At 62.4% G+C, this 111,813-nt stretch carries 114 protein-coding genes, 2 tRNA genes and 1 riboswitch (2 of these 117 running past the window's edge); of the genes, 55 read left to right on the top strand and 61 right to left on the bottom strand.

The features are described 5' to 3' along the window. Window positions 1–219, bottom strand: partial view of a cytochrome c biogenesis CcdA family protein gene (locus NLY43_RS31870; protein ID WP_023710621.1) — the 5' portion only. Its footprint begins 531 nt before the window's first position; the window shows 219 of its 750 coding nt (coding positions 1–219); its start codon is at window positions 217–219; the stop codon falls past the left edge of the window. A 218-nt stretch (window positions 220–437) separates the two neighbouring features. On the opposite strand from NLY43_RS31870, the gene NLY43_RS31865 reads away from it, so the two are divergent. From NLY43_RS31865 to rpmG, 8 genes are all read left to right on the top strand, one after another. After that, window positions 438–815, top strand: coding sequence for a COG4315 family predicted lipoprotein (locus tag NLY43_RS31865; protein WP_023704549.1), 378 nt, complete (start codon window positions 438–440; stop codon window positions 813–815). A 316-nt stretch (window positions 816–1,131) separates the two neighbouring features. Next, window positions 1,132–3,795 (top strand): type I DNA topoisomerase, encoded by a 2,664-nt coding sequence (topA, locus tag NLY43_RS31860; RefSeq protein ID WP_023710622.1) that lies wholly within the window; start codon window positions 1,132–1,134, stop codon window positions 3,793–3,795. Between the two features lie 4 nt (window positions 3,796–3,799). Then, window positions 3,800–6,106: a ribonuclease R gene (gene rnr, locus NLY43_RS31855; RefSeq protein WP_023710623.1), complete on the top strand. Its 2,307-nt coding sequence runs from the start codon at window positions 3,800–3,802 to the stop codon at window positions 6,104–6,106. Beyond that, window positions 6,106–6,558 (top strand): DUF983 domain-containing protein, encoded by a 453-nt coding sequence (locus NLY43_RS31850; RefSeq protein ID WP_027050375.1) that lies wholly within the window; start codon window positions 6,106–6,108, stop codon window positions 6,556–6,558. The genes rnr and NLY43_RS31850 overlap by 1 nt, the downstream gene beginning before the upstream one ends. Before the next feature lie 87 nt (window positions 6,559–6,645). Then, window positions 6,646–7,386, top strand: a complete 741-nt coding sequence (locus tag NLY43_RS31845) for an NUDIX hydrolase (RefSeq protein WP_023710624.1) — start codon at window positions 6,646–6,648, stop codon at window positions 7,384–7,386. A gap of 79 nt (window positions 7,387–7,465) precedes the next feature. After that, window positions 7,466–8,641 (top strand): MFS transporter, encoded by a 1,176-nt coding sequence (locus tag NLY43_RS31840; RefSeq protein WP_023681570.1) that lies wholly within the window; start codon window positions 7,466–7,468, stop codon window positions 8,639–8,641. Window positions 8,642–8,757: 116 nt separating this feature from the next. Then, a complete protein-coding gene (locus NLY43_RS31835; RefSeq protein WP_023710625.1) occupies window positions 8,758–9,213 on the top strand; it encodes a YqfO family protein in 456 nt (151 codons plus the stop codon). Between the two features lie 422 nt (window positions 9,214–9,635). After that, window positions 9,636–9,803 carry a 50S ribosomal protein L33 gene (gene rpmG / locus NLY43_RS31830; RefSeq protein ID WP_006201775.1) on the top strand — a complete coding sequence of 56 codons (168 nt, stop codon included), beginning with the start codon at window positions 9,636–9,638 and terminating at the stop codon, window positions 9,801–9,803. 409 nt (window positions 9,804–10,212) lie between these two features. Here rpmG and NLY43_RS31825 read toward each other — a convergent pair whose 3' ends face one another. Beyond that, window positions 10,213–11,586, bottom strand: coding sequence for a PleD family two-component system response regulator (locus tag NLY43_RS31825; RefSeq protein ID WP_023710626.1), 1,374 nt, complete (start codon window positions 11,584–11,586; stop codon window positions 10,213–10,215). Window positions 11,587–11,610: 24 nt separating this feature from the next. After that, window positions 11,611–11,982 carry a response regulator gene (locus NLY43_RS31820; protein ID WP_023667574.1) on the bottom strand — a complete coding sequence of 124 codons (372 nt, stop codon included), beginning with the start codon at window positions 11,980–11,982 and terminating at the stop codon, window positions 11,611–11,613. A 239-nt stretch (window positions 11,983–12,221) separates the two neighbouring features. Between NLY43_RS31820 and NLY43_RS31815 the strand changes: the two genes are divergently transcribed. Continuing rightward, window positions 12,222–12,521 carry a DUF3572 domain-containing protein gene (locus tag NLY43_RS31815; RefSeq protein WP_023710627.1) on the top strand — a complete coding sequence of 100 codons (300 nt, stop codon included), beginning with the start codon at window positions 12,222–12,224 and terminating at the stop codon, window positions 12,519–12,521. Continuing rightward, window positions 12,518–13,171 (top strand): hypothetical protein, encoded by a 654-nt coding sequence (locus NLY43_RS31810; RefSeq protein ID WP_023710628.1) that lies wholly within the window; start codon window positions 12,518–12,520, stop codon window positions 13,169–13,171. The genes NLY43_RS31815 and NLY43_RS31810 overlap by 4 nt, the downstream gene beginning before the upstream one ends. A 24-nt stretch (window positions 13,172–13,195) precedes the next feature. On the opposite strand, the gene NLY43_RS31805 is transcribed toward NLY43_RS31810, so the two are convergent. Further along, window positions 13,196–14,683 (bottom strand): hypothetical protein, encoded by a 1,488-nt coding sequence (locus NLY43_RS31805; RefSeq protein ID WP_023710629.1) that lies wholly within the window; start codon window positions 14,681–14,683, stop codon window positions 13,196–13,198. 100 nt (window positions 14,684–14,783) lie between these two features. After that, on the bottom strand, window positions 14,784–15,359 hold the full coding sequence (locus NLY43_RS31800; RefSeq protein WP_023710630.1) for a GNAT family N-acetyltransferase: 576 nt from the start codon (window positions 15,357–15,359) through the stop codon (window positions 14,784–14,786). Between the two features lie 67 nt (window positions 15,360–15,426). Here NLY43_RS31800 and NLY43_RS31795 point away from each other — a divergent pair, with 67 nt between their 5' ends. After that, window positions 15,427–16,755, top strand: coding sequence for a DNA polymerase IV (locus NLY43_RS31795; protein WP_023710631.1), 1,329 nt, complete (start codon window positions 15,427–15,429; stop codon window positions 16,753–16,755). A gap of 6 nt (window positions 16,756–16,761) precedes the next feature. Here the strand turns inward: NLY43_RS31795 and NLY43_RS31790 are convergent, their stop codons facing one another. Next, window positions 16,762–17,268: a hypothetical protein gene (locus NLY43_RS31790; protein ID WP_023681578.1), complete on the bottom strand. Its 507-nt coding sequence runs from the start codon at window positions 17,266–17,268 to the stop codon at window positions 16,762–16,764. Between the two features lie 183 nt (window positions 17,269–17,451). Between NLY43_RS31790 and NLY43_RS31785 the strand changes: the two genes are divergently transcribed. Beyond that, complete coding sequence (locus NLY43_RS31785) at window positions 17,452–18,333, top strand: DMT family transporter (RefSeq protein WP_023710632.1); 882 nt, start codon at window positions 17,452–17,454, stop codon at window positions 18,331–18,333. A 7-nt stretch (window positions 18,334–18,340) separates the two neighbouring features. Here NLY43_RS31785 and NLY43_RS31780 read toward each other — a convergent pair whose 3' ends face one another. The 4 genes from NLY43_RS31780 to NLY43_RS31765 form a co-directional block, all read right to left on the bottom strand. Continuing rightward, complete coding sequence (locus NLY43_RS31780; RefSeq protein ID WP_023710633.1) at window positions 18,341–19,144, bottom strand: potassium channel family protein; 804 nt, start codon at window positions 19,142–19,144, stop codon at window positions 18,341–18,343. Window positions 19,145–19,297: 153 nt separating this feature from the next. Further along, window positions 19,298–19,696: a nuclear transport factor 2 family protein gene (locus NLY43_RS31775; RefSeq protein ID WP_023710634.1), complete on the bottom strand. Its 399-nt coding sequence runs from the start codon at window positions 19,694–19,696 to the stop codon at window positions 19,298–19,300. A 169-nt stretch (window positions 19,697–19,865) separates the two neighbouring features. Continuing rightward, window positions 19,866–23,393: a DNA polymerase III subunit alpha gene (dnaE, locus tag NLY43_RS31770; RefSeq protein WP_023710635.1), complete on the bottom strand. Its 3,528-nt coding sequence runs from the start codon at window positions 23,391–23,393 to the stop codon at window positions 19,866–19,868. Window positions 23,394–23,654: 261 nt separating this feature from the next. Further along, window positions 23,655–25,667, bottom strand: a complete 2,013-nt coding sequence (locus NLY43_RS31765) for an acetyl-CoA carboxylase biotin carboxylase subunit (protein ID WP_023710636.1) — start codon at window positions 25,665–25,667, stop codon at window positions 23,655–23,657. Window positions 25,668–25,904: 237 nt separating this feature from the next. On the opposite strand from NLY43_RS31765, the gene NLY43_RS31760 reads away from it, so the two are divergent. From NLY43_RS31760 to NLY43_RS31735, 6 genes are all read left to right on the top strand, one after another. Further along, window positions 25,905–27,032, top strand: a complete 1,128-nt coding sequence (locus NLY43_RS31760; protein ID WP_023681583.1) for an S-(hydroxymethyl)glutathione dehydrogenase/class III alcohol dehydrogenase — start codon at window positions 25,905–25,907, stop codon at window positions 27,030–27,032. 122 nt (window positions 27,033–27,154) lie between these two features. After that, entirely contained in the window at window positions 27,155–27,724 is a 570-nt protein-coding gene (gene gfa, locus NLY43_RS31755; RefSeq protein WP_023710637.1) for an S-(hydroxymethyl)glutathione synthase, read from the top strand. Window positions 27,725–27,788: 64 nt separating this feature from the next. After that, the gene (locus tag NLY43_RS31750; RefSeq protein ID WP_023695438.1) at window positions 27,789–28,262 is read left to right on the top strand and encodes a YaiI/YqxD family protein; all 474 of its coding nucleotides are present in this window, start codon (window positions 27,789–27,791) and stop codon (window positions 28,260–28,262) included. 21 nt (window positions 28,263–28,283) lie between these two features. Continuing rightward, window positions 28,284–28,976 (top strand): DUF1345 domain-containing protein, encoded by a 693-nt coding sequence (locus NLY43_RS31745; protein WP_023688301.1) that lies wholly within the window; start codon window positions 28,284–28,286, stop codon window positions 28,974–28,976. 136 nt (window positions 28,977–29,112) lie between these two features. After that, window positions 29,113–29,988 (top strand): cytochrome b/b6 domain-containing protein, encoded by an 876-nt coding sequence (locus NLY43_RS31740; RefSeq protein WP_023710638.1) that lies wholly within the window; start codon window positions 29,113–29,115, stop codon window positions 29,986–29,988. A gap of 1 nt (window position 29,989) precedes the next feature. Beyond that, window positions 29,990–30,781, top strand: coding sequence for a molybdopterin-binding protein (locus NLY43_RS31735; RefSeq protein ID WP_023710639.1), 792 nt, complete (start codon window positions 29,990–29,992; stop codon window positions 30,779–30,781). Window positions 30,782–30,932: 151 nt separating this feature from the next. Here the strand turns inward: NLY43_RS31735 and NLY43_RS31730 are convergent, their stop codons facing one another. Next, window positions 30,933–31,934: a hypothetical protein gene (locus NLY43_RS31730; protein WP_023710640.1), complete on the bottom strand. Its 1,002-nt coding sequence runs from the start codon at window positions 31,932–31,934 to the stop codon at window positions 30,933–30,935. 198 nt (window positions 31,935–32,132) lie between these two features. Further along, a riboswitch (glycine riboswitch) is annotated at window positions 32,133–32,219 on the top strand. A gap of 149 nt (window positions 32,220–32,368) precedes the next feature. On the opposite strand from NLY43_RS31730, the gene gcvT reads away from it, so the two are divergent. From gcvT to gcvP, 3 genes are read left to right on the top strand one after another with little or no spacing between them, the layout of a single operon-like run. Further along, window positions 32,369–33,469, top strand: coding sequence for a glycine cleavage system aminomethyltransferase GcvT (gene gcvT / locus NLY43_RS31725; protein ID WP_023710641.1), 1,101 nt, complete (start codon window positions 32,369–32,371; stop codon window positions 33,467–33,469). Between the two features lie 5 nt (window positions 33,470–33,474). Further along, a complete protein-coding gene (gene gcvH / locus NLY43_RS31720) occupies window positions 33,475–33,843 on the top strand; it encodes a glycine cleavage system protein GcvH (protein ID WP_023710642.1) in 369 nt (122 codons plus the stop codon). Between the two features lie 17 nt (window positions 33,844–33,860). After that, a complete protein-coding gene (gene gcvP, locus NLY43_RS31715; protein WP_023710643.1) occupies window positions 33,861–36,671 on the top strand; it encodes an aminomethyl-transferring glycine dehydrogenase in 2,811 nt (936 codons plus the stop codon). Window positions 36,672–36,683: 12 nt separating this feature from the next. Here gcvP and NLY43_RS31710 read toward each other — a convergent pair whose 3' ends face one another. The 10 genes from NLY43_RS31710 to cpaB all read right to left on the bottom strand — a co-directional run bounded on the left by NLY43_RS31710 (window position 36,684) and on the right by cpaB (window position 46,846). Next, window positions 36,684–37,847: a GGDEF domain-containing protein gene (locus NLY43_RS31710; protein ID WP_023710644.1), complete on the bottom strand. Its 1,164-nt coding sequence runs from the start codon at window positions 37,845–37,847 to the stop codon at window positions 36,684–36,686. A 142-nt stretch (window positions 37,848–37,989) separates the two neighbouring features. Beyond that, entirely contained in the window at window positions 37,990–38,460 is a 471-nt protein-coding gene (locus tag NLY43_RS31705) for a hypothetical protein (RefSeq protein ID WP_023667596.1), read from the bottom strand. A 133-nt stretch (window positions 38,461–38,593) separates the two neighbouring features. Then, on the bottom strand, window positions 38,594–39,646 hold the full coding sequence (locus NLY43_RS31700) for a PA3715 family protein (protein ID WP_245263958.1): 1,053 nt from the start codon (window positions 39,644–39,646) through the stop codon (window positions 38,594–38,596). After that, window positions 39,577–40,542: a type II secretion system F family protein gene (locus NLY43_RS31695; protein ID WP_023667598.1), complete on the bottom strand. Its 966-nt coding sequence runs from the start codon at window positions 40,540–40,542 to the stop codon at window positions 39,577–39,579. The genes NLY43_RS31700 and NLY43_RS31695 overlap by 70 nt, the downstream gene beginning before the upstream one ends. Before the next feature lies 1 nt (window position 40,543). Continuing rightward, window positions 40,544–41,509, bottom strand: a complete 966-nt coding sequence (locus NLY43_RS31690) for a type II secretion system F family protein (RefSeq protein ID WP_023688292.1) — start codon at window positions 41,507–41,509, stop codon at window positions 40,544–40,546. A gap of 4 nt (window positions 41,510–41,513) precedes the next feature. Then, window positions 41,514–42,935 (bottom strand): TadA family conjugal transfer-associated ATPase, encoded by a 1,422-nt coding sequence (locus tag NLY43_RS31685; protein ID WP_023667600.1) that lies wholly within the window; start codon window positions 42,933–42,935, stop codon window positions 41,514–41,516. After that, the gene (locus NLY43_RS31680) at window positions 42,932–44,146 is read right to left on the bottom strand and encodes a CpaE/TadZ family protein (protein WP_023681597.1); all 1,215 of its coding nucleotides are present in this window, start codon (window positions 44,144–44,146) and stop codon (window positions 42,932–42,934) included. The genes NLY43_RS31685 and NLY43_RS31680 overlap by 4 nt, the downstream gene beginning before the upstream one ends. A 44-nt stretch (window positions 44,147–44,190) precedes the next feature. Beyond that, window positions 44,191–44,457, bottom strand: coding sequence for a hypothetical protein (locus NLY43_RS31675; RefSeq protein WP_023667602.1), 267 nt, complete (start codon window positions 44,455–44,457; stop codon window positions 44,191–44,193). 4 nt (window positions 44,458–44,461) lie between these two features. Further along, entirely contained in the window at window positions 44,462–45,862 is a 1,401-nt protein-coding gene (locus tag NLY43_RS31670) for a type II and III secretion system protein family protein (protein ID WP_031197419.1), read from the bottom strand. A gap of 78 nt (window positions 45,863–45,940) precedes the next feature. Beyond that, entirely contained in the window at window positions 45,941–46,846 is a 906-nt protein-coding gene (cpaB, locus tag NLY43_RS31665; RefSeq protein ID WP_023710646.1) for a Flp pilus assembly protein CpaB, read from the bottom strand. Window positions 46,847–47,102: 256 nt separating this feature from the next. Here cpaB and parE point away from each other — a divergent pair, with 256 nt between their 5' ends. After that, complete coding sequence (gene parE, locus NLY43_RS31660; RefSeq protein ID WP_023710647.1) at window positions 47,103–49,157, top strand: DNA topoisomerase IV subunit B; 2,055 nt, start codon at window positions 47,103–47,105, stop codon at window positions 49,155–49,157. A 102-nt stretch (window positions 49,158–49,259) separates the two neighbouring features. Beyond that, on the top strand, window positions 49,260–51,329 hold the full coding sequence (locus NLY43_RS31655; protein WP_023710648.1) for an FUSC family protein: 2,070 nt from the start codon (window positions 49,260–49,262) through the stop codon (window positions 51,327–51,329). A gap of 4 nt (window positions 51,330–51,333) precedes the next feature. On the opposite strand, the gene NLY43_RS31650 is transcribed toward NLY43_RS31655, so the two are convergent. Continuing rightward, the gene (locus NLY43_RS31650) at window positions 51,334–52,455 is read right to left on the bottom strand and encodes a DUF2336 domain-containing protein (protein WP_023710649.1); all 1,122 of its coding nucleotides are present in this window, start codon (window positions 52,453–52,455) and stop codon (window positions 51,334–51,336) included. Window positions 52,456–52,546: 91 nt separating this feature from the next. On the opposite strand from NLY43_RS31650, the gene NLY43_RS31645 reads away from it, so the two are divergent. Both NLY43_RS31645 and NLY43_RS31640 read left to right on the top strand, forming a co-directional pair. Then, window positions 52,547–53,059 carry a MaoC family dehydratase gene (locus NLY43_RS31645; protein ID WP_444848965.1) on the top strand — a complete coding sequence of 171 codons (513 nt, stop codon included), beginning with the start codon at window positions 52,547–52,549 and terminating at the stop codon, window positions 53,057–53,059. Then, a complete protein-coding gene (locus NLY43_RS31640) occupies window positions 53,059–53,934 on the top strand; it encodes an HpcH/HpaI aldolase/citrate lyase family protein (protein WP_023710650.1) in 876 nt (291 codons plus the stop codon). Before NLY43_RS31645 ends, NLY43_RS31640 begins: the two co-directional genes overlap by 1 nt. Here the strand turns inward: NLY43_RS31640 and NLY43_RS31635 are convergent. Then, on the bottom strand, window positions 53,931–55,832 hold the full coding sequence (locus NLY43_RS31635; RefSeq protein WP_023710651.1) for a CASTOR/POLLUX-related putative ion channel: 1,902 nt from the start codon (window positions 55,830–55,832) through the stop codon (window positions 53,931–53,933). The two genes, NLY43_RS31640 and NLY43_RS31635, sit on opposite strands and share 4 nt — an antisense overlap. Window positions 55,833–55,943: 111 nt before the next feature. Beyond that, entirely contained in the window at window positions 55,944–56,528 is a 585-nt protein-coding gene (locus NLY43_RS31630; RefSeq protein WP_023723386.1) for a nitroreductase family protein, read from the bottom strand. A 165-nt stretch (window positions 56,529–56,693) separates the two neighbouring features. Between NLY43_RS31630 and NLY43_RS31625 the strand changes: the two genes are divergently transcribed. Next, complete coding sequence (locus tag NLY43_RS31625; RefSeq protein WP_023695450.1) at window positions 56,694–57,656, top strand: RgsD C-terminal domain-containing protein; 963 nt, start codon at window positions 56,694–56,696, stop codon at window positions 57,654–57,656. Window positions 57,657–57,714: 58 nt separating this feature from the next. Here NLY43_RS31625 and NLY43_RS31620 read toward each other — a convergent pair whose 3' ends face one another. Together NLY43_RS31620 and thrS are read right to left on the bottom strand one after the other, a co-directional pair. After that, complete coding sequence (locus NLY43_RS31620; protein ID WP_023695451.1) at window positions 57,715–58,653, bottom strand: lysophospholipid acyltransferase family protein; 939 nt, start codon at window positions 58,651–58,653, stop codon at window positions 57,715–57,717. An 85-nt stretch (window positions 58,654–58,738) separates the two neighbouring features. After that, on the bottom strand, window positions 58,739–60,712 hold the full coding sequence (gene thrS, locus NLY43_RS31615) for a threonine--tRNA ligase (protein WP_023710653.1): 1,974 nt from the start codon (window positions 60,710–60,712) through the stop codon (window positions 58,739–58,741). 207 nt (window positions 60,713–60,919) lie between these two features. Here thrS and NLY43_RS31610 point away from each other — a divergent pair, with 207 nt between their 5' ends. After that, the gene (locus NLY43_RS31610; RefSeq protein WP_023695453.1) at window positions 60,920–61,756 is read left to right on the top strand and encodes an SAM-dependent methyltransferase; all 837 of its coding nucleotides are present in this window, start codon (window positions 60,920–60,922) and stop codon (window positions 61,754–61,756) included. 13 nt (window positions 61,757–61,769) lie between these two features. On the opposite strand, the gene blaOXA is transcribed toward NLY43_RS31610, so the two are convergent. Together blaOXA and yidD are read right to left on the bottom strand one after the other, a co-directional pair. Next, a complete protein-coding gene (blaOXA, locus tag NLY43_RS31605) occupies window positions 61,770–62,585 on the bottom strand; it encodes a class D beta-lactamase (protein ID WP_023695454.1) in 816 nt (271 codons plus the stop codon). Between the two features lie 158 nt (window positions 62,586–62,743). After that, window positions 62,744–63,112: a membrane protein insertion efficiency factor YidD gene (gene yidD, locus NLY43_RS31600; protein ID WP_023695455.1), complete on the bottom strand. Its 369-nt coding sequence runs from the start codon at window positions 63,110–63,112 to the stop codon at window positions 62,744–62,746. 372 nt (window positions 63,113–63,484) lie between these two features. Here yidD and NLY43_RS31595 point away from each other — a divergent pair, with 372 nt between their 5' ends. Further along, window positions 63,485–64,420 carry a LysR substrate-binding domain-containing protein gene (locus NLY43_RS31595; protein WP_023710655.1) on the top strand — a complete coding sequence of 312 codons (936 nt, stop codon included), beginning with the start codon at window positions 63,485–63,487 and terminating at the stop codon, window positions 64,418–64,420. On the opposite strand, the gene tolA is transcribed toward NLY43_RS31595, so the two are convergent. Further along, window positions 64,417–64,812, bottom strand: coding sequence for a cell envelope integrity protein TolA (gene tolA, locus NLY43_RS31590; RefSeq protein ID WP_156935491.1), 396 nt, complete (start codon window positions 64,810–64,812; stop codon window positions 64,417–64,419). The two genes, NLY43_RS31595 and tolA, sit on opposite strands and share 4 nt — an antisense overlap. A 60-nt stretch (window positions 64,813–64,872) precedes the next feature. Then, window positions 64,873–65,319 carry an iron-sulfur cluster assembly scaffold protein gene (locus NLY43_RS31585; protein WP_023710657.1) on the bottom strand — a complete coding sequence of 149 codons (447 nt, stop codon included), beginning with the start codon at window positions 65,317–65,319 and terminating at the stop codon, window positions 64,873–64,875. Between the two features lie 241 nt (window positions 65,320–65,560). Here NLY43_RS31585 and folE point away from each other — a divergent pair, with 241 nt between their 5' ends. The 3 genes from folE to NLY43_RS31570 all read left to right on the top strand — a co-directional run bounded on the left by folE (window position 65,561) and on the right by NLY43_RS31570 (window position 67,746). Then, entirely contained in the window at window positions 65,561–66,196 is a 636-nt protein-coding gene (gene folE / locus NLY43_RS31580; protein WP_023710658.1) for a GTP cyclohydrolase I FolE, read from the top strand. Window positions 66,197–66,231: 35 nt separating this feature from the next. After that, window positions 66,232–66,690, top strand: coding sequence for a phosphoribosyl-AMP cyclohydrolase (gene hisI / locus NLY43_RS31575; RefSeq protein WP_023710659.1), 459 nt, complete (start codon window positions 66,232–66,234; stop codon window positions 66,688–66,690). 84 nt (window positions 66,691–66,774) lie between these two features. After that, entirely contained in the window at window positions 66,775–67,746 is a 972-nt protein-coding gene (locus tag NLY43_RS31570) for a patatin family protein (protein WP_023667624.1), read from the top strand. A 15-nt stretch (window positions 67,747–67,761) separates the two neighbouring features. Here NLY43_RS31570 and recJ read toward each other — a convergent pair whose 3' ends face one another. The 4 genes from recJ to NLY43_RS31550 form a co-directional block, all read right to left on the bottom strand. Next, window positions 67,762–69,546, bottom strand: a complete 1,785-nt coding sequence (gene recJ, locus NLY43_RS31565) for a single-stranded-DNA-specific exonuclease RecJ (protein WP_023710660.1) — start codon at window positions 69,544–69,546, stop codon at window positions 67,762–67,764. 249 nt (window positions 69,547–69,795) lie between these two features. Continuing rightward, a complete protein-coding gene (locus NLY43_RS31560; RefSeq protein ID WP_023695460.1) occupies window positions 69,796–71,109 on the bottom strand; it encodes a homoserine dehydrogenase in 1,314 nt (437 codons plus the stop codon). A 50-nt stretch (window positions 71,110–71,159) separates the two neighbouring features. Then, entirely contained in the window at window positions 71,160–72,377 is a 1,218-nt protein-coding gene (locus tag NLY43_RS31555) for an LL-diaminopimelate aminotransferase (protein ID WP_023681615.1), read from the bottom strand. Between the two features lie 90 nt (window positions 72,378–72,467). Then, complete coding sequence (locus NLY43_RS31550) at window positions 72,468–72,878, bottom strand: hypothetical protein (protein ID WP_023667627.1); 411 nt, start codon at window positions 72,876–72,878, stop codon at window positions 72,468–72,470. Window positions 72,879–72,975: 97 nt separating this feature from the next. Here NLY43_RS31550 and phaC point away from each other — a divergent pair, with 97 nt between their 5' ends. The 8 genes from phaC (at window position 72,976) to NLY43_RS31510 (ending at window position 79,341) form a co-directional block, all read left to right on the top strand. Next, the gene (phaC, locus tag NLY43_RS31545) at window positions 72,976–74,811 is read left to right on the top strand and encodes a class I poly(R)-hydroxyalkanoic acid synthase (protein WP_023710661.1); all 1,836 of its coding nucleotides are present in this window, start codon (window positions 72,976–72,978) and stop codon (window positions 74,809–74,811) included. Window positions 74,812–75,170: 359 nt separating this feature from the next. Next, entirely contained in the window at window positions 75,171–76,292 is a 1,122-nt protein-coding gene (locus tag NLY43_RS31540) for a D-Ala-D-Ala carboxypeptidase family metallohydrolase (RefSeq protein ID WP_245261858.1), read from the top strand. Between the two features lie 324 nt (window positions 76,293–76,616). Continuing rightward, window positions 76,617–76,691: transfer RNA gene (locus tag NLY43_RS31535), tRNA-Glu, on the top strand. Window positions 76,692–76,813: 122 nt separating this feature from the next. Next, window positions 76,814–77,044: a hypothetical protein gene (locus NLY43_RS31530; protein ID WP_023710662.1), complete on the top strand. Its 231-nt coding sequence runs from the start codon at window positions 76,814–76,816 to the stop codon at window positions 77,042–77,044. 52 nt (window positions 77,045–77,096) lie between these two features. Then, the gene (locus NLY43_RS31525; RefSeq protein ID WP_023688266.1) at window positions 77,097–77,522 is read left to right on the top strand and encodes a trypco2 family protein; all 426 of its coding nucleotides are present in this window, start codon (window positions 77,097–77,099) and stop codon (window positions 77,520–77,522) included. A 77-nt stretch (window positions 77,523–77,599) separates the two neighbouring features. Then, complete coding sequence (locus tag NLY43_RS31520) at window positions 77,600–77,944, top strand: hypothetical protein (RefSeq protein ID WP_023710663.1); 345 nt, start codon at window positions 77,600–77,602, stop codon at window positions 77,942–77,944. 290 nt (window positions 77,945–78,234) lie between these two features. Then, window positions 78,235–78,891, top strand: coding sequence for an outer membrane protein (locus NLY43_RS31515; protein ID WP_023688264.1), 657 nt, complete (start codon window positions 78,235–78,237; stop codon window positions 78,889–78,891). Window positions 78,892–79,092: 201 nt separating this feature from the next. Further along, window positions 79,093–79,341 carry a hypothetical protein gene (locus tag NLY43_RS31510; RefSeq protein WP_023688263.1) on the top strand — a complete coding sequence of 83 codons (249 nt, stop codon included), beginning with the start codon at window positions 79,093–79,095 and terminating at the stop codon, window positions 79,339–79,341. On the opposite strand, the gene NLY43_RS31505 is transcribed toward NLY43_RS31510, so the two are convergent. Beyond that, window positions 79,338–79,508: a DUF768 domain-containing protein gene (locus NLY43_RS31505; protein ID WP_023688262.1), complete on the bottom strand. Its 171-nt coding sequence runs from the start codon at window positions 79,506–79,508 to the stop codon at window positions 79,338–79,340. The two genes, NLY43_RS31510 and NLY43_RS31505, sit on opposite strands and share 4 nt — an antisense overlap. Before the next feature lie 109 nt (window positions 79,509–79,617). On the opposite strand from NLY43_RS31505, the gene NLY43_RS31500 reads away from it, so the two are divergent. After that, window positions 79,618–79,923 (top strand): hypothetical protein, encoded by a 306-nt coding sequence (locus NLY43_RS31500; RefSeq protein WP_023688261.1) that lies wholly within the window; start codon window positions 79,618–79,620, stop codon window positions 79,921–79,923. Window positions 79,924–79,962: 39 nt separating this feature from the next. Here the strand turns inward: NLY43_RS31500 and NLY43_RS31495 are convergent, their stop codons facing one another. From NLY43_RS31495 to NLY43_RS31410, 18 genes are all read right to left on the bottom strand, one after another. Continuing rightward, a complete protein-coding gene (locus NLY43_RS31495) occupies window positions 79,963–80,559 on the bottom strand; it encodes a hypothetical protein (RefSeq protein WP_156935490.1) in 597 nt (198 codons plus the stop codon). Window positions 80,560–80,851: 292 nt separating this feature from the next. Beyond that, on the bottom strand, window positions 80,852–81,664 hold the full coding sequence (locus NLY43_RS31490) for a TIGR04255 family protein (protein ID WP_023688259.1): 813 nt from the start codon (window positions 81,662–81,664) through the stop codon (window positions 80,852–80,854). Window positions 81,665–81,888: 224 nt separating this feature from the next. Next, complete coding sequence (locus tag NLY43_RS31485) at window positions 81,889–82,626, bottom strand: hypothetical protein (RefSeq protein ID WP_023710666.1); 738 nt, start codon at window positions 82,624–82,626, stop codon at window positions 81,889–81,891. Continuing rightward, a complete protein-coding gene (locus NLY43_RS31480; protein ID WP_023688257.1) occupies window positions 82,623–82,982 on the bottom strand; it encodes a hypothetical protein in 360 nt (119 codons plus the stop codon). The genes NLY43_RS31485 and NLY43_RS31480 overlap by 4 nt, the downstream gene beginning before the upstream one ends. Further along, window positions 82,982–83,473, bottom strand: a complete 492-nt coding sequence (locus tag NLY43_RS31475) for a hypothetical protein (RefSeq protein ID WP_023710667.1) — start codon at window positions 83,471–83,473, stop codon at window positions 82,982–82,984. The genes NLY43_RS31480 and NLY43_RS31475 overlap by 1 nt, the downstream gene beginning before the upstream one ends. Next, window positions 83,473–83,643 carry a hypothetical protein gene (locus NLY43_RS31470; protein WP_023688255.1) on the bottom strand — a complete coding sequence of 57 codons (171 nt, stop codon included), beginning with the start codon at window positions 83,641–83,643 and terminating at the stop codon, window positions 83,473–83,475. The genes NLY43_RS31475 and NLY43_RS31470 overlap by 1 nt, the downstream gene beginning before the upstream one ends. Beyond that, a complete protein-coding gene (locus NLY43_RS31465; protein WP_156935489.1) occupies window positions 83,640–84,209 on the bottom strand; it encodes a hypothetical protein in 570 nt (189 codons plus the stop codon). The genes NLY43_RS31470 and NLY43_RS31465 overlap by 4 nt, the downstream gene beginning before the upstream one ends. A gap of 123 nt (window positions 84,210–84,332) precedes the next feature. Continuing rightward, window positions 84,333–85,709, bottom strand: a complete 1,377-nt coding sequence (locus NLY43_RS31460; protein ID WP_245263960.1) for a terminase large subunit domain-containing protein — start codon at window positions 85,707–85,709, stop codon at window positions 84,333–84,335. After that, window positions 85,706–86,104 (bottom strand): hypothetical protein, encoded by a 399-nt coding sequence (locus NLY43_RS31455; RefSeq protein WP_156935488.1) that lies wholly within the window; start codon window positions 86,102–86,104, stop codon window positions 85,706–85,708. The genes NLY43_RS31460 and NLY43_RS31455 overlap by 4 nt, the downstream gene beginning before the upstream one ends. Window positions 86,105–86,470: 366 nt before the next feature. Beyond that, entirely contained in the window at window positions 86,471–87,055 is a 585-nt protein-coding gene (locus NLY43_RS31450) for a hypothetical protein (RefSeq protein ID WP_023710671.1), read from the bottom strand. Continuing rightward, window positions 87,048–87,383, bottom strand: coding sequence for a hypothetical protein (locus NLY43_RS31445; protein ID WP_245262616.1), 336 nt, complete (start codon window positions 87,381–87,383; stop codon window positions 87,048–87,050). Before NLY43_RS31445 ends, NLY43_RS31450 begins: the two co-directional genes overlap by 8 nt. Further along, a complete protein-coding gene (locus NLY43_RS31440; RefSeq protein ID WP_023688247.1) occupies window positions 87,370–87,564 on the bottom strand; it encodes a hypothetical protein in 195 nt (64 codons plus the stop codon). The genes NLY43_RS31445 and NLY43_RS31440 overlap by 14 nt, the downstream gene beginning before the upstream one ends. Next, complete coding sequence (locus NLY43_RS31435; RefSeq protein WP_023688246.1) at window positions 87,561–87,761, bottom strand: hypothetical protein; 201 nt, start codon at window positions 87,759–87,761, stop codon at window positions 87,561–87,563. Before NLY43_RS31435 ends, NLY43_RS31440 begins: the two co-directional genes overlap by 4 nt. A 92-nt stretch (window positions 87,762–87,853) precedes the next feature. Further along, complete coding sequence (locus NLY43_RS31430; protein ID WP_023688245.1) at window positions 87,854–88,369, bottom strand: hypothetical protein; 516 nt, start codon at window positions 88,367–88,369, stop codon at window positions 87,854–87,856. Continuing rightward, window positions 88,362–89,633 (bottom strand): tyrosine-type recombinase/integrase, encoded by a 1,272-nt coding sequence (locus NLY43_RS31425; protein WP_023710672.1) that lies wholly within the window; start codon window positions 89,631–89,633, stop codon window positions 88,362–88,364. Before NLY43_RS31425 ends, NLY43_RS31430 begins: the two co-directional genes overlap by 8 nt. Before the next feature lie 335 nt (window positions 89,634–89,968). After that, window positions 89,969–90,637, bottom strand: a complete 669-nt coding sequence (locus NLY43_RS31420; protein WP_023688243.1) for a DUF2161 domain-containing phosphodiesterase — start codon at window positions 90,635–90,637, stop codon at window positions 89,969–89,971. A gap of 338 nt (window positions 90,638–90,975) precedes the next feature. Beyond that, a complete protein-coding gene (locus NLY43_RS31415; RefSeq protein WP_023681621.1) occupies window positions 90,976–91,251 on the bottom strand; it encodes a DUF6074 family protein in 276 nt (91 codons plus the stop codon). 146 nt (window positions 91,252–91,397) lie between these two features. Continuing rightward, window positions 91,398–91,694 carry a DUF982 domain-containing protein gene (locus tag NLY43_RS31410; protein WP_023688240.1) on the bottom strand — a complete coding sequence of 99 codons (297 nt, stop codon included), beginning with the start codon at window positions 91,692–91,694 and terminating at the stop codon, window positions 91,398–91,400. Between the two features lie 279 nt (window positions 91,695–91,973). On the opposite strand from NLY43_RS31410, the gene map reads away from it, so the two are divergent. The 4 genes from map (at window position 91,974) to NLY43_RS31390 (ending at window position 95,072) form a co-directional block, all read left to right on the top strand. Then, complete coding sequence (gene map / locus NLY43_RS31405) at window positions 91,974–92,807, top strand: type I methionyl aminopeptidase (protein WP_023695465.1); 834 nt, start codon at window positions 91,974–91,976, stop codon at window positions 92,805–92,807. Between the two features lie 114 nt (window positions 92,808–92,921). Continuing rightward, complete coding sequence (gene radC, locus NLY43_RS31400) at window positions 92,922–93,689, top strand: RadC family protein (RefSeq protein ID WP_023688238.1); 768 nt, start codon at window positions 92,922–92,924, stop codon at window positions 93,687–93,689. A 197-nt stretch (window positions 93,690–93,886) separates the two neighbouring features. After that, window positions 93,887–94,285 (top strand): RidA family protein, encoded by a 399-nt coding sequence (locus tag NLY43_RS31395; RefSeq protein WP_023695466.1) that lies wholly within the window; start codon window positions 93,887–93,889, stop codon window positions 94,283–94,285. A 172-nt stretch (window positions 94,286–94,457) separates the two neighbouring features. Beyond that, window positions 94,458–95,072 (top strand): cysteine hydrolase family protein, encoded by a 615-nt coding sequence (locus NLY43_RS31390; protein WP_023710673.1) that lies wholly within the window; start codon window positions 94,458–94,460, stop codon window positions 95,070–95,072. Window positions 95,073–95,097: 25 nt separating this feature from the next. On the opposite strand, the gene NLY43_RS31385 is transcribed toward NLY43_RS31390, so the two are convergent. Beyond that, window positions 95,098–96,012, bottom strand: a complete 915-nt coding sequence (locus tag NLY43_RS31385) for a LysR family transcriptional regulator (RefSeq protein ID WP_023710674.1) — start codon at window positions 96,010–96,012, stop codon at window positions 95,098–95,100. A 161-nt stretch (window positions 96,013–96,173) separates the two neighbouring features. On the opposite strand from NLY43_RS31385, the gene NLY43_RS31380 reads away from it, so the two are divergent. The 7 genes from NLY43_RS31380 to NLY43_RS31350 all read left to right on the top strand — a co-directional run bounded on the left by NLY43_RS31380 (window position 96,174) and on the right by NLY43_RS31350 (window position 102,624). Beyond that, on the top strand, window positions 96,174–96,815 hold the full coding sequence (locus NLY43_RS31380; protein WP_031199076.1) for a glutathione S-transferase family protein: 642 nt from the start codon (window positions 96,174–96,176) through the stop codon (window positions 96,813–96,815). 132 nt (window positions 96,816–96,947) lie between these two features. Continuing rightward, a complete protein-coding gene (locus NLY43_RS31375; protein ID WP_023710676.1) occupies window positions 96,948–97,874 on the top strand; it encodes a DMT family transporter in 927 nt (308 codons plus the stop codon). Between the two features lie 228 nt (window positions 97,875–98,102). Continuing rightward, window positions 98,103–98,987 (top strand): cytochrome c oxidase subunit II, encoded by an 885-nt coding sequence (locus NLY43_RS31370; protein ID WP_023667661.1) that lies wholly within the window; start codon window positions 98,103–98,105, stop codon window positions 98,985–98,987. A gap of 22 nt (window positions 98,988–99,009) precedes the next feature. Further along, the gene (gene ctaD / locus NLY43_RS31365) at window positions 99,010–100,779 is read left to right on the top strand and encodes a cytochrome c oxidase subunit I (protein ID WP_023681631.1); all 1,770 of its coding nucleotides are present in this window, start codon (window positions 99,010–99,012) and stop codon (window positions 100,777–100,779) included. After that, window positions 100,776–101,480 (top strand): cytochrome c oxidase subunit 3, encoded by a 705-nt coding sequence (locus NLY43_RS31360; RefSeq protein ID WP_023688233.1) that lies wholly within the window; start codon window positions 100,776–100,778, stop codon window positions 101,478–101,480. Before ctaD ends, NLY43_RS31360 begins: the two co-directional genes overlap by 4 nt. A gap of 13 nt (window positions 101,481–101,493) precedes the next feature. Next, window positions 101,494–102,216: a heme-copper oxidase subunit III family protein gene (locus NLY43_RS31355; RefSeq protein WP_023710677.1), complete on the top strand. Its 723-nt coding sequence runs from the start codon at window positions 101,494–101,496 to the stop codon at window positions 102,214–102,216. A 9-nt stretch (window positions 102,217–102,225) separates the two neighbouring features. Then, window positions 102,226–102,624 carry a cytochrome C oxidase subunit IV family protein gene (locus NLY43_RS31350; protein WP_023667665.1) on the top strand — a complete coding sequence of 133 codons (399 nt, stop codon included), beginning with the start codon at window positions 102,226–102,228 and terminating at the stop codon, window positions 102,622–102,624. Between the two features lie 63 nt (window positions 102,625–102,687). Here NLY43_RS31350 and NLY43_RS31345 read toward each other — a convergent pair whose 3' ends face one another. The 4 genes from NLY43_RS31345 to tig all read right to left on the bottom strand — a co-directional run bounded on the left by NLY43_RS31345 (window position 102,688) and on the right by tig (window position 106,888). Further along, window positions 102,688–103,509 carry a DUF2189 domain-containing protein gene (locus NLY43_RS31345; RefSeq protein WP_023691119.1) on the bottom strand — a complete coding sequence of 274 codons (822 nt, stop codon included), beginning with the start codon at window positions 103,507–103,509 and terminating at the stop codon, window positions 102,688–102,690. Window positions 103,510–103,688: 179 nt separating this feature from the next. Further along, a complete protein-coding gene (locus NLY43_RS31340) occupies window positions 103,689–104,621 on the bottom strand; it encodes a heme o synthase (RefSeq protein ID WP_023710678.1) in 933 nt (310 codons plus the stop codon). A gap of 150 nt (window positions 104,622–104,771) precedes the next feature. Further along, entirely contained in the window at window positions 104,772–105,152 is a 381-nt protein-coding gene (locus NLY43_RS31335; protein ID WP_023667668.1) for a c-type cytochrome, read from the bottom strand. Between the two features lie 260 nt (window positions 105,153–105,412). Further along, complete coding sequence (tig, locus tag NLY43_RS31330; protein WP_023697608.1) at window positions 105,413–106,888, bottom strand: trigger factor; 1,476 nt, start codon at window positions 106,886–106,888, stop codon at window positions 105,413–105,415. A gap of 352 nt (window positions 106,889–107,240) precedes the next feature. Here tig and NLY43_RS31325 point away from each other — a divergent pair. Next, a tRNA-Leu gene (locus NLY43_RS31325) sits at window positions 107,241–107,325 on the top strand. A gap of 101 nt (window positions 107,326–107,426) precedes the next feature. Here NLY43_RS31325 and NLY43_RS31320 read toward each other — a convergent pair. The 3 genes from NLY43_RS31320 to NLY43_RS31310 form a co-directional block, all read right to left on the bottom strand. Continuing rightward, on the bottom strand, window positions 107,427–108,875 hold the full coding sequence (locus NLY43_RS31320; protein WP_023710679.1) for an aromatic amino acid lyase: 1,449 nt from the start codon (window positions 108,873–108,875) through the stop codon (window positions 107,427–107,429). A gap of 75 nt (window positions 108,876–108,950) precedes the next feature. Next, window positions 108,951–109,532 (bottom strand): GDYXXLXY domain-containing protein, encoded by a 582-nt coding sequence (locus tag NLY43_RS31315; RefSeq protein WP_023697610.1) that lies wholly within the window; start codon window positions 109,530–109,532, stop codon window positions 108,951–108,953. Continuing rightward, window positions 109,529–110,641 carry a DUF2157 domain-containing protein gene (locus NLY43_RS31310; protein WP_023710680.1) on the bottom strand — a complete coding sequence of 371 codons (1,113 nt, stop codon included), beginning with the start codon at window positions 110,639–110,641 and terminating at the stop codon, window positions 109,529–109,531. Before NLY43_RS31310 ends, NLY43_RS31315 begins: the two co-directional genes overlap by 4 nt. A 235-nt stretch (window positions 110,642–110,876) precedes the next feature. Between NLY43_RS31310 and NLY43_RS31305 the strand changes: the two genes are divergently transcribed. The 3 genes from NLY43_RS31305 to trmFO all read left to right on the top strand — a co-directional run. Further along, the gene (locus NLY43_RS31305; protein ID WP_006335194.1) at window positions 110,877–111,017 is read left to right on the top strand and encodes a DUF1127 domain-containing protein; all 141 of its coding nucleotides are present in this window, start codon (window positions 110,877–110,879) and stop codon (window positions 111,015–111,017) included. Between the two features lie 51 nt (window positions 111,018–111,068). Beyond that, a complete protein-coding gene (locus NLY43_RS31300; protein WP_023667673.1) occupies window positions 111,069–111,212 on the top strand; it encodes a DUF1127 domain-containing protein in 144 nt (47 codons plus the stop codon). Between the two features lie 516 nt (window positions 111,213–111,728). Continuing rightward, window positions 111,729–111,813 carry the start of a methylenetetrahydrofolate--tRNA-(uracil(54)-C(5))-methyltransferase (FADH(2)-oxidizing) TrmFO gene (trmFO, locus tag NLY43_RS31295; protein WP_023710682.1) on the top strand. It continues 1,328 nt past the right edge of the window, so only the first 85 of its 1,413 coding nucleotides appear in the window; its start codon is at window positions 111,729–111,731; the stop codon falls past the right edge of the window.

The raw sequence follows: 111,813 nt of genomic DNA, 5'->3' as shown, positions 1-111,813 counted from the left end.
CACGGTGGAGAAACCGAGTACGAAGGCGAGCGAGGAATAGATGAGCGCGCCGCGGGCGCCGGCCTTGGCCGTGACGCCGGCATCGTCACCGCGAAAATCGTCGACCGACACGCCGGCCATGTAGCAGAGATAGGGAGGCACCAGCGGCAGCACGCAAGGCGACAGGAACGAGATCGCCCCCGCTCCGACCGCGCTGACATAGCCGATGTCCAATGGCATTCCAGAACTCCAGATTCCTTGGCGCCGGTATAGCGGTGCAAAACCGTGTTCGCCAATCACCATCGTGTGGCATTTGGCTACACATACGGTCCGGCCGGACGAATTGTTACCGACCAATCCCAAGTTGACCAAGTCGGGGAAGAAATGCCCCTCGCCGAGCGTTCACACAGCGAAGCCGCGATTTCTGCGCGCTTCGTCGGATCACCAGGGAGATTTCCATGAAAAGCATCACTGTCGGCCTGGCCGCCCTTCTGCTCAGCACCGCCGCATCCTTCGCCGCCGAAGCGTGGAAGGAAGCCGATGTCGGTGGCACCAAGATCTACACCGATGCCAATGGCATGACGCTCTATACCTATGACAAGGACGAGAAGGGCAAGACCAACTGCTACGACAAATGCGCCACCAACTGGCCGCCGCTGAAGGCCGAGGACGGCGCCAAGGCGGACGACGAATGGACCATCGTCGACCGCACCGACGGCACCAAGATGTGGGCCTATGACGGCAAGCCGGTCTACACCTTCATCAAGGACAAGAAGGCCGGTGACATCACCGGCGACGGCGTCGGCGAAGTCTGGCACATCGTCAAGGCCGACTGATCGTCCGAACCTCTATCCCGCACCCCATCGGCGGGACTCGGCTGGCCGCCGGCTCCAAGCGACCCGGCGACCAGTTCGGCATTTACGCGCAGCACGAACTAGTCGCGGCGCCTTTCCCGGTGGCTCGAAACACGAACCGTCCCAGACAGAAATTTTGTGATCTTCTCCATACACTCTAAGAGTGTATTGCGGCACACGCCTCCGCATTTTGGCCGCTTGCCCTTGACCGATCGCAAAAGCGCGGCCATGTGAGCGACCAATTGAATGCGTCACGCAGCGGAATTCTTCTGCCGCCCCACAGCTGATATGAGACCTCATGGACGTCGTCGTCGTCGAATCGCCGGCCAAGGCAAAGACAATCAACAAGTATCTCGGCAAGAACTTCAAGGTTCTGGCCTCGTTCGGCCATGTCCGCGATCTGCCGGCCAAGGATGGTTCGGTGCGTCCCGACGAGGATTTCGCCATGTCCTGGGCGGTCGACACCGCGTCCGGAAAGCGTCTCACCGACATCGCCAACGCGGTCAAGGATGCCGATGGCCTGATCCTCGCCACGGATCCGGATCGCGAGGGCGAAGCCATTTCCTGGCACGTGCTGGAGGTGCTCAAGCAGAAGCGCGTGTTGAAGGACAAGCCGGTCAGCCGCGTCGTCTTCAATGCCATAACCAAGTCGTCGGTGCTGGAAGCGATGGCCAATCCGCGCCAGATCGATGCACCATTGGTCGATGCCTATCTGGCTCGCCGCGCACTCGATTATCTCGTCGGCTTCACGCTGTCGCCGGTGCTGTGGCGCAAATTGCCGGGCGCCCGTTCGGCCGGCCGCGTCCAGTCGGTGGCGCTGCGCCTGGTCTGCGACCGCGAATCCGAGATCGAGCGCTTCATCCGCGAGGAATACTGGCAGATCGCTGCCCTCCTCGGCACGCCACGTAACGACAGCTTCGAGGCGCGGCTGACCGCGTTCGAGCGCAAGAAGCTGCAGAAGCTCGACATCGCCAGCAAGGCGCAGGCCGACGATATCAAGGGCATGCTCGAAGGCGCGACCTTCAAGGCTCTGTCGGTGGAAGCCAAACCGACAAGGCGCAATCCTGGCCCGCCCTTCACCACTTCGACGCTGCAGCAGGCGGCATCGTCGGGCCTCGGCTTTTCGGCGACGCGCACCATGCAGGTGGCGCAGCGCCTCTATGAAGGCATGGAGATCGGCGGCGAGACCACCGGCCTGATCACCTATATGCGAACCGACGGCGTGCAGATGGCGCCGGAGGCGATCGACGCCGCCCGCGACACCATCGCCAAGGAATTCGGCCCACGATACCTCCCGGAAAAGCCGCGCCAGTACACAGCCAAGGCTAAGAATGCCCAGGAAGCGCACGAGGCGGTCCGCCCGACCGATTTCATGCGCACGCCGGCTTCGGTCAGGCAGTATCTCGATTCCGACCAGCTGCGGCTTTACGAATTGATCTGGAAGCGCGCCATCGCCAGCCAGATGCAGTCGGCCGAGATCGAGCGTACCACGGTCGAAATCGAGGCGGTCAATGGCGCTCGCACCGCGGAGCTTCGCGCCGTCGGTTCCGTCGTTCGCTTCGACGGCTTCATCGCCGCCTACACCGACCAGAAGGACGACGACGCCGAAGACGAGGAAAACCGTCGTCTGCCCGAGATCCGTGCCGGCGAGCAGCTGGCCCGTCAGGCGATCAATGCCACCCAGCACACCACCGAGCCGCCGCCGCGCTACTCCGAGGCGTCGCTGATCAAGAAGCTGGAAGAGCTCGGCATCGGCCGTCCGTCGACCTACACCGCGATCCTGAAGACGTTGGAAGACCGCGACTACGTCACCATCGACAAGCGCCGGCTGGTGCCGCAGGCCAAGGGCCGGCTGCTGTCGGCTTTCCTCGAAAGCTTCTTCGAGCGCTATGTCGAATATGACTTCACGGCCTCACTCGAGGAAAAGCTTGACGAGATTTCCGACGGCAAGCTCGCCTGGAAGGACGTGCTGCGTGACTTCTGGAAAGATTTTTCCGGCGCCGTCGCCGACATCAAGGAACTGCGCGTCACTGACGTGCTCGACGCGCTGAACGAGGAACTGGCGCCGCTGGTGTTCCCCGCGCGGGAGGATGGCTCGAATCCCCGCATCTGCCCAAAATGCGGCTCCGGCAATCTGTCGCTGAAACTCGGCAAGTTCGGCGCCTTCGTCGGCTGCTCCAACTATCCGGAATGTTCCTTTACCCGCCAACTCGGCGATGCCGCCAACCCGAATGGCGAGAATGGCGGCGGCGAGGACGGCACCAAGGTGCTCGGCAACGATCCCTACACGGCAGAGGAAATCACGCTGCGCTCAGGCCGCTTCGGTCCTTATATCCAGCGCGGCGACGGCAAGGAAGCCAAGCGCTCCAGCCTGCCCAAGGGCTGGACGCCCGACTCGATCGACCATGAAAAGGCCTTGGCGCTGCTGTCGCTGCCGCGCGATATCGGCAAGCATCCTGAATCCGGCAAGATGATCTCCGCCGGGCTTGGCCGCTATGGTCCATTCGTTTTGCATGATGGCACCTATGCCAATGTCGACAGCATAGAGGATGTGTTCTCGATCGGCCTCAACCGCGCTGTCACCGTGATCGCCGAGAAGCAGCTGAAGGGCAAGGGCGGCCGCAATGGCGGCACCGCGGCGGCGCTGAAGGAACTCGGCGACCATCCCGATGGCGGCGGCAAGATCGTCGTGCGCGATGGCAAATACGGGCCCTATGTCAACTACGGCAAGGTCAACGCGACACTGCCCAAGGGCAAGGATCCGCAGTCGGTGACCGTCGAGGACGCGGTGGCGCTGATTGCCGAGAAGGAAGCCAAAGGCGGCGGCAAGAAGCCGTTCCGCAAGGCGGCAGCCGCCAGGGCCCCCACAGCCAAGAAAACCACTGCCAAAACAACCACTGGCAAGAAAACCACAGCCAAGAAGTCGGCGACCAAGAAGCCGGCGGCGAAGAAAAAGGGATAGCAGCGTGGCGCGCAGGATCACCGGTAGAAGCCACGGCGATCCGCGCACCGCCGACACGAGGGCCAAGGTCAAGGACGACTACAGGCCTTCGCGTGACGAAATCCTGCGCTACATCGCCGAGAACCCCGACCGCGCGGGAAAACGCGACATCGCCAAGGCGTTCGCGCTGCGCGGTGACGACCGCATCTGGCTGAAGGACATCCTGCGCGACCTGCAGGACGAAGGCATCCTGACCAAGGAGCGCAAGCGGTTGGCCCGCGTCGGCGCTCTGCCGCACGTCGCCGTACTCGACATTTTTGGCCGCGACGGCGACGGCATCCTGCTGGCGCATCCGGCGGAGGCCGTCGGCACCGGCGAACCGCCGGTCATCTCGATCCGCGTCTCCGGCGGCGGCAATGGCCCGCAGCCGGGCATCGGCGACCGTGTGCTGGCCAAGACCTTCCCGACCGACGATGCGACCGGGCCTGCCTATACCGGCCGCGTGATGAAGATTTTCGAGAAGCGCACCGATGCTGTGCTCGGCGTGTTTCGCATCCTTCAGGACGGCACCTTCCGCATCGAGCCGGTCGAACGTCGCCAGCCCGAACTGATCGTCGACAAGGAATTCCAGAACGGAGCCAGGGACGGCGACCTTGTCGAGGTCGAGCCGGCGCGGGCCTCCCGGTATGGTTTGCCGCGCGCAAAAGTGCTGGCGGTGCTGGGCTCGCTGACCAGCGAAAAGGCGGTCTCGATGATCGCCATCCACGCGCACGACATTCCGCATATCTTCCCGGCCGACGTCATCGCCGAATCCGAGGCGGTAAAGCCGGCGACGCTTGCTCACCGCGAGGACTGGCGCGACCTGCCGCTGGTGACCATCGACCCGGCCGACGCCAAGGACCATGACGACGCCGTCTTCGCCACGCCCGACCTCGATGAGAAGAACCCCGGCGGCGTGATCGCCACAGTGGCGATCGCCGATGTTGCGGCCTATGTCCGCTATGGCACCGCACTCGATCGCGAGGCGCTGAAACGCGGCAATTCTGTCTATTTCCCCGACCGCGTCGTGCCGATGCTGCCCGAGCGCATCTCCAACGACCTGTGCTCGCTGCGCGAAGGCCAGGACCGTCCCGCACTTGCCGTGCGCATGACTTTCGCCGCCGATGGCCGCAAGCTGCGCCACACCTTCCACCGCGTCATGATGAAGGCGACGGCCAAGCTCGCCTATCCGCAGGCCCAGGCCGCGATAGACGGCGTGCCCGACGACAAGACCGGTCCGATCCTCGATACGGTGCTGAAGCCGCTGTGGCACGCCTACGCCATCCTCAAGCGCGGCCGCGATGGCCGCCAGCCACTCGAGCTTGATCTGCCCGAGCGCAAGATCCTGCTCAAGCCGGACGGCACCGTCGACCGCGTCATCGTCCCGGAGCGGCTCGACGCCCACAAGCTGATCGAAGAATTCATGATCCAGGCCAATGTCGCCGCCGCCGAAACGCTGGAAGCGAAGAAGCAGGCGCTGGTCTACCGCGTCCACGATGCGCCGTCGCTGGCGAAGCAGGAATCGCTGCGCGAGTTCCTGCAGACGCTCGGCCTGTCGCTGGCGCGTGGCGCGCAGATGCGGCCCGCCCAGTTCAACGGGATTCTCGAGCGCGTGCGTGGCGCCGACAATGAGGGGCTGGTCAACGAAGTGGTGCTGCGCTCGCAGAGTCAGGCCGAATATTCGCCCAAGAACATCGGCCATTTCGGCCTCAACCTGAAGCGCTACGCGCATTTCACCTCGCCGATCCGCCGCTATGCCGATCTGATCGTGCATCGCGGGCTGATTGCCGCACTTGGGCTCGGCCCCGGCGGGCTGACGCAGGACGAAGAGACGCGGCTGGAAGACGTCGCGGTGCTGATCTCGGGCACCGAGCGCCGCGCCATGGCGGCCGAGCGCGACACCGTCGACCGGCTGATCGCTGCCTACCTCGCCGAGCGCATCGACGACCGCTTCGACGCCCGCATTTCGGGCGTCACCAAATCGGGACTATTTGTCCAATTGCCGCAGTTTGGCGCAGATGGCTTCATCCCGGTGTCAAGTCTGGATGGCGATTACTATATATATGACGAAACCGCGCGATCGCTGTTCGGAGAACGCACCGGCAAGGGCTATCAGCTTGCCGACCGCGTCGAGGTTCGCCTGATCGAGGTGGCGCCTATGGCCGGCGCGATGCGTTTCGAGATGCTGACCGACCCGAAGCACCTGCCCGGCTCCAAACGGTCGTTTCACAAGGCAAAAGGCCGCGCCCGCGCGTCGCAATCGCGCCCGGGGTCGCGCGGCAGGAGACGATAATGGCAAGCGAAATGGGAATCCAGAAGCAGGTTTTCGGCGGCGAACATCATTCGGGCCGAGTCGCCCGCCCGCTGTGGACGGCGATGAAGCGCGGCGCCCTTGGCCGCTGCCCGCATTGCGGCGAAGGCAGGTTATTCGCCGGCTTCACCAAAAGCGTCGACAAATGCGCCGCGTGCGGTGAGGAGTTCCACCACCACCGCGCCGACGACCTGCCCGCTTATCTCGTCATCGTCATCGTCGGCCACATCGTTCTCGGCGCCTTCATGGGCGTCGAGGCAACGTCGACGCTCTCCATGTGGCAGCACATCGCCATTTGGGTGCCGTTGACCATCGTGCTGTCGGTCGCTCTGCTGCAACCGGTCAAGGGCGCCGTCATCGGACTGCAATGGGCGCTCTATATGCACGGCTTCGGCGGCGAAAAAGACGGCACCGAGCCGCATCCCGGAACCTAGTTTGCGTCAGGGCAATGTCGCCTGGCGCAACATGCCGACCGTGAAAGGCCACTTTCGTTTGCCAGAAGTTTCCGCTAGGTCCTGCGCATGGAAGGTATGACCAAGGCGGAAGTCAGCAGGATGGACCGTGGCGCAGCCGCCCACAGCGGCCTGCCCATACGCCCGCGCGATGCCGCCACCCTGATCCTGCTCGACCGCGAGGGCGACGAGATTCTGGTGCTGATGGGCCGGCGCCATGCAGGCCACGCCTTCATGCCCGGCAAGTTCGTCTTTCCCGGCGGCCGCACCGATTCGGCCGACAGCCGCATAGCCGTTGCCACCCCATTGCTCCCGGAGGAAGAAGCCAGGCTGACCGCCGGCGTCGGCCGCATCAGCCCGTCGCGGGCCCGTGCCATCGCGCTCTCGGCCATCCGCGAGACTTATGAGGAAGCCGGCCTGCTCATCGGCCGCAAAGGCTCGTTCGCAACCGACAAGCGCGACTGGCAGGGCTTTGTCGAGCACGGCGTCCAGCCTTCGCTGGCGCCGCTGCGCTTCATCGCCCGCGCCATCACCCCGCCCAATCGCGTGCGTCGTTTCGACACCCGCTTCTTCAGCGCCTGGCGCAGCGATGTCGCCGTGGAACTGCCGGGTGGCGGCCCGACCAATGAGCTGGAAGAACTGGTCTGGCTGCCGCTCGCCAAGGCCAGAGAGGCCGATATCCCCGACATCACCCGAACGATCTTGCAGGAGCTGGAGACGCGGCTTGCCGGCGATCCGCGCCTGCGACCCGGTGGGTCCGTGCCGTTCTACCGGCTTATCCGCAACCGTTTCGTTCGCGAAATTCTTTAGAGCAATTCCAGGAAAAGTGTGACGCGGTTTTCCGTCCGGAATTACGCAATATCAAACAGACAGAGTATTCAGGCATCACATGACGGTCGATACCCAGCAAGAGGGCGACGAGCGCGTACATTGGCTACCGATGATCGCCGCGATCTCGTCGATCAGCGTCGTCGGCATCGCCATAGGCCTCGGCATGCCGCTGCTCAGCGTTATTCTCGAGAGCCGCGGCCACTCGGCATCGATGATCGGCCTCAACACCGCGGTCGCCGGCCTTGCCTCGATCGCCGGCGCCCCGCTGGCCACGCCGCTGGCGATGCGCTTCGGCGTCGCCTGGACGATGATCGCCATGATCGCCGCCGGCGCGCTCGCCTTTGTCGGCTTCCACTTCGCGCCGGACTTCTGGATGTGGTTCCCACTACGCGTCGTGCTGCACATCGCGCTGACGGTGCTGTTCATCCTGTCGGAATTCTGGATCAGCACCTCGGCGCCGCCGCGCCGGCGCGGCCTGGTGCTCGGCATCTACGCCACAGTGCTGTCGCTCGGCTTCGCCGCCGGGCCATGGATCTTCGCCCATATCGGCAGCACCGGCTTCTTGCCGTTTGGCGTCATCATCGTCCTGGTCGCGCTGGCCGCAATCCCGGTGCTGGCCGCACGGAATGAAAGTCCCACAATCGTGGTTGACGGCGAAACCAGCAACTTCCTGCGCTACATCTGGCTGGTGCCGACAGCGACCGCCGCCGTGCTGGTGTTCGGCGCCGTCGAGACCGGCGGCTTTGCGCTGTTCCCCGTCTATGGCAACCGCATCGGCTATTCCGAGGCGGATGCAGCCCTCCTGCTCACCATGATCGGCCTCGGCAACGTGCTGTTGCAGATCCCTATCGGCATGATCAGCGACCGCGTCTCAGACCGCCGCTATCTGCTTTTGGCCTGTGCCACGGTCGGACTTGCCGGCACCATCTTCATGCCGTTCTTCGCCGGCAATTGGCACCTTATGGCGGCGCTTCTGTTTGTCTGGGGCGGCGTGGTGGCCGCCATGTACACGATCGGCCTTGCCCATCTGGGCTCGCAGCTCTCCGGCCATGAACTGGCCTCGGCCAATGCCGCCTTCGTGCTCTGCTACGGCGTCGGCATGGTGCTTGGCCCGCAGGCGATCGGCATCGGCATGGATGCCTTCGGGCCCTCCGGCTTCGGCTGGTCGCTCGGCCTGTTCTTTGCCGCCTATATCGCCTTGGTCAGCGCCAGGCTGGTCCGCAAGATCTGGTAGCCTGTCCGTCGCCAGCCTGCGCAATCCTGACGGGATGTCGCCGCTGCTGACAGAACCGTGTCAGGAGACCTCAGCTAAAAGGGTGTCCCAAAAAACCCGAGTTTGAGGATACGGTGATGATCGACAGCGGCTTTGAAACCACATCTCTGCGCATGACGCTTCTGCTGCTTGTCAGCTTCCAGGCCCCGGCAACCGATGTCGACCGCATCATGGACGCCGTGGTCGCGATCGCGCCGCTGGCAATGGGCAAATACGACCGCAACGCCTATCAAACGGCGCACGGCATCGAACGCTACCGACCGCTGGAAGGTGCAGCCGCCGGCGTCGAAACCGAACTGCGCCGCCGCCCCGGCACCGTCGAGGTCTCGTTCGAGTTGCCCGACGACCAGGTGCTCGCCGCCCGCGTCGTCGAGGCGATTTTCCAGGCGCATTCCTACCAGGAGCCGGTGATCCGCATCCAGCCGATCCTCGCCAGCCGCTCCAAGGGCCTGGACGACCGCGCCAATCCGAATCGCTGGTGGAACACCACCGGGGACTGGAAAAAAGCGCTTCCAGTTAAGGAAGAAGCCTAGAAATCCGGCCCCGCTGAGGGGAAGCACCGGCCTTACCTTCTCCGTTGTGAGGTGAGAAGCGGTCCGTAGCGGACGAAAAGCCAATTGCGTGGTTTTTCGAGATTCGAATGCCCTGAGCCTGCGAAGAGTTGGGCGCGGGTGACCAATCCACCCTGCCGAACCAGCGCCGCTTCGCAGCGTCGCGGCATTCGCCGGCCTATAGCCATGCTGTCCGTCTCATCCTCAGCCTCCATCGGGCCGATGATAAAACCGGACAACTCATGTGCTACCTAATCCGGACAACTCATGTGCTTACGACACGGCGGCCGCGCCGGGCTTGACTTTCCGGGCACGTTCTTTATGTGTCGCGCCAAGTTTCCCGCGTCCGGGTGTTTTCCCCCGCTCCAGCGGCCAAAACCCCACGAACATAACGGACTGATACAATGGCCAAAGCCGCAAACATCAAGATCAAGCTTCTGTCGACCGCCGACACCGGTTTCTTCTACGTGACCAGCAAGAACAGCCGTACCAAGACCGACAAGCTGTCGTTCCGCAAATACGACCCGGTCGCCAAGAAGCATGTCGAGTTCAAGGAAACCAAGATCAAGTAATCTGGTTTTCATACGCTCTGTCAAAAGCGCCGCCCCTTCGGGCGGCGTTTTTGATTCAAGGCCCCGAAAAGCCAGAACCCTCCGCTGTTTGGCGCGAAGTGCTCATCTCATTTTTTGGCAAAAAAGGGGGCCGGTCGGCGTATGGCAGCGGTACGAGGAGGCCACTATGTGCCAGCGCCGGCCGGCCGACCCCACGGACCCAGGAGATGCGGCGGACCTGAGCATCATGGGGTATTCGGCGAAGCGATGCGGCTGTCTACCCTCGTGCCCGCATCGCCCTTGTTCTTGCACCGCACATTTGCGCAACAATGTTTGAAAATCAATAGTTTCTTAACCAAGCCTGCCGAATCGCTTGGATTAAGGTAAATTCCTAACCCTGTCCGATTGACTGCATAATCGGTGGTCTAGCCTACGCTGCCTTGGCGACGACCCGGTTGCGGCCGCCACTTTTGGCTTCGTAGAGCGCCACGTCGGCACGTTTCATCAACGCCGCGACCGTGTCCGCGCCCTTCAGAACCGATGACACGCCGACGCTGACCGTGACTTCGATCGCCTTGCCTTCAGGGCCGATGGCAAACGGCAGCTGGGCGATTTCAGCGCGAATGCGCTCGGCAACTTTCTCCGCCACCGCGCCGTCCGTGTCCGGCATCACAACGACGAATTCCTCGCCGCCGAAGCGGCAGGCAAGGTCGATACCCCTGACGTTCTTGCGCAGCCGCCTTGCGAACTCGCGCAGCACATCGTCGCCGCCATCATGGCCATGCGAGTCATTGACGGTCTTGAAGCGGTCCAGATCGGTGATCATCACCGACAGAGGCCGCCGCCGCGCCACGGCGCGGTCGAACAGCGTCTGCAAATGGCTGTCGAGGTAGCGGCGGTTGTGCAGGCCGGTCAATGCGTCGGTCACCGCCATCTCGATGGTCTGGGTGACGCTGGCGCGCAGCTGGTCGTTGTAGCGCTTGCGGCGCACCTGCGTGCGCAGCCGCGCCGTCAGCTCCTGCTGGTCGATCGGCCGCATCAGATAGTCGTTGATGCCGAGCTCGAGCCCGCGAATGATGCGCCCCTCCTCGCCTCCATCGGCAATCAGGATGATCGGCAGGAAGCGGGTGCGGTCGAGCGAACGAAATTGCGAACACAACCGCAGCGGATCGAAATCGGCAAAACCGGTCGAGATCAGCACGCACTCATAGGGCGCCTCGGCGGCTTGGAAGAAGCCGGCATGCGGATCGGTCGCAATGTCGAGCTCGGCGCTGCCGCGCAGCATTTTCTGGATGCGCTCGAACGACGATTTGCGCTCGTCGATCAACAGCACCTTCGGCGTGGCGTCCTCCGACGCGAAGCTGCGGCTCAACAGCGCCTCGATGCCGATGTTGCGGGTGGTCGATGCGCGCAGCCGCAGCTCGTCGGTCAGCGACTTCAGCCTGACCAGGCTCTTCACCCGCGTCATCAGCTGCAGATCGTTGACCGGCTTGGTGAGAAAGTCGTCGGCGCCTGCCTCTAGGCCGCGCACCCGGTCGGCAACGTGGCCCAGCGCGGTCACCATGACCACTGGTATATGCGCGGTCGCCGGATCGCTTTTCAGCCGCTTGCAGACCTCGAACCCGTCCATGCCGGGCATCATCACGTCGAGCAGCACGACATCGACCTTGCCGTTTTCGCAGGTCTCGATCGCGTCCGGCCCGTTGAAGGCCGTCAACACCTCGAAATATTCGGCCAGCAGCCGAACCTCGAGAAGTTTGACATTGGCAGGGATGTCGTCGACGACGAGGATCCGCGCGGTCATGTCACAAGGCTCCGGCTGAAGGCATCAGGCATCACCGAGATAGGATTTGATGGTCTCGATGAAACGCGGCACCGAGATCGGCTTGGAGATGTAGGCCTCGCAACCGCCCTGGCGAATGCGTTCCTCGTCGCCCTTCATGGCGAAGGCGGTGACGGCGATGACCGGAATGGAATGGAGGTCGTCGTCCTCCTTCAGCCATTTCGTCACTTCCAGCCCCGACACTTCGGGCAGCTGGATGTCCATCAGGATCAGGTCGGGCCTGTGCTGGCGCGCCAGATCGAGCGCCTCGAGCCCGTTGCGCGTGCGCACCGTTTCATAACCGCTGGCTTCGATGAGGTCGCGAAAGAGCTTCATATTGAGCTCGTTGTCCTCGACGATCATGACCTTCTTAGGCATCGATTTCCCGTCCCGGCCAGGCTTCTGCCCGAAGCCCTGCCGCTATGCGCCCTTGTCGAAGCACACCAAACCCTCGCTCACTCTTAAGGCAATATGATTGACGAAATGGAAACCCGAAGCGGCAAAAGCCATTCGGATTCCACCTCGAAAACCACATTGGATCGGGGCTGTGGCTTGCCGCAGGCGACGCTTGCGATTACTGCGGAAAAGAGACTCATTTCCGCAACGAGAAAGTAGTGATGGCAAACGCAGCGTCAATGCGCGAGGAAGCGGAAACCATTGCCGTGAAGGCACTGGGCTTCGTCGCCGCCGACCCCGAACTCCTGCCGCGCTTCCTGGCCATCACCGGCATCGAGGCGTCCGCCATCCGCCGCGCCGCGGCCGAACCGGGATTCCTTGCCGGCGTGCTGCAGTTCATCCTTGCCCACGAGCCGACCTTGCTGCGCTTTGCCGAGGAAACCGACACTCCGCCGGCCTCAGTCGGCAAGGCGTTGCGCGCGCTGCCTCTTGGCGGCGAGGACCATGAGCATTCGATATGAGCGACGATCCCGAGACGGCACGCCAGATCGCCGAACTTGCAGCCGACGACCGGCCTCTGCTGATCCTCGATGTCGACGATGTCGTGCTCGAATTCATCCGGCCGTTTCCGCATTTCCTGAAATCGCGCGGCTTCGGCCTGACGCTGGCCTCGTTCCGTCTCACCGGCAACATTGCCGAAACGGCGAGCGGCCGGCTGATCGAACAGCCGGAGGTGACGGCACTTCTCGGAGATTTCTTCGATACGCAGGCCGACTGGCAGAGCGTCACCGACGGTGCCGAACAAGCGCTTGCCAGCCTCGGCGACCGCGCCGAGATCGTCCTTTTGACCGCCATGCCGCATCGGCATCGCGCGGCGCGCCGCGCTCATCTCGATGCGCTCGGGCTGCCCTATCCGCTGTTGACCACCGAGATGGCCAAGGGACCGGCGGTGGCCAAGTTGCGTGGTAGCAAGGGCCGGCCGGTGGTCTTTGTCGACGACCAGCCCGCCAACCTCATCTCGGCACGCAACTCGGTTGCCGACGCCCATCTCTTCCACCTGATGGCCGACAATTCGCTGCGCGCCTTCCTGCCGCCGGTGCCGGACGACGTCATCTCCGTCGAGGACTGGCACGAGGCCGCGCCGAAGATCGCAAGCGCGCTCGGGCTCTGAGTTAGTCGCCTCTGAGTCCAGCGCTCAGGGCTTCGTTGCTGTCCCAGGGCTCGCATCCTGATCGGTGTTGTCTTCCACGACCGGATCAGGCCCCTTCAGCATGGCGCCGTTGACCGTCACCGACCCGTCGTGCCTGGCGTTGATCACCCATTCGATACGACCGCCCGGCAGCGTCTTGGCGAATCCCTTGATGGCCAGCGCGCCGGTAAAAGCCTGCGAGGCCTGCGGGTCCGTCTTCGCCGCCTCCTGCAGGCTTGCCACGATCTTGTCGTAGCCGGTCACGTCGATCGTCACGTTGGCATCGGGCTTCTTGTCGGGGAAGGTCATTTCGCCTTCCATGGCGACCTCAATGTCACCATTCTTGACCGTGCTGTGTCCAAGCACGAACTTTGGTGTCTTGGCCAAGAAATCGGCGGAAATCTCATCGCCGAAATCTGCCGGAAGCGGTGGATCCTTACTGAAATCGAGGGTTTCTATGGTTTTCCGAGCCATACTGTCGAGATCGATGTTGGCGCCGCCGAAATTCAGGTCGAGATCCGTCGGCAGCAACGCAACGGTCCAACTGGGCAGCATCTGCTGCGGTATTGTCAGGCCGGAAACCTTGAATGCGTAGCTGATCTTGCCGTCCTTGGTGATGCCGTCCATGCCGACAACGGTGTTCAGCTGCGCCGCGCCGAAATTGCCGGCATATGTTTCAATGGCAAGGTTTTTGAATGCGTAGGTCCCATCGATCCGTTCCCATAGCGGCAGCGCACCGAGCAGAAGCGTTTTGAACTCTGCTTGATCGGCCTTCAGCCGGGCCTCGTCCTCATGGGCGACGGCGAACGCCAAAAGATCCAGAAGCGGCTTGGTCTGAATGGCCTTAGCGGTCACGTTCACAGCGAGCTCCGGTGCCCGGAGCGCTGCGATTGACCGGTCATCGATTTTGACCGTTTCGACGAAGTCCGCCATCGCCTGTGTGAAATTAAGATCGACGCCGCCGTTAGCCGACTTGCTGGCGTCAAATTTGGAAGAGCCCAGCCCCACGCTCAAATTGGTCAATTGACTGACTTGGCGCGACGTCATCGTCATGCCCGCAATCGAACTGGTGCCACTGGTAAATGCCGCCAGTTTCGGGTCATAGACGCCCGTGAACTTGCCATCCTTGACAACGATTTGCCCGGTGTTCAGGCCATTTGGGCCATTTACCTCGATGGACCCAGTCGTAGAGAAATCCGAGGCGACATCCCAGCCTCCGTCGCTGCGCGGTTTGACCCGCAGCGTGACGGGCGGGAAATCGAACCGCTTCAGATCCTGCTTCGGCATCTTCGCCACAAGCGCCTTCACATCGAAGGTGATCTTGTAGGCACCCTCCTCGGCTGAGATCTTCAAAATGCCTTCATTGAGCGCCTGTTTGCCGACATAGCGAGAGAGCTCATCGGAAAGTTGCTTGGCACCTTGGGCATCGACAGCCTGGCCAAAGGCAGGAGCGCTGAGGGCGAGAAGGAAAGCAAGCGGCAAGACACGGTTCACAAAATTCTCCATTTGACCAAAAAGGAACGCTTCGTTCGTCTGCTATGAAACCAACCTACAGTTTCCACAGGACATCAACAAACGCCGACGGGTAATTAGACTACAGCACAAGCCGCATCAGCGGCCGGCCGGCCTTGCGTTCGAGGAGCCGCTCGAAGCCGGCCTTTTCGAACACACGCGACGAGCCGACGAACAGTCCGATCGAACGCGAATCGCGCGACACGTCGATCGGACACGCCTCGACCAGCCGCGCCTTGTTCTGGCGGGCAAAAGCGATGCCGCCCTCGACCAGGCGGTGGCTGACGCCCCGGCCGCGCGCGCTGGCGCGGATGAAGAAGCAGGAGATGGCCCAGACGCCGGGATCTACGGCGTCGGTTGGATCGACCGGCGCCGAGCCCCGGCCCCGATTGTTCCATTCGGGCACGTCGGCGCGTGGACCGATCTGCATCCAGCCGACCGCCTGGCCGTCCTCGAAGGCCAAAAGCCCCGGCGGCGGCCCGGCCTCGATACGCGCCTTGATATGATCCTTGTTGCGCTGCTTGTCGCTGGCCCGTCGGACCGCCGGCGCCATCCGGAAATGCGTGCACCAGCAGCCGTAACAGGCGCCCTGCTTGCCGAAAAGATCCTCGAAATCCGCCCATAGGTCAGGCGCCAGCGGCGCTATGGTGGTGCTCATGAGTTCTCTCCCGGCTAACCGCTTGTGGCGGCTTCCGTCCTGACGTACCATTGCATCTGTTCTCTTTATGTTCGCAGCGATGGCGGCCCCTGTCAACAATCCCGAGCACGGTTTTTGCCGCGACTGCCTGACCCTTCAGCGCAGCGATACCAGGCGCTGTGAGCGTTGCGGCAGCCCTCGACTCACCCGCCATCCCGAGCTCTACCAGCTGCATCTGGCGCATATCGATTGCGACGCCTTCTATGCGGCGATCGAAAAGCGTGACAATCCGGCGCTGAAGGACAAGCCGCTGATCATCGGCGGCGGCAAGCGCGGCGTCGTTTCCACCGCCTGCTACATCGCCCGCATCCAGGGGGTGCGCTCGGCAATGCCGATGTTCAAGGCGCTCGAAGCCTGTCCGGAAGCGGTCGTCATCCCGCCCAATATGGAGAAATACGTCCGCGTCGGCCGCGATGTCCGCGCCTTGATGCAGGCGCTCACGCCGCTGGTCGAACCGCTCTCCATCGATGAGGCGTTTCTCGACCTTGCCGGCACCGAGCGCCTGCACGGCATGCCGCCGGCGGTGGTGCTGGCGCGCTTTGCGCAGACCGTCGAAAAGGAAATCGGCATCACCGTTTCGGCCGGCCTTTCCTACTGCAAGTTCCTGGCCAAGGTTGCCTCCGATTTCCGCAAGCCGCGCGGCTTTTCGGTGATCGGCGAAGCCGAGGCGCTGGGTTTCCTGGCCGAACAGCCGGTGACGCTGATCTGGGGCGTCGGCAAGGCTTTTGCCGCAACGCTCGAACGCGACGGCATCCGCAGCATCGCCCAGTTGCAGCGCATGGAGCGCGCCGATCTTATGCGCCGCTATGGCGTGATGGGCACCCGGCTCTACCATCTCTCGCGCGGCCAGGACGACCGCCGTGTCGATCCCGACCAGGATGCGAAAAGTGTGTCGGCCGAAACCACTTTCGACACCGACATAGCTGAAATGGGCGAACTGGTTCCAGTGCTGAGGGGATTGTCGGAAAAGGTCTCGGCGCGGCTGAAGAAGTCAGGCATTGCCGGGCGCACCGTGGTGCTGAAGCTGAAGACGCAGGATTTCAAGCTGCGTACCCGCAACCGCCAGCTCGGCGACCCGACCCGGCTGGCCGACCGCATTTTCCAGACCGGGCTCGAGCTGTTGCGCAAGGAGGCGGACGGGACAAAGTACCGGCTGCTTGGCATCGGTGTCAGCGATCTCTCGGATGACGAGAAGGCCGATCCGCCCGATCTCGTCGACGTCGGCTCGCGCAAGCGCGCCATGGCCGAAAGCGCCATCGATACGCTGCGCGACAAGTTCGGCAAGAAGGCGGTGGAAACCGGCTACACCTTCGGTAAAGGCCGCAACGCCAACCCGCCGGAGCCGATCGAGGAGTGAGACGGCTTAGATACGCTTGAGATCGATGCGGCTCGTCACCACGTTCTTGCCGGTTTTCGGATCGACGTCGGTAACGGTCAACCGCATTCCGTCGCCGCTGGTTTTCTCGACCGTCAACCGCGCCTTACGATCGCCATTGACCTCCGCCGCCCAGCGGATGCCGAGACTGATCGCGTTGCCGGAACGGCTGCCGGCGAGCTGTGCCGGCCCGGTGCGCGACCCGACATAGACGCCTGTATACTTCGCCCCGCGGGCCTTCAGATTGGCGCTGATGGCGCGCGTCACCACGACAAGACCACGGCAATTGCCGTCAAGCGACAATGAGCTCGAGGTCGCGTCGGAATTGAAGGTGCAGGACACATTCACCGTCGGTGCGTCGGTGGTGACCTTGACTGTCCCCTTGCCGGAGAAATTCCCTTGCAAGGAGCTGAGAAAATTCGCCTCGTCGGCATGGGCCGCGGCGCTTGCAGTTAGCAGGCAGCCGGCTAGCAGAAACCGCGCGAATGATTTCATCGGAATCTCTTCCCCGTTGATGTTGAAGAAACGATGCGTCCAGCAATTGGCCAATACCGGGAACCAACGCCTGCCGTTTCGTCAGGTTCCACTTCCAGCATGGCTGTTTTCGCAACGGTCTGGCCCAGTCGAATGCGTCGCCTAACGGTTGCGATAGAAGTCCCGGCTTGCGACATAGCGCCTATGGCACCTTCCCCATCGATCCCCAAAGCCGCGTTCTGGATGGCGCTGTCGATCGCCTCGTTTCTGGCGATGTCAGTCGCCGGCCGCGCAACCACCGCCGAGCTCAACGTCTTCCAGGTGCTGGAACTGCGCTCGGTGATCGGCTTCTTCATCCTGTTGCCGCTGGTGACGATGAGCGGCGGATTCGCCGCAATGCGCACGCAGCGCCCGTTGGCCCATATCGCTCGCAATGTCATCCACTATACGGGCCAGGCGGCATGGCTCTATGCGCTGACGCTGATCCCGCTTGCGGTGCTCATATCGATCGAATTCACCACGCCGATCTGGACCGCGATCCTGGCGGTGACCTTTCTTGGCGAAAGGCTCTCCCGCCCGAAAATTGCGGCGGTCGTGCTTGGCCTGATCGGCGTGGTGGTCATCGTTCGCCCCGGCGTCGGCTCCATGGATCCGGGTCACCTCGTCGTTCTCGGCGCGGCCGTGTGCTTTGGCGTATCGGTGGTGTTGGTCAAGTCGCTGACCCGCACGGACAGTGTCGTGCGCATCATCTTCTGGATGCTGATCATCCAGTCGGTGGTCGGCCTGATCCCGGCGCTTTATGAATGGCGCAACCCACCGCTCGAACTCTGGCCATGGATCCTGCTGATTGCCTTCACCGGCATGTCGTCGCATTTCTGCATGGCGCGTGCCCTCACCTATGCCGACGCTACGGTGATTTCACCGATGGATTTCCTGCGCGTGCCACTGTCGGCGCTGATCGGCTGGCTGCTCTACAGCGAACAGATCGACATCTTTACAGCCGGCGGCGCCCTGCTGATCCTGATGGGCAACCTGCTCAACCTGCAGCGCAAGGCGCCAAAGCCGGCCGAGGTCGCGGCCTCGTAGCGGTCGGTCAATTCCCCTCATCCGGTATGTTGAGAAGATGCCCGCAGGCCTTGCAGTGCACGGCGTCCGGCTCATGCCGTTGCAGTCCGCACTGCGGACAGGGAAAGAACACCTTGGCGGGTCGAAAAATCGCCGTCGCCAGTCTGACGAACAGCGAGATGCCGATGATCATGGTAGCGATTGCGGTCAGCTTGCCGGCGATCCCCGGCAGCACGATGTCGCCGAAACCGGTCGTCGTCACCGTGGCGACGGTAAAATACAGCGCATCGATATAGTTCTCGAGGCCGGCGCCGGTGCGAAAGAAAAAGGTGTAGACGAAGCCGGTGATGACGAACAGGAACGTCAACAGGTTGATGACCGCGTGGCTCGCCTCGCGCCAGGGCCTTAAGCCACGCATTTCGAAATGCCGCCACAGCGACCCGCTGCGCGACAGCGACCACAGCCGCAGGATGCGCAGGAACGCCAGATTTGCCAGCGCCGTCGGCATCAGCAGCGTCAAAAGGATGAAGACATCGACCCAGGATGTCGGCTGTTTCATCAGCCGCAACATGTCGTTGGAGGCTAACAGTCGGGCAATCAGGTCGGCGGCGACCAATGCGGCGACGGTATAGTCGAGCCACAGGAATGACGGCTTGTCCTGGAGCACCGGCGTGGCAACGAAGAAGGCGACTATGGTGAGGTCGATGATGACCGCCACCAGTTGAAACCGGAACGCCGCCGGCGTGCGTCCGTGATAGAGCTTGCGCAGCCTGTCACGCAGCCGCGCCATCGCTGAGCTTTGCTGCAATCCGTCCTTCTCGGCTGCTTTCATCACCAAGTGCGTAACGGTCCCAGCCGGGGTCGTCTAGAGCATGATCCCAAAAAGTGGGTGCCGGTTTGCGGAAAAGATCATGCTCCAACAAAGGGTTAGATCATGATGAGATTTCAACCGAATCTCATCATGATCTAGTGGCCCCGGTGATCGTCAGCCCTCCACCACCTTGCCGTCCGGCCCCACGAGGCGCCAGGCCGAGGCGGTGTCGTAGACGAACCGCTCCTCCGCAATCCGGTCACCACGCCAGCGCTGCAGGGCCACCTCTTCCAGCCGGCGCACGGTGCCGGCCTTGTCGATACGGTCGAAGGTCCAGCGGATGGCGACATTGTCGCCATCGACCAGGAATGTCTGGACAGGATGGGTGTGCATCTTCTCGATCCGGTCGAGTGCTGCCTGCTCATGCGCCATCAGTGTTTCCTTGCCGCGCCGCGGGACGCCGAGATTTTCCTGCATGGTGGCATCGTCATGGTAGAAGTCGGCGATCGCCTTGACGTGGCTGCCTTCGACCACCTCCTTGAGGAAGGCTTCGACGCGTTCGCGGCTGGGCATGATTGTGCGTTCCTGTGAAGTTTCTGCTCAACGCATGTGGTTCAAAGGAAGGTCAGTTCAACCACGCCCCGCACGCTGGCCCTATCGGCTGCAATGTCAGGCCCAGAGCATCTTTATGCCGTCATGCACTGGCCGACGTCGATGCGATTGCCGTGTATATCAGCGCAGCCTAGACGAGCTCGACTTCGACCACACCCGGCACCGCGCGCATGGCCGACGCGATCTGCGGCGAGATGCGGTAGCGGTTGGGCAATTCGATCTCGATCTCGCCCTGCGCCTCTTCTTTGATGACGATAATGCTTACCTGACTTTCCCCACGCTGGGTAAGCTGCGATTGAATCGCCGACGCAGGCCCGTCATTTCGAACGAAGATGCGCAGCGCCTTCTGGATACGGCTGGCCTCATCCTCCAGCGACTGCACCGTCTGGATGCGCAGATTGACCCCTTCGGGCCTATCCTCGGCCGAAACGGTGATCACCACCGAACGTCCGGGCTCGAGCAGATCGCGATACTGCGCCAACCCTTCCGAAAACAGCACGGCTTCATATTGGCCAGATGTGTCGGAAAAGGCGATGACGCCCATCTTGTTGCCGGTTCGGGTCTTGCGCTCCTGCTTGGTGGTGACGGTGCCGGCGAGCCGGCCCGCGGCGGCACCGCGTTTGACCGCAGCCGAGAACTCGCCCCAGTTTTGCACGCGCATCTTCTGCAGGGCCGCCTTGTACTCGTCGAGCGGATGCGCCGAAAGATAGAAGCCGACGACCTGGAATTCGCGGTGCAGCCGGTCGGCGGCAAGCCACGGATCGGTCTGCGGCAAATTGAGCGCCTGCTGCTGCGCGCCGAGCGACGCGCCGAAAATGTCGTGCTGGCCCGAAATGGCATTCTGCTGCGCCAGAGAAGCCAGCCCCATCATCCGTTCGACGCCGGCCATCATCTGGGCGCGGTCGTGGCCGAAGCAGTCGAGCGCGCCGGCCATGATCAGGCTTTCGAAGACGCGCTTGCCGACGATCTTGGGATCGACCCTTTCACAGAAATCGGCGAGATTCTTGAACGGCTTTTCGCCGCGCATGGCGACGATGTGCTCGACCGCAGCGTCGCCGACGCCCTTGAGGGCCGCCAGCGAATAGTAAATGCGGTTCTCGCCGACCTCGAAATTGCGGAAGCTGGTCATCACTGACGGCGCCACCACCTCGATGCCGAGACGCAGCGCATCCTGGCGGAAATCGGCGAGTTTGTCGGTATTGCCCATGTCGAGCGTCATCGACGCCGCCAGGAACTCGACGGGGTAATGCGCCTTGAGATAGGCGGTCTGGTAGGACACGACGGCGTAGGCGGCCGCGTGCGATTTGTTGAAGCCGTAGTCGGCGAACTTGGCCAGAAGGTCGAAGATGAAGTCGGCCTGCGGCTTGCCGACACCGCGTTCGACCGCACCGGTGACGAAGCGCTCGCGCTGCTTGTCCATTTCGGCGCGGATCTTCTTGCCCATGGCGCGGCGCAGCAGGTCGGCTTCGCCGAGCGAATAGCCCGACAGCTCCTGCGCGATTTGCATCACCTGTTCCTGGTAGACGATGACGCCTTGCGTCTCCTTCACCAGATGGTCGATCTTGGGATGGATCGATGCCATCTCCTCCTCGCCATGTTTTCTGGCATTGTAGGTCGGGATGTTCTCCATCGGGCCGGGACGGTAGAGCGCCACCAGCGCGATGATGTCCTCGATGCAGTCGGGCCGCATGCCGATCAGCGCCTTGCGCATGCCGGCACTTTCCACCTGGAACACACCGACCACTTCGCCGCGCGACAGCATGGCGTAGGTTTCAGGATCGTCGAGCGGGATCGTCGCCAGGTCGATCTCGATGCCGCGCCGGCGGATCAGCTTCACCGCCGTCTCCAGCACCGTCAGCGTCTTCAGGCCGAGGAAGTCGAATTTTACCAGCCCGGCCTGCTCGACATATTTCATGTTGAACTGGGTGACCGGCATGTCGGAGCGCGGATCGCGGTACATCGGCACCAGTTCCGACAAGGGCCGGTCGCCGATGACGATGCCGGCGGCGTGCGTCGAAGCGTGGCGGTAGAGCCCTTCCAGCTTTTGCGCCATATCGAGCAGCGTCTGCACGATCGGCTCCTTCTCGGCCTCCTCGGCAAAGCGCGGCTCGTTGGCGATGGCATCCGCCAGCTTGACCGGATTGGCCGGGTTCTGCGGCACCATTTTGGAGAGCTTGTCGACTTGGCCGTAAGGCATTTGCAGCACGCGGCCGACGTCGCGCAGCACCGCGCGCGCCTGCAGCGTACCGAAGGTGATGATTTGTCCCACCTGGTCGCGGCCATATTTCTGCTGGACGTAGCGGATGACCTCTTCGCGCCGATCCTGGCAGAAGTCGATGTCGAAGTCGGGCATCGACACGCGGTCCGGATTGAGGAAGCGCTCGAACAGCAGCGAGAAGCGCAGCGGATCGATATCGGTGATGGTGGTGGAGTAAGCGACCAGCGATCCGGCGCCCGAACCACGGCCCGGCCCGACCGGAATGCCTTGCGCCTTCGCCCATTTGATGAAGTCGGCGACGATCAGGAAATAGCCGGGAAATTTCATCTTCTCGATGATGGAGAGCTCGAAATCGAGCCGCTCGCGGTATTGTTCGACCGTGTAGCCGGCGGTGGGTCCATGCGCCGCCAGCCGGGCGTCGAGACCTTCATGGGCCTGCCGGCGCAGTTCATCGGCCTCCGCTTTCAGCGCCACCTCATTGTCGGCGACATCGCCGCCGGTAAAGCGTGGCAGGATCGGATTGCGGGTCTTGGGATAATAGGAACAGCGCAGCGCGATCTCGACGGTGTTGTCGATCGCTTCCGGCAGGTCGGCGAACAGCCGCGCCATATCGGCCTGGCTGCGCAGGAAATTGTCCGATGTCAGGCGGCGGCGGTTGTCGGCGGCAACGACGGACCCTTCGGCAATGGCGATCAGCGCGTCATGCGCTTCATAGTCGTCGCGGGCGGCGAAGAACGCCTCATTGGTGGCGACCAGCGGCAGATCATGGATATAGGCAAGGTCGACCGATGATTTCTCGATAGCGCGGTCATAACCGGAAACACGGTCCAGTTCGACATAGAGCCGGTCGCCGAACAGCGCCTTGAGTGCCAAAAGCCGCGTCTCGGCAAGATCTCGGCGATCCTCCTTCAGCGCCCGGCCGATCGGGCCGCGCGGCCCGCCGCTGAGGCAGATCAGGCCATCGCTATGGCCTTCCAGCATTGCTGACGTCAGATGCACGGGCTCGCCCGGCGGCGTCTCCAGATAGACCTGGCTGACCAGCCTGACCAGGTTGCTATAGCCAACCTCGGTGGCGGCGAGCAGCACCACGGCGTTCATCTCCGGCCCGTGGCGGCGGCGGTCGCGCTGTGCGTCACTGGTCTCGCCTGAAAAGGCGAGATCGATCTGGCAGCCGATGATCGGCTGGATGCCCTCTTTCACCGCTTTCTGGGCAAATTCCAGCGCGCCGAACAGATTGTTGGTGTCGGTGACGGCGATTGCCGGGCACTCGTCCTTGACGGCATGGGCGACGACAGCGGCGACCTGCAAGGCGCCCTCGAGCAGCGAATACGCCGAATGCACGCGCAGATGGATGAACGGCCGCGCCGGTGCCTCCGGGCGCGCAGCAGCGAGCGCTGCTTCGCGCCTCAGGGGATCGCGTGGAAGTTTGTCATCCGCCATGATGTTTCAAATTGCTCGAAGGGCTTTGAGTCGATGGAGATGTATTGTCCCGGACCGGGCGATGCCAGTCCAGCACAAATGACCACCGACCACAGGCTTCCGTACCCAGCCGCACGGCTCAGAGATTGTTCGAAATTCGCTCTGGCGAGTCATAATGATGGTGGTTTCGAGAACCGGAGCGCAGCGGCCATTGGTCCGTGAGCACGGGAAGCGCAGAAACCACCTTCAGATGGCCGCCGGAGTAGAATTTCCAAACAATCTCTAGGCGAACTCCATGATCACCGCATCGACAGCCAGGCTGTCACCCGGCTTGGCGTTGAGCTTCGACACGACAAGATCGCGGTCGGCGCGCAGCACGTTTTCCATCTTCATCGCCTCGACCACGGCCAGCGTCTCGCCGGCCTTGACCTCCTGCCCCTCGGCAACCGCGATCGACACGACCAGGCCCGGCATCGGGCAAAGCAGCATCTTGGACGTGTCCGGCGCCACCTTCTCCGGCATCAGCCTTTCCAGCTCCGCCGTGCGCGGCAGCATGGCGCGCGCCGTCACCGACATGCCTTTCCAGGCAATGCGCAGGCCGTTCGGCGCCGGCCTGATCTGCGCCGTGACCTTGCGGGCACCGACAGTGCCGCGCCAGATGAGGTCGCCCGGCCGCCAGTCGGACGCCACGGTCAGCGCTTTGCCGCCATCGACCGACAGATCGATTTCCATCGGAATGGAGATCATGCCCTCGATGATCGAAGCCTGGAGATAGTCGTCGCCGAGCTTCACCACCCAATCGCGCTTGAGTGCGCCCGAATGCGGCGCCAGCCGCCCGCCCAGCCGGTCAAGCCGATCGCGGCGCAGAAGCTCGACCGCGGTGGCGATCGCCGCCAGCACTGCCTTTTCATCGCCATTGGGCACGATCGGCGCGAAGCCGTCAGGATATTCCTCGGCGATGAAGCCCGTCGATATCCGCCCCTCGCGCCAGCGCGGATGCTGCATCAGCGCCGCCAGGAACGGGATGTTGTGCTCGATGCCGTCGACGACGAAACTGTCCAGCGCTTCCGACATGGCATCGATGGCCTCGATACGCGTGGGCGCCCAGGTGCAGAGTTTTGCCACCATCGGATCATAGAACATCGAAATCTCGGAGCCTTCGGTGACGCCGGTGTCGTTGCGGATGAAGACATCGCCGAACTTGCCCTCCTCCGGCGGCCGGTAGCGCGTCAACCGGCCGATCGAGGGCAGGAAATTGCGATAGGGATCCTCGGCATAGAGCCGGCTTTCCACCGCCCAGCCGTTCAGCTTGACGTCGCTCTGCTCGATCGCCAGCTTCTCGCCGGCGGCGACACGGATCATCTGCTCGACCAGGTCGATGCCGGTAACAAGCTCCGTCACCGGATGCTCGACCTGCAATCGTGTATTCATTTCAAGGAAATAGAAGTTCTTTTCAGCATCGACGATGAACTCGACGGTGCCGGCGCTCTGGTAGTCGACCGCCTTGACCAGCGCCACGGCCTGCTCGCCCATGGCCTTGCGCGTCCTGGCATCGAGGAATTGCGACGGCGCCTCTTCCGCAACCTTCTGGTTCCGGCGCTGGATCGAGCATTCGCGCTCGCCGAGATAGAGGGCGGTGCCATGCGCGTCGGCCAGCACCTGGATTTCGATATGACGCGGATCGACGACGAACTTTTCGATGAAGACTCGGTCGTCGCCGAACGAGCTTTTCGCCTCCGAGCGCGCCCGGTCGAAGCCGTCGCGCACTTCCGACTGGCTCCAGGCAATGCGCATGCCTTTACCGCCGCCGCCGGCCGAGGCCTTGATCATCACGGGATAACCGATCTCGCCGGCGATCTTTTCGGCATGGTCGGCATTTTCGATGACCCCAAGCCAGCCGGGAACCGTCGACACCTCAGCGGCCTTGGCGAACTTCTTCGATTCGATCTTGTCGCCCATCGCCTTGATAGCCTTGGGTTTCGGACCGATGAAGACAATGCCCTCAGCCTCAAGCGCTTCGCAGAAGGCGGCCCGCTCCGACAGAAAACCGTAGCCGGGATGCACGGCCTGCGCGCCCGTCTCCTTGCAGGCAGCGATGATCTTTTCAGGCAGAAGATAGCTTTGCGCGGCAGGCGATGGCCCGATATGCACGGCCTCCTCGGCCATTTCGACATGCACGGCGTCGCGATCGGCGTCGGAATAGACCGCGACGGTGGCAATCCCCATCCTGCGCGCCGTCTTGATGACGCGGCAAGCAATCTCGCCGCGATTGGCGATCAGGATTTTCGTGAACATCGAAGGCGTTTCCTCGGTCTTTCGTCCTTCTTATGGGCTTCGGCAGCCGGGCTCAAGCACCGCCGGCAGCGCACCCATCAAGACACTCCCTGCCCGCCAGGCCCGTGCCGAGGGGCGAAGGTTGGGCTCGCCGACGACTGGGCCAAGATTTGCGCCATATTTGGTCGCCAAATCGGGTTGAAACAGTATAAAAACCCTGAAAGCCTGAAGACCAATCGCCTTGGGAGGAATTGCCTGATGAAAACCCGCGCCGCTGTCGCTGTCGCCGCCGGAAAGCCGTTGGAAATCATGGAGGTCGACCTCGACGGACCGCGCGAAGGCGAGGTGCTGGTCGAGATCAAGGCGACCGGCATCTGCCACACCGACGAGTTCACCCTGTCGGGCGCCGATCCCGAAGGCCTGTTTCCGGCAATCCTCGGCCATGAAGGCGCTGGCGTTGTCGTCGATGTCGGCAAGGGCGTCACCTCGGTCAAGAAGGGCGACCACGTCATCCCGCTCTACACGCCGGAATGCCGGCAGTGCCCATCCTGCCTGTCGCGCAAGACCAATTTGTGCACCGCCATCCGCGCCACGCAGGGCCAAGGCTTGATGCCCGATGGCTCCTCGCGCTTCTCGATCGGCAAGGACAAGATCTTCCACTATATGGGCTGCTCGACCTTCTCCAATTTCACCGTTTTGCCCGAGATCGCCGTCGCCAAGGTCAACCCGGACGCGCCCTTCGACAAAATCTGCTACATTGGTTGCGGCGTCACCACCGGCATCGGCGCGGTCATCAACACCGCGAAGGTCGAGCAAGGCGCGACTGCTGTCGTCTTTGGTCTCGGTGGCATCGGCCTCAACGTCATCCAGGGCCTGAAGCTCGCCGGCGCTGACATGATCATCGGTGTCGACCTCAACAACGACAAGAAGGCATGGGGCGAGCGCTTCGGCATGACGCATTTCGTCAATCCGAAGGAGATCGACGGCGACATCGTTCCTCACCTCGTCAACTTGACCAAGCGCGGCGCCGACCAGATCGGCGGCGCCGACTACACATTCGACTGCACCGGCAACACCAAGGTGATGCGCCAGGCGCTGGAAGCCTCGCATCGCGGCTGGGGCAAGTCGGTCGTCATCGGCGTGGCCGGCGCCGGCCAGGAGATTTCGACCCGGCCGTTCCAGCTGGTCACCGGCCGCACCTGGATGGGCACCGCCTTTGGCGGCGCACGCGGCCGCACTGACGTGCCGAAAATCGTCGACTGGTACATGGACGGCAAGATCCAGATCGACCCGATGATCACCCATTTGCTGAAGCTTGAGGACATCAACAAGGGTTTTGATCTCATGCATGAGGGCAAGTCGATCAGGAGCGTCGTCGTTTACTAAGTGCGATCAGCAAAAGTGGCGCCCGGTTTTGCGTCCGATCGCGCACCAAACGGAGGAAGAACAAGCCGCCGACCGAAGGGCCAGCGACTGAAGTTGCACAGGTTCAACAAGGGAGGAAGACAATGCCTGAGAAACTGCATCCCAAAATCGACAATGGCCTGCCAAAGGAGAGCGCAAGCTTTGCCGGCGGCACGCTGGTCTGCGCCTGCACCAGCAAGCCGGTGAAGGTGACGGTCAAGGGCCAGATCGCCCACAACCATGCCTGCGGCTGCACCAAATGCTGGAAGCCTGACGGCGCGGTGTTCTCGGTCGTGGCCGTAGCCGGCACCGGCGATGTCACAGTCACCGAAAACGGCGACAAGCTGAAAGTGGTCGACCCCTCGGCACTTATCCAGCGTCACGCCTGCACCGGCTGCGGTGTCCATATGCACGGACCGGTCGAGCGCGACCATCCGTTCAAAGGTCTGTCCTTCATCCATCCCGAGCGCTTCCAGGAAGACGGCTGGTCACCGCCGGGCTTCACCGCTTTCGTTTCGTCGATCATCGAATCCGGTGTCGACCCCAAGCGCATGGACGGCATCCGCGGCCAGTTGAAGTCGATGGGCCTCGAGCCCTATGACTGTCTCAACCCCGGCCTGATGGATTACATTGCCACCTGGACGGCGAAGAAGTCGGGCGCGCGGCCGGCCTGACAGTACGAGATTTCTGGCATGGGGCCGGGTAACATGCCGGCCCCATGTCCGTTTTGGAGAGATAATGCCGGCACCCGCCATCTACGTCGACGCCGACGCCTGCCCGGTGAAAGCCGAGGTCGAGAAGGTCGCCGAGCGCCATGGCGTGGTCGTCACCTACGTCTCCAATGGCGGGCTGCGTCCGTCGCGCGATCCGATGATTCGCAACGTCGTCGTCTCTAAAAGCGCCGATGCCGCTGACGATTGGATCGTCGAGAACGCAAAACCCAACGACATCGTGATCACCGCCGACATCCCGCTTGCCGCTCGCACCGTGGCGCTCGGCGCGCATGTGCTTGGGCCAACCGGCCGGCCGTTCACGCCGGAGACCATCGGCATGGCGGTTGCAATGCGCGATTTGAAGCAGCATCTGCGCGAAACCGGCGAGAGCAAGGGCTACAATGCCAGCTTTGCGCCACAGGATCGCTCGCGTTTCCTGGGTGAGCTCGACCGTATCTTGCGGCGGGCTCTGAAATCCGTCACACCCGACCAGACGTGAAGCATCATCCGAGGTCGGGCTATGGCCGACACATCGCCGAATAACCCCTTGCAGCGGCACAAGCAGTTCTTTGTGTCGCTAGCCGTCGGTCTGGTCGTATTTGCCGCGGTATTGCCTTTGATTGGATCGCTCCCCGTCTCCACGCGGCTTGCCTATTCGATCTCGATTGCCGCCGATTCCTTCTTCGTCGTCTTCATCGCGCTCGTCATCGCCAAGATGCCGCTGCTGTCCGGCCGCTATCTCAGCAAGAACGCGCGCGAACTGGACCTCCCAGTGCTGGGCATCTTTGCCATCACGCTCGGCATCGTCGCCATGGCCATTGTCCTGCTGTTCCTTTTGATCAATCACAAGGATCGCGACCCCATCGAACTCGGCTTCGCCATGCTGTCGATCCCGCTTGGCTGGTTCACCATCCATGCCATGGCCGCCCTCCACTATGCGCATGTCTACTGGATGGACGGCGACGCGATCGATGCCGAAACCAAGAAGAAGATACCGGTCGGCGGCCTCGATTTTCCCGGCAGCAAACGGCCGGACGGTTGGGACTTTCTCTATTTCGCGACGGTGATCGGCATGACCGCGCAGACCGCCGACACCGCGATCACGACCTCGCATATGCGCCGCGTGGTGCTTGTCCATTCGATCCTGTCGTTCTTCTTCAACGCCGTCATCGTCGCCGCCGTCGTCAATCTCGCGGTCAGCCTCGGCAATTGAGTATCCGTGCCCGCGATAAACCCGTGCCCGTAATAAAAACGTGATCGCATGAAACATCGCTTTCGATAGCGACGTATTGGGAGGACAAGGACGAGCGCGGCCATCCCAGGATCGCGCAGCCGGAGGCGAGGAAAAGATGGAAACCATTGCCATGAGTCAGCCCGGCGCAGGCGTCGATGCCGCCTCAACGAAGGATGCGACGCTGATCTACCGGCAATCGCGCTGGACCCGCCTGACGCACTGGCTGTGGGCGATCTCGCTGTTCTTCATGCTCTTGTCCGGCCTGCAGATCTTCAATGCACGGCCGCAGCTCTACATCGGCAAGCAATCCGGCTTCGAGTACAACAACACCGTCTTTGCCATCGGCGCCGAAAACACCGCCACCGGCCCGCGCGGCTATACCGAAATCTTCGGCCATCGCTTCGACACCACAGGCGTACTCGGCTGGTCGGGCCCGGCCGGGCAGCAAACGTCGCGTGCCTTCCCGTCCTGGGCGACAATCCCGTCCTATTACGATCTCGGCACCGCCCGCGTCGTGCATTTCTTCTTCGCCTGGATACTGACAACCACCTTGGTCGTCTGGCTGGTCGCCAGCCTGGTCAACGGCCATCTGCGCCGCGATCTGGCGCCGCGCCTTGACGATCTCAAGCGGCTGCCGCAGGACATCATCGAGCACGCCAAGCTCAGGTTCCACCACACACGCGAATACAACACGCTGCAGAAAATGGCCTATGGCGGCGTACTGTTCGTGCTGTTGCCACTCATGATCATCACCGGCCTTGCCATGTCGCCGAGCATGAACTCGGTGCTGCCCTGGCTCAACGAACTGCTCGGCGGAAGGCAGACGGCGCGCACCATCCATTTCACGGTGATGGTGCTGCTGGTCGGCTTTTTCATCGTCCATATGATGATGATCCTCGCCGCCGGCCCGATCAACGAACTGCGCTCGATCATCACCGGCTGGTACCGCACCGATCCGCCAAGGCATGGCGACACCGAGAGGAGTGCGTGAGATGGCCAAATTCCAGATCAGCCGCCGAAAGTTCCTGACGGGCGCCGGCCTCGGCGTTTCCGGCATCATGTTGTCGGGCTGCGATGCCTTCGACAGCCAGCTCGGCATGGGCGATCGCTTGCGCAGTTTCCTCGAAAACGCCAATGGCCTGACCTACCGCGCGCAACGCTGGCTTGCCGGCCGCGATGCTCTGGCGCCGGAATTCACCGAGGCCGACATCCGCCAGCCGCAGCGGCCGAACGGTGTCACCGCGCCCGACGATGACACCTACAAGGGCCTGCTCGCCAACAATTTCGCCGACTGGCGGCTGGAGGTAACGGGCCTGGTCGAAAAGCCGCTGTCGCTCAGCCGCGAGCAGTTGGAGAACATGCCGAGCCGCACGCAGATCACCCGCCACGACTGTGTCGAAGGCTGGAGCTGCATCGCCAAATGGACCGGCACCCCGCTGTCGCTGGTGCTCGACCAGGCTGTGGTCAAGCCGCAGGCCCGCTATGTCATGTTCCACTGCCTCGATACGATCGATCGCAGCCTCTCCGGGGAAATCAAATATTACGGCACCATCGACCTGATCGATGCCCGCCACCCGCAGACGATCCTCGCCTACGGCCTCAACGGCAAGCCGCTGCCGGTCGAAAACGGCGCGCCGCTGCGCGTGCGCGTCGAACGACAGCTCGGCTACAAGATGCCGAAGTATCTCTACAAGATCGAGCTCGTCGACAGTTTTGCCAATATCGGCGGCAGCCGCGGCGGCTATTGGGAAGACAATGGCTATGACTGGTATGGCGGGATTTGATGGCCTCGCATTCTGACCGAGCACGATCTGACTCCGACCGAACCGAGCTTGCCTGAGGAAGCCGGTTTCGAGCGCGTGGCCGAACTTGGCGATTGGCCTGAAGACACTCCAATATCGTCCTCTGCAAAACGGTCGCAGAAAACGGCGCGGCTTAAGCAACCTTGTCGAGCAGTGGCTTGAGCGCCGGATGTATCTCCGGCGAGGCGAGTTTGATCAGCGTCAGCAGCGCGCGTTCATTGTCACGCAGCGGGCGGTCGGTGCCGATGCGATCGGCCAGCCATTTCGCCTCGCTGGCGTCGATCGTCTCGGCGCGGCGCGCGAGTGCCTCGGCGGCACGGTTCTTCGACTCCCATTCGGCCTCGATATCGCCGGGCGAACGATAGGCTTCCATGATGCCGGCCAGGCCGCCCGACACCATGCGGCTGAAGAAGCCACCAATTTCGGGCTCGACCTGGTCCAAGAAACTGTCACGACGCAGCGCCACATCGCGCGTCGGCGCTTCGTAGCCGGCCGAACACATGACGAAATTGGCGAGCGCCTTGACGAACAGGTCGTTCCAGGACGGGTCGTTGTGGGCCGCTGCGGTCTGCTCGTTGATCTGGAACAGCACCTCGGCCTCAACCCGTGTGATGGCGATGTTACCGTCGCCGCCATAGGCATGGAGAATGCGGCGCAACAGATCGACCTCTGCCTTGGCGACCAGCCCGGGAACCAGCGCGCCGCCGAGCATCAGTGGTCCCTTGCCGTCGACCACCGCGTTGGCGACCTGCTCGAGCGCATAGGCGGAGAGCCGGCCGGGCGATGATTTCGCCCTTTCCAGCACATGCACCAGCAGCTCCAGTTCGGTCACACTGTCGACCATTCCGTCGCGCGAGATGGTCTGGATCAGCCAACCGGCATTGTCTTCAGAGATATAGCCTGCCGGCTTTTCCTGGTGGACGATGTAGTCGGTAACGGCCTCGACGAAGAATTCAGGCCATTGCGGGCATTTGTCCGTCGCTGTCGCATCGAGCGCGAACAGTGCTTCAGCCTCGCCGCGCGTCACCACGCCGTCGGCGAACACTTCGCGACGCAGCATGACGACATCTTCCGCCGTGATGCGGTCCTTCGAGGCCAGCCCCGCCACCGGCGCGCTCCCGATCCGTTCGCCCATCTGTCAATCCCCATCCGCCGTGCCCAACGCAATTGCCGGCCAAACCGTGAGCCCAGAATATCGCCATTGTCTTGAAAAACCGGCAAACGGCGTGGTTAGCGAAGACTGTAAAGACGACGCGCTTTACGTGTCGCTGGCAGGTGACAAGGTGTCGCCGACAAGCTATGGATGGCGCGTCGAGGGCTTAAGTTTGAGTCCTACCTGTTTGCGGGAGAGAGCAGCGCGAGCTGCCGCCGAAGGGGAAATCGCCCGAAATCTCTCAGGCAAAAGAACCGTAGACGGGAAAGACACTCTGGAAAGTCGGGGCTTGCCCCCGCGCCGAAGGTGTAAGCGTCGCCGACAGAGTTCCGGTTGCGCGAGTCTCTCAGGCTTCAGACAGAGGGGCACGGACTGGTCGCCAGCAGCGGCCGATTGCGTGCGACTCTGGAGATGACATGACGGGCGACGACACCAAACACCTTCCTCTCGAAGATCTGCACACCGCCGCCGGCGCACGCTTTGGCGCCTTTGCGGGCTGGTCGATGCCGCTGACCTATCCGGCCGGCGTGATGAAGGAGCACCTTCACACCCGCGAACATGCCGGCCTGTTCGACATTTCGCATATGAAGCTGTTCGCTGTCAGCGGACCGGGCGCTGCGGCACTGCTCAACCGCGCCAGTCCGCTCGATGCCGGCGCGCTTGAGATTTCACAGTCCAAATATAGTTTCTTCCTCAACGAGGCCGCCGGGATCATCGACGATCTGATCGTCACCCGGCTCGGCGCCGAGCGCTTCATGGTGGTCGCCAACGCCGGGAATGCGGTCGAGGACGAGAAGCATTTGCGTGCGCTGGCCGCGGACTTCGACGTCAAAGTCGATGCGCTCGACCGCGTCTTCCTGACGATCCAGGGGCCGGAAGCCTGGGCTGCCTTGTCCCGCGCCGGCATCGAGACCGGCTCACTCTTGTTCATGCATGGCATCGAGCCGAAGCAAAACTGGTTCATGAGCCGCTCCGGCTACACCGGCGAGGACGGCTTCGAGATCGGCCTGCCGGAGGCGGATGCGCGCGCTCTGGTCACGAAACTGCTCGAGGACGAGCGTGTGTTGTGGATCGGCCTTGCTGCCCGCGACTCGCTGCGGTTGGAGGCCGGCCTGTGCCTGCACGGCCAGGACATCACGCCGGAGATCGATCCGGCGAGTGCCGGCCTGATGTGGGCGATCCCCAAAGATCTCCGCGCCGGCGGGTCCTTCATCGGCGCCGATGCGCTGCGGTCCATCCTGGAGCGCGGGCCGTCGCAAAAGCGCGTCGGCCTGAAGCCGGACGGCCGCCAGCCGGTGCGCGCCGGCGCTGCTTTGTTCGATGCCGACGGCGATCCGGCCGGCTACGTGACATCAGGCGGCTTCGGCCCGTCGGCCGGCCATCCCGTCGCCATGGGCTATGTGTCAACGGCCTTGGCCAAGCCGGGCACGAAACTGTTCGCCGACGTTCGCGGGACGAAAATCCCGGTCGATATCAGTTCCTTGCCCTTCACTCCTCATCGCTACCGCAAAGGATAATTCCGATGGCAAAAACCTATTTCACACAAGATCACGAATGGCTGAGCGTCGAGGGAGGCATCGCCACCGTCGGGATAACCGACTATGCGCAGGAACAGCTTGGCGATCTCGTCTTCGTCGAACTGCCTCAACTCGGCACCAAACTCAGTAAGGGCGACACCGCCGTGGTCGTCGAATCCGTCAAGGCGGCATCCGATGTTTATGCGCCGGTTGATGGCGAGATCACCGACGCCAACGGCGCGCTGTCCTCGGACCCGTCGCTGGTCAACTCCGCTGCGACCGGCGACGGCTGGCTGTGGAAGATGAAGCTCGCCGACGAAGGCCAACTCGCAGGCCTCATGAATGAGGCCGCCTACAAAGCCCATATCGGTTGACATCAGGACCTATTGCCATGAGCGCAGCACTTACCCCCTTCTCGGCCCGCCACATCGGTCCTGATGTAAACGACGTCAGAGCCATGCTTGCCGTGATCGGCGTTCCCTCCATCGAGACGCTGATCAGCCAGGCCGTGCCGCAGTCGATCCGCCTCGATCTGCCGCTAGCCCTTCCCGCGCCGGCGAGCGAAGCCGAAGCGCTGGCCGAATTGGCTGCGACCATGGCAAAAAACAGGGTGCTGAAGAGCTTCATCGGCGCCGGCTATCACGGCGTCCATGTGCCGCCGGTCATTCAGCGCAACCTGTTCGAGAACCCGGCCTGGTACACCGCCTATACGCCCTACCAGGCCGAGATCAGCCAGGGCCGCCTGGAAATGCTGTTCAACTTCCAGACCTTGGTCACCGAATTGACCGGCCTGCCGGTGGCTTCGGCCTCCCTGCTCGACGAAGCGACGGCGGTGGCCGAAGCGGTCGGCATCGCGCTGCGCCATCACCGCGACAAGCGCACCAAGGTGGCGCTGGCCGGCACGCCGCATCCGCAGACGCTGGACGTCGTGCGCACCCGCGCCGAGCCGCTCGGCATCGAGATCGATGGCGAGACCATCGACGACAACACCGCCGCCCTGCTGGTCTCCTGGCCGGACACGTTTGGCGTCTATGGCGACCACAAGGCGGCGATCGAGAAAGCTCGCGCCACCGGCGCCGTGGTCGTCTTCATCGCCGATCCGCTTGCGCTCACGCTGGCCGAAGCGCCGGCCAGGCTTGGCGCCGACATCGCCGTCGGCCCGATGCAGCGCTTTGGCGTGCCGATGGGCTTTGGCGGCCCGCACGCCGCCTATTGCGCCGTCTCCGACAAGCTGACCCGGCTGATGCCCGGCCGCCTCGTCGGCCAGTCGATCGACAGCAAGGGCCGTCCCGGCTATCGCCTCGCCCTGCAGACGCGCGAACAGCATATCCGCCGCGACAAGGCGACCTCCAACATCTGCACCGCGCAGGCGCTGCTTGCCAACATGGCGACCGCATACGCGATCTGGCACGGGCCCACTGGTTTGCAGGCGATCGCAGCCCGAATTCATGAGCTCGCCAACGGCCTCGCAGCAGGCCTGAAAACCGCTGGTGTTTCCGTGCTCGGCTCAAGCCGTTTCGACACGGTGACGGCCGAAGTGAAGGGCAAGGCAGCTTCGATCGCCGCTGCCGCTGAAAAAGGTGGCCGGCTGCTGCGCGTCATCGATGCCGACCGCATCAGCATCGCCTTCGACGAAACCTCGACCGAGGCGGATCTCGAGGCTATCGCCGCCCTGTTCGGCGCCAAGTCCGGCGCTACTGAGGCCGGCGCGATGCCCGGCAAGCCGCGCGGCAAGGAGTTTCTGACCCAGCCGGTTTTCCGCGAAAACCACTCCGAGACCGACATGATGCGCCTGCTGCGCAGGCTAGCCGACAAGGATTTGGCGCTCGACCGCACCATGATCCCGTTGGGCTCCTGCACCATGAAGCTCAACGCGGCGGCCGAAATGATGCCGGTCAGCTGGCCTGCTGTCGCCAACCTGCATCCCTTCGCGCCGGCCAGCCATTCGGCCGGGTATCGCGCCATGGTCGGCGAGCTGGAAGGCTGGCTGGCGGAGATCACCGGCTTCGACGCCGTCAGCCTGCAGCCCAATGCCGGCAGCCAAGGCGAATATGCCGGTCTGCTCGCCATCCGCGCCTATCATCGCGCGCGCGGTGAAGGCCATCGCACCATCTGCCTGATCCCCCAGTCCGCGCATGGCACCAATCCGGCGAGTGCGGCGATGGCCGGCATGAGCGTCGTCGTCGTGCGTTGCCTGGAGGACGGCAATATCGACATGGACGATATGCGAGCCAAGGCCAACGAGCATTCTAAGAATCTCGCAGCTCTGATGTTCACCTATCCCTCGACGCACGGCGTCTACGAGGAAGGCGCGCGCCACCTGTGCGCTCTCATTCACGAACATGGCGGCCAGGTCTATTTCGACGGCGCCAACCTTAACGCGCTGGTCGCCCTGGCGCGGCCCGCAGACATCGGCGCCGATGTCTGCCACATGAACCTGCACAAGACCTTCTGCATCCCGCATGGCGGCGGCGGTCCGGGCGTCGGTCCGATCGGCGTCAGGGCGCATCTGAAACCCTATCTGCCGGGTCATGTCACGGAGGGCTCGGCGCATGCCGTGTCCGCTGCCCCGTTCGGCAGCGCTTCCATCCTGCCGATCACCTGGATGTACATCCGCATGATGGGGGCCGCCGGCCTGAAGCAGGCGACGGAGACGGCGATCATCTCGGCCAACTATGTGGCGACGCGGCTCGCGCCGCACTTCCCGCTTCTCTACAAGGGCAGGCACGATCGCATCGCGCATGAATGCATCCTCGACACGCGCGTCCTCAAGGAGAGCGCCGGCATCAGCGTCGACGATATCGCCAAGCGGCTGATCGACTACGGTTTTCACGCGCCGACCATGTCGTTCCCTGTCGCCGGCACGCTGATGGTCGAGCCGACCGAATCCGAGCCCAAGCGCGAGCTCGACCGGTTCTGCGAGGCGATGATCGCCATTGCCGGCGAGGCCGCGAAAGTGGCGAAGGGTGAATGGCCGCTCGAAGACAACCCGCTGGTCAATGCCCCGCACACGGCAGCCGAAACCCTTGCCGGCCAGTGGACCCACCCCTATTCGCGGCTGGAAGCGGCCTACCCCGCCGGCGATGTCGATACAGCGGCCAAATACTGGCCGCCGGTCTCGCGCATCGACAACGTCGCCGGCGACCGCAACCTCGTCTGCTCCTGCCCGCCGCTGTCGGAATATCTCGGCGCCGCCGAATAACACTCTGGCCTGTCAGGCTGAGCGCAGGGCCGGTCCGTCGGCTTTGCCGTTGAGGACAAGCACGCGATTTCGCCCGTCGTTCTTGGCCGCGTAGAGCGCCCGGTCGGCCTCGGCCAGCACTTCATCCAGGCTGCTGCCGTCTTCCTTGCCAAAGCCAATGCCGCCGCTGACGCTGCTGCGCAACGGCCCGCGCGGCGTCGGCACCACTTCCGTGCCGAAGGCGACGCCGATCCTGCTGGCGAGATCGTAGGCCTTGTCTTCGGTCATCCGAGACATGACCAACGCGAACTCCTCGCCGCCCAGCCGGAAGGCGTCGACGCCAACCCTGTCATACTTCTTGATGACTGCGGCGAAACGGCAGAGCACCCGATCGCCGACGGGATGGCCATAGACATCGTTGGTTCGCTTGAAGTGGTCGAGGTCGAACATGGCGACCGACATGAACGGGCCGAAGACGCGCTCGCGATAGAGCGAGTTCAAAGCCCGCCGGTTCATCAGACCGGTCAACGGGTCGGTCAGGGTCTCGGCCTTCAGTTCGATCTGTGCCTGCAGATGATGCAGCGACAGCGTCAGCGCGCCGAGAGCCGTCATGCAGGCGACCGCCACGACCGAATTCAACCGCTCGGCCCAATTGTCGGGTGCGACGCCGAGCACCCACTGGCCCTTGACCAGAAGCACGGCGCCGCAGAGCCCGAAGGATACGCCGCAGACGCCGCTTAGCGCCGAAACGACCAGCAGAATGCCGCGATCCTGACCGCCCTTGATCCAGAACATCATCCCGATCGAGGCGAGCAGCACTGTTACCGTCGCATAGGTGAGGATGAAGCCGACACCATCGAAACCGAGATAGGTCACGCCGGCACAGACAGCGATCGCGAGCATGGCCGGCAGGACAGCGCGGCTGTAATTGCGCACACCAAGATATTGCATGGCCGAAAGTGAAAGCGCCAGGAAACCGAGGCTGAGCAGCGCCAACGCTGCCTGACAAAGCAACGGACTGGGCTCCCTCGTGTAGCGCCAGAAGACGATGACGTGGGCGACAAGGACGAGAATGCCGCACGCAACCGTCAGCACGAAGCGTGCACGCGGCGCCGTGAACCAGATCACAAACATGGTGACGCTCAGGCGTGTGCCCGACAGCGCAGCCGCCAGCAATAGCGAACTGAAATCCAGCATGGATGAGCGGCAACCTTCGGGATCTTCGATTTGTGGCGCATCATAGGCATGCAACCGGCCGGAGATACCGTTTTCGGCCGGTTTTCAAAGCAAGCTGCCGACAGGGTTTACAAAGCGTCGACTGCCGCCCCCGCGAAGAGTCTCAGCCCTTGTTGAGCAGCGCCAGATTGGCGTTGATCACGCTCGGGTCGGCCATTCCGGCCCTTGCTTCCATGAGCAGCGCCCTCGCCTTCTTCTTGTTGCCGCGCAGCAGCTGCGAATAGCCCATGTTGTTGACAATCTGCGGCTTGCGCCCGGCAACCTTCAAAAGCTGGTCGTAGGCGCGGTCGGCGAAGTCGAAGCGGCCGAGTTCGTCATAGGAGGCGGCAAGCCCCATCCATCCCTCGGCACTGTCGGCCTTCAGTTCCACGGCCTTGCGGAAATGCTGTTCGGCAAGGCCGTAATTGGCCTCGCGGAACTGCGCCTTGCCTTGCGCAAGGTCGGAGGTGCTGACGTCTTTTGCCACCGGTTGGATCGATGTGGTCTTGGTTTTGTCGACGTTGTCGGTCGTGCAGCCGCCGACCATCAAGACCGCCGCTAGCGCGGCCATTGCCGTGAAACTTCTGTGACGCATGCCCCTGGCCCCAATCGCCCGATTTACCGGGTCGTTCTCTGAGGAAGCAGACTACAACAGGGCGATTAAACTTCAGTGCGGAAACGCGCCTAAAATTTGGTTTCGGGCACAGAAGCCATTAACCAACCGAAGCCTATTCCGGCTCCAGCGCCTTGAGCCCCGCCGGAAACTGATAGCGCCTGCCGTCGTAGCGCAGCCGGTAGGTTCGTTTCATGGACCTGCCGGGATGGGACTGGCACTCGCCATTCTTGTCGACAGACGGATTGTCGGTGTCCAACCGCTCGAACACTGTGATGTCGTGATAGCCGTGATGTCTCGCCGGGCTCATCGCCAGGCTGACCCGGTTGGATTGAAAGGATCCTGCGCAATTGGTGTCGCCTTCGCCGCCAAAGCCGGCCACGATGATGCCGTCGAGCACCAGGCGCAGAGCACCGCCGTCAAGGGCATAGAGCCGCAGGTCGGTTTCACTGAAAGGATTCGGCTGCGAATGGTTTGCCATGTCGATGCGCAGGCCGAAGGCGCCGACATCGGGCGCCAATCTGTAGCGCCCGGTATCGAAGTCGATCTCGCGGATGCCGACGGCATCATCGGTCATCAGCCCGGGCTGGAGCAGGCGCTGGCGCACCTGCCGGGTCTTCCTGTCGACGACCAGAAGCTCGACATCGCCGAAATGCCCGTCGTCGCTGGATTGGGAGCTGTCGATCAGCGGCACGGCGACCAACAACAGGTCGTCATGGGCGGGCCAGATCTTGCAGACCACGCCGAATGGCGCATCGCCATCCCAAAGCGTCTGGGCGATGCTGGTATGAGGTTCGAGCGTGAAGGAGGCGCCATCGGCACTCTTTTGGGCCTTGGGATATGCCTGCTGCACCAGAGCGGCAGCGTCGCCGCAATCGTCGGCCGCGGCCGAGGCCGGCGACAGACTGGCCGCGGCGAGGCCGAGGAAGGCGGTGCACAAGACTATTCGCATGGACGGCTCACTCATTTTGCTTTTTGCGGATTTTGCCGAAGGAGAGCGGCCAAACCGGCCGGATATGACATCCAGGCGAAGCGTAGTTGAAGTGAGTAACCGCAGAAAGCCGCCGGGCGGCCACTTGGTATCTACTGCCTTGGTATCTACTGAACCGCCGTCATTTTGACGATGATCGGGATGACGGCGATCATCAACACCACCGGCAGGATGCACACCACCACCGGCACCGACATCTTGGCCGGCAAGGCATGTGCCTTCTCCTCGGCCAACGACATGCGCTTGTGGCGCATTTCGTCGGAGAACACGCGCAGCGCCCCGGCGAGGCTGGTGCCGAGTTCCTTCGACTGCTGCAAGAGCGTGGCGAAGGAGCGCACCTCGTCCAGGCTGAGGCGGTCGGCGAGCGCCTTCAATGCATCGTCGAGGCTGCGGCCGGCCCTGAGTTCCAGCGACACCAGCTGCAGATTCTGGCTCAGCGACGGATAGGTCTTGGCCAGTTCCCTCGAGACGCGCTCGATGCCGGCCTCCATGCTCATGCCGGCATCGGAGCAGACGATCATCAAATCCATGAAGTCGGGAAAGCCGTTGCGGTATTCGCGCATCTTTTCCCGCACCTTCTGGCTGAGCACCAGGCCGGGCACGAAATAGCCGGCGGCTCCCGACAGGATGATGAAGGTCCAGCGGCTGGTCGCGGTGGAATCGGCGCTGCCCATCCAATGGTTGACTAGGAACGCGCCGATCGCTGCGCCCACCAGGCAGGCGAAGCGGATCAGGAAGAATGTGCCGACCGCGCGCGGCTCCATATAGCCCGCCTGGATCAGCTTCATACGCAGCCGGGCGACATTTTCCGGATCGCTCTTGGCGTAGAATTCCTGCGCCCGCTTCACCGCCTTCTCGCGCACGACGCTCTGGTTCTTCTTCGGCGCCACCTCGGCCTGTTGGGGAGTCTTGCTGTCGTCGATCTTGAGCCGGCGCTTGAGATCGTTGCGGTCGCCTTTGGCCACCACCAGCGGCCATGCCACCGCGCTGCCGCCCAACGCCAGCAGCATCGCGGCTACCGGCATCAGCGACGTCGGCGCCAGCGAGGCAAGAAACTGGATCACCTGCTCCATCTCAGAACCGGAAGTTCGACATCTTGAACATGATGATGTTGCCCAGCATCAGCCATGTCACCGAACCGCCCAGCAGATACCAGGTCTTCGGCACATCCCAGACGCTTTGATAAAATTGCGGCATCATCACCATGATGGCGGCGAACAGCAGCGCCGGCACCGCCGTCAGGATATAGGCCGACATACGACCCTCGGTCGAAATGGCGCGCACCTTGCGGCGCAGCTTGCCGCGTTCGCGGATCGTCGTCGACAGCCCGTCGAGGATCTCGCGCAGATTGCCGCCCGAACTCGTCTGGATGGAAACCGCGGTGACGAACAGCGGCAGATCCTCCTGGCCGACGCGATCAAACAGTGAATTCAACGCCGAAACCAGGTCGGAACCATAAGTCACCTCGTCGGAGATAACGCCGAATTCGGTGCCGATCGGATCGGGCATCTCGCGCGACACCATGGAGATCGCCACCGGAACCGGATGCCCGGCCTTCAAGCCGCGCGTGATCAATTCCAGCGCCTCCGGCAACTGCACGCCGAAACGCTTCACCCGCCGGGCACGCTTGGAACGCAGCACAATTACCGGCAGCAGCGCTGTCAGCACCACAAACAGCAAAATGGCGAGCAACAGCGGCAGGCCGTACCAGAGCGCGACGAGCATCATCGCCAGCGCCACGCCCGTCGTCATCGTCAGGAATTTCGGCAAGGGCATCACCATGCCAGACTGCGTGCGCAGCGCGCGAAAACGGTCGGGCGAGAAGAATGACGTGCCGGAATCGAGGCCGCGTTCCTTGCGCAGCTGGATCAGCACCTGTTCCTGGCTGATCTTGTTTTCCTGCAGCTTCATGCGCCGGTTGATAGCCAGGCGCTTGTCGCTGCGGCCGGCATAGAGCAGATAGCAGCCTTCGGCGATCATGATGCCGGTCAGCGCTGCCGCGGCATAGACGACATAGATCGGGCTGAAATTTTCGAACACCCGGCTACTCCTGCGGCCGGCCGGGTTCGAAATATTTGCCGGGGAATTCAATGCCCATATTGCGCAGGTCCTCGAGGAAACGCGGGCGAATGCCGGTCGCCTCGTAGTGACCGAGGATCTTGCCGTCGGCTTCCATGCCGGTGCGCACGAAGCGGAATATCTCCTGCATCTGGATGACGTCGCCTTCCATGCCGGTCACCTCGGCGACGCTGGTCACCTTGCGCTTGCCGTCCGACAGTCGCGTCAGCTGGACGATAAGGTCGAGCGCGCTGGCGATCTGGCTGCGGATCGACTGCACCGTCATCGGCATGCCGGTCATGCCCAGCATCTGCTCGAGGCGCGAAATGGCGTCGCGCGGCGTGTTGGCGTGGATGGTCGCCATCGAGCCTTCATGGCCGGTGTTCATCGCCTGCAGCATGTCGAAGGCCTCCTCGCCGCGGCACTCGCCGAGGATGACGCGGTCAGGGCGCATGCGCAGCGCGTTCTTGACCAGGTCGCGCTGCTTCAGCTCGCCATGACCTTCGATGTTGGCGGGGCGCGTTTCCATGCGCGCGACATGCGGCTGCTGCAGCTGCAGTTCGGCCGCGTCCTCGATGGTGATCAACCGTTCGTCTTCCGGAATAAAGGCTGACAATGCGTTGAGCATTGTCGTCTTGCCGGTGCCGGTACCGCCCGAGATGATGGTCGTTTTGCGGGCGTGGACTGCAGCCGCCAGCACCTCGGCCATGTTCTGGGTGATGGCGCCGAACTCGACCAGCTTGTGCAGGCCGAGCTTGTTCTTTGAAAACTTGCGGATCGACACCAGCGGCCCGTCGACGGCGACCGGGCGAATGGCGGCGTTGAAGCGCGAGCCGTCGAGCATGCGGGCATCGACCATCGGCTGCGATTCGTCGACCCGGCGGCCGACGGCGGCGACGATCTTGTTGACGATGCGCAACAGGTGCGCCTCGTCCTTGAACGGGATATGGACCTGCTGCAGCTTGCCCCGTTTTTCGACGAAGCAGTTCTGGTGGCCGTTGATCAGGATGTCGTTGATGTCGGGGTCCTTGAGCAGCGGTTCCAGCGGGCCGAGGCCGACCATCTCATCGACGATGTCATCGACCAGCGCTTCAAGTTCGACGGTGTTGATCGCCATACGCTCCTGGCGGGTCTTTTCCGACACGAACTCCTGCACCTGCCGGCGCATCTCATCCTTGGGCAGGCGCTCCAGCGCGACCAGGTTGATTTCCTCGAGCAGCAGCCGGTGGATGCGCACGCGGGCATCGAGCACCTTGTTGGCGCTTTTTCCCGGTGTTGTCTCCGGCTTCGGCGGCAAGGCCTTGCGGTTCGTCGGGATGACCACGGCGTGATGCGCGACCGGCGCCGCCTCGGCCGGCTTCAGCGCGCGGACGTCACGGTTCTGCAGGGTCGAGAAGCGGCTGGTCATCCGGCTTTCCTCTTCAGGAGGCCCCTGCCGATGCCGAACAGCGAGCGCGATTTCTCCGGCGTCACCACGGCTTCTTCCGGCAGGATGATCCTCTTCAGATCGTTGACGACATTGGCGTTCGGGTCGATCTCATGCAGCGGCACGCCGCGGTCGACCGCTTCACGCACAAGCCGGTAATTGTTGGAGATGCCGCCGACGAAATGCTCGCCGAGGATTTCCTGGACATCCGCCTGCTTTATGCCGTTGTCGAACATCTTCTGCTCGAAACGGTTGACGATCACGTTCGGCTTCACTTCCTTGCCTGCCGTCTCGTAGACCGCCTGGATCAGCCGCTGCGTATGGCGCAGGCACGGCACCGTCATTTCGGCGACGATGTAAAGCTTGTTGGAGCCGAGCAGCACCGTTTCCGTCCACGGAAACCAGGTGCGCGGCATGTCGATGACGACGTTGTCGAAATAGGCCGAAACGAGATCGAGCATGCGCACCACGACATCGGTCTTGAACGAGCGCATTTCCGACGGATGCGTTGGCGCCGCCAGCACGCAGAGCCCGCTCGCATGCTTGGACAGCATCACGTCCAGCAGCTGACGGTCGAGGCGCTCGGGCTGGTTCTCGATTTCGGTGATGTCGAAGCGCGGCTCGAGGTCGAGATATTCGGCGCAGGCGCCTTGCTGGAAGTTGAGGTCGACCACGCAGGTCGACGCGCCGCGCGTCACCGAATGATGCAGCTGGAAAGCGGTCTGCAGCGCCAGCGTCGTGGTGCCGACGCCGCCGGCGGCCGGCATGAAGGTATAGATCTGCGACTCGGTGTTTTCTTCGCGCCCCGGCCCTTGCAGCGCGCGCACGACCGACCGCACCAGATCGGCGGTGGTGATCGGCTTGACCAGGAAATCGGCGACCTGGAGCTGCACCAGGATACGCACTGCGGCTGCGTTGAATTCCTGGGTGACGACGACCACCGGAACGCGGCCTTCAAGCCGGCGCATGATGCGCTGCAGCGACTCGATCTCTTCCAGCTTTGCCGCATCCATGTCGACGATGAGCGCGCCGAAATCGGCTTCCTGGACCTCGCCGCGCAGTTCGGTAATGTTCTTCTCGACGGTCGAAAGCTGGATCACCTCCGAGGCCGCGAACGCGGTGCGCGTATCCTGCACAAAGGTCCGGTCGCTGGACACCAGCAGGATTTTCTTGGTCTTTATGCCGCTTGCCATTTTGTCAGCCTGTCAGGTCATTCCCGGTCAAATCACCGGGCAAATCAATCGGTTGTCGCTGTCGGTTGCACGGCCTTGGCGGCAGCAGCCTGGTCGGCGGCGTTGACCGCCGCCTCACTGCGCTGCGCCGGCACCAGCAGCCTGGTGTTCTGGACGCCGTATTTCCAGGGATCGACCATCTGCATGGCCGTATTGGCGGCCTGTGCGTTGCCGGCGGCAATCGTCGGTCCCTCGGAGCGGACATAGTCGTCGCTGGTGCAGCCGCCGGCGAGGCCGGCGATCAGCAGGGCGATGCATGATTCCACGCGCATGGCTTCAATCCTTCGGCAGGTCGAGGAAATGCCCGACGGTGGTGACCGCGGCCGGCTGTGCCGTACTGCCGCTGGCCATTGCCACTGCACGATTGGCTTCGGACGATTTCACTTCCTCGGTGTTGTTGAGGAAATAGTCGACATTGCTGGCCGGCTGCGTGCCGTCGGTCGGCTCGAGCAGCTTCTTCGACGGGTCGACCGGCTTGACCAGATAGGGGGTGACGATGATCACCAGATCGGTCTCGCGCCGCTGATAGGATTTGGAGGAGAACAGCGAGCCGAGCACCGGCAGCTTGCCGAGGCCGGGAAGACGCGATGTGGTAATGTCGTTCTGTGACTGCAGCAGGCCGGCGATCATGAAGCTCTGGCCATTCTTCAGGTCGACGGATGTTTTGGCGCGGCGCACGATAAAGCCCGGGACCGAGATATTGCCGATATTGTAGGAGGCCGAAGCGTCGATCGAGGACACTTCCGGCGCGATGTCGAGGCTCACCAGCCCGTCCTTGAGAACCGTCGGCGTGAAGTCGAGGCTGACGCCGTATTTCTTGTAGCTGACGGAAATCTTGCCATTGTCCTCGGAGACCGGGATCGGGAACTCGCCGCCGGCGAGGAAGCTTGCCGTCTGGCCCGAGCGGGCGATCAGGTTCGGCTCGGCCAGCCGCCTGGCGAGACCACGTTCCTCCAGCGCCTTGATGGCGACGTCGATCGACAGGCCGTTGGACAGCAGCCGGCCGATGATCTCGCCATTGCCGGCTCCCGGCACCGTGCCAGGATCGAGGGTGACGTCGCGCCCGCCAATGCCGTAAGCGAAATTGGCGCTGTATTTGGCGCCGAGATCCTGTCCGGCCTGGCGATTGATCTCGACGAAGCGAACGTTGAGCTGAACCTGCTGCGAGGACGAGATGTTGACCGAATTGATCACTTCTTCATTGCCGGAGAAGCGGCTGGCGATCTTGCTTGCCTTCTCGGCGGCGACCGCGTCATCGGCCTCGCCCGACAGCACGACGCGGCCATTGGCCGAGCCGACCTTGATCTTTGCGTCCGGCACGCTGGCGCGAATGGTGCTGGCCAGCTGGTCGGTGTCCAGCGTCACCTCGATGTCGACGGTGCCGACCAGCTGCTTGTTCTCGTCGAACAGCGCGATGCCGGTGGTGCCGAGATTGTTGCCCAGCACATAGAAGGATTTGTCGGTCAGCGGATTGACGTTGGCGATCTCCGGATCGCCGATGACGATCTGGTAGAAGGCGGCATTGGTCATGACCGTCTTCGGCTTGCCCTTGGCTACCTTGATCGACGCATTCGTTGTCGACGAGACATGGACGATATCGTTGTCGGCCTTGGCTGGCGCACTGAGGCCGAGCATTGCGGCCGCGGCCAGGCAAGCCCCCACCGCAAGCGCCCGCATTGGGCGCAGCCCTTTCGTAGTTCGAAATGCATGAAGTCCCGACATCTGTCCCGTCCCTCGCCCGGTCCCCACCGGCAGTTATTGCTGGTCCCGCGCAGGAACCTGGTATTCTTCGACCTGCGTGCCGCGCGTCACGATGATCGTCTTGAATTTCGGCTTCTCAGGCTCCTTGGTCGCGGCAGTGAACAGCGCGCCGGCAGCGGCCTGGACGCCGGAGGCGACCGATCCGCCGAAGGACGAGATGGTGGTGACGCCGTCCCTGGCGGCCCCTCCGTCTGCGGCCGAGCGGAGCGACAGCGACAAGGTGCCGACGGTGCGGGCAAGCGCCACTTTCTGCGCGCCTTCGGTCGTCACCTCGATGGTGACGGAATTGGCGATCTGCGGTGTGGTCTGGCGCTCGTCGGCGCCCTGCCCCACGGTCAGCACCTTGGCGTCGGAGACGACAATCTCGGAGGTAACGGTCGATCCGGCAGCGCCCTGCGCGTTCTTGGCCACTTCCTGGATTTCGCCCGCATCGCGTGTCAGCACCACGTCGACCCGGTCGCCCGGCATGACGAAGCCGCCGACACCGGCGATCTCGTCGGTGCGGATTGTCACCGCCCGCATGCCGGGCGTCATCATGTTTGATAGCGTCGCGCGGCCGTTCGGCCCCGACAATTTGCTGATCAGCACCGGCTCGTTGACCTCGATCGGCGACAATACCACGCGGCTGCCTTCGGCGAGCAATGCATTGACTGTGGTGAACGCGCCCTGCGGCACCGAATCCTCGGACCATGGGATTTCGCTGAGCTGCGCCCGGTCAAGCTCCATGCCGTAACGCAGCGGCGCGTTGGCCACCACTATGGTCTTGAAGACGACCTTGGGGACGGCGGGCGCCGGGATCGACGCCGTTTTCTCTTCGGCACCGGCCTTGGCCTGGCTTTTCACCCAGAAATCCGCGGCAAAGATTGAAATCGCGCCGAAGACGGCAGCGATGCCAATCATCGTTATGGCCTTGCCCCTCACAACCAACCCCTGACATTCGTGGTCTTTTGTTTTGTTGGAGCGACGCTAGGCCGCTTTGTTAAAGATTCAGGAATCGCGGCCGCTCCGCACGGACCTATTTCCGCCGGCTTGGTTATCGAAAGGTTTTAGGATAAGAAGGGTTTAATCCCCGAACGTAACAGGAACTTCCGTCGCTTGGCGCCGAAAAGCGTGGCAGTATCGACGGGTGATTCGCGGCACGGATTCTATGGTAGGCATGGACGACAACAACGATCTTTTCGGCAATCTGGAAAAGCAGCCCCAACCGGCTCGGACACCTTCGCGCCCGACCGACCCGCTGGTGCAGGCCACGAAGCGTCCTGCCGCGACCAAGGACGGCAGCGAGGGCTATAGCGCCGCCGACATCGAGGTGCTGGAGGGGCTGGAGCCGGTGCGGCGCCGTCCCGGCATGTATATTGGCGGCACCGACGACAAGGCGATGCACCATCTGTTTGCCGAGGTCATCGATAATTCGATGGACGAGGCGGTCGCCGGCCATGCCACCTTCATCGATGTCGAGCTGTCGGCCGACGGGTTTCTGACCGTTACCGACAATGGCCGCGGCATCCCGGTCGATCCGCATCCGAAATTCAAGAAGCCGGCGCTCGAAGTCATCATGACGACGCTGCATTCGGGCGGCAAGTTCGATAGCAAGGTCTATGAGACCTCCGGCGGTCTGCACGGTGTCGGCGTCTCGGTCGTCAATGCGCTGTCGGACCATCTCGAAGTCGAAGTCGCGCGCGGTCGCCAGCTTTACCGTCAAAGGTTCTCGCGCGGCGTTCCGGTGAGCGGGCTGGAGCAGCTCGGCGAAGTGCACAACCGGCGCGGCACCAAAATCCGCTTCCATCCCGACGAGCAGATTTTCGGCAAGGGCGCCGCCTTCGAGCCGGCGCGGCTCTATCGCATGACCCGCTCGAAAGCCTATCTGTTCGGCGGCGTCGAGATCCGCTGGAGCTGCGACCCATCGCTGATCAAGGAAAAGGACCAGACGCCGGCCAAGGCGGAGTTCCATTTCCCCGGCGGCTTGAAGGACTATCTCAAGGCATCGCTCGGCGATGATTTCCAGGTGACCCGCGAAATCTTCGCCGGCAAGAGCGAGAAGCAGGGCGGCCACGGTTCGCTGGAATGGGCGGTGACCTGGTTCGGCGGTGACGGCTTCGTCAACTCCTACTGCAACACCATCCCGACCGGCGAAGGCGGCACGCATGAGGCCGGCTTTCGCAATGTGCTGACGCGCGGGCTTCGGGCCTATGCCGACCTGGTCGGCAACAAGCGCGCCTCGATCGTCACCTCCGAAGACGTGATGATCTCGGCGGCAGGCATGCTGTCGGTGTTTATTCGCGAGCCGGAATTCGTCGGCCAGACCAAGGACAGGCTGGCAACGATCGAAGCCATTCGCATTGTCGAGACCGCCATCCGCGATCCCTTCGACCACTGGCTGGCCGACAATCCGCAGGAAGCCTCCAAGCTGCTGGAATGGGTGATTGCGCGCGCCGACGAGCGGGTGCGCCGGCGCCAGGAAAAGGAAGTGTCGCGCAAGAGCGCGGTGCGCAAGCTGCGCCTTCCCGGCAAGCTCGCCGACTGCACGCAGAATGCCGCCGCGGGCGCCGAACTGTTCATCGTCGAAGGCGACTCGGCCGGCGGCTCGGCCAAGCAGGCGCGCGACCGCGCCAGCCAGGCGGTGCTGCCGCTGCGCGGAAAAATCCTCAACGTCGCCAGCGCCGGCAACGACAAGCTAGCCGCCAATCAGCAGATTTCGGACCTGATTCAGGCGCTCGGTTGCGGCACGCGCTCGAAATACCGCGACGAGGATTTGCGCTACGACCGCGTGATCATCATGACCGACGCCGACGTCGACGGCGCTCACATAGCCTCGCTGCTGATCACCTTCTTCTACCAGGAAATGCCGAACCTGGTGAATGGCGGCCATCTCTATCTGGCGGTGCCGCCGCTCTATTCGATCCGGCAAGGCGGCAAGGTTGCCTATGCCAGGGACGATGCGCACAAGGACGAGCTGTTGCGCACCGAATTCACCGGCCGCGCCAAGGTCGAGATCGGCCGTTTCAAGGGCTTGGGCGAAATGATGGCCGCGCAGCTCAAGGAAACCACCATGGACCCGAGGAAGCGCACGCTGCTCCGGGTCGATGTCATCGACGCCGTGGCGGCGACCAAGGATGCTGTCGACGCGCTGATGGGCACCAAGCCGGAAGCCCGCTTCCGCTTCATCCAGGAACGCGCCGAATTCGCCGCGACGGAAGTGCTGGATATCTGAGCGCCGGCCGACTCTTCGTTTTGACGCAGTTCCGGGCGGAAAACCGTTTCAAACTTTTCCTGGAATTGCTCTAGCCTGCACTTCCGATACGGAGACCAGCTTGTGATCCGGGCGCGGCTGAAGAGCTACTTCGAAACCAGTTTGGCGGGCCTGACGCAGCCGACGCGCTCGGATTGGATTTTCGCCCTGCGCACGGTTTCGGCCGGTCTGATCGCGCTTCTCGCTGCTTACGCGTTGAAACTCCACCACCCGCAATGGGCGATGATGACGGTCTTCATCGTCGCCCAGCCGGTCGCCGGCATGGTGCTGGCGAAAGGTTTTTACCGGCTGCTCGGCACGCTGGCCGGTGGACTTGCGGCGATCGGCATCACCTCGGTTTTCGGCACCAATCCCTGGCTGCTGGTCACGGCGCTATCCGTCTGGATTGGGCTGTGCACGCTGGTTTCGTCGCTGCTGCGCAATCCGGAAGCCTATGGCGCCGCACTTGCCGGCTATACCGCGATGATCATTGGGCTGCCGGCTTTCGGCCAGCCGCACGTGGTCGTCGATCTCGCTGTCGCGCGCTGCGCCGAGATCGTGCTCGGCATCGTCTGCGCCGGCCTGACCAGCCGGCTGATCCTGCCCAAGCTGGCCGCTGACGCCATCATCTCCAGGCTGAAGCGCAGCATCCTCGACCTTGCAACCTATGCAGGCGGCGCTTTTTCCGGTGGCGACCCGGCGACGCTGGCCGGCCTGCACCGCAAGCTGATCACCGACGCCCAGATGCTGGCCGAGATGCGCGCCTATGCCCGGCTCGAAGCACCGAGCTTCGCCACCCGCGCCCATCCGGTCCGCCTAACCATCGGTCAGCTTCTCTCGGCGCTGTCGGCGGCGCGCGCGCTGCATTCGCATGCCGCGCCGAAAAACGCAGCGCTCATTCCGGTACGCTCCGAACTGCAGTCGTTGGTCAGCGAGCTGGCAGCGACGCCCGAGGCGCTGGACGACACGTCGCCCTGGGTGACGCGGCTCGACGCGATTGCCGGCAAGGCCCGGCAAATGCCCGACGCCTCGACCGATCAGGGCGACGACAGGGTCGGCACCATAACCCGCCTCACCATCGCCGCCGATTTCGCCGAAGCCTTCAAGCAGGTGCTGCGCGGCCTCGACGCCCTGCGCGCACCGGTGACGGGCCCCAGCCGGAGCAACAGGCAGCCGCCTGCGCTGGTGGTGCACCGCGATTATCCCGGGGCTTCGCGCAATGCCATACGCGCCGGCCTTGCCACGTTGGCGGTCGCCGCCTTCTGGCTGACGACGAAATGGTCCGACGCGGCCGGCACCGTCATCCTCGTTGCCGTCGTCTCCAGTCTTTTCGCCGCGCGGCCTGACCCGGTGCGGGTGTCCTGGGGCTTCTTCAAGGGAACGCTGCTGGCTTTGCCCTTTGCCTTCCTTGTCGGCCAGGTCGCGCTGCCTGCCCTGCCCGGCTTCGGCTGGTTCACGCTGTTTGTCGTGCCGATCCTGGTACCGACGGCGCTGGGCATGGCCAATCCACGCACCGTCGGCGTGGCGACGGCGTTTGCAATCAATTTCCTCGCCTTCCTCAGCCCGCATCAGGCGATGACCTATGCCCCAGGCCCGTTCTTCGCCGGCTCGGCGTCGGTGCTGGTCGGCATCCTGCTGGCCATCGGCGTCTTCATCGTGGTGCTGCCGGTCGATCCATGGCGCGCGGCCAACCGCATCGTGCGCGCCATGCGCGAGGATCTGGCGCGGCTGTGTCTGCACGAGCGGGTACCGCGGCGTTCGGCCTTCGAGAGCCTGGCCTATGACCGCATCAACCAGCTGATGCCGCTCTTGCAGAATGCCGGCAGGAAAGGCGATGCGATCCTGGGCGGCGGGGTCGCCGCCGTTACCGTCGGCCTCGAAATCCTGCGCCTGCGCGCCGCGCAGCAGAGGCCGTCCACTCCTACCGACACCGCGCTCTCGATCGCCAATTTCCTGCGCGGCCTCGCGCGTGAACTGCTCTTTCGCGCAACCGGCGATCCACAGACAGCAACTGTCACTGTGGCCCGGCAATATGCAGCCAGCCTTTCAGAGCGCAGCGGCGGTGCGGATATGCTGCAGATCGCAGCCTCGCTGCGCATCATCGCCGCCGCGATCGAGGATTTCCCGGATTTCTTCACCAGGGATCGTGGCTAGGGCGTCAGGCCGCGGCTATCGCCAGCGCATGCCCGCGCGCGTTTTCCCGCAGCGCGTCGAGATGGATCGACTTGACCAGGCCGGCGAGATCGCCCTCAGTGGATTGACCTCCGAGTTCCTTCAGCATCAGCCAGCTGACTTCCTGCACGCCGGCGAGGCGCTTGCCGTTGGCGACTTCGCGCCAGATCTTGAGCGCGCGCAGCATGATGCCATGGGTGGAAGCGGCAAGGCCGGCGCTGCGGAAGAGCGCCTGCAACGCAACGTCCTGGCCGCCTGCGAGCAAGGCCCGCACCCGCTGCTCCGACTGCTGGCTGAGCGCAACCAGGGCCGAGCCGAAAAAGTCGACCTTGCCGTGGGCAATGGCACGGATGATGAAACTTGCGGTCAGGTCGCCGCGCAGGCGCAGATGTTCGATAAGTGCCGCATGTTCCTCAGTGCGCGTGCCTTCGACCAGCCGCACCGAAGCCTTGACGCAAGCATCGCGCGTGACCCGCTCGGCTCTGGCCGCCCCCATCAGCGCCATCACCAGCGGCGAAGCCTTAAGCGTTTCGCCGAGCTTGACCAGCAGCATGTGCCGGCAGTCGGCCGGCAGCCGCACATCCGTGACCATTGCCTCGCGCAAATGAGCGATATGGCCATGCCGCTCGGCCATGCGGCGGAAGCTGAGCGACGCGATATCGGCGCCGTCATTGGCGAGCAGCGCCGCACACGCTTCCGGTTCGCCGATCTCGGCGATCGCCGCGGCAACCGCCATCGAAACGACCGGCCGGTCGGCGATCAGTTTTTGCGTCGCCTTGTGCCCGGCCGCGACGCGGTCGATCAGGTCGGCGTCCGTCAGCAGCGGGGACCGCGCCAGCACCAGGGCTGCCACTTCCGGCTGATCGGAGGCAAGCGCGCTGATGATCTGCAGCGGCGCGTGATGGCTCATCGACAGCGCTTCGGCCATAGCCAGCCGCACCTTCGACGAGGCGTCGTCGAGCAGCAGCGTCAGCGCCGCTTCGGCCGCGCAACGGTCTTCGAAAGGCAGGTCGGAATTGACGTAGGCGCGGGCCAGCGCGCTCGCCGCCGCGGCGCGCTCCGAAACTCTCGCGGTGTAGATCCATTTGAGAAAATGCGAGACAACCATACTGCCTGCTACGCCCCTTGCCGGAAAGCTTCCGGCCCCAGGAATGACCCTAGGCAGAAATGGTTTACGAACGGTTCACCATGTTTATTAACTGGCTTGCGGGTGGCATGGGCAGCGCCTATCAACCGTCAGGCAGCGGAGGAGAAAAACGATGCCCGGGCTTTATCTCGAAGAGTTCGTCGTCGGACATGTCTTTCGGCACACGCTGCGCAAGACCGTCACCGAAAGCGATAACATGCTGTTCTCGGTGATGACGCTGAACCCGCAGCCGCTGCACATCGACTTCGACTTCGCCGCCAAGAGCGAATGGGGCAGACCGCTGGTCAATTCGCTGTTCACGCTCGGCCTGATGATCGGCATTTCCGTCAATGACATCACCGTCGGCACCACAATTGCCAATCTCGGCATGAAGGAGACGGTGTTTCCGCACCCGGTCTTCCACGGCGACACCATCCGTGTCGAAACGACGGTGCTCTCAGTCAGGGACTCGAAATCGAAGCCGGACCGCGGCATCGTCGAGTTCGAGCATCACGCCTACAATCAGAACGATGTGCTCGTTGCCAAATGCACGCGCCAGGCGATGATGATGAAAAAGGCGGCCTGATGCGCTCGCTGCTGTTTGTGCCCGGGGATTCCAAAAAGAAACTGGAGAAGGGTTTTGGCGCCGGCGCCGACGTGGTCATCGTCGACCTTGAGGATTCCGTGGCGCCACAAAACAAGCCGTCGGCACGCGACATCGCAGCACGCTTTATTGCCGGCAACAGGCAGCAGACAAGCTCCGCCATCTATATCAGAGTCAACGACCTATCGACCGGGTTGACCGACGATGATCTGGCCGCCCTGGTTCCGGTCAAACCCGACGGCATCATGCTGCCGAAGTCGAACAGCGGCCAGGATGTCCAGCAGCTATCCGTAAAGCTCCGCGTACATGAGGCCGAAAACGGATTGCCGGATGGCGCGATCAAGATCCTGCCGATCATTACCGAGACCGCTGCTGGGTTGCTGGCCGCCGCGACCTATGCCGGGGCAAGCGCCAGGCTTGCCGGCCTCACCTGGGGTGCCGAAGATCTGTCGGCGGCGATCGGCGCGCAGGCTGCGCGCGACGACAACGGCCGCTACACCGATGTCTTCCGCCTTGCCCGCACCATGACCATCCTTGCCGCCGGCGCAGCTGAAGTCGCGGCGATCGACACGGTTTTCCCCGCCTTTCGCGACATGGCCGCCTTCGAAGCCGAATGCACGGAGGCCGAGCGTGACGGCTTTACCGGCAAGATGGCGATCCATCCGGCGCAAGTGCCGGTCATCAACGCCGCCTTCACGCCATCGGCGGAGGCAGTGCAACGCTCGCAGGCCATCGTCGCGGCCTTCGAGGCGGCCGGAAATCCCGGCGTGGTCGGCATTGACGGCAAGATGTATGACCGGCCGCATCTCAGGCTCGCCGAACGGCTTCTGGCTCGCGCCAAGGCAGTCGGGGTTTAGTCCCGCGCCAGCACGATGACCCGGTCCTCAGGCAGGTAGGCCAGCGCTTGCGACTTCAACGGGTTGACGGTGACGCCGCCCAGAGCCCGCTCATCACTCTGCGCAGCGCGAACGCGCCTATGTCCGATGGCGATCTCGCCGCGCAGCCGCGCCGATTCCGCGATCGTCCAGAACGTCACCGGCTGATCGATGGCGACATAGTGGCCGACCGGACGCATGTAGATTTCGGAGCCCTCCTCGTCGAGCAGGTCATCGAAGATCGCGGCGAGATTCTGGTTCTCCGATGCCTGCGCCAGCATCAGGCTGACCAGCCGGTTGCTGACGACGAAGTCATCGGCCTTGGTCACCGCCGCCAACTCGCGGTTGCGCACGTCGATCATTTCGCTGACAATCGAGATATGCGTGCCGGCATCGTCTGCGATTTTGCGCAAATGCAGCAGCGTCACCAGCGTGCGCGTATCGGCGGGCTGCGCTGCCATGGTCTCGCTGTAGCCGAGGACGAGCACGTGGTCGTAGGAAGGCACGTCCAGGCTTGCCAGTGCTGTGCTGCTCGACGTGTCGGTGATCCGGCAGGAAACCGACAGATTGTCGCCGACGACCGGCAGCCCGGCAACTTCCTGTTCGAGGCCTGGCGTATCGGCGGCGATGGTCAGGATCGAACCAGGCGCGACATAGCGCGACAGTTCATAGGTTATGATCGGACCGCGCCGGTTCCAGCCAAGGATCAGCGTGCGCTCCGGCTTCGCCTCAATGGGCTGATGGCGAAGAATCGCCGCGGTATCGATCTTGGCCGCCGCGCTTCCCAGCTTGATGGCGGCATCGTCCTCGGCAATGATGATGGCGCGCATGTCCTTGCCGATCACCAGCTCCGACGGTGGGTTGAGATTGACGCGCCCGGTTTGGTCGCAGAGCCCGATCAGCGCGCAATGCTCATAAGCCATCACCGCCTCGCCGAAGGTCTTGCCGGTGAGGTCCGCCTGTCCTGTCGTGTAGATTTCGCAGCCGTCGAAATCGAGCAACTCCGAATAGACGCCGCTGAGACCCGACTGCCGGCTCGAATGCACGACGATGCGCGAGATCAGCTGGTCGGCCAGGACAAGCTGTACCTCGGCCCCGCCGACGACGCGGGCAACCTCGGCGTTCTTTCCGTCGCGGATCTCGGCGGCGATGTTATAGGGCGCCGTGCGCCGGTTCGGGTCGTTGGCCAGCGCCAGCACCGTCTTGATCACCTGCGAATCCGGGTCGTCGCCGTCCGGCGACAGCACGATGATCGAGCGCGAGGTCTGCGGGTTGACGATGGCCAGATCGTAGAGGTCGGTCGGGTCGCCGCTGCGGCAGACGATGCGTGTATTGCCCAGTCTGCCGACTTTGGCGGCGATCTCGTCCTCCATCGCCACCTTGTCCATATTGGCCATGACGACAATGCGCGGATGGCGGCGGCTGGCATTGGCAATGACGAGTTCGGAGATGACGTCGAAGATCGACGGCGACCAGTTGAGGATGATGGTGTGGTCGCTCTCCAGCACCCGCGAACGGCCCTTGCGCAATTCATCGAGCTTGCTGTCGACGCCGGCGCTGAGCACGCCGATGAGGGCCGACACGACGAAGATGCCGGCGAGCGTGACAAAGAGCATGACGAGACGAAAGGCCCAGCCGGTGTCGCCGCCCATCGTGCCGGAATCGAGCGTGCGCATCAGCGATTCCCAGAATGCTTCGAAGAAGTTCAGTGGTTCGCCGCCCTCCGGCGCGATGCGGGTCACCGCAAGAAAAGCCGCGGCGGCGATGATGATCAGCAGCGAAGCGACGGCGAGCCAGCCGATCAGCGCGATCGGCCCGGCCGCCATGCTCTTGTCAAACCCATAGCGCAGCCGGGTTCGCAGCGAGTCTCGTTTCTTCATGTCGCCGGCGACCCCCAAAAAAATCCCCATGGTCGATGCGCCAACCCCCAACGCATCGCCGAAGCCGCTGTCTTAGCCTGTGTTTAAATAAAGGGGAATCGCTTTCGGGTGTCAGCCGTTCCACGGCCCCGCATAATCGGCATAGAGCTTTGCCGGATCGGGCCGCGGCCGTTCCGGCGCCGGTCCCTGATAGCAGCCGATATGGACGAAGCCGACAACACGTTCCTGTGGCGCCACTCCCAGCAGCGCCCTGCCCTCCGCCACGTCGGAATACCAGTTGCTGATCATGTTGGTGCCGTAGCCCAGCGCATTGGCTGCGATCATCAGGTTCATCGCCGCCATGCCGCCGGACAGGAACATTTCCCATTGCGGGATTTTTGGATTGTCCTTCGGGCTCGAGACCACGCCGATCACCAGCGGCGCACGCGAAAACCGAGCCAGTTCCTGGTTGCGGCGGTTTTCCGGCAGCGGTCCTTCGCGCTGTTCGGCGAGCGCCGCCAGCTTCCTGCCGATCTCGACGCGCGCCTCGCCGCGATAAAGGATGAAGCGCCACGGCTCCAGCCGGCCGTGATCGGGCACCCGGCTTGCAGCCGCGATCATGGTCGCGATATCGCCATCGCTGGGCGCCGGTTCCTTCAATTCAGGAATCGGTGCTGAGTTTCGGGTCAGCAGGAAGTCGATGATCGGCGACGCCATGGGGGCCAGGTCTCCTAAAGCACTCGATTTTGAGCTGAAGCGCGCCATTGCGGATCGGGGCGGCTCCGGCATTGGCGCGGGCGCGCCGGACGAAAGAACCTGTTGCCAAGGCGGTCGGACTCTTAAGCCTTGAAATTGCCACCGCCTTGGGCTTCAACGCAAGGCATGTTTGAGGGGACATCGCGCCTTTTCCTGATTTGGCTCGCCGTAGCGCTGTTTGCGCCGGCCTCGATGGCCATGGCGCAGAATGCCGACGGCATCGGCAATCTGAAACTCCCCGATATTTCGAGCTATGCACCGCCCAAGGGCGAGACGCCGCTGGCACTAGGTGGCGGCGGCGCCATAACGCTGTCGGCCCAGTTGACCGACAAGGGCGCCGACATCACGCGCGGCATCGTCTGGCGCGTCTTCAAGCCCGAGGCCGCCGGCGACGGCAAGCTGCCGATGGTGGCTTCCGCGCATGGCGGCAGCGCCGTGTTCCAGCTCGAACCCGGCAGCTATCTGGTCCACGCCTCATACGGACGCGCCGGCGCCACCAAGCGCATCACCGTCGGCAAGGACGCCAGGCGCGAAAGCCTGGTGCTCGATGCCGGCGGCCTCAAGCTCGACGCGGTGCTGTCGGGCGGCGTGCGTATTCCGCCGAAAAAACTGCGCTTCTCCATTTATGAGGGCACCGCCGAGGCCAATGGCGACCGCGCTTTGATCATTCCCGATGTCGAGCCGAACAGCGTCGTGCGGCTCAACGCCGGCGTTTATCATGTCGTCTCCACCTATGGCGCGGTCAATGCCGTCATTCGCTCCGACATCCGCGTCGAAGCCGGCAAGCTGACCGAAGCCACCGTCGAGCATCGCGCGGCGGAGGAGACCATGAAGCTGGTGCGCGAGACCGGCGGCGAGGCCATCGCCGATACATCCTGGTCGCTGCTCAACGAATCCGGCGACCCGATCAAGGAGGCCGTCGGCGCCTTCGCCTCGATGGTCTTGGCCGAAGGCCAATACACCATCATCGCCAAGAACCGCGACCGCATCTACCAGAAGGATTTCACCGTCGTTGCCGGACAGAACCAGGAGATCGAGGTCCTGGCCACCGAGGCGTCGGCCATCGATCCCGAGGAAGGCGCCGACTGACCGGCGCGCCCATTGGCCTCGGTTTGGCCCTCAGTTGAAGTGGTAGTTCAGGGCTACGTCAGGCGGCCTTGCGCAGGCGGCGCTGCAGGAAGTGGACCCGGCCGCGCGGCGCGTCGGGCGCCAGATCGAAGACGCCGCGATGAAGACGCTCAAGCAGCGCCTTGCGATCGCGCAGCGATTCCAGCTCGGCCCAGCTCAACAGGTTGCCGACGCGCACGTCGATCGTCTTGCCGGACAGCCGCGCGAATTCGCGGATGAGCATTGAAAGGCGCAACGTCAGCGACGCCTTGCCGACGAATTTCGCCACCCTTCCTTCGCGCTCCGCCATGTTCATCGGGCCGCTGACCAGATGGAACAGCCGGCCGTTCTGCCCGGAAAAATGCATCGGCACCACCGACGCCTTGGCGTCCTGCACGAGGCGCGCCGGAAACATCTTCCACGGCAGGTCGCGCGCCCGGCCAAAGCCTTTCGGCGCGGTGGCGACGCCGCCGGCCGGAAATACGACGATGGTGACGCCCTCCCTGAGCAGCCGCACCGCCTCGTGGCGTACCGCCAAGTTGTTCTTCACCGCGTCCTTGGTCTCGGAAAAGTCGATCGGCAGCGAATACGGTTCCATCTCGCGGATCTTCAGCAGATCCTTGTGGATCATGACGCGGAACGGACGCCCGAGCTGCTCGACGAGCGACAGCACGGCAATGCCGTCGCCAATGCCGAACGGGTGGTTGGCTACGATCACCAGCGGCGTGTCCGGCAGCCCCGCCGGCGGCCACCGATCGGTGCTGCGCACCTCGACGTCGATCAGCTCCAGCATGCGGCTGAACACGCGCTCGCCGGTCGGCGCCACCTGGCGGCGCCAGAAATCATAGAGCGCGGCATACCGGTCGCGCCCCGACAGACCTTCAATGGAATGGATGAACCAGCGCGTCAGCGCCGGCTGGCTCGCATTGGCGTAGGAGAGTTCGGGAAACGGCCTTTCCCGTATCTTCAGCTTGAGCATGGGGGCTCGTTACAAGGTTGGCGTGACAGGCATGTGAAAATGGCGGTGGATCGCTCCACCGCCATTTCTCCGAAATATTGATTGCTCAGGCCGCGCTGCGCCTTCGGTCGGGCGAAACAGCCTCGTCGGAAAGCAGCTTCAGCGCGTCGGCCAGCTTGAGCGATTCCTGATCGCGCGAGCCGAGCCGGCGGATGTTGACCGTCTCCTCTTCCGCCTCGCGCTTGCCGCATACGAGGATCACAGGAACCTTGGCCAGCGAATGCTCACGCACCTTGTAGTTGATCTTCTCGTTGCGCAGATCCGGTTCGGCCAAAAGTCCTGCCGCCTTCAACTGTGCGACGACCTTTCGCGCATAGTCGTCAGCATCCGAGGTGATCGTCGCCACAACCACCTGCAGCGGCGCGAACCACAGCGGGAAATGACCGGAATAATGCTCGATCAGGATGCCGAGAAAGCGTTCCATCGAACCGCAGATGGCGCGATGCACCATCACCGGCTGCTTCTTTTCCGAATCCGAACCGATGTAGAAGGCGCCAAAGCGTTCCGGCAGATTGAAGTCGACCTGCGTGGTGCCGCACTGCCATTCGCGGCCGATGGCGTCCTTCAGCACATATTCGAATTTCGGCCCGTAGAAAGCGCCCTCGCCCGGTTTGATCGAGGTCTTGATGCGGTTTCCCGAGCGCGTCCTGATTGTATCCAGCACGTTGCCCATGATCGCCTCGGCATGATCCCAGGCCTCGTCGGTGCCGACGCGCTTATCCGGCCGCGTCGACAGCTTCACGCTGACATCGTCGAAGCCGAAATCGGCGTAGGTCGACAGGATCAGATCGTTGATGCGCAGGCACTCCGCGGCCAGCTGCTCCTCGGTGCAGAAGATGTGCGCATCGTCCTGCGTGAAGCCGCGCACGCGCATCAGCCCGTGCAAGGCGCCGGACGGTTCGTAACGATGCACATTGCCGAATTCCGCAAGCTTTACGGGCAGATCGCGATAGGATTTCAACCCATGCTTGAATATCTGCACGTGGCCCGGACAATTCATCGGCTTCAGCGCGAACACGCGGTCGTCGTCGGTGTCGTCGCCGGCCACCGTCACCTTGAACATGGCATCGCGATACCAGCCCCAGTGGCCCGACGTCTCCCACAGGCTCTTGTCGAGAACCTGCGGTGCGTTGACCTCCTGGTAGCCCTGCTCGTCGAGGCGGCGGCGCATGTAGTTGACCAGATTCTGGAACATCTTCCAGCCCTTGGCGTGCCAGAAGACGACGCCCGGCCCCTCTTCCTGGAAATGGAACAGGTCCATCTCGCGGCCGAGTTTGCGGTGGTCGCGCTTCTCTGCCTCTTCCAGCATCGTCTGGTAGGCATCGAGTTCAGCCTGCTCGGCCCATGCCGTGCCGTAGATGCGGGTCAGCATGGGGTTGTTCGAATCGCCACGCCAATAGGCGCCGGCCACCTTCATCAGCTTGAAGGCGTTGCCGATCTGCCCGGTGGAGGCCATGTGCGGGCCGCGGCAGAGGTCGAACCAGTCACCCTGGGAATAGATCTTGAGATCCTGGTCTTCGGGAATGGCGTCGATCAGCTCGAGCTTGTAGCGCTCGCCCTTCTCGGCAAAGACCTTTTTCGCCTTGTCGCGCGACCAGACTTCCTTGGTGAACGGCTTGTTACGCGCAATGATCTCGCGCATCTTCTTTTCGATCACCGGGAAATCGTCAGGCGTGAACGGCTCGTTGCGGGCGAAGTCGTAATAGAATCCGTTCTCGATCACCGGCCCGATGGTCACTTGCGTTCCCGGCCACAGTTCCTGCACGGCCTCCGCCAGCACGTGTGCTGCATCATGACGGATGAGCTCCAGCGCGCGCGGATCGCTGCGGGTGATGATCTCGACCTTGCCGGACTTGCCAAGCGGGTCGGAAAGATCGCGAACGGTGCCGTCGATGGCATAGGCGACAGCCTTCTTGGCCAGCGACTTCGAGATCGATTCGGCGAGGCCCGCACCGGTCATCGCCGCGTCATAGTCGCGGACGGAGCCATCGGGAAATGTCAGGGAAACGGAATTCAGCATCGGGTATCTCCTATCCAGTCCCGCAAACGAGCGCGGGTGGTCGTGGTGTGAAGCCGGAGGCATCCGGCAGCGGGCGGGTTTTAGAGGCCACGCGGCATCAGGTAAAGAGCCGTCGTTGGCGCAGCTGTCAGGAAATGGCGCGACAGATGTCGCAGGCCAGTCGCACAGGCTTGCGAATTTCCCCGACACGAGGTTGGAATCCCCGGCATGGAAGACGCAAAATCCAGCCGAACCGCCTTGGGCGTCGCGCGCATGCGGGCCCTCCACCAGTTCTCGCAGCAGGCGGCGCTGTTTCGCGACCCATATGCGAGTGCGATACTGGGCGATGCCGCACCGACGGTGCAGGAGCTCGAGCAGGAAGGTGAGCGCAGCCGGCGCATGCGCCTGTTCGTGGCAGCGCGCGCCCGCCTCGCCGAGGACTGGCTGGCTGCGGCGGTGCGCCGGGGCGTCCAGCAAGTGGTGGTGCTCGGCGCCGGCCTCGACACTTTCTCGCTGCGCAATCCGTACCCTGATGTCGCGGTGTTCGAAGTCGATCACCCGGCGACACAGGCCTGGAAACGGAAATGCATCGCCGATGCTGGTCTTGCCGAACCGCGGGCCACCATGTTCGTGCCGGTCAACTTCGAGCGCCAGCGCCCCGCGGATGGCCTGGCATCGGCCGGTTTGCGGCAGACCGAGCCCAGTTTCTTCATCTGGCTGGGTGTCGTTCCGTATCTGAGCCAGGACGCAATCTTCAGCACCCTGTCCTGGATTGCCGGCATGCCCGGTTCGGAGGTCGTCTTCGACTACAGCGAGCCGGCCGAGAACCGCGATGCGGCTGGACAGGCTGCCCTCTCTTTCCATGCGGCGCGCGTCGCCGCTGCCGGAGAGCCCTGGATCAGCTTCTTCGTGCCCGCGGCACTGGCGCAATCGCTGCGCGAGCTCGGCTTCGATGAGATCGAAGATCTGGAAAGCAGCGACATCGCCGCCCGCTTCTCCAGGACGCCAAAGGCGGAGACAAGGAATTCCGGCGGCCACATCCTTCGTGCCCGCCGGAGCACTTGAAGCTAAAGCAAGTTCACTTCACCAGTTGCGGCAACTCCCTCAGTAACGCCGCGCGTGTCGCCGGGCCTTTCGGCATGTCGATCGGCTTGGTGTCGACGACCAGCCGGGCGAAGACGATCCGGCGGCCGCCCTTTTCGGCCCAGCCGACGAACCAGCCCAGCGCGCGCTTGTCCTTGCTGTTTCCCAGCCTGGTGCTGCCGGTTTTGCCCCGCACCGTCCAGCCGCCGGCCTGGAAAGTCGGCAGGATGGCTCGGGTCATCTCATGCGCCTTGGCAGAAACCGGCATCTTGCCGGCGAGCAGCTGGCGCAGGAAGGCTGTCTGTTCGACCGGCGATATCTCAAGCGAGGAATTTATCCAGGATTGCGTGAGCCCGTTGTCCTTGTCGGCATCGCCCGAGACATCCATGTTGCCGTAGCCGAATTTCGAGACGTAGAGGGCAAAGCTTTTTGCGCCGAGCCGGCGCACGATCTCGCGCGAATACCATACGATCGAGTCGCGCTCCCAGATCGTCGGGTCGACGGCCTTGTGGTCGCGCTTCACGGCGTTGAACTCAGGCTTGTAGTCCCAGCTCGGTGTATGCGCGTCGCTGAGGACACCGCTGTCGTAGCCGATCAGCGCCAGCGGCACCTTGAAGGTCGACGCCGGGCTGACGCGTTGGTCGCAGACGCCGCTTTGATAGAGCGTCTCGCCGCTCGCCGCGTCCTGGATAAGCGTGCAGGCGAAATCGCCAAGCGGCGCCGATTGCGCCCGCATCGGAAATCCCAGAAACCAGGCCAGCAGGAAGAGGACCGCGGCAATGATGAAGGGATGGGTTTCGATCCGACGCATGTGGGCTCTCCTGGGAATGAACAGGAGGCGCTTAGCGAAGTGTCTTGGCTCGATTTTGACTCAAATGCGCAGTCTTTGTGCAGGCCGTTGTTAACCCTACCGGATCGTAAAGAAATGCCGCCCTGGCGATCTATATCAGGGACCCAGCGCGTCCGCCGTCAGGCCTCGCCGCGCTTCCTGCCGATCTGCCAATAACGCCATGGCGTGAACCAGACGTAGCTCGGAGCGAGCACCTCCGGCACGCGGTCGACACCATGCGTTCCGAACGGCCCGCAGCGCAGCACGCGAAAAAGCCCCATCCAGCCGCCGGCCCACAGGCCATGGCGGGCGATTGCCTCATGCGCGTATTCGGAACAGGTCGGCAGATGCCGGCAGGAATTGCCGACAAAGCCGGACAGCGTCAGCTGGTACAAGCGCACCAGCGACGTGCCGAAAATGCGGCCGGGTGTTTTGCGCCAGGGACCGGGCCAGTTGCGCCCGCGCCGGGTCTGTCCGGCGGCATGCACATGCCGATGCTGGTCGCCCACCGCAGTCTCTTTCCGAACGCGACCCCGAAACCGGCTTCCGGGTCAGCTTGCGTTTCCAAACCGATAGATGTGAGCTTCGGCCGGCAAACGCAATCCTCTTCACTCGCCTCTTTGTCGGCTTCAGGGTCGCGAGCGGCGAAAGGGATGCCGCTCCGCTGGAGCCGCCCAGCGGGTGGCCGGCCTTTGCTCGGTGCGCTGCACATGATGCTGCCTGTCGCCATGCCACTGAAATGTCGCGATCCGCATCACATCGCAAAAGATTTCCAGTAACTGGATCATGGCCGCATCTCCTTTGAGACGGATTAGACGCCCGCTGGCCTTCGCCTTCAAACGAGTATAATTTCCGGTTCAGATAACTTCGGGTTATGCGAAATGAAGCGCGGACGGCTGCCCCTGACGGCATTGCGAAGTTTCGAGGCAGCCGGCCGGCAATTGAGCTTTAGCCGGGCCGCCGAGGAGCTGTTCGTCTCCCAGGCCGCCATCAGCCGGCAGATCCGCGAACTCGAGCAGTTCCTGCGCCAGCCCTTGTTCCACCGTCATCACCGTCGCGTCGAGCTGAGCGAAGCCGGCCAGCGCCTGCTCGATCAGTTGGTCAGGAGTTTCGACGACATCGACAGGCTGCTTTCGGACCTGGTGGCGGCCCCGGCGCAGTCGGTGGTTCGCGTCAGCGTCGAGCCGTCGCTGGCCTCTGTATGGCTGTTGCCGCGGCTCAACCGCTTCAGCCAGTTGCGGCCCGATATCGACGTTTCCCTCGAAGTCGACCCAAGGCCGATCGAGTTCCGCAGCGATCAGCCCGAACTCGCCTTGCGCTTCAGCGCGCGCGCCACCTCATGGCCGCGCAGCGAGGCCGAATGGCTCGCCTCGACCGTCGATTCACCGGTCTTGTCGCCGGCCTTGCTGGCATCGGGCCCTGCCCTCGAAAAGCCGCTCGACCTTGCCCGCTACACGCTGTTGCACGAGGAGAATCGTCAAGGCTGGGCGCGCTGGTTCGAGGCAGCCGGCGTGGCAGCCGACACCATTCCGGCGCGCGGCCCTATGCTGGCGGATGTGTCGCTGTCGAAGCAGGCGGCCCTGCTCGGCCACGGCGTGGCGCTGGGCGACCTCTTGCAGATCGGCGAGGAGATTGCATCCGGCGCGCTGATCAAGCCGTTCGACATTGATGTCGCATCGGGCGCCTACTGGCTGGTCGGCAGGAGTTTGAAGGACCTGGCGGAGCCGGCCAAGGCCTTCGCCGACTGGGTGAGAAGCGAATTTGCCGAAAGCAGACGGGCGCAGCAAACCAAGAGCCGCCTGACCGGCCTCAGCTAATTTGGCTTCTTGCGGAATTTTTCGAGGGCTTGGTCGAGCTTCTTCGCATCGATGCCCAGAGCCCTGTCCGAAGTATCCTGTCCCGGGTCGAATGTCAGCACGACATCACGCCACAGATCATAATGGGCCGTATAGGATGTCAGCCTGGAAAATGGTGCGCAGCGCGAGATGGCCCGGACAGCGGCCTCGGCAACCTTGTCCGGCGTCGGTGGCGCAGGGCTGAGGATTTTTGGCGGACCGGCGAGCGAACCGTCCTTGTTCAGGCTGAACTGGACGCGGACTATGCTGTGGGCGTCTACAGGTATGCTCCAGCAGAGCTGGATGGCCTTCTTGAGATACTCGCCGATATCGCGCTGGACCGCCACGTCCGCCCGGCTCGCGCCGCTGCTCAACGCAACTGCGCCAGCAAGGCTCGCGGCGAACACCAGGCTTTGGCGATCAAATGGCAAGGGTCACGCCGCCTCTTCCGCGCGCTTCTTCTCGATCTGGCCGATGGCGTCAACGACCGCATCGAAGGTCAGCATGGTCGAGGCATGGCGCGCCTTGTAGTCGCGCACCGGCTCCAGATATCTCAGATCGGCAAAGCGGCCTTGCGGCGGCGCGCCGTTTTCCTTGAGCATCTTCAGCACGGTGTCGCGCACCGCCCGCAATTCGTCGGCGCTGGCGCCGATGACATGTTGAGCCATGATCGAGGACGAAGCCTGGCCGAGGGCGCAGGCCTTCACGTCATGAGCGAAATCGGTGACGACGCCATTGTCCATCTTGAGGTCGACGGTTACCGTCGAGCCGCACAATTTGGAATGAGCCTTGGCGCTCGCATCCGGATGATCGAGCCGGCCTATGCGGGCGATGTTTCCGGCAAAACCCAGAATTTTCGCATTGTAGACGTCGTCAATCATATTTTTCCAATCCGTCGCCGCCAAGCGAACAGCGATTGCCGCTGTGACGTCTTTCATTCGCTGCGCACGACCATATATAATGCTGGCAGTCGGGTATCGACAAGGCAACGAAGAGCCATCGTCCTTGCCCATTTCGTTCACGCCGCTTGCGGGCTGGAAACCGGGCGAGTTTTCAGCACCCGAAAGGTCGTGGTCCGTTCAACTCGTTCCTCCTGAGAGAGGAACTACGGGAGACGCCTTTATGGATGCCGTCATCAAGAAAATCATGCCCCCTTCCGACTATCTGGACAGGCCGGTCACCGACAGGCCGAGCGAAGCCGAGGTCGAGGCCGCCGTGCGCACGCTGTTGCGCTGGACCGGCGACAATCCGGACCGCGAGGGCCTGATCGACACGCCCAAGCGCGTCACCAAGGCCTTTCTCGAAATGTTCAACGGCTATGACATGTGCCCGGCCGAAGAACTCGGCCGCACCTTCGAGGAAGTAGCCGGCTATGACGATCTCGTCATCGTCAGGGACATCCAGTTCCACTCGCATTGCGAGCACCACATGGTGCCGATCATCGGCAAGGCGCATGTCGGCTACCTCCCGGACGGCAAGGTCGTCGGCCTGTCCAAGATCGCGCGCGTCGTCGATATCTTCGCCCATCGCCTGCAGACTCAGGAGGCCATGACCGCACAGATCGCCGGCGTCATCCAGGACGTGCTCAATCCGCGCGGTGTCGCCGTCATGATCGAGGCCGAGCATATGTGCATGGCCATGCGCGGCATCCGCAAGCAGGGCTCCACCACGCTGACCTCGACCTTCACCGGCGTGTTCAAGGACACGCCCGAGGAACAGGTCCGTTTCGTCACCATGGTGCGCGGCCTCGGGGCGTAAGCCCCTCGCCGGCATCGCTAGATCAAGGACCCGCGATGTCGGCACTAACATTTCCCACGGCTCCATCAGACAAGAAGGCTCTCGAAGAAGGCGCGGTGTTTTCCCCGCGCTTCGATGCTGCCGGGTTGGTCACCGTCGTCGTCACCGACGCCGCTGACGGTATGCTGCTGATGGTCGCGCATATGAATCCCGAGGCGCTGGCGCTGACGCTCGAAACCGGCATCGCGCACTACTGGTCGCGCTCGCGCAGCACGCTGTGGAAGAAGGGCGAAACATCAGGCAATTTTCAGACGGTCGTCGAGATGCTCACGGATTGTGACCAGGACGCCATATGGTTGCGCGTCAAAGTGTTGGGCCACGACGCAACTTGTCACACCGGCCGGCGTTCATGTTTTTATCGGACGGTGGGGCTAATCGGCGGCAAGGCAACGCTTGCCGGCGATGGCAGCACGCCGCTGTTCGATGCGGAAAAAACGTATCGGAAGCCCGCGTGAACCATTCAACAGTCGCAAACCACTCATATTCACTATTCTCAAACGTCCTTCCTGTAGAACGGACGCGGGACAAGGGAGATCATGATGCTCGAGTGGGCGTCATTGCGTAGCAGACCGGACGTGCGGGAGGCCAATGGCCCCTCATCGTCCGGCGGCGTGCCTGACCCGCAACCTGCGGGCAAGACAGGCATTTCGCTCGCGCTGGGCGGCGGCTGCGCACGCGGCTGGGCGCACATTGGCGTGCTGCGCGCGCTCGACGAAGCCGGCATCGAAGTCTCAATGATCGCCGGCACCTCGATCGGCGCGCTGGTTGGCGGCTGCTATCTCGCCGGCAAGCTGGACGAACTCGAGGAGTTCGCCCGCAGCCTGACCAAGCGGCGCATCTTCGGCCTGCTCGATCTCAATCTGCGCGGCAGCGGCCTGTTCGGCGGTATGAAACTGGACGTCAGGCTGCGCGAGCACATGGCAGGCATCCGCTTCGAGGATCTGACGAAACCGTTCGTCGCCGTTGGCGCCGAAATTCGCACCGGCCATGAGATCTGGCTGTCCAGCGGTTCGCTGATCACCGCGATGCGGGCTTCCTATGCGCTGCCCGGCGTGTTCGAACCGGTGAATTGCAACGGCCGCATTCTGGTCGACGGCGCGCTGGTCAACCCGGTTCCGGTTTCGGTCTGCCGCGCCTACGAGCAGCCGCTGGTCGTCGCGGTCAACCTTCACTACGATCTGTTCGGCCGCGCCGCCGTCATCAAGCACAGCGCCGGCGAACTGCTCATCGAGAAGGACGCGCCCCGGCCAGGCCAGGCCAGCCCCGACCACCAGCCGCACCAAAGCCGTCTCGGCATCACCGGCGTCATGGTCGAAGCTTTCAACATCATCCAGGACCGGATTTCACGCGCAAGGCTGGCGGGCGATCCGCCCGACATGTCGCTCCAACCGAAACTCAGCCATATCGGCTTGACCGAATTCCACCGCGCGGATGAGGCGATCAGCGTCGGTTACCAGGCGACGATGGCGCAGATCAGCGAGTTGAAGCGGCTGCAGACGGTTCTCGCTTAAACCAATTCGGCAATGTCAGGCTTTGGCCGCATCGGTGATGCGGAACTGCACCGTGCGGTTGCCGTTCCAATAATTCCCCGACAGCGAGCCGGCTACATGGATCGTGTTGCCCCTGTTCTTGAACAGGAATTCGCCCAGCGCGGTATCGACGGATCGAAAGGCGATGCCCTGGATGCGGCCGCCGCTTTCCGACTGCAGATCGGCCCGGATGTGGTTGGTGCCGACGGCCCGCGCGTCGGCCAGCTGATGGCGCGGCAGCGCGAACACCGGCGCGACATGGCCGGCGCCGAAAGGCCCGGCCTTTTCCAGTGCATCGAGCAAAGCAATCGTCGCGCCCTCGGCGGCGAGCGCGCCGTCGACGGCCAGACTTTCTTCGTCCTGCAGCCGGAACACTTCGGCCGCCGCGCGCTCCTCGAAGAAAGCACGGAGTTCGCCGAGCTTGGCGCGTTCCACCGTGATGCCGGCGGCCATGCCGTGGCCGCCGCCCTTGACGATCAGCCCGGCATCGGCGGCTGCGCGCACCAGCCGTCCGAGATCGAAGCCCGACACCGAACGGCCGGATCCGGTGCCGATGCCATTGGCGTTGAAGGCGATGGCGAAGGCCGGCCGCCGCGCATGGTCCTTCAGCCGCGAGGCGATCAAGCCGACAATGCCGGGATGCCAATTGGTGCTGGCGGTGACGATGATGGCCGGCCCGTTGCCGCCGGCAAGTTCGGCGTCAGCCTCGGCGCGCGCCGCTGCCAGCATCTCCAGCTCCATCTGCTGGCGTTCCTGGTTGAGCCGGTCGAGTGTCTCGGCAATGGTCCTGGCCTCAACCGGATCGTCGGTGGCGAGCAGCCGGCTGCCAAGTGCTGCATCGCCGATGCGGCCGCCGGCATTGATGCGCGGCCCAATCAGATAGGCGAGATGAAAGGTGCTTATCGGCTCACCAATGCGGGACACCCGCGCCAGTGTGGCGAGCCCCTCATTCTTCTGCTGCCGCGCCATCTGTAGTCCCTTGACGACGAAAGCGCGGTTCACGCCGATGAGCGGCACCACATCGCAAACCGTGGCCAGCGCCGCCAAGTCGAGCAACGACAACAGGTCCGGTGGCGCTGCGTCGGGCAATCGGCTGCGCAGGACCCTCGCCGTCTGCACCAGAGTGAGGAAGACGACACCGGCGGCGCACAGATGGCCTTGCCCGGAAAGGTCGTCCTCGCGATTGGGATTGACGACCGCGGTCGCCTCCGGCAGCGGGCCGCCGACCTGATGGTGGTCGAGCACCACCACATCGGCGCCTGCGGCCTTGGCGGCATCAATGGAGACAGCGCTGTTGGTGCCGCAATCGACGGTGACGATCAGCGTCGCGCCGCGCGAGACCAGTTCGCGCATAGCCTCCGGATTGGGGCCGTAGCCCTCGAAGATGCGGTCGGGAATGTAGATCTCCGAAGGCACCAAGAAATGCGTCAGGAAGCGTTTGAGCAACGCCGAAGAGGCGGCGCCGTCGACATCGTAGTCGCCGAAGATTGCCACCTTCTCCTTGGCCATGACCGCTTCGGCGATGCGGGTCGCAGCCTTGCCCATGTCGGTCAGCGAAGCCGGATCCGGCAACAGATTGCGGATCGTCGGATCGAGGAAGCGCTCGGCCTGGTCCGCGGTCACGCCGCGCCCGGCGAGCACGCGCGCCACAATGTCGGGCACGCCGTGGCCCTGCGCTATGGCGAGCGCAGTCATGTCCTGCCGCTCGCTCAACCGGTGTTCCCAGGAAACACCGGTCGCCGACTGCCTGACATCGAGGAAGAAGCGTTTGTCGCCCGTCATAGGAGGCGTAATCTATAGATTGTCATTTCCGGCAATATGCGACGGCTAAACAGGAAAGTCTCAAAACTTTTCCACATCCTGGTGACGCCTTGATCTCGCGACTCACGCCTCCGCCAGAGCCCGATGATGATTGGTGGGTTCGACCTGAAATCTCAATCCGGCTCCAAATCAAAGAGATAGAGCATTATGGCGTCTGAAACCACTTTTCAGCAGCAGCATCAATCGGTTAAAGGAGAAAAATGACTTGGCCTAGCCCGCACGCTCGATGCGGATAACCTGCGGCTTGTCTGTGAGGTGGCCGTCCTTGGTGATGCCGTCGACAGCCTTGCGCACCGCTGCTTCCGTCGTCTCGTGGGTGACCAGGATCACCGTCTTTTGCGCGTCGGTCTCACCGCTGACGGCATGCTGGACGATCGATTCCAGCGAAATGTCGTTGTCGGCCATGCGCTTGGCGATCGCGGCAAAGACGCCGATGCGATCATGCACGGTCAGTCGGATGAAATAGCCGCCGGCATGGCTGCGCATCTGCGCCTTCTTGTAGGGCCGCAGTTCCTTGGCCGGCAGGCCGAACACCGGACCGTGCTGGAAGCCCGGCCGGCTCTTGGCAATGTCGGCGATATCGCCGACCACGGCGGACGCGGTGGCGTTGCCGCCGGCGCCGGGGCCGGAGAGCAGCAGCTCGCCCAGAATGTCGGTTTCGATGGCCACCGCATTGGTCACGCCATGCACCTGTGCGATCACCGACGCGGTCGGCACCATGGTCGGGTGCACACGCTGTTCGATGCCGCTGTCGGTGCGCTGCGCGACGCCGAGCAATTTTATCCGGTAGCCAAGGTCGCCCGCGGCGCGGATATCGGCCTGGCTGATATTGGAAATGCCTTCCATGTAGATGTCGTTGGCGGCGATCCTGGTGCCGAAGGCCAGGCTGGTCAGGATCGACAATTTATGCGCCGTGTCATGGCCCTCGATATCGAAAGTCGGATCGGCTTCGGCGTAGCCCAGCCGTTGCGCGTCCTTCAGGCACTCGTCGAAGGAGATGCCCTCGGCCTCCATGCGGGTCAGGATGTAGTTGCAGGTGCCGTTGAGGATGCCGAAAACGCGGGTGACCGAATTGCCGGCCATCGCCTCGCGCATCGTCTTGATGACCGGGATGCCGCCGGCAACTGCCGCCTCGTAGTTGAGCAGCACGCCCCTCTTCTCGGCGATTTCGGCAAGCGCCACGCCGTGCTTGGCCAACAGCGCCTTGTTGGCGGTGACGACATGACGTCCGGCTTCAAGTGCTGCCTTGACCGACGCGCGCGCTGCCCCTTCGTCGCCGCCGATCAGTTCGACGAAGACGTCGATATCGGCGGCCTGCGCCATCTTGATCGGATCGTCGAACCATTTGGCGGCGCTGAGGTCGACGCCACGGTCGCGCTTGGGATCGCGCGCGGAAACGGTCGTGACGATGACATCGCGTCCGCACTGGCGCGTCAGCTCCGCTGCCTTGTCGCGCAGCACGCGCGCCACCGAGGCGCCGACCGTACCCAGACCCGCAATTCCAACACGCAACGCTTCAGCCATGCCCGGCGACGCCCCTCAAAAAATCTACTCGAATAAGATGTGCGGCGACTTTAGCGATGCGCGGCGAGCGGCACCACATTGTTCGGCTGCTTGGCGCTGGACGCCAGGAAGCGCTTGATGTTGCGCGCCGCCTGCCGGATCCGGTGCTCGTTCTCGACCAGCGCGATGCGGACGTGATCGTCGCCATGCTCGCCAAAGCCGATGCCCGGCGCCACCGCCACGTCGGCGTGCTCGATCAGGAGCTTGGAAAACTCAAGCGAGCCGAGATGCTTGAACGGCTCCGGGATCGGCGCCCAGGCGAACATCGAGGCAGCCGGTGCCGGAATGGTCCAGCCGGCGCGGCTGAAGGCATCGACCATGACGTCGCGGCGCTTCAAATAGACCTCGCGCACTTCGGCGATGTCGGCGCCGTCGCCATTCAGCGCATGCGCCGCCGCCACCTGGATCGGCGTGAAGGCGCCGTAGTCGAGATAGGACTTCACCCGCGTCAACGCCGAGATCAGCCGCTCATTGCCGACGGCAAAGCCCATGCGCCAGCCGGGCATGGAGAAGGTCTTCGACATCGAGGTGAACTCGACGCAGACATCGATGGCGCCCGGCACTTGCAGCACCGAAGGCGGCGGATTGCCGTCGAAATAGATCTCCGAATAGGCAAGGTCCGACAGGATGATGATGTCGTTCTTCTTGGCGAAGGCGACCACGTCCTTGTAGAAATCGAGCGAGGCGACCAGCGCCGTCGGGTTAGACGGATAGTTGAGGATCAATGCCAGTGGCTTCGGGATCGAATGACGGACACCGCGCTCGAGCGCCGGGATGAAGCCGTCATCCGGCTCGACCTGCAGCGAACGGATGACGCCGCCCGACATGATGAAGCCGAAAGCATGGATCGGATAGGTCGGGTTGGGGCACAGGATCACGTCGCCCGGCGCGGTGATCGCCTGCGCCATATTGGCGAAGCCTTCCTTCGAACCGAGCGTCGCCACCACCTGCGTGTCGGGATTGAGCTTCACGCCGAAACGGCGCTGATAATAGGCGGCCTGGGCGCGGCGCAGACCTGGGATGCCGCGCGAGGAGGAATAGCGATGCGTGCGCGGATCGCGCACCACTTCGCACAATTTGTCGACGATCGCCTTCGGAGTCGGCAGGTCGGGATTGCCCATGCCAAGGTCGATAATGTCAGCGCCGCGCGAACGGGCGCTGGCCTTCAGCCGGTTGACCTGCTCGAACACGTAGGGCGGAAGCCGGCGGACCTTGTGAAATTCTTCCATGTCAGTTCCAGACGATTTAAGATTGGCTTCAGCACAGTTGGCTTGGCTAGGCGCCCTTGGCAAAGACCGCTTTCGGCGCGCGATATAGCCTTATTTGCAGGTAGGGTCGAGGGCGGGATCGCATTTGGCTTCGATCTGCTTCAGCGTGTCCTTGCCATGGTTCTTCGCCAGCGAATTCAGCGCCGCCGGGCTGGTGGACGGGGCACCGCCGCCGCCCTTGGCCACTTGCCCCTGCTGTTCGCCCTTCAACTGGGCAAGCTTGGCCTGCGTCTCCTCAGGGGTGAGTTGCTTTGCCGCCACCTGCGGTGGGATGTTGAGATTGGGATAAGAGCCGGTGTCCTGCGCGCCCTGGGTCAGGCCGACATTCATCCCGTTGCCGGTGTTGGCGCTCGTGCAGCCACTTGCCGCCAGCAGCCCTGGCGCCAGACAGGCGATTGCAACCGCGATGCGGCAAAAGCGGCCTGCTCCCGAAAAAATGGTCTCGCCGGTGTTAATCGTCATATTGTTTTCCTGGCAGCCGGGGTACAGCGCATTGGACCCGGTCAGATGTCCCATGATAATATGTCAAGAAAACGCCTCGGGAGGAACCCCGCGAGCCATGTCCAAAACACCTGATTCGAGCAAAGCGGAAGATGATCAATCTTCGACCGTCGAGCAATATCTGGTGAAAGACCCGGAACGCTTCGCGTTGAACATGGCGCGCATGGTCGAACAGGCCGGCAAAGCCGCCTCGGCCTGGGCCGAGCCGCGCGAAAAAGGCGAGGTGCGCGATCATGTCGCCGAACCCGTGGTCGACATGGTCAAAACCTTTTCCAAGCTCAGCGAATATTGGCTGGCCGACCCGCAACGCGCGCTGGAAGCGCAGACGCGACTGTTCGCCGGCTACATGACGGTCTGGGGCAACGCCATCCAGAAGGTTAGCCCGAATGCCGAAGCGCCGGACGATGCGGTCAAGCCCGAGCGCGGCGACAAGCGTTTTCAAGACCCCGAATGGGGTCGCAACGCTTTCTTCGATTTCCTCAAACAGGCCTATCTCGTCACCTCGCGCTGGGCGGCCGACCTGGTCGAGCACGCCGAAGGCCTCGACGACCACACCCGCCACAAGGCGAGCTTCTACGTCAAGCAGGTGTCCAATGCCATCTCGCCGTCGAACTTCATCCTGACCAATCCGGAGCTGTTTCGAGAAACCGTCGCCTCGAATGGAGAAAACCTGGTGCGCGGCATGAAGATGCTGGCCGAAGACATCGCCGCCGGCAAGGGCGACCTGAAGCTGAGACAAGCTGACTATTCGCCCTTCGAGATCGGCAAGAACGTCGCGACATCTCCCGGCAAGGTGGTCGGCCGCAGCGATGTCGCCGAAATTATCCAGTACGATCCGACGACGGAGACGGTGCTCAAGCGCCCGCTGCTGATCTGCCCGCCCTGGATCAACAAGTTCTACATCCTCGATCTCAACCCGCAAAAGTCCTTCATCCGCTGGGCGATCGAGCAAGGCCATACCGTGTTCGTCATCTCCTGGATCAATCCCGACGAGCGGCACGGCGCCAAGGGCTGGGAAGCTTACATACGGGAAGGCCTGCAATACGGCCTCGACATGATCGAGAAGGCGACCGGCGAGAAAGAGGCCAACGCCATCGGCTATTGCGTCGGCGGCACGCTGCTGGCGGCCGCACTCGCACTGCTGGCACAGGAAGGCGACAACCGCATCAAATCGGCGACCTTCTTCACCACGCAGGTCGACTTCACCCATGCCGGCGACCTGAAAGTCTTCGTCGATGAGGACCAGGTGGCAGCGGTCGAGAAATCGATGAACGAAAAGGGCTACCTCGACGGCACCAAGATGGCGACCGCCTTCAACATGCTGCGCTCGGGCGACCTGATCTGGCCTTATGTCATCAACAATTACATGCGCGGCAAGGATCCCCTGCCCTTCGACCTGCTCTACTGGAACGCCGATTCCACCCGCATGGCGGCTGCAAACCACTCCTTCTACCTGCGCAACTGTTATCTCGAGAACAATCTGACTCGTGGCGTGATGGAACTCGCCGGCCGCACTGTGTCGCTGGCCGACGTCACCATCCCGGTCTACAACCTGGCGTCGAAGGAAGATCACATCGCGCCGGCCCTTTCGGTGTTTCTCGGCTCGCAATATTTCGGCGGCGACGTCGAGTTTGTGATGGCTGGTTCCGGCCACATTGCCGGTGTCGTCAACCCGCCGGCAGCCAAGAAATACCAGTACTGGACCGGCGGCAAACCGACGGGCGATTTTGGCCAGTGGCTCGCCTCGGCGGTGGAGCATCCCGGCTCCTGGTGGACGCACTGGCAGCACTGGATCGAAACCCAGGACGACACCCTCGTTCCGGCCCGCAAACCGGGCAAGAATATGAAAACCCTGGGTGATGCCCCCGGCACCTATGTGAAGGTCCGCGTGTAACGCCGGCACCTTTTGCAGGTGCCTGTGTGTAACGGAATGTAATGTCTGGTGAGTTGACGGGCCGGCAAAACGGGGCGAAATGGTGTCGTCAACCTTCAAGAAGCCTCAATTGGCCTCCAACGAGCAAATAATTCAGAGGCTTGCAGAATTGACACAAGTCTCGTTTCCGGTTTGGGAACACAAGGTTATTGGATGTGAACGTTTCGACGCCGCACCAATAGCAGGCCGACCGGACACCGAGGGGGAATCTAGTTTTGAAATCAGTAGGATCGCGTCTCGCGGGGAGAGAAGGTCGCACTATAGCGGCAGCGCTTTTCTCCGTGCTTCTGGCGTCCTGCACCTCCGCTGGCGACCCCACAATGTCCGCCGGCATGCCTGGCTACAACGCGACCGCTTCTGACATCGCCGCGGCTTCCGGCGCCAGCCCTGCGGCGCCGGGCGATTCGACCGTGCAGGTCACATCCACCGGGCCGCAGATGATGATGACGGCAGCGGGCGATGCGACACTGCCCGAGCAGGTCGCCTATGTGCCGGTGGCCAAGCCCGGCACCGGCTTCCCGGTCAATGTTCCCGCCGGCTCCGAAACCATTGTCGGCCAGACGCCGCAGTCGCTGCAGCAGTCAGCACAGACCGCGGCCGCAACGGACGCCGTGGCGCAGAAGATCGCCGCCGCCGATGCCGGCGTGACCGCACCGAAAGCGACGGCAGCGGCACCCGCGACCAACGAGGTCTACGTGACCGCCGCGCCCCAGCAGATCGACACGCCGAAGAAGGGCTTCCTGGCCTCACTGTTCAGCACCACGCCAACCTCGGCGGCACCTGCTCCGCTGGTCAACTCGCGCTCGGGCGAACAGCCTGCGGTTGCTTCCCAGAAGGCCGTCCCGGCAAAGCCGATCATCACGCTAGCGTCAGCCAATTCCGCCGACAAGCCCTTGCAGCTTGCCTCGCTTGGCAACGAGAGCAACCACATCACCGGCAGCGATGCCTTGCCCGGCGTGCGCCAGACGGCGCTGTTCGAGATCAAGCGCAAATCCGGCCTCGACGACGAAAGCGACGTCGACCTGAACGAGGACGAGGGTTCGGGCGGCGCCTATCAGGTGGCCTCCGCCGCCGGCCTCGCCCGGCTGGCGCCCAATGGCCTGTTGAAGCAAAACGAGAGCGTCGACGTCGCCTGCCTGAAGCCGTCGCTGGTGCGTGTGCTGAAGACCATCGAAGGCCATTACGGCCGCAAGATGATGGTCACATCAGGCTACCGCGACCCGGCCCGCAACCGCCGCGCCAACGGCGCCAAGAATTCGCTGCACATGTATTGCGCCGCCGCCGACATCCAGGTTCCCGGCGTCTCCAAATGGGAACTGGCGAGCTACATCCGAACCATGCCCGGCCGCGGCGGCGTCGGCACCTACTGCCATACCGAATCCGTTCACGTCGACGTCGGCCCCGAGCGCGACTGGAACTGGCGCTGCCGCCGGCGGGGTTAGCATCCCCATTCGGCAAACGGGCCGAGGGGCTGTTAGCAGCCCGCCGTTTTTTCCGATTACCTATCAGCGACGTTCGAGATTTGCCGAGGCACCCGCGACTTCGTCATCCTATGGCGAAGCAAGGAGCGCAGCGACGCAGCGCAGACGCGAGGATGACGACTGCGCGGCGCGTTCGTCCAAAGATGTGCAACGACGCGAGGCCAGAAAACCTGCGCTGGCTCACCAAACTGGCCGTTTTCGCCCCTCTTGAAAAAAGTTTCCGCATCTGGCGGCTGATGGGTTGCCGGTTGGCAACAACGCAATTATAAGCCGCTTCGTCTGAGCGCGCCCATCGTCTAGCGGTTAGGACACCGCCCTTTCACGGCGGTAACAGGGGTTCGATTCCCCTTGGGCGTACCAGACATTTCAAGCACTTAGCAGAAAATTCCCCGTCCCTGTCCAACGTTTGGCCAATTCTCTGCCGGCGTTTGTCGCGCTTCGTGATTCCTGTCACACTCCGTTTTCGGCTTGGAGGAGGAATTATGGGTTTGATTTTTACGGGTGAGCGAGGAAACAGCAGCGAGTTTGAGCTTTTGCTTGAAGCATTAGACGGGGAAGAACGCGTGGTGGTTGTCACCTCGACGGAAGCAATCGAAGACTATGGCTTGGAGGCCGTTCAGGACAAGGCTTCTGAAAAGTACGACGCTAAGCGGTTCAATGAAAACGGCAGCGTTACCGTGACGACAAGCGATTTCATAAGCCCACCACCGTAAGACGTATCTCTGCTGCGTTGACTTGACGGATCAACAATAAAGGCGACTTGCGATGGACTTGGACGAATTCATTTCTGAAACCCTGGGGCAAATCCTTTCGGGCATCGCCAAGGCCCAAGGCACCGATATCGGAAAGAATGTGAATGCGGCGTTCCCTGGCGTTCTGGGCAGCAATCTATCTGCGCTGCCTGAATTCGGCGTTTTCGCGCGCGTTGACTTTGACGTCGCAGTGACAGCCGAAACGTCTGTGGGCGGCAAAGGATCTATCAGGGTTTGGGGGATCGGCGCTGAGGGGGGCAAGGACAGCAAATCTCAGACCGTGAGCAGAGTCGTATTCGCAGTGCCGCTGAGGTTGCCTGATGGCGATCAATCGAAGCAAATAGCTGCAGACGCAGCCGAGGCAGAGAGAAAACGGAAGCTGCTCGAAAGCATCAAAGCGCGACCGGTTGGCGGCCCCGAAGGCTGGATGGCGCGCTAAAGTCCGCCACCGTGAGGCAGCTTCCGTTCGCTTGTTCTCCAGCAATTGTCCCAACATCGCAGGCTCGGGAGAGGATCATGCACTGGCAGAAAACAATCGTCGCCATGTCGCTCTGCCTTTGGCTCGTTCCAGCCTCTGCCCAGACGCAGAGCGTGGCGAACATGAGAGTCATGGCGTACAGCGCATGTGTGCAGGTTCAGTCGAGCCAATATACTCAACTAGATGGCAGCATGGTGGACATCGCGGAAGCCTCGATGGCAAGTTGTGGGACCGAAGCAGAGCAGTTGCAGGACCTAGTCGAGTCAGAAAATGCTCCGGACGTTGCCAAGCTGATAATGCAAAAGCTAACCACACGGATTCGCCGCGAGGCATTGGCAAACGTAGCGGAAACTCGTCTTTCTCTTAAGCGCGCAAAACCATAATGTGGGAAAGCCCGCCAGCGTGAGGCAATGGGCTTAGTGAAGACGCCGAGTTTGCCGCAACCAGTGAAGCGCGCCCCTAGACGCGCGCAGTGCCACTCTCCCGGTGGCCGAAATGCCGTGGCGCTGATGCTCCCAGCGAGCAAACCTTCATAGTCGACTGGCCGGCGATCCCTTCAATTCACGTCGACGGACTCAACGGCGGCAACTTAGCCGACAGGTGTGGCTTACTAGCTACATACAAGGTTGCAGGTTTATGGCACTAAGTTCCTGACATTGTGCTGGGGATTCCGATGAAAGCCTTTCTTTTCGCTTCACTTATCGCGCTTTCGGTGACCGCGCCGGCAATCGCCGCCGACACCATTACTGCTCCTGTGGACACCCCCGAATGGACCTGGCAAGGACCTTACGCTGGTATCTTCGGCGCGGGAACGCTGGAACACTACAAGATCCATGAGCCGAACATTGGCGCCGGAGCTACTCACAGCCCCGGCTCGGCAACAATCGGCGGCTTTGCGGGCTATAACTTCCAGTCGGGCAAGATTGTCTACGGCGTCGAAGGCGAGCTTGGGTACCGCTTCAAGAAGAACACCTTCAACGACATTCCAGGCCCAGGCGTCCTCGACGCTTCCACCGGGTTGTTTGGCTCTGTAAAGGGTCGGGTCGGCATGGACATGGGAGCGTACATGCCGTTCGTCACGGCGGGGGTAACCGCCGCAAAGTTGAAGACGTTCTATCCAGGCGGTGACGCGGAGCGCGATGCCACCTTGGTAGGCGGCATCGTTGGAGCAGGTTTAGACGTCGCACTCACCCACAACGTGTTTTTGCGCGGAGAGTATGATTTCTCCTTCTTTGGCAAGAAATCGCTAGAATATTGCGGTGGCGGGTGCACACTCGAACACACGGTTCAGACGCACGACTTCCGCGTCGGCGTCGCGATGAAATTCTAGCAGTAGAGAGGCTCTGGCCGGCTGCCGTGTTCAGAGCTTGCATAGACAAGCCGTCGATCTCTCCCGAGCGGAGCCGCGAAAATCACACGAAGCCCCACGCTCAGTCTGCGACGGGGCTTTTTTGTGTCTGCGCTTGTAAGTCAGGACGATGTGTAGGATTATTGTCCTCGTTGCGGCGAACCCCTTCAACGGAGATCGCCAATGGCCAGAACCAAACCTTCCGAACGGCTTTCACAGGCTGAAATCGAGCGCTTCCTGGCGGCAGCCGAAGCGCTGCACAAGAGCATCGTCGGACCGCTCCTGGCGTACCACGGCGAACACTACCAAGCTCTACGTGAGGTCCATGGACCCCTGTTGAAGTCGATTGAGACCATCACCGGCCGGAAGGCGCAGTTCATCCAATGGAACGGGACAGGGCCGGCACAGCCCCGGGAGAAGCCTCCGGGCTAATGCCCAGCTTCGCGCACCTGTCGCCGCCGCATCACCTCTAAGAGCAGTTCGAAGACGGTTTCAACCTCGCCGTTGATTTCGTCGGCGTCGATGCCGGCCTTCTCGGCAGCTGTCATCAACTGGTCTTTCAAGTCACCGATGGTGATCGGAATCTTCCAGCGCCACAATGGGCAGCTGCTTGGCCACCCACTTGTCGAGAAACGTCATGCCGAGTGTGCTCATTTCTTAGCAACCTCTCATCTTGACGCCGCAGCCGCCCGCCCCAGAGTCTTGCACATGGCTCGGGGAAATATCAAAGTTGGCGACGAGGTCGCCGTCACGGCGGTTGTGCGCGGTCGGGTGACACCCGATCGCATCAGCGTGACGATTCCTTCCAATGCCTTCCCGCATTCCGTTGTCGATTCGACTTCGAAAGCAGTGATCGGGCAAAACATGGAATTGACCGGCCAAGTCACGCGGGTCGATGGCGAGAAAGTGACCATTAGTCTCCGGCCGCTGGTGACCGTCGACGCCGAGCACGTGCGATTGGTGGAAGGCCATGTGGCGCCGAAGCGGAAGACGCGGCTTGTTGATAAGGCCTAGTTCAGCAAACAAAAAAAGCGGGTTTTTGAACGGGGAGGCTCAGGCTGGGCTCGCCACCTTTGCAATCTTATGAGGTTCTGGGACTCCGACCCGTTGAAGGTAAAATGCCGCCCGTGTTTGAAACTGCTCACGGTAAGGCATCTCCAGACGACACCTTCGCATCGCCGTGCCAGCCTGAATTTGTTTTGCTAAGTCCGCCGGTGAAATACTAAAGAACCGTCGAAAGTCAACGACTAGGTCGGGCAAGCCCACATTACAGAGATCAAATCGTGCGTGGGCAGCCTCTAAAGCGTGGTATCGCTCGTCATTATTCTGAACAATCCGCTTCCAGATATCGCTGCCGGCCACTTGGCCACGGAGTACAGGAGTTTCGTGCGCTTCATAGAGCAAAACGCTGTTCAACTGGCTAAGACCAGTGGCTACTTTGCTATTATGATCCTGCAGAAGGTCGCAATCTTGCGACGCTATGAGGGCATATGCGTGGGGAATTTCTTCGACGCTGCCGTCCTCGGGATAGTAGCGATACTGAACGATGCCAGAGATAATTTCGCCTTGGCGAAACTCCAAGTTCGGATCGACCGTCGCGTATATCGACGGTCCCGATGGCAGTTGGACAGCGACCTCCCCCGCGGTCATGCCCAATCAGTCTGTGAAGGTAAGCGGCTGACGTTCGACCCGCCGAACATTCTTTGCCATGACGCGTTTCTGCGGCTGATCGATAACAGGCCTCCGATCCGCCGCGAGCCTAGCTTGATCGAACTCATAGATGCCACTGAGCGCCTCGCACGCCTCGCGAAGAGCGGTGCCCCGTAACTGCCCCAAGACATATAGGCAGACCGCCCTGTAGGCGGCGGAGATGGGCAAATTGCTTGCGCGCCCAGTGACCTCAATGTTCGTCACGAAGTTTGCCTGAGATTCAATCCCGTGATCAGTGACGGACCATTTCAGCGACGGGCTTTGGTCCAAGTGTGTCATGAAGAAAGTCGGAAATGCACCACCGGAAGGCGTATCTCGCCCGAGCGTTGAATCTTCGCAGGTGGGAATGCGTACTAGCGACGTCATTCTGCTTCTCCGTGTAGCAGTCTATATCAAATACGTAGGCTTTGTCGGGTCCGTTTTCACGTTGTCCGAGGCCGTGCTGTAGAAGAATGCCTTCTTGCTGACCAGGCAGCATCGCTCTAACGACGCTGAAGGCCTCAGTAATTCGGTCATTCGAAAATCCAGGGTGGGCCAACCCGCCGAGAACATTTTTGCTCAACAGCGCCGCCCAAGGCGATCCTTCGATGCCGAAATCGCCGGGCACCACTGCATTTTGGTATCGCAGGCCGATTCTCGTGAGGAAACTTGGCTTATATATGTTGCTAAGCGCATCGATCGCCAGTTTGACAGGGGCTTCAAAATCTTCCCATCTGCTGTAGTTGGACGAGGTCACCGACAGGGCGTCTGGTGCCAAAGCAATCGTTGTTGCCCTGTCCTGTGACAAAAACTGATATTGCGATTTTAGCGGGCCGGCGGCACCGAGCATTTTTGCCACTTCGGGCGGCAGATCTTGCATCCCCGGCGGAAGCTGCTGCTCGACTATGGGATAAAGATCCCGAACCTGGTCCTGAAAATCGGCCGGCGGACTGGCCTCAATGCGGAGTATTTTCGGAAAGCGAATTTGGCAGATGACCTGGACCAATGGCGATCTTGCGTAAATCACGCGCTCGGAATTCGGAAAGAATTCGTCGCGTTCAATCATTGCAGCCCGAGTCCCCCAGCATTTTTCGTTTTGGCAGCATACGCCGCGAGATCCTTTAAAATGCAATACCAAGGCTTGGCAATTGGCCAAAAAATTCGCACTTGGGTGCATTTCTCGGATTTTTTCGCCGCGCGGCCGGTACTGTCCGCGACTTAAGTCCTGCCGGTGCCACTACATCCGTGGTCACCGAACAGGTGGGGCGAGCCGTGGAAGGCGATCATCGATCACCCCGCCATCTTGCGGAAAATCACCGCGGCAATTGCCGGCTGCAGCTCGTCCAGCCAGAACCAGAATCCATGCGCCTCGTCGTCGGTCAGATTGTCGGTCAGCCGCTTGGCGCGGGCTCGCAGCATCGCCACCTTTTCAGGAGCGAAAGAGCCCCATTCCGCGACAAGGGTGCTGCCTGCCGGGGTAGCCTGAAACCGCTTCACTTCTGCCGCTGGCGCCGGGGTCACATAGATGCTCGGGCCGGCTGCAATTTCCGCATAGACGGCGTACCGCGCCTCTTCCGGCAGATCGCGATCAAAACGCTCCATGAAGACGCGCTGCTCTCGATTCCCGCCCATTGCCTTGACCATGTTACCGACATCGGCCTGGACGTGGCTCAGGTGAGTGCGAAAACCGCCCATCTCGTCCCAGTCGGAAACCAACCTGCGGCCGGCCTCCGAACTGCAGAGAGCGGTGCGGGATTGATGGGCATCCATCGGCCGTGTCGGATTGATCAGGTCGGGGTTGATTTCCGACTGCTCGGCCTCCAGCAAGGCAGCGTATTCCGCGTCAAGTTTCTCGTCATAGTACCGGTGGATGTCGGTTGCCATGATGCGGGCGATTTCTGCCTTACGACCGGGCTCAGGAAGCCGAGAGGCAAAATCAGTCCCCTGGTTCCCGGTCGTAAAGCCTTCTGTCGCAGAGCCTGCTCGGGCCTCGCCAGAATCCTCGGAAATGGTAAGTTCGTTGCTCATTTGTTGCCCCCTCTCGCGTGCATCCACACACTGATTGCCGTGGTGCCGTCCCCTGCTGTGACGCTAGGCCGGGTCTGGTGCGACAGCATACCGATTGGCTTCATTCCCGCCGCTGTGAACGTCAGCGCGTTGCCAAGAGGATCTGTCAGCGTGGTCCAAGTCGTGCCGCCGTCGTTCGACCCCTGGATTGTGACCGACCCAGCCGCGCCGAAGGTGCCAAACACCTGGACGGTTCTGTCCTGATAGGTGTTGAGGGAAACCGCATTCCCTTGGTTGCCATTCGGGATTGCCAGCCATTTGTAGCGCATGACATGGATATCGGGGTCAGAGACCTGTACTCCGTTTGTCGTCGCCATCAGGCAGCCCTCGCCGGATAAAGTTGGGTCAGGAGGCGTGCTGCGAGATCGGGATTCGCTACGGCGGCCGTCATCACATGACCGTCAGCCTTGCGCTCCACAACGTAGCCATGCCCATTCCACGCAACCCGATATTTGTCATCCTGGAAGAGCTTGTCGTAGCGCTCGGGCATGGTCGTGATGCGTGGCTTCGCCAGCACGGCGCCTTTGCCGTCTGCACTCGCCACAATCGCTTCAGCAACCCAGGCCTCGTCATAGGAGACGACATAAACCCGGTCATGTTTCTTCAGCGCGTTGCGGCTGCCCGATACCTGCAGCCTGCGCCAGATTTCAGGGTGCTTCAGGTCGTCGGAAACCATGTCCGCTGGGCAGCGAACCATGAATTCGCGCCAAATCTGGCCGGCGTTCTGTAGTGAGACGCGGGCAGGATCGATATCGGGGGTTTGCCTGCTGGCGGATTTCAGCGAGGCCGGGTCAATTGCCTTGTTCATCAGAATACTCCCTTTGCGAGCAATTCCTTGGCGCGGGCTTTTGCCTCTTCGAACGAGGCGCGCTTTTCCAGCCGGTCACCGTTGGGGTGGCAGATCCAGTGTTCGATCACGTAGGATTCGATTGCTGCCTTCCCCTTCAGGATGGGCGTCAGCGGGTTGTTGTTCTTCACTGCATGTCTCCTTTGAGAGCTTTGGAAATGTAGCGGCCGGCGATCGCCTGTTCTTCGGCGCGCCAAGGCTGGTCGTAGGGGCTGCGAGCTTCCGGAAAGACGATTTGGCCGAAGCGGCGGACATGGCCGACCAGCGGCTTCAGCGCTGCCGTGAGGCGCCAACTCATCCTGTGATCGGTCTCGTCCAGAGCAAGGACGTTGTTCACCCCCAGCGCACGAAGCAGGCGAGCTGCGTCGGCGCTGCGAAGACGGAATTCTTTTAAGGCTTCTGCCACGTCGCGAGCGGCCTTTTCAGCGCGGTCAGCGGCTTCGAGGCGGTGTTCCTCCACAACTATCAGGGTTTGCCGCAAGCCTTCGAGGCGGGCTTCCTCAGTCTTGGCTGCTTCAAGGCGCTCGCGGCGGACGGCTTCACCTTCGGCGGCCTCCAGGCCGGAAAGCTCACGCTCGACATCGGCCATCTCGGCAAGGTCGAAAGGCTTGCCGTCAAGCATGGCGATGCCGTGCATGTGTTTCAGTTCTACAAGGCGGCTTTCCGCCTCCCGCTTGCGTGACGAGAAGTCAGCCATTGCGCGATGGTCCTTTCATTTGCACAGGGCCATATCGTCCTGTTTTTGCCTTCATGTTGGCGTGGGACAGATTGACGACTGGCGTGCGGTTGCTACCGCCATAGTGGTTCGCGTCAGCACGGTTCAATGACGGCACATGCATGATGGCGCCAAGAGCCGCGTTGCACAGGTCATCCGAGGCGCCGGACATGTGGCGATGTTGTCTTTGCCGGTGCGCGTGGTGCGCCGCTCAAGCTGAGAGATTTGACCGACAAGCCGGATGTTATCCAGCAGCGAGGCGGTTCCGCCCATGAGCTGCGGCAGCGCGTCCAGATAGATTTCCGAGCGGGATCTTTCAGACGCGACGTAGCGAATTCCTTCCTTGCGGAATGCATCCGAAACCCAGGAGCCGGCATATCGATCGCCGGTCACGCTGGTGATCTTGTAGGTGTTCAAAACCCTGGTGAACTCACCGACGACATCGGCCGGGGCGAAGGGAGGCTTCACCTCTCGCAGGCAGTCCAGAACGCCCCTGTCGCCTTCCCTGTGGGCAATGCCAAGGGTCATCGAGTCGTGAGCGCCGCCGCTCGGGTCGGCAAAACCCACGTAGCGGTATTGCCGCAGGTACGGGCGCTCATGGATGCCGATATCAACGCAGCGCTCCACCACGGCCCGATCAACGAATGTGGACAGGTCACCGCGGAATTTTGCATCCCATTCAGCAGCAGCCGATTCCGGGTCATCCCGGTGCGCCTGGTCGATGATGTCTGCGTCGATGGTCGGGTTGAAGACCTTGGTCCCGGCCTGCACCACCAGAACCTGTGCATCGTCCTTGCCGTAGCAATCCCGGTGCTTGGTGTAGAGCAGCCCACGCTGGGCATACGGGCTTGAGATGCCGATCAGCATCCCGCCGGTCGTTGCCAGTGCAGGCAGCACGGCGCGGTAGGTCTCGACATCGGGCAGTGATGTGGACTCGTCACGCCAGAAGCCCACCTCGTCAAAGATGCAGGCGATCAGGGTGCGACCGCGAACGGTCCTGTAGTTGTTCGTGTGGACCGAGATGCCAATGTTGCCGGCAAGCTTGATCTCATCGTTTGTCACGCTCTCGACAAGCTGAGAGAGGATTGGCGAAGCTTCGAAGAATGCCTTGATGTAGTCATAGACGGCCCGAGCCTGCCGTTGTGAGGCGGCCAGCACGAGGATGGTTCCGGTCTCGCCTGGAGCAAGCTTGCCACTGTGGTCTTGGAAGGCGGCAATGAAGTCAGCCAGGGCAGCCGCTACACGCGACTTTCCCGAGCGGCGGCCGATGATGCACCAAAGCTCACGAACGCGCTTGACGGGCGGCGCCCTGCCACCGGCAACGGCATTGAAGGCGGTAAGCTCGTCGGGGGATAGATCCAGACCATAGGCAGCGCGGAGGATGGCAATCCATGTGTCCCACGTCACTGATGGGCCGAGAGCAGCACCAAGCAGGTTCGGGTCACGAAGCGCCGTATCGATGGTGATGTTGGCCAGGCTCACGAGGAAGCACCTGCGTACCTAGTGGCGGCGTAGTCTCGCAGCGTCGGGGTGATGTCCTTCAAGGCACGGCGCTCTAGACCGAGATCGGCCAGCAGCCGGCGCTGTGCGTTGGTCAGGGCCATGAACTCGGTGATGTCCACCTCTTCGCCTGTGATGTAGCTGGCGGCGCTGTCCTTCAGCATGGCGCCAAGCACGGCCACGTTGTCGATAAGCTCCAGCTTCATGCTCGACAGATTGGCCTTGCCACCGAGATCGGCAGCCAGGGTGTCACGTAACTCGAACACCACGCGGGCAGCAGTCGTGCGGCGGTCCAGATCGTCCAGCGTCCTAAGCCGAACCTTTCCGCCCTGCTTCGGGCTGGACTCGCCTTCCATCTCTGCTGCGTCTGCTTGCATTTTCCGCCTCGAATTGGCTAAACGTTGGACAGAGTACCAGTGAACACCCGACAAGTCACTGTTTTTGATAGTCTATGTGCGTTCAAGTGAGTGCAATTTACCGCCTTGATACAGCGGCAAGGCAGTTGGGTGACACTGATTTGGGGTTAGCCATGTCTCAGGAGAAAACATGCTCCGGATGCTCGGTGGACTCAGGCGATCACCTTCGTCCCGATCACGTTTGCAGCCGCTTTTTTTGCGTCCTCCAGGGAGTAGTGGATGGAGTAGGCCCGCCACCTGCCATCTTCGTAGACCTGGAGTTCGTACATCTCAGCGATACGATGGCACGGCACAGTGCGAACACCTTGGCTGGGGAATGGCACTACCTCACCCATGACCTGCACCCCGAGATATAGATGTAGTGGTGGAATCCGCACTAAGCCCTGTAGTGGTGGAATCCGCACTAAGGATTTCCTGTTTGTGGTGCACAATCCGCACTGAAATCTGGCGTTTTCCGCCACTGGAGTTTTGTTTCTCAGATGCAGCTCTGGCCGCTCTCGCAATCATCTCCGCAGCCTCCAGGGTATCGATCTGGCGCCAGTCATTTGTCGGCTCTGCCTTGTCGAGATGGCGATAGGTCAGCCTGAATAAATTAGGGCGACGCCATTCAGCATTGCCAGCCCTGCCTTCCTGAGTGATCTCAACGAAGCCGAGCGCCACCACCTCACGCACCGCCGGCGCGATAGCGTGTCTGTGGATCCCATAATCCTCGAACTGGTCGAAGGTCGTCGGCAGCTTGCCGTTGTCGTTGCCACCGTGGTGGCCTAGTTCGATCTCAAGCCGGTCCAGCACCCGGTGGCCAGATTGCGAGAGTACCCGATAGGCCGGGGACTCCTGCATTTCGACAAGGCGCCATGAGAACTGGCCTGCGATCTTGGTCTTGCGGCCCTTGCGCGCTACGCCCTCAGCCATCGGCGGCCTCGCACTTCAGCCGGCGGTGTTCACGCTTATGATGCTTCCGGCACAACCACACGCCATCCAGCGGCCGGTCATAGTGATCCGGGTCGTGATGGAAGTCTGTCTTTGAGATGCCGCAGACCGCGCAGTCCTGCTTGACCAGGAGTCCGCGCTTGAGAGCGGACTGGACAGCGATGTGAGCCCAGCGCGCCAAGGGGTTGGCCAGACGCCATTTCTCTTGCGGAGTGAGCGCAGCAGCGATAGAAGTATGGGGTGACGTTTTTCCATTGCCGCCGCTCCGATGCCAGTCGGTAGCGGCGGTTTCCATTTCAGGGCTTTGCATTGGTGAGCCCCCTCATGCGGGCGCTCTCGCGCATGGACTCAATGGCTTCGTGATTGGAGAGCCCGAACCGCTTTCGCAGAAATGGCACCAAGGGCCGCTCTGCCTTCCACCAGTTCGCAGTGAGCCAGATAGCAGCCTCATCGGCCTTGTCGGACAGTTCGTGATCGACACCGCTGTTCATGCCGCCACCTCGACGGCATCCTGTTCGCGGGCAAGCCGCCATTCCGCATTAGCCTCTGGAGAGATGAGGACGCGGTTGCCGACGATCATCAGGCGCGGCGCCTTGCCGGCCTTCTTGAGATTGTAGAAGCTACCCCGGCTGATGCGGTTGGCTTGGCAAAATTCCGGGATGGTGAGAGCCGCTGTAACGGTGTTCATAGTAATCCTTTCCGGTTCAAGTGAACCAATGGAGAGGATGCCTATTTGAACCATGCGGAGGCACGGAGCATCTGAGAATAACGGAGGCTCCGTTATTCTCCGGGGTATACCTTCTTGTAAAGGTCGCTAAGACGCCGAACGATGCTGGGTTCAGTCGTCGTCTTGGATTGGAGGCTAGGATTTCCCGCAATCACCTTTCTCGCAGCGTCGGCCATGCTGTTTGCCTGTTTTGACGCCAACAGATCTCGCATCATGGTGACGAATGGCGCGTCCGTTGTCGTCTTCCCCGTTCCCGGCTTCCGCCCGTAGGCCGGCTTCGGTTGCGTCGCCATATGGCCTCCTGAAAGACGGTCAAGCCATGCCAGTAGGCTAGGGAGATACACCCTGGTCATCGCATAGCGATCGGCCGCACTCATAAATGCTGCGCGCGTGTTTAGGTGATAGTCAGTCCAAGCATCGGAATTGGAATCGTCATCCGCATCGCCGGGAAAGCTGCCTTTGATCCTCTTCCGCCGGATGACATCCCATAGCCTGGACGCGGGGTTGGAAACTTTGCGGGCCTCGACATAGGCCAGCGCCTCATCGAAGGAAATCCAGTCCTCAGACATTGGTCGCCTCCATAGGGACGACATTGGTATCCTCAATTCCAAACCTTGGTGCGCCAGCCCTCACCGCGTCGGCAATGTAGGACTTGGACAGGTGGCCGTAGTGCTTTTCCACCATTCGGGTGTCTGTGTGGCCTAGCTGCGCAGCGACGACAAGCAGCGGCATGCCGTTCATGACCGCCAAGCTCGCCCACGTGTGGCGCAAGCCATGGAAGCCGATCACCGGATTGATCTTGGCTGCAGCGCACGCGTCCGTCATCGGCCGCGACTGGTGAGACTTCCCCCAAGGGTTACCGGCAGCGTTGGTCATCAACAGCGCCGTGCCTTCTTTGCCGCTGGCGAGCTGGCCAAAGAGCTTCTTGCCTTCCTCGGTCAGGACGACGTGCCGGACTTCCCCCGACTTGCTTTCACCAATGGTCAGCGTACCGACATCAGAGTTGAAATCAGCGACGGTGAGCCGAGCCAACTCCCCATAACGGGCGCCGGTTTGAAGTGCGGCCTGGACAATGCTGCGAAAATCAGGCTCGCAGGCATTCACCAGACGCTTCGCCTCGGCAATGGATAGGTATCTCACCCTCGCGGTCTCTACGTCCTCGAATGGCTCCACGCGCCGCCATTCCTTATCAGAGTCTACCTTCCCCTCCCGCCATGCATAATTCAAGGCAGCCTTGAGAATGGTCAGCACACGGTTTGCCGTGGCGCGGCGCTGGCGGATCGATGCACTGTCCGTCCCGAGATCGCGGTAACGCTGCTGCTCCCCTTCCTTGGTCCGGAGCCGTGGCGGCGTTTCTGAAACTTTGCGGTGCCATTTCCGGATTTCATCGGCGGTGAGTTTGGCAACTTCTTTATCGCCCAGCTCGGCCTCGATCAGCTTGCGACGCCATTTGGTGTCCCTCGCCGACTTCCTCTTGCCCTCCATCCAGTGGACATAGGCATCCAGAGCATCGTTGACCGTGTAGGGCCCCGCCTTGGGTGTAGGCGCGTGACGATCGGCTTGAAGCTGGCGGGCGCGATCCTGGGCTTGGGAGAACGTAAGGACAGTGGTGCCGTTGGCCTCCAGCTTGTCGTCGGCGTCGGCGATGGTTTCCACAACGTAGTCCTGCCCACCGATATAGTGCCGTGCGACCCACCGGCCGCCAGTCTGGCCCTTTCGGTATCCAAGGTGCAGGCCCTTGGCGATGGTGCGGTAATAGGGCTTCCCCCTCGCCGGCAACGCCTTGCGAGCGTTTGGCGTGTCCATCTTCCTGTCGCGTACCTTCTCGACCATTTGCCGGCGCCTTCCGTGTCCAACACTTTGTCCAATATATACCCCTCAACAGAGTTGGAAAAGCATAAACACAAGTGAACATCATAACGGTTAACCAGTTGATTGTCTTACACATGTGTGCACACGGTTGGAACCGATAGCGACCCTTTCACGGCGGTAACAGGGGTTCGATTCCCCTTGGGCGTACCAGATCTTTCAGGAAAACAATAAGCCTCGCGGCAGCCGCCGAACTAGCAGCGGCTGGAACGGTGGCGCGGCGAATCGGTTGAAACGGCGAACAGCGGCTGCCGTGCCGAGGTTTCCCTCGGCGCCTGCTCGCCGCAATCTCCGGCCACTCACCCTTGGTCGTGCGCTACCTGCGGCCAGCGCTGTAACGCCGCGTGGCCACCCTCGGTCAGCGCGTAGACGCCGCGCTCGGCCCTGGCGAACCAGCCATAGACATTGTCCAGGAGGATGCTGGCCGCGCGCGGCGAAATCGCTTTCAGATCGCGGGGGCGTTTCGGCCCGTCGGTCATGGCTGCGGCGCAGGCCAGCGCATCCTGCCGGTAGGCGGTCATGATCGGCGCGCGCGAACCGCCGCCGACCACCGGATCGCCGCGCCGGCGCCGGTGTTCCTCCATCAGCCGCGAGCGCCGCTTTGGATCGCGACGCGGCGGCAAAGCGGCCGGGCTGAGCAGCAATTCGACCTCCCCCTTGCCGCTGACAGCCAGAAGCCCGAAGCCGAGCCGCCGGCACAGCGCGCGAAAACGGCGGTCGTGCTCGCGGCCTTTGCCACGCGCCGACATGCGCGCGGCCAGCCACACTTCGTCGCATGCCGCGGCGCGATCGACACCTTGCAGCACCAGTTCGAGGTTGAACTGCAATTTCAGTTCGCAGATAACCAGCACAGGCGGCTCGCCGTCGCGCACCGCCACGATATCGCAGTGCCCGACTTCGCCCTTGACCGTGAATTCCAGGCTCTCGAGAAACCGCTTCACCGGGATGTAGAGAGACGTTTCCTGCATCGCGCAGGCATAGCCGATTCGGATCGGGTCGGCACAGGGATCGCCGAGAGGCCGACGCCTTGCGCTAAGCCGCCTTGAAACCCACTGTTTGCAAAGGCGGCCGTCAGGCAGGTCTCCGGCATGATAGTCCCGCCATAGCGCTCGACGATTTCCTTGGCGATGACCGACGTCGCCGGGGCCGAGCGCGACCAGTATTTCATCGCCTGTCCCGCGTTCAACAAGGCGCTCGCCGTGGCTGGGACGGCACAATCGACAGCGTAAGACCCGAGATTCGTCGACGCCAAGACCGGTCCACGGTTGGCCACACAATGATGAGCGCGTGTGTGCTCTGTTTGAGGCTAGGGGCGGGTGCGCGTCCGGCGCTGCCCCGGTGCGGCATCGTCCGCCTTGAAATGCATCTCGTCCTGGACCGCGGCAAAAAACCGACGGACATCGTTGGCCGCCGAAGCCGCATCGCAGCCGGCCGCGACCGCCTTGTCGAGGAGTTCGCGCGCCGTGGCCTTCCAGAACGACGTGGCCGTGTCGCCGTGCAGTCTGCCCAGCCTTGCGGCGACCTCGCGCACCAGCACGGTCTGCCGATCTAGCGGGAAGGTACGCACATTGGCTGAAGACATGTTCTGCACCATGAAACCGACGCAACGAATCAGACGCTGCTCTATGGCTCATGCCTAGCTGTGAAGTCGGAAACGGAACCTTAACGCCGCGGAGTCTGCGCCGATTGGAACGAGTCGGTTGGCCGGCCTCCAGGCCAAGCAGAACTCTAGACCCTCAGGCCCCTCGCCTCGCCGGCGCGCTTGGCCGTAACCATCATGTCCCTGGCCAGCAGGCCACTGACCCGGCAAAACGCCATGAAGGCGCGCCATGCGTCCTCAGTCCTGACCACATCCACCGTGGCGCCGAAACAGGCATTGAACGCCGCTTCATAGACCTTGCCCTGTCGCTTCTTTGGCCAGTCATGCAGGATATCCAGCGCCTGTTCGACGCTGTATATTTCCTCTACCGGCAGCCCGGGCGCGGGCGCGATGCGCACCGGCACCTCGAATTGCAATCTGTCCATTCTATATCTCCCGAACTGGCGTCGACCACAGCAACGCCGTTCGTCGTCAGAAGTTGCTTTGGCTGCTTTTGCGCGAAAATGTGTCGTCAGTGCGATCTCGGCATTCGGAGGAGATCGCGAACCTGGATGTCATCTGAGCGGCCGCGCAAGCCAGGAATATCGCCAGTATCAGTCCATTGCCGGCAGTTCTTCCTTGAACCTTGCGGCTTGCAGTGCCAAATCTGGGGAAATTTTCTAACGGGCTGATATGCGCCGCCCGCTTACAGGCAAACGGACACTATGGTCACCTATCTCGACGCCGCCACGGCACCCCTCAGGAACACCGGCCAGATCCGCCTCTACGGCGAAGAAGGATTTGCCGGCATGCGCAAGGCCTGCGATCTCACCGCGCGCTGCCTCGATGAACTGGTGCCGATGGTCCAGCCGGGTGTCACCACCGAGACCATCGACCGTTTCGTCTTCGAATTCGGCATGGACCAAGGCGCGCTACCGGCGACGCTCAACTACCGCGGCTACACCAAAGCGTCCTGCACCTCGATCAACCACGTCGTCTGCCACGGCATTCCAGACAACAAGCCGTTGAAGGATGGCGACATTGTCAACATCGACGTCACCTACATCCTCGACGGCTGGCACGGCGATTCCTCGCGCATGTATCCCGTCGGCACCATCAAGCGCGCCGCCGAACGCCTGCTCGAAGTAACCCACGAGTGCCTGATGCGCGGCATCGCGGCGGTCCGGCCCGGCGCCCGCACCGGCGCCATCGGCGCCGCCATCCAGACCTATGCCGAGGCCGAGCGCTGCTCGGTGGTGCGCGATTTCTGCGGCCACGGCGTTGGCCAGCTGTTCCACGACGCACCCAACATCCTGCACTATGGCACCGCCTCGGAAGGCGTCGAGATGCGGCCGGGCATGATCTTCACCATCGAGCCCATGATCAATCTTGGCCGGCCGCATGTGAAAGTGCTGTCGGACGGCTGGACGGCGGTGACGCGCGACCGCTCGCTGTCGGCGCAGTACGAACACACGATCGGCGTCACCGAAACTGGCTGCGAGATTTTCACCCTGTCGCCAAACAAGCTCGACCGCCCCGGCCTGCCGCCGGTCAGCTGAAAACAAGATCGCCTCAAGCCGCAGCTTTGAGGCGCCGTCGCCGAAAAAACTCGACCGCGCGCTGCTTACCGCTCTAATCTGCCGTCGAAGCCTTCGGGGAGTGTGGGGGGGTCGATGGGGAAGAGTGGCGACGACGAACGGGGGTTCTTCTCCGAGCGGTGGCTTGAACCACCGGCGAAGGACAAGGCACCAAGAGACAAATCGACGGAGAAGCCACACTATCACGGCCATCGCGACCGTTTGCGCGAGCGCTTCGTTGCCGGCGGCGCAGACGCCCTGCCCGACTACGAACTTCTCGAACTGCTGCTGTTTCGCCTGATCCCGCGCGTCGACACCAAGCCGATCGCCAAGGCGCTTTTGGCGCGCTTCGGCACTTTTGGCGAAGTGCTTGGCGCACCGGTGGCGCTGCTGCAGGAGGTGAAGGGCATCGGCCCCGCCGTGGCCGTCGACCTGAAGGTGATTGCCGCTGCCGCGCAGCGCATGGCGCGGACCGAGGTTCGCGACCGCGAGGTGCTGTCCAACTGGACGCAGCTTCTTGCGTACTGCCGCTCGGCGATGGCGTTCGAGAACCGCGAACATTTCCGCATCCTGTTCCTCGACAAGAAGAACGTGCTGATCGCCGACGAGGTACAGCAGGTCGGCACCGTGGACCACACGCCGGTCTATCCGCGCGAAGTGATCAAGCGCGCGCTGGAACTGTCGGCCAGCGCCGTCATCCTGGTGCATAATCACCCATCAGGCGATCCGACACCATCGCGTGCGGACATCGAAATGACCAAGCAGATCATCGACAGCGCCAAGCCGCTCGGCATCGCCGTCCACGACCACATCATCATCGGCAAGAAAGGCAATGCCTCGATGAAGGGCCTGCTGCTGATCTGAGCCCGACGCTCGCCGGCGCCGTCAACCCAAACGCCACCGCTCGCGAGCCAATCAGCAACATTCCGCTTTGGCTCAAATGCCCACGGTTGCGGTGTAGAAGTGATATTGCGACGGAAGCGCCCGCTTCGGCGACAATGTGGTAGACCCGCGAATACGAAGCAGCCAGTTCCCGACAGCCATTGCAGGAGATCTATTCAATGACGCTCGAATGCATAAATCCAAATGACCTGCCGATTCCGGAAATGTACTCCCAGGTCGTCGTTGCGACAGGAAGCAAGCTGGTGTTCGTCTCGGGCCAGCAGCCAGAAGACATACACGGCAAGCTCGTTGGCCATGGTGATTTCGCAGTCCAGGCGCGCCTGGCGTTCGGGAATCTCGGCCGAGCGCTTGCTGCCGCCGGCGCTCGGCCCGAGCAAGTCTGCAAGATCACGATCTACATCGTCGATTACAAACGCGACGAACACGTGCCGATCATCGAAGCGGCCCAGATCGAGCTGTTCGGCGATCACAAGCCGGCAAACGTAGTGGTCGGGATAGCGGTGATGTCTCCCGGCTACCTGATAGAGATCGATGCGATCGCGGTCATCGAGCCGTAGGCCAAGCGAGGACGCGTCAAGTCGCCCAAACAAATCCCGGAACTCGCTGCGAGATTGCCACGACCTTGATCTCTCCATCCATCCACGATCACATCGTCATCGGCAGGAATTGCGATGTCTCGATGAAGAGCCTGCTGCTCACCTGATCAACGTCGGAAACAGGAAACACGCAATGCCCCAGCCCGGCGACGAACCATGGCCGTTCGACAAGCCACGCGCAGCCCTCCTGGTCATCGACATGCAAAGCGACTTCGTCGATGAGGGCGCCGTCATGGAAGTGGCCATGGCCCGCCATCGCATTCCGGCGATGCGGCAGGTGGTCGAGCTTTGCCGCGCGCAAGGCGTCCCGGTGATCTACACCCAGCATGTGCTCAGCGACCATTTCGATATCTCGCCGCTGGAACCAGCTATCAGCCGAAGAAACCAAAGGCATGCGGGAAGGCAGCGCCGGCGCCGAAATCGTCGCCGCGCTTGCGCCCTTGCCTGGGATGTCGTCATCAAAAAGCACCGCTACGATGCCTTCCACAACACGCAGCTCGAGACCGTGTTGCGCAACATCCGTGGCGCAGGCCGGGTCGACACGGTGATCATCATCGGCACCGTGACCAGCATCTGCTGCGAATCCACCGCGCGGAGCGCCTTCATGCGCGACTACAAGGTGGCTTTCATCAGCGACGCCAATGGCGGACTGGACGAGGCATCGCACAATGCAACCCTCGACATCATAGGCAAGGTGTTCGGGCGCGTGATGACGGTTGCCGAGCTTGGGAACCTGTTGCGGAGCTGAGCCCGCGCGTCAGCTGGCGTGCGTCTCAAGCTCCGGCGACGAGCCTGCCCTCAAGAAGGTCGCGCCGCTGCTGCAATTCGCCGGAGACGAATTTGGTGAAGGCGTGGACGCGCGCCGTGCGGCGCAAATCGTCGTGCACCAGCACCCACAGCGCCGAGCCGATCTCCTCGATCAGCCCTCCGACCCTTACAAGCCCGGGCAGGCTGTCGCCGAGATAACAGGGCAGCGCCGCAACCCCGATTCCGGCGCCCGCCGCATACGACATCGTTACCAGGGAATCGGCGCGCATGGCGATCTCGACATCGGGCAGCGACGACCGCATCCAGCGGGCGACGCCGGTGTTGGCTAGGCTGTCGTCGGGCGCGATCCAGCGCAGCACACCCAATCTCGGCTCCGGGGGTAGCGTTTCGGCATAGGAACGTGTCGCGTAGGCGGCGAAGGCGACGCCCGAAATGCGCCGGCCGACCAGGATTTCCTGCGGTTGCGACACCGGCCTGATCGCCACGTCTGCATCCCTTTGCGTCAGGTTGGCGATGGAATTCTGCGTCATCGCCTCGACCCGTATGCCGGGATGGAGCTTATGAAACGCCGCCAGGATCGGCGGCAGCACCGACGCCATCAGCGTATCGGTGGTGGTGACCCGCAACCTGCCTTCGAACCTGAGATCCTGCCCCGACAGTTTGCGCGCCAGTTCATTGACCGTCTCGGCCATTGTGCGTGCCGCGCCCAGCAGTTCCTCGCCGCCCGCGGTGAGGGCATAGCCAGTCGGCAGCCGATCGAAAAGGCGGATACCCAGCCGCGCCTCGAAGGCGTTGACGCGCCGCAGCACAGTCGTGTGGTTCACGCCCAGGATCCGAGCCGCCGCCGCCAGCGAAGCGCCATCGGCGACGGCCAGCACCATGCGCAGATCTTCCCAGTCGATATCGCGTGAGCTGTGCATTCTTGCAGAAAGATAAAAGAAAGCGCTGCGCTCTGCGAGTCAAAATCACGCTTCGCTGTGCAAAAACGCAGAGCAAGCGGGCGAAATCGGCATGTCGATCTGCGCATGCACGCACGCCATATGGAGTCCGACGACAAAAGAAACAGTCGCGGAGAAGAGCCATGACGCCGATAGAACTCTACACCTGCCAGACACCCAACGGGCACAAGGCCTCGATCATGCTGGAAGAGGTCGGCCTGCCCTACTCGGTCCGCTTGGTCGACATCGAAAGGGGCCACCAGACCAAGCCTGATTTCCTGGCGCTCAATCCCAACAACAAGATCCCGGTGATCGTCGACCGGGACGCCGGCCGCACGGTCTTCGAATCCGGCGCCATCCTACACTACCTGGCGCGACGGTCGGGCAACCTTCAGCCGGTGGGCGCGCAGGAGGCGGACGATACGCTGACCTGGACCTTGTTCCAGGCGGCCCATGTCGGCCCGACGCTTGGCCAATTGTGGAATTACAAAATCTTCGCGCCGGAAAAAATCCCTTACGTGATCGAGCGTTTTGAGCGCGAAACCGGACGTGTCTTCCGCGTTCTCGATAGCCGGCTAAAGCACCATGAGCACATTGTCGGCAAAAGCTACGGCATCGCCGATGTGATGACATGGCCATGGATCAACGCGGCCGTCACCAGGCTCGGCCTCAGCCTCGATGACGCGCCAGACCTGGCGCGTTGGTATGCCGCCATAGGCCGACGCTCCGCAGTTGTCAGAGGCATTGCCGTTCCCGCCCTGCCCGAAGCATCGGCTGCCGCTTAGATCATGATGAGATTTGGTTGAAATCTCATCATGACCTAACCCTTTGTTGTAGCATGATCTTTTCCAAAAACCGGCACCCACTTTTTGGGATCATGCCCTAGCCGCCGCACCTCGCATTCAAGGAATACGATCGTGGAAATCCTCTTCATCCCTCTGGCGCTTGTCGCCGGTGGCCTGCTTGCGGTGCAAGCCGGCGCCAATGCCCAACTTTCAAAGGCGGTCGGCTCACCCTTTGCCGCGACCACGCTTCAGCTCGCGGTCGGCGCCATCGTGCTGTTGTCGATCACGGCCCTCACCGGAACGACAGCGGCTCTGCTTGCCGTTCGGCAAGCCGAATGGTGGCATGCGATCGGCGGCATGGCTTCGGCCTTCTACGTCGTTTCGACCATTCTTGTGTTCCCTCGCCTTGGCGCCGTCGTGTCCGTCGGGCTCTTCATCGCCGGGCAGATGCTTGCATCCTTCGCCCTCGACACGTTCGGCTGGCTCGGGATCCCCGAAGCAGGACTGCGAGCCGGGCCTGCCTTTGGCATGCTGGTCGTGCTTGCCGGTGCTGCCCTCATCGTTCTGGGACAGAAGGGCGCGGCGGACAATCTGGCGCCCTCGAAACTCGGCTGGATCGGACTGGCGCTGCTGGCAGGCGCCGTGCTTCCGGTGCAAGGCGCTGTAAACGCCTTGCTTCGGCACGACCTTGGCGGCGCGCCATTTGCGGTCGGCACCATCTCGTTCCTGGTGGCGATGCTGGCCATGGCCGCGGTGCTTCTGATCACGCTTGCCCTGACGAAGACGCCCCGCCCTCGCCTCGCCGGCCTGTCGTCGATGCCCTGGTGGGGCTGGCTCGGAGGTTTTGCCGGCGCCACCTATGTCACGACCGTGTTCACTGCCATCCCCGTCATCGGAGCGGCAGCTGCCGTCAGCCTGACGGTGGCCGGCCAGCAGGTCGCCGGCATCTTAGTCGACACCTTCGGCTTGTTCCGCCTGCCGCAGCGGCTTGTCTCCGGCATGCGGCTCGCCGGCGTCGTGCTGCTTTTGGCCGGCTGCATCATCATCAAGGCGCTTTGATCCCGCTGGAACAAGGCAAGCCGAATCAAACCAGCCCCTGCCCTCCCTGATTTGGGGGGTCAGGTGTCGCTCCGGCGTCACCAACGAAGCAAGGTCCGGGCGCCGCAGAAGCAATTTTTCGCTCCTTCCACAACCGGCTCTAGAATTTCGATCGCAAATCACGCATGATGCACTTGGTATTTTCCCGGGACGGCTTCGCGCCCCCTGAAATACCGGGAGGAACGGGACATGCCCATAGTGGTTGTACTCGTTTTGATCGTCGTGGGCTCGGTGTTGTTCCACTTCCTGAGCCCATGGTGGTGGACTCCGATTGCCTCGAATTGGGACTATATCGACAACACCATCATCATCACCTTTTGGATCACCGGCGTCGTCTTCGCCGCGGTCGTCCTATTCATGGCCTATTGCGTCTTCCGCTTCCGTCACCGCGAAGGCAACCAGGCGGCCTACGAACCGGAGAACAAGCGGCTCGAATGGTGGCTGACGATCGTCACCGGAGTGGGTGTTACCGCCATGCTGGTTCCCGGCCTGTTTGTCTGGAGCCGGTTCGTCAATGTTCCAAGCGACGCAACCGTGGTCGAAGTCGTCGGCCAGCAATGGCAGTGGAGTTTCCGCTTGCCCGGCAAGGACGGCAAACTCGGCACATCCGACACCCGCGACGTCACCGCTGAAAATCCGCTGGGCGTGATCGCCAAGGATCCCAGCGGCCAGGACGACGTCGTGGTAGAAGCGGCCGACCTGCATCTGCCGGTCGGCAAGCCGGTCAAGATGCTGCTGCGCTCGATCGATGTGTTGCACGATTTCTACGTTCCGGAATTCCGCGCCAAGATGGACATGATACCGGGCTCGGTCACCTATTTCTGGTTCACCCCCACCAAGACCGGGACCTTCCAGGTTCTGTGCGCCGAACTGTGCGGCCAGGGGCATCCGATGATGCATGGCATCGTCATGGTCGATACCGAGCAGGATTATGTGGCCTGGCTCGACCAGCAGCAGACGTTCGCGCAGTTGTCGGCGCCGCAGCAGACGGGCTCGGTGGAACAGGCGCCGGGCAACGCGACGGCGTCAGCTCTAGAAGTTGCGGCAAAACTCGAAACTGTCGGGTCCCGCTGAAGGGCACGGAGGTGCTCCGCCTATGGTCGATATCACGCCTGCAGATGCCGTCCCGCCCGCCGAAGTCGCGGAAATGGAACTTTACCATCCGCACAGCTGGTGGACGAAGTATGTGTTCTCGCAGGACGCCAAGGTCATCGCCATCCAGTATTCGGCGACCGCAACGGCCATCGGCCTGGTCGCGCTGGTGCTGTCCTGGCTGATGCGGCTGCAGCTCGGCTTCCCCGGCACGTTCGATTTCATCACCCCCGAGGCCTACTACCAGTTCATCACCATGCACGGCATGATCATGGTGATCTACCTGCTCACGGCACTCTTCCTCGGCGGCTTCGGCAACTACCTGATCCCGCTGATGGTCGGAGCCCGCGACATGGTCTTTCCCTATGTCAACATGTTGAGCTACTGGATCTACCTCCTTGCCGTGCTGGTGCTGGTGTCGAGCTTCTTTGCGCCCGGCGGACCGACCGGCGCCGGCTGGACGCTCTATCCGCCGCAAGCCATCATGACCGGCACACCTGGCGGCCAGGAATGGGGCATCATCCTGATGCTCGTCTCGCTGATCCTGTTCATCATCGGCTTCACCATGGGCGGTCTGAACTATGTCGTGACGGTGCTGCAGGCCCGCACGCGCGGCATGACGATGATGCGCCTGCCGCTGACCGTCTGGGGCATCTTCACCGCCACCGTCATGGCGCTGCTCGCCTTTCCGGCGCTGTTCGTCGCCTGCGTGATGATGCTGCTTGACCGCGCGCTTGGAACCTCCTTTTTCATGCCCGCGGTCGTCGAGATGGGGGAACAGCTACAGCACAATGGCGGCAGCCCGATCCTGTTCCAGCATCTGTTCTGGTTCTTCGGCCACCCGGAAGTCTACATCGTGGCGCTGCCGGCCTTCGGCATCGTCTCCGATCTGATCAGCACGCATGCGCGCAAGAACATTTTTGGCTACCGGATGATGGTCTGGGCCATCGTTGGCATCGGCGCGCTGAGCTTCGTGGTCTGGGCGCACCACATGTATGTCAGCGGCATGCACCCCTATTTCGGCTTCTTCTTCGCCACCACGACACTGATCATCGCCATCCCGACGGCGATCAAGGTCTACAATTGGGTGCTGACGCTGTGGCGGGGCGACATCCATCTCACCATACCGATGCTGTTTGCCATGGCTTTCATCGTCACCTTCGTCAATGGCGGGTTGACCGGGCTGTTTCTCGGCAACGTCGTCGTCGACGTCCCGCTGTCGGACACGATGTTCGTCGTCGCTCACTTCCATATGGTCATGGGTGTTGCTCCGATCGTCGTCATCTTCGGCGCGATCTACCACTGGTACCCGAAGGTCACCGGCCGGATGCTGAACGAGACGCTCGGCCGGTTCCATTTCTGGGTCACATTTCTCGGCGCCTACCTGATCTTCTTTCCCATGCATTACATCGGCCTGATGGGCGTGCCGCGGCGCTATGCCGAACTGACCGACGTGACGGTCATGACGGAGTCGGCGCATCACCTGAACTCGTTCATCAGCATCATGGCGTTTATCGTCGGCTTCGCCCAGATCGTTTTCCTGTTCAATCTTATCTGGAGCATCCGCCATGGGCGCGAGGCCGGTGGCAATCCATGGCGAGCCACGACACTCGAATGGCAAACGCCGCAGACGCCACCGGCTCATGGCAATTTCGGCAAGGATCTGCCGATTGTCTATCGCTGGGCCTATGACTACAGCGTGCCGGGCGCCAAGGAGGACTTCATTCCGCAAAACATGCCGGGCACGTTCGGCCCCTCCAGGGAGCCGGCATGAGCGTCATCCTGGTCTTCCTTCTCGTGATCGCCGGCTTTGCCGGCTGGTGGCTCTCGCATCAGCGGCTGATGGCGAAACCATGGCTCGAGCAAGGTGTGGCAGGAGATTTTGTCGCCTTCGACCGATCGAGCCTGCCGACCGCCAAGATTGGCCTCGGTGTCTTCCTCGCCGTGGTCGGCTGCCTGTTTGCGCTGTTCACCAGCGCCTACTTCATGCGTATGGCGCTGTCGGACTGGCAGCCGCTGCCCATCCCACGCCTGCTCTGGCTCAACACCGGCATGCTGGTGCTGAGCAGCGTTGCCCTGCAATGCGCCTCGATCGCGGCGCGCAAGCGCCAGATGGACACGGTCAGGCTCGGCCTTGCCGCGGCTGGGCTCACCGCGATCGCCTTCCTCATCGGGCAGCTCATGGCATGGCGGGACCTGACCGCCGATGGCTATTTTCTGGCCTCCAATCCGGCCAACAGTTTTTTCTACCTGATAACCGGGATGCACGGCCTGCATATAGTGGGAGGGCTGGTGGGCCTGGGCAGGACAACCGCCGGCGCCTGGAACGGGGCACGGCCGGAACGGCTTCGCCTCAGCGTCGAATTATGCGCCATGTACTGGCATTTCCTGCTTTTCGTCTGGCTCGCCATCTTCGCTCTTTTAGCCGGCTGGGCCGCGACGTTCATCGATATTTGCCGGCAGTTGCTGACCTAGGAGGTCGAGGAGCATGGCAGAAACGACACTGACGCATACCGGCCAAACGGAGACGCGGCCCGCAGGCTGGCAAGGCATCGCCGCCGACTGGTCCTCGGATCAGCGCGCGTTCAAGAACGTGTCCTGGGGCAAGGCCATGATGTGGATCTTCCTGCTCAGCGACACCTTCATCTTCGGCTGCTTCCTGCTCTCCTACATGACCGCGCGCGTCTCCACACGTGTGCCGTGGCCCAATCCGAGCGAGGTCTTTGCGCTTCGCATCGGCGGTTCGGACATTCCACTGATCCTGATTGCCATCATGACCTTCGTGCTGATATCGAGCAGCGGAACGATGGCCATGGCGGTCAATTTCGGCTATCGCCGCGACCGCCGCAAAACCGCAATCCTCATGCTTCTGACGGCAGCGCTAGGAGCCACCTTCGTCGGCATGCAAGCCTTCGAATGGACCAAGTTGATCACCGAAGGCGTACGGCCGTGGGGCAATCCCTGGGGCGCGGCACAATTCGGCTCGACTTTCTTCATGATCACCGGCTTCCACGGCACGCATGTGACGATCGGGGTGATCTTCCTCGTCATCGTGGCGCGAAAGGTCTGGCGTGGAGACTACGACGTCGGTCGTCCCGGCTTCTTCACCAGCCGCAGGGGTCGCTACGAGAACGTCGAAATCATGGGGCTCTACTGGCATTTCGTCGACCTGGTCTGGGTGTTCATTTTCGCATTCTTCTATCTTTGGTGAGAGGCTGACATGGCTGAAGCAACCGCAAACGGCCTCGGGCAACACGCGCTGCACTCTGATCATGCGCATGAAGGGCCATCGACCGGCGTCGCGGAGGTTCATCAGGAACATCCGATCAAGCTCTATCTGGTGGTCTGGGCATGGCTGTTCATCCTCAGCGCCTGCTCCTACATGGTCGATTATCTCGGCATCCACGGCTATCTCAGATGGTCTCTGATCCTGATCTTCATGATCCTCAAGGCCGGGCTGATCGTCGCCGTGTTCATGCACATGGCCTGGGAGCGGCTGGCGCTGACCTATGCGATCATCCTGCCGCCACTTCTGATATTGGTGTTCGTGGCGATGATGCTCTTCGAAGCGGACTACACGCTTCTCACCCGGTTGTCCTTCTTCGGACCGGGGCCCTGACGCACAGTCTTCATCTCCGGTCAAAGACCGGAGATGAAGCTTCCCATCAGCTGATCTGCAGGGTCAGAGGCCTACCCGCGTCGGGGACGATGGCGGCTCTACAACCTTGCGGTAGACATGCCAGGTGGCGTGACCCAGGATCGGCAGCACGACCGCCAGCCCGGCAAACACCGGCAGCGAGCCTATGATCAGGGCGACGGCGACAATCAGTCCCCAGACAGCCATGGGGATCGGGTTCGCCAGCACCGCTCGCACCGACGTGTGGATGGCTTCGTAGGCGCCGACGTCGCGGTCGAGCAGCAATGGGAAGGCGACAACCGTCGTGCACAACACCACCGCGGCGAAGACGAAGCCGATGGCGTGCCCCAGGACAATCAGAGACCAGCCGCGTCCGGTGGCAAATATTTCATTGATGAAGCCCGAAATCGATGCAGGCGGAGCCGGGCCGAAGAGATATTCGTAGAACACCTGCGCCGCCAAAAGCCAGGCGATGAAGATTGCAACCAGCATGATCCCGACTGCGGCGATGGCTGGCAGGGCCGGAGAATTCCTGACCTCGAACGCGTGCGTCCAGGAGGTGTCGAGCCCGGCTTCTCGTCTGCGGCTGATCTCGTAAAGGCCGATCGCCGCGAATGGACCGATAAGCGCAAAGCCGGACACCAGCGGAAACAACATCGGCAACGCATTGGCACCCGAAGTCCAGGCAGCGAGCACCACGCCGACAAGCGGATAGATCAGGCAGAGAAAGACGATGTGCGACGGTTTGACCATAAAATCGTCAACACCGCGCTTGAGCGCATCGAAAAGATCGGAAACACTGATTTTTCGGATTTTGGTGTGTTCCAGCGTTTCGCTGGCGCCTGCAATCACGTGAAAACTTGTCATGCCCGTTCCTCCAGACCAGGTCCGGCAAGGTCGCGGTATCACGGTGCTGCCGTTCTGCATGACTGGCCACGCGAACCGCGACCTGCACCGCAATCAATATACTCCATTGACTGGAGCTTGTCGCCCGTTCTTACAAAAGGCTCCCGGAAGGCGAAGTTTCCGAACACAGCGTCATGCCGTCACCCTCCGGCTGACATGAACGCGCGCATCGCGATGGTATCGGCAAGCAGCACGGCAAAGATCGCGAAAAGATAGAAGATCGAATAGGCAAACAGCGCCTTGGCCGGCTTCATCTCCTTGTCGAGGATGACCAGGGCGTTCCAGGCATGCCACATGAAACCCGCGCCCAACGCAGCCGAAACAATCCCATAGACCCCGCTCGTAAATTCGAACGCCCAGGGCAGCACTCCGATCGGTGCCAGAAGCAGTGAATAGGCGAAGATCTGCCTTCTGGTCGAGGCCTGGCCGGCCACGTTCGGCATCATCGGGATGCCGGCAGCGGCATAGTCGCCGGCCTTGAACAGTGCGAGCGCCCAGAAATGCGGCGGCGTCCACAGGAAAATGATCAGGAACAGGATCAGGCTTTCAATGCCGATGGCGCCGGTGGCCGCCGCCCAGCCGATCATCGGAGGAAGGGCACCCGCTGCGCCGCCGATGACGATGTTCTGCGGCGTCGAGCGCTTCAGCCACATCGTATAGATGACGACGTAGAAAAAGATTGTGAAGGCCAGCAGTGACGCGGCAAGCCAGCCCACCAGCACGCCGAGCGTCATGACCGAAAGTGCGGAAAGCACCAGGCCGAAGCCGAGCGCTTCGCCGGCCGTGACGCGGCCCGACGGAACCGGCCGCTTTGACGTGCGCGACATCAGCGCGTCGATGTCGGCGTCGTACCACATGTTGAGCGCGCCGGCCGCTCCCGCTCCAACCGCAATCGCACCTATGGCGATCACGGCGATGACCGGGTTCATCGCGCCGGGCGCCACCATCAGACCGACGAAGGCGGTAAACACGGCAAGGGCCATGACCCGAGGCTTCAAGAGCGCAAAGAAATCACTGGCCGTCGCTTCCGAGAGGCGGACGCCGGTATCCTTGAGGCTTTCCTTGACCGACATTTGAGACGACCATCGATGGAAACCGGGCAGCCTAGAGCAATTCCAGGAAAGTGTATGGGGTTCCGCCCGGAATTGCGTAAGAACAAAGAGATCGAGCGGATCGCCGTTTCCGTGAAACGGTGAAACGCTCTGGCCGGCCGAAGAGCCAGGTTACGGGGAAAATTGCTTCAGATAGGCGATGACGTTGGCGACGTCCTCGTCCTTCTTGAGGCCGGGAAACGCCATCTTCGTCCCTTTGACCATTGCCTTGGGGTCGTGAAGATACGTCGTCAGTGTCGGCTCATCCCATTTGACGCCGGATGTGCCGGCCGCGATCATGGCTTCGGAATATTTAAAATCCGGATGCGTGCCGGCCGTCCGGCCGATAACGCCATGCAACGAAGGGCCTATCTTGTTGGTGTCTTGGTCTGCGACGTGGCAGACCTTGCATTTGGTGAAGACCTTCTCGCCCGCCGCGGCGTCCTGTGCCCGCGATGGATTGGCGATGAAAGTTGCAACGGAAACGACGGCGAAAAACGCAACCAAGCGCATGGCATTCCTCCCTGATCGTCAAATTTTCCTCAGACGGTCTGCACATGCCGGTAGCACCAGCATGCGCCCTGCACGGCAGAATAGATTCTCCGCTCCTCCCCAGATGGAATTGCGCCACCTGTGTACCACAGAATCTGGCCGGTAGGTAGAACAGGTCGACCGTACAAAGGTTCAGGTGGGCTGCGGTGGCTCAAGGCACATCCGCCACAACGAAAAAGGCCGCCTCGAGGGCGGCCTTTTCTGATCTTGTCGTCAGACGCTTATTCGGCGTCCTTGGCGGCCTTCTTCTTCGGGGCTGCCTTCTTCTTCGGCTCTTCCGCGTCGTCGGCCTTTTCAGCCTTGTCGGCCTTCTTGGCAGCGGCCTTCTTCGCCGGCTTGGCCTTGGCGGTATCGCCCTCTTCGTCGTCAGCCATCAGCTCTTCCTTGCTGACCTTGACGTCGGTGACCGAGATCTGGCTGAGCAGATGGTCGACGACCTTCTCCTCGAACATCGGCGCGCGCAGCGTGTTCAGGGCTTCCGGATTGCTGCGATAGAACTCGAAGGCTTCCTGCTGCTGGTTGGCCGGGTAGCGGCGCACCTGCTCGAACAGGCCGCGCTGCAGTTCCTCGTCGGAAACGGTGACGCCGGCCTTCTCGCCGATCTCGGCCAAAACCAGGCCGAGACGCACGCGGCGCTCGGCAAGCCGCAGATATTCGGCGCGTGCCTCTTCTTCCGTCGTCTCCTCGTCGGCGAAGGTACGGCCGGCGGCTTCGAGATCGCGGTTGACCTGGGTCCAGATGTTGTTGAACTCGGCATCGACGAGCTTCGACGGCGCCTCGAACGAATAGGCCGCGTCAAGCTGGTCGAGCAGCTGGCGCTTGACCTTCTGGCGGGTCATCGAACCGAACTGGTTCTCGATCTGGCCGCGCACCACGTCGCGCAGGCGCTCCAGCGATTCCAGGCCGAGGTTCTTGGCCATCTCGTCGTTGATTTCCAGCGCGCCGGGCTTGGACACTTCCTTGACGGTGACGTCGAAGGTGGCTTCCTTGCCGGCCAGATGCGCTGCCTGGTAGTTTTCCGGGAAAGTGACCGTGACCTGCTTCTCGTCGCCGGCCTTGGCGCCGATCAGCTGGTCCTCGAAGCCCGGGATGAATTCCTTGGAACCCAGAACCAGCGGCTGGTCGGTGCCGGCGCCGCCGGAAAAGGCCTCGCCGTCGATCTTGCCGAGATAGTCGATCAAAACGCGGTCGCCTTCGGCGGCCTTGCCGGTCTTCGGCTCGAAGCTGCGCGCCGATTCGGCAACGCGCTGGACCTGCTCGTCGATCTCGCTGTCCGGCACTTCGAATACCTGGCGCGTCACCTTGATGTCGGAGAAATCCTTGATCTCGATCGCCGGGATGACCTCGTAGTTGAGGCGGAATTCGAAGTCGGCGCCGCCGGCCAGGATCTTCTCGGCCTCTTTCTCATCTTCCGTCATGATCACTTCAGGTTGCATGGCGGCCTTTTCGCCGCGCCCCGTGATGATCGAACGGGTCGAATCGTTGAGGATCTCATTGACCACTTCGGCCATGAACGACTTGCCGTAGACCTTGCGCAAATGCTGCACAGGCACCTTGCCGGGACGGAAGCCGTTGATGCGGACCTTGTTCCTGGCGTCGGACAGCCGCGCCATCAGCTTGGCTTCCATATCACCGGCCGGCACGGTGATCTTGATCTCGCGCTTGAGACCGGAGTTGAGCGTTTCGGTGACCTGCATCGTAAAACCTTTATCTTCACCAAAGAGGCTGCCACGGCGTCTTGCCGTTCACAGCCTGCCGGTACAATCTTGCCGGGAATGGCTTTTGGTACGGAACCTGGCGATTTGACCGAAATTACGGCTCAAATTCTTCCAAACTGCGTTCCAAGATGTGAATAAGTTCTTGTTTTTCCTACTTCTTATCACATTCTGCAGAAGCGGATCGGCGCGTCCCGTCACATTTGACACGCCTTTTGTCACAGGCGAGGCCAATTTTCAACCATCTTCGCGTTGCAGCGAATGACCGCCCCAACGGCAGACATTTTCGCCCCGACATTGACAGAATGATGGCTACATGGGATTGCCGACAAATGCGGATGTGGCGGAACTGGTAGACGCCCTGGATTTAGGTTCCAGTGCCGAAAGGCGTGGGGGTTCGAGTCCCTTCATCCGCACCACCCTTCGCTCTATCGAGCTTCGGGTGGCAGGCCACCCAGGAGCTTGATAAAGCGAAGGGTGTCCTCCGAAGCCGTGGCGTAGGAGGACTGGCGGCGACGGCCTACACTTCAAACACTTGACCGGTAAACCACTCCGCCAATTTCGCCAGCTCCGGCCCCAGCACCCGGTCGGCGTCGACCGGCGGCACGATCTTCCTGATATCCGCGACAAAATCCTGCAATGCCGGCGGCGCGGCGCGTTCAGTCACGTACAGGGCCTGCGAGGCGATCATCGCCAGCATCGCCATTGCCGCATCGAGGCAGCGGCCGGCCGTCGCTTCCTTGGTCCAGGCGAAGAATGCGGTGGTGGCGACGTCGTCCTGGCCGGCGCCGGCCGATTCGGTGCCCGGAATGAAGGTGCGCTGCGCCGCGAGTTTGGCCTGTTCGAGATAGCCGGTGATCGCCATCGGCACATAGCCGACATTGCCGTGCCCGTCGCTGTCGGCCCAATGCCGCCCGGTCATCAACAGGTCGGGCAGCAGCGACACCTTGCCGTTCAGCAGCTTTGAGGCGTGGCGGTCGCAGAGCAGGCAGAGATCGGCCCAGATCGCCGCCAGATCGTCGAGCGCCGGCGTCGCCATGGCATTGTGATAGCCGCCGGTCGAGATGCAGCGCCCCAGCGGGTGCGCCGCGTCGGGCGGGATATAGACTGGATTGTCCGAGATCGAGGCCAGCGATACGGTCGCCGCCTGCTCGGCGCCGGCCAGCGCCCGATGCGCATGGCCGAGCACACGCGGCACGATGCGGTAGCTGACCGGCGCCTGATAATTGCGCCGTCCATCCCCTGCGCCGACCAGAAACTGCCGCAACCCTTGCAAGGCGGCCGCTTCGTGTTCGTCGCCCCAGAGCCCGTCGAGCGCTGCATCATAATGCTCGAGCGGCGCACGAAACGCTTCGATCGACAGCGCGAACACCTTGTGCGCCATGGCGAGGCGACGACGCGCGGCAAGTGCTGCGTCCGCCACCAGTGCCGCCGCGCAGGGCGAGCCGTTGATCAGCGAACCGCGCTCCTTCACCTCAAGCTCAAGGCTGGCGGTAAGCGCAGCAAACAGCGGATAGAGCGCCAGGATCTCGCCGGCGCCACCCTGCCCTTGCGACGGCACCACCGGCATCGGGCCGCCGTCGAGCATCGCCGCGACCGCCCGTGCGATGCGCGGCGTGGTCGCGGCATTGCCTTCGATAAAGTTGGTCAGCCGCGCCAACACGATCGCCCTTACGACGCGCTCAGGCAATGGCTCACCGAACGATGTGGCGGCAGCAAAAGCCTTGATGCGCGCATGGCGGTCGCGCTCGTCAAGTTCGAGCTTGCGGCTTGCCAGCTCGCCCATCGCGGTGGTGACGCCGTAGATGACCGGCGGCGGATCGGACTCAATGAGTTTCAGGAACGAGGCGCGGCATTCGGCAATGCGTTGCAAGGCCTTGTCGCCGATTTCGACCGTGTCGTTTCTCCAGGCGACGCGCAAAACGGCATCGAGATTGATATCTTCGCGCGTCGTCACCGTAATCGGCATTGTCTTCGCCCGTCTGGTTTGCATGAGGGCGAAGCGATCGATCGTTGCCGAAATCCATGCCCTGGGTAATGTCTTCTAGTAGAGCGGTTCCTCAAACAATGTCTTGTCGCCGTCCATCAGCGCCTTGATCTGTGCCTGGCCACTGGCGGCGAGCGCGATGCGCACGCCGAATGGCCGCACCCGCATGTCGTTCTGGATCGCCATGCCCTGGCCCTCAGGTAGGTAGAAGCGGTCGATGCCGTATTGCGGTGCGATCGTGGATTCAGGATCAAGCGTCCAGCCCGGCGCGACCTGGCCGACAATATCGGCTTCGTCGGCGGTCGCCGGCGTCGGAGCCTTGCCGAACCAGGCCGTGGTCGCATGCCAATAGCCGTCGGCACCCGGCTTCAGCCGGACCACGATCGGCGTGTTCTCGCTCACGAGCTGGCCGGCCGGGATGTTGGCGATCAGCTTCACCGGCAAGCGCGATATTTCATAGCCGAGGATAATATAGTCGCCGCGCAGCAGATCGCGCGGATCGACCGGCTCGACTTTCAGCAAGACCTCCTTGCCGTTGCGCAGGATCGCCGCGCGGCCGGCGATGATCCAGCTCAGGAAGCCGATCTGGACGAGCGCCAGGACCAGCGCCGAGATGACAAGTTTCTTTCCCGACATCATGCTGCCGCTCCTTCCGGGGCCTTCATGCGTTTTTCCACACGGATGATGACGAGAGCCAGGATGCCGAACAGCACTGCGGCAGCCAGGAAGAAGCCGGCCGTGCCGAGCATCGTCTGCAAGGTCACGACATAGATAATGGCGAGCTCGAAGGCAAAGCCGGCATAGGCAACCCAGCGCAGCCCCCTGCTCTCGCGCCCGCCCAGCATGATCGCCGCGGCAATGCCGGCCAGTGCGATGACCGACGCAATGGCAAAGCCGTTGCTGAAGGCGTTGTCATCGCCCAGTTCGATCTGCATCATCGCCAGCCCGGTGAGAAAGCCGATCAAGGCGTGCAAAGGCAACCGCCCGCCGTGTTGCAAGATCCGGTCGGCCGGCCCAGCGGCGAAGATCGAAACCGCAAACAGCAGCGCCGACACCGCGACCAGAGGAATAGCCAGGGCGAGCGTGTTCTGGTCCAGGCCGCGCACCGCGATATAGAAAATGACCGAGAGAATGATCAAGTGGCGTGCCGGCTGGCTACGCGTCCAGAATGAGACGACAAAAAGCACCGGCGCCATCACGACGAAGAAATCCGGAAATACGGGGCGGTCATAAAAGTCGAACGCGCGCACGAACAGCCAGGCAATGGATATGCCGACGGCAGCGACCGTCAGCGGGTTCGAGCGCAACGCCACCGCGGCAAGTGCCGTGCCGATGCCCCAGGTGACGATGGCCGAGGCCTCGTCGCCCGTGAGATGGTACATCTGGCCGATCAGCGCGATCGATCCGCCGAAGGCCGCGGCGGCCACGATCCACAGCGCCTCGCCGATCGCCGCATGGTCGCGCATCTTCAACACCGCGCCGCCGACATAGCCGGCGAGAATGACGGCAAACAGTGCCGCGACCCGCACCAGCCGCGGGATGGCGTCCCAGTTGGCGGCGACGAAGAGCAGGATCGCGGCGCCGAACAGCAGCGCCGCCATCATGGCCAATATAGTGCCGAAGCTCAGCGATTTGCGCTCGTTTGCGTCGATGTCGCACTTAAGCGCATCGGCCGTCTTCGCGTCGATCAGGCCGGCCTGCAGCCACCGCCCGATATCGGCCCTCGCCCGTGACGAATAACTCGCCATGTCGCTTCTCCCCCAGCTTGGTCTTTCTGACAGCCGATCCGCTCAAATCGTTGACGCAACGTCATTTTCCGATTCGGGTCTCTTCATGACGAAGCCGTGAACGCGCGTTAATGTTGCATTGCACAATTTGCATTGCTGCCATGCGCCAACAGCACTTTTAAATCGATATTACCCAGCCTATTTACTGTTCGTACACAAACGGAATGATCCGAAGAAAGACGAAACGAGCACTACCATGAACCTGATCCGCAACTACCGCAACTGGCGCCGCTACCGGGACACCGTCTCCGAGCTGAGCCGCCTGTCGAACCGTGAACTGACCGACCTCGGCATCAGCCGCAGCGACATCCACTACGTCGCCCGCAAGGCGGTCTAATCCTCTTCGGATCGCAAATGGTCCGAACCAGTTTTGAAAAAGAGAACGACAATGAACCTGATCCGCAACTATCGTAACTGGCGCGTTTACCGCGACACCGTTACCGAGCTGGGTCGCCTTTCGAACCGTCAGCTCCATGATCTCGGCATCGTCCGTGACGAGATCAAGATCATCGCCCGCAGGGCGACGATCTAACCAGAATTTCGCCAGGGTCGACCTCCTCCCCGACCCTGACGGATACGGTCAGCCTTCACCTCCTCCCGAGGGTTGACCACCAAAACGGCGCCCGCCGCACCTCCTCCCGCGGCGGGCGCTGTTTCCAAAGCGAACGCAGTTCGTCTTTCCGAAGCGAACGCTAGTTCGTCTTCAAAGTGAACGCAGTTCGTCTTCCAGGGATTTCGCCTCCCTCGATCCGGCGAAAAGAATTTCGTCAAAGCCGACCTCCTCCCCGGCGATGGCGAATACGGCCGATCCCCACCTCCTCCCGAGGATCGGCCCCAAAAACGACACCCGCCGCACCTCCTCCCGCGGCGGGTGTTGTTGTTTTTGGGCAGGCTTTTCAATTGCGCATGCAGTCGATCGAGGCGCTTTACGCCGCCATCAGACCGTCGCTGCGGACATAAGAAAGTCGAGCTCCGTCGTTGCACGACAATGACCCACGCTCGCACCGGCCAATTGCAAACGGCGCGCCAAGCGATTATTCCGGCGCTCATGAGCAAAAATCCTATCCACATCGTCGGCGGCGGCCTCGCCGGCTCCGAAGCCGCATGGCAGGCAGCACAAGCCGGCGTTCCCG

Origin of the sequence: Mesorhizobium sp. C416B (genome assembly GCF_030323165.1) — a bacterium.
GTDB lineage: Bacteria > Pseudomonadota > Alphaproteobacteria > Rhizobiales > Rhizobiaceae > Mesorhizobium.
Note: the sequence above shows the minus strand (reverse complement) of the source record. Positions and strands in the feature narration are given on the sequence as shown.

Excerpts from the sequence above, each read along its gene's own strand:
- NLY43_RS31340 (WP_023710678.1), bottom strand. The coding sequence starts at position 104,621 with ATGTCGGTCAAGGAAAGCCTCAAGGATACCGGCGTCCGCCTCTCGGAA.
- NLY43_RS31390 (WP_023710673.1), top strand. The coding sequence starts at position 94,458 with ATGCCCCAGCCCGGCGACGAACCATGGCCGTTCGACAAGCCACGCGCA.
- NLY43_RS31320 (WP_023710679.1), bottom strand. The coding sequence starts at position 108,875 with ATGCCGATTACGGTGACGACGCGCGAAGATATCAATCTCGATGCCGTT.
- NLY43_RS31370 (WP_023667661.1), top strand. The coding sequence starts at position 98,103 with ATGCCCATAGTGGTTGTACTCGTTTTGATCGTCGTGGGCTCGGTGTTG.
- NLY43_RS31735 (WP_023710639.1), top strand. The coding sequence starts at position 29,990 with ATGGCCAAATTCCAGATCAGCCGCCGAAAGTTCCTGACGGGCGCCGGC.
- NLY43_RS31745 (WP_023688301.1), top strand. The coding sequence starts at position 28,284 with ATGGCCGACACATCGCCGAATAACCCCTTGCAGCGGCACAAGCAGTTC.
- NLY43_RS31540 (WP_245261858.1), top strand. The coding sequence starts at position 75,171 with ATGTCCGCCGGCATGCCTGGCTACAACGCGACCGCTTCTGACATCGCC.
- NLY43_RS31455 (WP_156935488.1), bottom strand. The coding sequence starts at position 86,104 with ATGCAAGCAGACGCAGCAGAGATGGAAGGCGAGTCCAGCCCGAAGCAG.
- NLY43_RS31710 (WP_023710644.1), bottom strand. The coding sequence starts at position 37,847 with ATGCTGGATTTCAGTTCGCTATTGCTGGCGGCTGCGCTGTCGGGCACA.
- gcvT (WP_023710641.1), top strand. The coding sequence starts at position 32,369 with ATGACGGGCGACGACACCAAACACCTTCCTCTCGAAGATCTGCACACC.
- NLY43_RS31415 (WP_023681621.1), bottom strand. The coding sequence starts at position 91,251 with ATGTCTTCAGCCAATGTGCGTACCTTCCCGCTAGATCGGCAGACCGTG.
- NLY43_RS31550 (WP_023667627.1), bottom strand. The coding sequence starts at position 72,878 with ATGACGATTAACACCGGCGAGACCATTTTTTCGGGAGCAGGCCGCTTT.
- NLY43_RS31425 (WP_023710672.1), bottom strand. The coding sequence starts at position 89,633 with ATGGTCGAGAAGGTACGCGACAGGAAGATGGACACGCCAAACGCTCGC.
- NLY43_RS31335 (WP_023667668.1), bottom strand. The coding sequence starts at position 105,152 with ATGCGCTTGGTTGCGTTTTTCGCCGTCGTTTCCGTTGCAACTTTCATC.
- NLY43_RS31825 (WP_023710626.1), bottom strand. The coding sequence starts at position 11,586 with ATGACCGCGCGGATCCTCGTCGTCGACGACATCCCTGCCAATGTCAAA.
- NLY43_RS31300 (WP_023667673.1), top strand. The coding sequence starts at position 111,069 with ATGAACCTGATCCGCAACTATCGTAACTGGCGCGTTTACCGCGACACC.
- NLY43_RS31345 (WP_023691119.1), bottom strand. The coding sequence starts at position 103,509 with ATGACAAGTTTTCACGTGATTGCAGGCGCCAGCGAAACGCTGGAACAC.
- NLY43_RS31385 (WP_023710674.1), bottom strand. The coding sequence starts at position 96,012 with ATGCACAGCTCACGCGATATCGACTGGGAAGATCTGCGCATGGTGCTG.
- tig (WP_023697608.1), bottom strand. The coding sequence starts at position 106,888 with ATGCAGGTCACCGAAACGCTCAACTCCGGTCTCAAGCGCGAGATCAAG.
- NLY43_RS31785 (WP_023710632.1), top strand. The coding sequence starts at position 17,452 with ATGGCACCTTCCCCATCGATCCCCAAAGCCGCGTTCTGGATGGCGCTG.
- NLY43_RS31510 (WP_023688263.1), top strand. The coding sequence starts at position 79,093 with ATGGCCAGAACCAAACCTTCCGAACGGCTTTCACAGGCTGAAATCGAG.
- NLY43_RS31500 (WP_023688261.1), top strand. The coding sequence starts at position 79,618 with ATGGCTCGGGGAAATATCAAAGTTGGCGACGAGGTCGCCGTCACGGCG.
- NLY43_RS31475 (WP_023710667.1), bottom strand. The coding sequence starts at position 83,473 with ATGAACAAGGCAATTGACCCGGCCTCGCTGAAATCCGCCAGCAGGCAA.
- NLY43_RS31840 (WP_023681570.1), top strand. The coding sequence starts at position 7,466 with ATGACGGTCGATACCCAGCAAGAGGGCGACGAGCGCGTACATTGGCTA.
- NLY43_RS31495 (WP_156935490.1), bottom strand. The coding sequence starts at position 80,559 with ATGACCGCGGGGGAGGTCGCTGTCCAACTGCCATCGGGACCGTCGATA.
- NLY43_RS31650 (WP_023710649.1), bottom strand. The coding sequence starts at position 52,455 with ATGGTTGTCTCGCATTTTCTCAAATGGATCTACACCGCGAGAGTTTCG.
- NLY43_RS31810 (WP_023710628.1), top strand. The coding sequence starts at position 12,518 with ATGAGCGACGATCCCGAGACGGCACGCCAGATCGCCGAACTTGCAGCC.
- gfa (WP_023710637.1), top strand. The coding sequence starts at position 27,155 with ATGCCTGAGAAACTGCATCCCAAAATCGACAATGGCCTGCCAAAGGAG.
- radC (WP_023688238.1), top strand. The coding sequence starts at position 92,922 with ATGGGGAAGAGTGGCGACGACGAACGGGGGTTCTTCTCCGAGCGGTGG.
- NLY43_RS31790 (WP_023681578.1), bottom strand. The coding sequence starts at position 17,268 with ATGAAATCATTCGCGCGGTTTCTGCTAGCCGGCTGCCTGCTAACTGCA.
- map (WP_023695465.1), top strand. The coding sequence starts at position 91,974 with ATGGTCACCTATCTCGACGCCGCCACGGCACCCCTCAGGAACACCGGC.
- NLY43_RS31570 (WP_023667624.1), top strand. The coding sequence starts at position 66,775 with ATGCTCGAGTGGGCGTCATTGCGTAGCAGACCGGACGTGCGGGAGGCC.
- dnaE (WP_023710635.1), bottom strand. The coding sequence starts at position 23,393 with ATGGCGGATGACAAACTTCCACGCGATCCCCTGAGGCGCGAAGCAGCG.
- NLY43_RS31835 (WP_023710625.1), top strand. The coding sequence starts at position 8,758 with ATGATCGACAGCGGCTTTGAAACCACATCTCTGCGCATGACGCTTCTG.
- NLY43_RS31360 (WP_023688233.1), top strand. The coding sequence starts at position 100,776 with ATGAGCGTCATCCTGGTCTTCCTTCTCGTGATCGCCGGCTTTGCCGGC.
- hisI (WP_023710659.1), top strand. The coding sequence starts at position 66,232 with ATGTCGGCACTAACATTTCCCACGGCTCCATCAGACAAGAAGGCTCTC.
- NLY43_RS31850 (WP_027050375.1), top strand. The coding sequence starts at position 6,106 with ATGGCAAGCGAAATGGGAATCCAGAAGCAGGTTTTCGGCGGCGAACAT.
- NLY43_RS31760 (WP_023681583.1), top strand. The coding sequence starts at position 25,905 with ATGAAAACCCGCGCCGCTGTCGCTGTCGCCGCCGGAAAGCCGTTGGAA.
- NLY43_RS31815 (WP_023710627.1), top strand. The coding sequence starts at position 12,222 with ATGGCAAACGCAGCGTCAATGCGCGAGGAAGCGGAAACCATTGCCGTG.
- NLY43_RS31560 (WP_023695460.1), bottom strand. The coding sequence starts at position 71,109 with ATGGCTGAAGCGTTGCGTGTTGGAATTGCGGGTCTGGGTACGGTCGGC.
- NLY43_RS31480 (WP_023688257.1), bottom strand. The coding sequence starts at position 82,982 with ATGGCGACGACAAACGGAGTACAGGTCTCTGACCCCGATATCCATGTC.
- NLY43_RS31310 (WP_023710680.1), bottom strand. The coding sequence starts at position 110,641 with ATGGCGAGTTATTCGTCACGGGCGAGGGCCGATATCGGGCGGTGGCTG.
- NLY43_RS31445 (WP_245262616.1), bottom strand. The coding sequence starts at position 87,383 with ATGCAAAGCCCTGAAATGGAAACCGCCGCTACCGACTGGCATCGGAGC.
- NLY43_RS31395 (WP_023695466.1), top strand. The coding sequence starts at position 93,887 with ATGACGCTCGAATGCATAAATCCAAATGACCTGCCGATTCCGGAAATG.
- folE (WP_023710658.1), top strand. The coding sequence starts at position 65,561 with ATGGATGCCGTCATCAAGAAAATCATGCCCCCTTCCGACTATCTGGAC.
- NLY43_RS31530 (WP_023710662.1), top strand. The coding sequence starts at position 76,814 with ATGGGTTTGATTTTTACGGGTGAGCGAGGAAACAGCAGCGAGTTTGAG.
- NLY43_RS31625 (WP_023695450.1), top strand. The coding sequence starts at position 56,694 with ATGTTTGAGGGGACATCGCGCCTTTTCCTGATTTGGCTCGCCGTAGCG.
- topA (WP_023710622.1), top strand. The coding sequence starts at position 1,132 with ATGGACGTCGTCGTCGTCGAATCGCCGGCCAAGGCAAAGACAATCAAC.
- NLY43_RS31350 (WP_023667665.1), top strand. The coding sequence starts at position 102,226 with ATGGCTGAAGCAACCGCAAACGGCCTCGGGCAACACGCGCTGCACTCT.
- NLY43_RS31795 (WP_023710631.1), top strand. The coding sequence starts at position 15,427 with ATGTTCGCAGCGATGGCGGCCCCTGTCAACAATCCCGAGCACGGTTTT.
- NLY43_RS31630 (WP_023723386.1), bottom strand. The coding sequence starts at position 56,528 with ATGGCGTCGCCGATCATCGACTTCCTGCTGACCCGAAACTCAGCACCG.
- NLY43_RS31730 (WP_023710640.1), bottom strand. The coding sequence starts at position 31,934 with ATGGGCGAACGGATCGGGAGCGCGCCGGTGGCGGGGCTGGCCTCGAAG.
- NLY43_RS31525 (WP_023688266.1), top strand. The coding sequence starts at position 77,097 with ATGGACTTGGACGAATTCATTTCTGAAACCCTGGGGCAAATCCTTTCG.
- NLY43_RS31675 (WP_023667602.1), bottom strand. The coding sequence starts at position 44,457 with ATGCGCGTGGAATCATGCATCGCCCTGCTGATCGCCGGCCTCGCCGGC.
- NLY43_RS31845 (WP_023710624.1), top strand. The coding sequence starts at position 6,646 with ATGGAAGGTATGACCAAGGCGGAAGTCAGCAGGATGGACCGTGGCGCA.
- phaC (WP_023710661.1), top strand. The coding sequence starts at position 72,976 with ATGTCCAAAACACCTGATTCGAGCAAAGCGGAAGATGATCAATCTTCG.
- NLY43_RS31555 (WP_023681615.1), bottom strand. The coding sequence starts at position 72,377 with ATGGAAGAATTTCACAAGGTCCGCCGGCTTCCGCCCTACGTGTTCGAG.
- NLY43_RS31620 (WP_023695451.1), bottom strand. The coding sequence starts at position 58,653 with ATGCTCAAGCTGAAGATACGGGAAAGGCCGTTTCCCGAACTCTCCTAC.
- NLY43_RS31635 (WP_023710651.1), bottom strand. The coding sequence starts at position 55,832 with ATGAAGAAACGAGACTCGCTGCGAACCCGGCTGCGCTATGGGTTTGAC.
- cpaB (WP_023710646.1), bottom strand. The coding sequence starts at position 46,846 with ATGATTGGCATCGCTGCCGTCTTCGGCGCGATTTCAATCTTTGCCGCG.
- NLY43_RS31410 (WP_023688240.1), bottom strand. The coding sequence starts at position 91,694 with ATGGACAGATTGCAATTCGAGGTGCCGGTGCGCATCGCGCCCGCGCCC.
- ctaD (WP_023681631.1), top strand. The coding sequence starts at position 99,010 with ATGGTCGATATCACGCCTGCAGATGCCGTCCCGCCCGCCGAAGTCGCG.
- thrS (WP_023710653.1), bottom strand. The coding sequence starts at position 60,712 with ATGCTGAATTCCGTTTCCCTGACATTTCCCGATGGCTCCGTCCGCGAC.
- NLY43_RS31740 (WP_023710638.1), top strand. The coding sequence starts at position 29,113 with ATGGAAACCATTGCCATGAGTCAGCCCGGCGCAGGCGTCGATGCCGCC.
- NLY43_RS31800 (WP_023710630.1), bottom strand. The coding sequence starts at position 15,359 with ATGAGCACCACCATAGCGCCGCTGGCGCCTGACCTATGGGCGGATTTC.
- NLY43_RS31680 (WP_023681597.1), bottom strand. The coding sequence starts at position 44,146 with ATGGCAAGCGGCATAAAGACCAAGAAAATCCTGCTGGTGTCCAGCGAC.
- NLY43_RS31465 (WP_156935489.1), bottom strand. The coding sequence starts at position 84,209 with ATGGCTGACTTCTCGTCACGCAAGCGGGAGGCGGAAAGCCGCCTTGTA.
- NLY43_RS31420 (WP_023688243.1), bottom strand. The coding sequence starts at position 90,637 with ATGCAGGAAACGTCTCTCTACATCCCGGTGAAGCGGTTTCTCGAGAGC.
- NLY43_RS31430 (WP_023688245.1), bottom strand. The coding sequence starts at position 88,369 with ATGTCTGAGGACTGGATTTCCTTCGATGAGGCGCTGGCCTATGTCGAG.
- NLY43_RS31610 (WP_023695453.1), top strand. The coding sequence starts at position 60,920 with ATGGAAGACGCAAAATCCAGCCGAACCGCCTTGGGCGTCGCGCGCATG.
- NLY43_RS31695 (WP_023667598.1), bottom strand. The coding sequence starts at position 40,542 with ATGGAGCAGGTGATCCAGTTTCTTGCCTCGCTGGCGCCGACGTCGCTG.
- NLY43_RS31515 (WP_023688264.1), top strand. The coding sequence starts at position 78,235 with ATGAAAGCCTTTCTTTTCGCTTCACTTATCGCGCTTTCGGTGACCGCG.
- NLY43_RS31435 (WP_023688246.1), bottom strand. The coding sequence starts at position 87,761 with ATGAACACCGTTACAGCGGCTCTCACCATCCCGGAATTTTGCCAAGCC.
- NLY43_RS31355 (WP_023710677.1), top strand. The coding sequence starts at position 101,494 with ATGGCAGAAACGACACTGACGCATACCGGCCAAACGGAGACGCGGCCC.
- NLY43_RS31380 (WP_031199076.1), top strand. The coding sequence starts at position 96,174 with ATGACGCCGATAGAACTCTACACCTGCCAGACACCCAACGGGCACAAG.
- NLY43_RS31440 (WP_023688247.1), bottom strand. The coding sequence starts at position 87,564 with ATGAACAGCGGTGTCGATCACGAACTGTCCGACAAGGCCGATGAGGCT.
- NLY43_RS31595 (WP_023710655.1), top strand. The coding sequence starts at position 63,485 with ATGAAGCGCGGACGGCTGCCCCTGACGGCATTGCGAAGTTTCGAGGCA.
- NLY43_RS31765 (WP_023710636.1), bottom strand. The coding sequence starts at position 25,667 with ATGTTCACGAAAATCCTGATCGCCAATCGCGGCGAGATTGCTTGCCGC.
- NLY43_RS31775 (WP_023710634.1), bottom strand. The coding sequence starts at position 19,696 with ATGCCCAGCCGCGAACGCGTCGAAGCCTTCCTCAAGGAGGTGGTCGAA.
- parE (WP_023710647.1), top strand. The coding sequence starts at position 47,103 with ATGGACGACAACAACGATCTTTTCGGCAATCTGGAAAAGCAGCCCCAA.
- blaOXA (WP_023695454.1), bottom strand. The coding sequence starts at position 62,585 with ATGCGTCGGATCGAAACCCATCCCTTCATCATTGCCGCGGTCCTCTTC.
- NLY43_RS31705 (WP_023667596.1), bottom strand. The coding sequence starts at position 38,460 with ATGCGTCACAGAAGTTTCACGGCAATGGCCGCGCTAGCGGCGGTCTTG.
- NLY43_RS31640 (WP_023710650.1), top strand. The coding sequence starts at position 53,059 with ATGCGCTCGCTGCTGTTTGTGCCCGGGGATTCCAAAAAGAAACTGGAG.
- NLY43_RS31490 (WP_023688259.1), bottom strand. The coding sequence starts at position 81,664 with ATGATTGAACGCGACGAATTCTTTCCGAATTCCGAGCGCGTGATTTAC.
- NLY43_RS31820 (WP_023667574.1), bottom strand. The coding sequence starts at position 11,982 with ATGCCTAAGAAGGTCATGATCGTCGAGGACAACGAGCTCAATATGAAG.
- NLY43_RS31780 (WP_023710633.1), bottom strand. The coding sequence starts at position 19,144 with ATGAAAGCAGCCGAGAAGGACGGATTGCAGCAAAGCTCAGCGATGGCG.
- gcvP (WP_023710643.1), top strand. The coding sequence starts at position 33,861 with ATGAGCGCAGCACTTACCCCCTTCTCGGCCCGCCACATCGGTCCTGAT.
- recJ (WP_023710660.1), bottom strand. The coding sequence starts at position 69,546 with ATGACGGGCGACAAACGCTTCTTCCTCGATGTCAGGCAGTCGGCGACC.
- NLY43_RS31450 (WP_023710671.1), bottom strand. The coding sequence starts at position 87,055 with ATGGCTGAGGGCGTAGCGCGCAAGGGCCGCAAGACCAAGATCGCAGGC.
- gcvH (WP_023710642.1), top strand. The coding sequence starts at position 33,475 with ATGGCAAAAACCTATTTCACACAAGATCACGAATGGCTGAGCGTCGAG.
- NLY43_RS31670 (WP_031197419.1), bottom strand. The coding sequence starts at position 45,862 with ATGCGGGCGCTTGCGGTGGGGGCTTGCCTGGCCGCGGCCGCAATGCTC.
- NLY43_RS31485 (WP_023710666.1), bottom strand. The coding sequence starts at position 82,626 with ATGAGCAACGAACTTACCATTTCCGAGGATTCTGGCGAGGCCCGAGCA.
- NLY43_RS31305 (WP_006335194.1), top strand. The coding sequence starts at position 110,877 with ATGAACCTGATCCGCAACTACCGCAACTGGCGCCGCTACCGGGACACC.
- NLY43_RS31865 (WP_023704549.1), top strand. The coding sequence starts at position 438 with ATGAAAAGCATCACTGTCGGCCTGGCCGCCCTTCTGCTCAGCACCGCC.
- NLY43_RS31315 (WP_023697610.1), bottom strand. The coding sequence starts at position 109,532 with ATGATGTCGGGAAAGAAACTTGTCATCTCGGCGCTGGTCCTGGCGCTC.
- NLY43_RS31685 (WP_023667600.1), bottom strand. The coding sequence starts at position 42,935 with ATGACCAGCCGCTTCTCGACCCTGCAGAACCGTGACGTCCGCGCGCTG.
- NLY43_RS31585 (WP_023710657.1), bottom strand. The coding sequence starts at position 65,319 with ATGATTGACGACGTCTACAATGCGAAAATTCTGGGTTTTGCCGGAAAC.
- NLY43_RS31520 (WP_023710663.1), top strand. The coding sequence starts at position 77,600 with ATGCACTGGCAGAAAACAATCGTCGCCATGTCGCTCTGCCTTTGGCTC.
- rpmG (WP_006201775.1), top strand. The coding sequence starts at position 9,636 with ATGGCCAAAGCCGCAAACATCAAGATCAAGCTTCTGTCGACCGCCGAC.
- NLY43_RS31750 (WP_023695438.1), top strand. The coding sequence starts at position 27,789 with ATGCCGGCACCCGCCATCTACGTCGACGCCGACGCCTGCCCGGTGAAA.